The organism is Thalassospira sp. NFXS8, from assembly GCF_040148805.1.
Taxonomy (GTDB): Bacteria; Pseudomonadota; Alphaproteobacteria; order Rhodospirillales; family Thalassospiraceae; genus Thalassospira.
This window is the reverse complement of sequence record NZ_JAGEMF010000002.1, coordinates 1153432-1268774: the sequence shown is the minus strand read 5'-3', so window position 1 is coordinate 1268774 and position 115343 is coordinate 1153432. Positions and strand designations below refer to the sequence as shown.

Annotated in this window: 96 protein-coding genes and 1 other RNA gene (2 of these 97 only partly in view); 54 read left to right on the top strand and 43 right to left on the bottom strand. The window is 53.8% G+C overall.

Going from position 1 to position 115343, the window contains the following annotated elements:
• The 3 genes from J4E05_RS14865 to J4E05_RS14855 all read left to right on the top strand — a co-directional run.
• Window positions 1-510: the end of a lipid A deacylase LpxR family protein gene (locus J4E05_RS14865; protein ID WP_349596964.1), read on the top strand. The gene continues 588 nt to the left of window position 1, outside the view; only the last 510 of its 1098 coding nucleotides appear in the window; the start codon falls outside the window, past its left edge; it ends in the stop codon at window positions 508-510.
• A gap of 88 nt (window positions 511-598) precedes the next feature.
• Window positions 599-1054: a MerR family transcriptional regulator gene (locus tag J4E05_RS14860; RefSeq protein ID WP_349596961.1), complete on the top strand. Its 456-nt coding sequence runs from the start codon at window positions 599-601 to the stop codon at window positions 1052-1054.
• Window positions 963-1382 carry a carboxymuconolactone decarboxylase family protein gene (locus J4E05_RS14855; protein WP_349596958.1) on the top strand — a complete coding sequence of 140 codons (420 nt, stop codon included), beginning with the start codon at window positions 963-965 and terminating at the stop codon, window positions 1380-1382. Before J4E05_RS14860 ends, J4E05_RS14855 begins: the two co-directional genes overlap by 92 nt.
• A gap of 307 nt (window positions 1383-1689) precedes the next feature.
• Here J4E05_RS14855 and J4E05_RS14850 read toward each other — a convergent pair whose 3' ends face one another.
• The 3 genes from J4E05_RS14850 to betC all read right to left on the bottom strand — a co-directional run bounded on the left by J4E05_RS14850 (window position 1690) and on the right by betC (window position 5777).
• Window positions 1690-2445 (bottom strand): hypothetical protein, encoded by a 756-nt coding sequence (locus tag J4E05_RS14850; RefSeq protein ID WP_349596955.1) that lies wholly within the window; start codon window positions 2443-2445, stop codon window positions 1690-1692.
• 191 nt (window positions 2446-2636) lie between these two features.
• Window positions 2637-4040, bottom strand: coding sequence for an FAD-binding oxidoreductase (locus J4E05_RS14845; RefSeq protein WP_349596952.1), 1404 nt, complete (start codon window positions 4038-4040; stop codon window positions 2637-2639).
• A 186-nt stretch (window positions 4041-4226) separates the two neighbouring features.
• Window positions 4227-5777, bottom strand: coding sequence for a choline-sulfatase (gene betC, locus J4E05_RS14840; RefSeq protein ID WP_349596949.1), 1551 nt, complete (start codon window positions 5775-5777; stop codon window positions 4227-4229).
• A 167-nt stretch (window positions 5778-5944) separates the two neighbouring features.
• Between betC and J4E05_RS14835 the strand changes: the two genes are divergently transcribed.
• Complete coding sequence (locus J4E05_RS14835) at window positions 5945-6898, top strand: LysR substrate-binding domain-containing protein (RefSeq protein WP_349596947.1); 954 nt, start codon at window positions 5945-5947, stop codon at window positions 6896-6898.
• 172 nt (window positions 6899-7070) lie between these two features.
• Here J4E05_RS14835 and J4E05_RS14830 read toward each other — a convergent pair whose 3' ends face one another.
• Window positions 7071-7613, bottom strand: a complete 543-nt coding sequence (locus J4E05_RS14830; RefSeq protein ID WP_349596944.1) for a VOC family protein — start codon at window positions 7611-7613, stop codon at window positions 7071-7073.
• Between J4E05_RS14830 and J4E05_RS14825 the strand changes: the two genes are divergently transcribed.
• Entirely contained in the window at window positions 7604-8248 is a 645-nt protein-coding gene (locus J4E05_RS14825; RefSeq protein ID WP_349596942.1) for a helix-turn-helix transcriptional regulator, read from the top strand. The genes J4E05_RS14830 and J4E05_RS14825 overlap by 10 nt on opposite strands.
• 177 nt (window positions 8249-8425) lie before the next feature.
• Here the strand turns inward: J4E05_RS14825 and J4E05_RS14820 are convergent, their stop codons facing one another.
• Window positions 8426-9133 carry a TIGR00266 family protein gene (locus J4E05_RS14820; RefSeq protein WP_349596939.1) on the bottom strand — a complete coding sequence of 236 codons (708 nt, stop codon included), beginning with the start codon at window positions 9131-9133 and terminating at the stop codon, window positions 8426-8428.
• 291 nt (window positions 9134-9424) lie between these two features.
• Here J4E05_RS14820 and J4E05_RS14815 point away from each other — a divergent pair, with 291 nt between their 5' ends.
• Window positions 9425-10834: a branched-chain amino acid ABC transporter permease gene (locus tag J4E05_RS14815; RefSeq protein WP_349596936.1), complete on the top strand. Its 1410-nt coding sequence runs from the start codon at window positions 9425-9427 to the stop codon at window positions 10832-10834.
• A gap of 89 nt (window positions 10835-10923) precedes the next feature.
• On the opposite strand, the gene J4E05_RS14810 is transcribed toward J4E05_RS14815, so the two are convergent.
• The gene (locus J4E05_RS14810; RefSeq protein ID WP_349596934.1) at window positions 10924-12585 is read right to left on the bottom strand and encodes an FMN-binding glutamate synthase family protein; all 1662 of its coding nucleotides are present in this window, start codon (window positions 12583-12585) and stop codon (window positions 10924-10926) included.
• A gap of 264 nt (window positions 12586-12849) precedes the next feature.
• On the opposite strand from J4E05_RS14810, the gene J4E05_RS14805 reads away from it, so the two are divergent.
• The gene (locus tag J4E05_RS14805) at window positions 12850-14313 is read left to right on the top strand and encodes a ParB/RepB/Spo0J family partition protein (RefSeq protein WP_349596931.1); all 1464 of its coding nucleotides are present in this window, start codon (window positions 12850-12852) and stop codon (window positions 14311-14313) included.
• 138 nt (window positions 14314-14451) lie between these two features.
• Here the strand turns inward: J4E05_RS14805 and J4E05_RS14800 are convergent, their stop codons facing one another.
• From J4E05_RS14800 to J4E05_RS14775, 6 genes are all read right to left on the bottom strand, one after another.
• A complete protein-coding gene (locus tag J4E05_RS14800; RefSeq protein ID WP_349596928.1) occupies window positions 14452-18090 on the bottom strand; it encodes a hydantoinase B/oxoprolinase family protein in 3639 nt (1212 codons plus the stop codon).
• A gap of 74 nt (window positions 18091-18164) precedes the next feature.
• Complete coding sequence (locus J4E05_RS14795; protein WP_085587826.1) at window positions 18165-19463, bottom strand: TRAP transporter large permease; 1299 nt, start codon at window positions 19461-19463, stop codon at window positions 18165-18167.
• A 15-nt stretch (window positions 19464-19478) separates the two neighbouring features.
• Entirely contained in the window at window positions 19479-19991 is a 513-nt protein-coding gene (locus tag J4E05_RS14790) for a TRAP transporter small permease (protein ID WP_349596925.1), read from the bottom strand.
• A gap of 120 nt (window positions 19992-20111) precedes the next feature.
• Window positions 20112-21086, bottom strand: coding sequence for a TRAP transporter substrate-binding protein (locus tag J4E05_RS14785; protein ID WP_085587828.1), 975 nt, complete (start codon window positions 21084-21086; stop codon window positions 20112-20114).
• 292 nt (window positions 21087-21378) lie between these two features.
• Window positions 21379-21888 carry a winged helix DNA-binding protein gene (locus tag J4E05_RS14780; RefSeq protein ID WP_085587831.1) on the bottom strand — a complete coding sequence of 170 codons (510 nt, stop codon included), beginning with the start codon at window positions 21886-21888 and terminating at the stop codon, window positions 21379-21381.
• A 156-nt stretch (window positions 21889-22044) separates the two neighbouring features.
• Entirely contained in the window at window positions 22045-24009 is a 1965-nt protein-coding gene (locus J4E05_RS14775; protein WP_349596921.1) for a methyl-accepting chemotaxis protein, read from the bottom strand.
• 223 nt (window positions 24010-24232) lie between these two features.
• Here J4E05_RS14775 and J4E05_RS14770 point away from each other — a divergent pair, with 223 nt between their 5' ends.
• The 5 genes from J4E05_RS14770 (at window position 24233) to J4E05_RS14750 (ending at window position 29184) form a co-directional block, all read left to right on the top strand.
• Complete coding sequence (locus J4E05_RS14770) at window positions 24233-25027, top strand: TerB family tellurite resistance protein (protein ID WP_085587835.1); 795 nt, start codon at window positions 24233-24235, stop codon at window positions 25025-25027.
• 192 nt (window positions 25028-25219) lie between these two features.
• The gene (locus J4E05_RS14765) at window positions 25220-26872 is read left to right on the top strand and encodes an ABC-F family ATP-binding cassette domain-containing protein (protein WP_349596919.1); all 1653 of its coding nucleotides are present in this window, start codon (window positions 25220-25222) and stop codon (window positions 26870-26872) included.
• Window positions 26769-27056 (top strand): hypothetical protein, encoded by a 288-nt coding sequence (locus J4E05_RS14760; protein WP_349596916.1) that lies wholly within the window; start codon window positions 26769-26771, stop codon window positions 27054-27056. Before J4E05_RS14765 ends, J4E05_RS14760 begins: the two co-directional genes overlap by 104 nt.
• 334 nt (window positions 27057-27390) lie before the next feature.
• Window positions 27391-28263: a DMT family transporter gene (locus J4E05_RS14755; protein ID WP_349596913.1), complete on the top strand. Its 873-nt coding sequence runs from the start codon at window positions 27391-27393 to the stop codon at window positions 28261-28263.
• 3 nt (window positions 28264-28266) lie between these two features.
• The gene (locus tag J4E05_RS14750; RefSeq protein WP_349596910.1) at window positions 28267-29184 is read left to right on the top strand and encodes an N-acetylmuramoyl-L-alanine amidase; all 918 of its coding nucleotides are present in this window, start codon (window positions 28267-28269) and stop codon (window positions 29182-29184) included.
• 32 nt (window positions 29185-29216) lie between these two features.
• Here J4E05_RS14750 and J4E05_RS14745 read toward each other — a convergent pair whose 3' ends face one another.
• Window positions 29217-30026: a substrate-binding periplasmic protein gene (locus J4E05_RS14745; RefSeq protein WP_349596908.1), complete on the bottom strand. Its 810-nt coding sequence runs from the start codon at window positions 30024-30026 to the stop codon at window positions 29217-29219.
• A 198-nt stretch (window positions 30027-30224) separates the two neighbouring features.
• On the opposite strand from J4E05_RS14745, the gene rnpB reads away from it, so the two are divergent.
• Window positions 30225-30626, top strand: an RNA gene (rnpB, locus tag J4E05_RS14740) — RNase P RNA component class A.
• A 158-nt stretch (window positions 30627-30784) separates the two neighbouring features.
• On the opposite strand, the gene J4E05_RS14735 is transcribed toward rnpB, so the two are convergent.
• Complete coding sequence (locus J4E05_RS14735) at window positions 30785-31408, bottom strand: pyridoxamine 5'-phosphate oxidase family protein (RefSeq protein ID WP_349596905.1); 624 nt, start codon at window positions 31406-31408, stop codon at window positions 30785-30787.
• A gap of 70 nt (window positions 31409-31478) precedes the next feature.
• Window positions 31479-32042 (bottom strand): cysteine hydrolase family protein, encoded by a 564-nt coding sequence (locus J4E05_RS14730; RefSeq protein ID WP_349596902.1) that lies wholly within the window; start codon window positions 32040-32042, stop codon window positions 31479-31481.
• A 147-nt stretch (window positions 32043-32189) separates the two neighbouring features.
• Here J4E05_RS14730 and J4E05_RS14725 point away from each other — a divergent pair, with 147 nt between their 5' ends.
• Complete coding sequence (locus J4E05_RS14725) at window positions 32190-33203, top strand: GlxA family transcriptional regulator (RefSeq protein ID WP_349596899.1); 1014 nt, start codon at window positions 32190-32192, stop codon at window positions 33201-33203.
• Here J4E05_RS14725 and corA read toward each other — a convergent pair.
• Window positions 33181-34410: a magnesium/cobalt transporter CorA gene (gene corA, locus J4E05_RS14720; RefSeq protein ID WP_349596896.1), complete on the bottom strand. Its 1230-nt coding sequence runs from the start codon at window positions 34408-34410 to the stop codon at window positions 33181-33183. The two genes, J4E05_RS14725 and corA, sit on opposite strands and share 23 nt — an antisense overlap.
• Before the next feature lie 146 nt (window positions 34411-34556).
• The gene (locus J4E05_RS14715) at window positions 34557-35357 is read right to left on the bottom strand and encodes an EF-hand domain-containing protein (RefSeq protein ID WP_349596893.1); all 801 of its coding nucleotides are present in this window, start codon (window positions 35355-35357) and stop codon (window positions 34557-34559) included.
• A 459-nt stretch (window positions 35358-35816) separates the two neighbouring features.
• On the opposite strand from J4E05_RS14715, the gene J4E05_RS14710 reads away from it, so the two are divergent.
• From J4E05_RS14710 to J4E05_RS14640, 15 genes are all read left to right on the top strand, one after another.
• Entirely contained in the window at window positions 35817-36335 is a 519-nt protein-coding gene (locus J4E05_RS14710) for a division/cell wall cluster transcriptional repressor MraZ (protein WP_349596890.1), read from the top strand.
• Window positions 36332-37330, top strand: coding sequence for a 16S rRNA (cytosine(1402)-N(4))-methyltransferase RsmH (gene rsmH, locus J4E05_RS14705; RefSeq protein ID WP_349596887.1), 999 nt, complete (start codon window positions 36332-36334; stop codon window positions 37328-37330). The genes J4E05_RS14710 and rsmH overlap by 4 nt, the downstream gene beginning before the upstream one ends.
• Entirely contained in the window at window positions 37327-37767 is a 441-nt protein-coding gene (gene ftsL, locus J4E05_RS14700) for a cell division protein FtsL (protein WP_085587858.1), read from the top strand. The genes rsmH and ftsL overlap by 4 nt, the downstream gene beginning before the upstream one ends.
• Window positions 37764-39482 (top strand): peptidoglycan D,D-transpeptidase FtsI family protein, encoded by a 1719-nt coding sequence (locus J4E05_RS14695; RefSeq protein WP_085587860.1) that lies wholly within the window; start codon window positions 37764-37766, stop codon window positions 39480-39482. The genes ftsL and J4E05_RS14695 overlap by 4 nt, the downstream gene beginning before the upstream one ends.
• The gene (locus tag J4E05_RS14690) at window positions 39469-40929 is read left to right on the top strand and encodes a UDP-N-acetylmuramoyl-L-alanyl-D-glutamate--2,6-diaminopimelate ligase (RefSeq protein ID WP_349596883.1); all 1461 of its coding nucleotides are present in this window, start codon (window positions 39469-39471) and stop codon (window positions 40927-40929) included. The genes J4E05_RS14695 and J4E05_RS14690 overlap by 14 nt, the downstream gene beginning before the upstream one ends.
• Before the next feature lie 110 nt (window positions 40930-41039).
• On the top strand, window positions 41040-42476 hold the full coding sequence (locus tag J4E05_RS14685; RefSeq protein WP_085587864.1) for a UDP-N-acetylmuramoylalanyl-D-glutamyl-2,6-diaminopimelate--D-alanyl-D-alanine ligase: 1437 nt from the start codon (window positions 41040-41042) through the stop codon (window positions 42474-42476).
• Window positions 42477-42498: 22 nt separating this feature from the next.
• Window positions 42499-43587, top strand: coding sequence for a phospho-N-acetylmuramoyl-pentapeptide-transferase (gene mraY / locus J4E05_RS14680; RefSeq protein ID WP_085587865.1), 1089 nt, complete (start codon window positions 42499-42501; stop codon window positions 43585-43587).
• A gap of 30 nt (window positions 43588-43617) precedes the next feature.
• Complete coding sequence (gene murD, locus J4E05_RS14675) at window positions 43618-45045, top strand: UDP-N-acetylmuramoyl-L-alanine--D-glutamate ligase (RefSeq protein WP_349596879.1); 1428 nt, start codon at window positions 43618-43620, stop codon at window positions 45043-45045.
• On the top strand, window positions 45042-46184 hold the full coding sequence (ftsW, locus tag J4E05_RS14670) for a putative lipid II flippase FtsW (protein WP_085587869.1): 1143 nt from the start codon (window positions 45042-45044) through the stop codon (window positions 46182-46184). The genes murD and ftsW overlap by 4 nt, the downstream gene beginning before the upstream one ends.
• A gap of 104 nt (window positions 46185-46288) precedes the next feature.
• The gene (gene murG / locus J4E05_RS14665; protein ID WP_349596876.1) at window positions 46289-47485 is read left to right on the top strand and encodes an undecaprenyldiphospho-muramoylpentapeptide beta-N-acetylglucosaminyltransferase; all 1197 of its coding nucleotides are present in this window, start codon (window positions 46289-46291) and stop codon (window positions 47483-47485) included.
• On the top strand, window positions 47482-48894 hold the full coding sequence (gene murC / locus J4E05_RS14660) for a UDP-N-acetylmuramate--L-alanine ligase (RefSeq protein WP_085587873.1): 1413 nt from the start codon (window positions 47482-47484) through the stop codon (window positions 48892-48894). Before murG ends, murC begins: the two co-directional genes overlap by 4 nt.
• Window positions 48891-49832, top strand: a complete 942-nt coding sequence (gene murB / locus J4E05_RS14655) for a UDP-N-acetylmuramate dehydrogenase (RefSeq protein ID WP_349596873.1) — start codon at window positions 48891-48893, stop codon at window positions 49830-49832. Before murC ends, murB begins: the two co-directional genes overlap by 4 nt.
• On the top strand, window positions 49829-50743 hold the full coding sequence (locus J4E05_RS14650) for a D-alanine--D-alanine ligase (protein ID WP_349596870.1): 915 nt from the start codon (window positions 49829-49831) through the stop codon (window positions 50741-50743). The genes murB and J4E05_RS14650 overlap by 4 nt, the downstream gene beginning before the upstream one ends.
• The gene (locus J4E05_RS14645; protein ID WP_085587879.1) at window positions 50731-51600 is read left to right on the top strand and encodes a cell division protein FtsQ/DivIB; all 870 of its coding nucleotides are present in this window, start codon (window positions 50731-50733) and stop codon (window positions 51598-51600) included. Before J4E05_RS14650 ends, J4E05_RS14645 begins: the two co-directional genes overlap by 13 nt.
• A 70-nt stretch (window positions 51601-51670) precedes the next feature.
• Window positions 51671-52870 (top strand): SGNH/GDSL hydrolase family protein, encoded by a 1200-nt coding sequence (locus J4E05_RS14640; RefSeq protein WP_349596866.1) that lies wholly within the window; start codon window positions 51671-51673, stop codon window positions 52868-52870.
• Window positions 52871-52894: 24 nt separating this feature from the next.
• Here the strand turns inward: J4E05_RS14640 and J4E05_RS14635 are convergent, their stop codons facing one another.
• The 5 genes from J4E05_RS14635 to J4E05_RS14615 form a co-directional block, all read right to left on the bottom strand.
• Window positions 52895-53998, bottom strand: a complete 1104-nt coding sequence (locus tag J4E05_RS14635; protein WP_349596864.1) for a LacI family transcriptional regulator — start codon at window positions 53996-53998, stop codon at window positions 52895-52897.
• A 46-nt stretch (window positions 53999-54044) separates the two neighbouring features.
• Window positions 54045-55157, bottom strand: coding sequence for an ABC transporter ATP-binding protein (locus J4E05_RS14630; RefSeq protein WP_349596861.1), 1113 nt, complete (start codon window positions 55155-55157; stop codon window positions 54045-54047).
• Between the two features lie 55 nt (window positions 55158-55212).
• The gene (locus J4E05_RS14625; RefSeq protein ID WP_085587888.1) at window positions 55213-56097 is read right to left on the bottom strand and encodes a carbohydrate ABC transporter permease; all 885 of its coding nucleotides are present in this window, start codon (window positions 56095-56097) and stop codon (window positions 55213-55215) included.
• Window positions 56097-56990 (bottom strand): carbohydrate ABC transporter permease, encoded by an 894-nt coding sequence (locus tag J4E05_RS14620; protein ID WP_085587890.1) that lies wholly within the window; start codon window positions 56988-56990, stop codon window positions 56097-56099. The genes J4E05_RS14625 and J4E05_RS14620 overlap by 1 nt, the downstream gene beginning before the upstream one ends.
• A 67-nt stretch (window positions 56991-57057) precedes the next feature.
• Entirely contained in the window at window positions 57058-58317 is a 1260-nt protein-coding gene (locus J4E05_RS14615) for an ABC transporter substrate-binding protein (RefSeq protein WP_085587892.1), read from the bottom strand.
• A gap of 304 nt (window positions 58318-58621) precedes the next feature.
• On the opposite strand from J4E05_RS14615, the gene ftsA reads away from it, so the two are divergent.
• The 8 genes from ftsA (at window position 58622) to J4E05_RS14575 (ending at window position 69410) form a co-directional block, all read left to right on the top strand.
• Entirely contained in the window at window positions 58622-59872 is a 1251-nt protein-coding gene (ftsA, locus tag J4E05_RS14610) for a cell division protein FtsA (RefSeq protein ID WP_085587894.1), read from the top strand.
• Window positions 59873-60084: 212 nt separating this feature from the next.
• Window positions 60085-61794, top strand: a complete 1710-nt coding sequence (gene ftsZ / locus J4E05_RS14605; RefSeq protein ID WP_085587896.1) for a cell division protein FtsZ — start codon at window positions 60085-60087, stop codon at window positions 61792-61794.
• A gap of 295 nt (window positions 61795-62089) precedes the next feature.
• Window positions 62090-63055 carry a UDP-3-O-acyl-N-acetylglucosamine deacetylase gene (gene lpxC, locus J4E05_RS14600; RefSeq protein WP_349596857.1) on the top strand — a complete coding sequence of 322 codons (966 nt, stop codon included), beginning with the start codon at window positions 62090-62092 and terminating at the stop codon, window positions 63053-63055.
• Between the two features lie 241 nt (window positions 63056-63296).
• Entirely contained in the window at window positions 63297-64121 is an 825-nt protein-coding gene (locus J4E05_RS14595; RefSeq protein WP_085587900.1) for an outer membrane protein assembly factor BamD, read from the top strand.
• Between the two features lie 163 nt (window positions 64122-64284).
• On the top strand, window positions 64285-65955 hold the full coding sequence (gene recN / locus J4E05_RS14590) for a DNA repair protein RecN (RefSeq protein ID WP_349596853.1): 1671 nt from the start codon (window positions 64285-64287) through the stop codon (window positions 65953-65955).
• Window positions 65956-66184: 229 nt separating this feature from the next.
• Window positions 66185-68254, top strand: coding sequence for an NAD-dependent DNA ligase LigA (gene ligA, locus J4E05_RS14585; RefSeq protein ID WP_503012348.1), 2070 nt, complete (start codon window positions 66185-66187; stop codon window positions 68252-68254).
• 42 nt (window positions 68255-68296) lie between these two features.
• On the top strand, window positions 68297-68689 hold the full coding sequence (locus J4E05_RS14580) for a hypothetical protein (protein ID WP_349596848.1): 393 nt from the start codon (window positions 68297-68299) through the stop codon (window positions 68687-68689).
• A gap of 112 nt (window positions 68690-68801) precedes the next feature.
• Window positions 68802-69410, top strand: coding sequence for a thermonuclease family protein (locus tag J4E05_RS14575; protein ID WP_349596846.1), 609 nt, complete (start codon window positions 68802-68804; stop codon window positions 69408-69410).
• 158 nt (window positions 69411-69568) lie between these two features.
• On the opposite strand, the gene J4E05_RS14570 is transcribed toward J4E05_RS14575, so the two are convergent.
• Entirely contained in the window at window positions 69569-70642 is a 1074-nt protein-coding gene (locus J4E05_RS14570) for a DMT family transporter (RefSeq protein ID WP_349596843.1), read from the bottom strand.
• 134 nt (window positions 70643-70776) lie between these two features.
• Here J4E05_RS14570 and J4E05_RS14565 point away from each other — a divergent pair, with 134 nt between their 5' ends.
• Window positions 70777-71679, top strand: a complete 903-nt coding sequence (locus J4E05_RS14565; protein ID WP_085587907.1) for a LysR family transcriptional regulator — start codon at window positions 70777-70779, stop codon at window positions 71677-71679.
• A 66-nt stretch (window positions 71680-71745) separates the two neighbouring features.
• Here the strand turns inward: J4E05_RS14565 and mgrA are convergent, their stop codons facing one another.
• On the bottom strand, window positions 71746-72792 hold the full coding sequence (gene mgrA / locus J4E05_RS14560) for an L-glyceraldehyde 3-phosphate reductase (RefSeq protein ID WP_349596839.1): 1047 nt from the start codon (window positions 72790-72792) through the stop codon (window positions 71746-71748).
• A gap of 291 nt (window positions 72793-73083) precedes the next feature.
• On the opposite strand from mgrA, the gene J4E05_RS14555 reads away from it, so the two are divergent.
• On the top strand, window positions 73084-73983 hold the full coding sequence (locus J4E05_RS14555; RefSeq protein ID WP_168184812.1) for a LysR family transcriptional regulator: 900 nt from the start codon (window positions 73084-73086) through the stop codon (window positions 73981-73983).
• A gap of 77 nt (window positions 73984-74060) precedes the next feature.
• On the opposite strand, the gene J4E05_RS14550 is transcribed toward J4E05_RS14555, so the two are convergent.
• The 6 genes from J4E05_RS14550 to J4E05_RS14525 form a co-directional block, all read right to left on the bottom strand.
• Window positions 74061-75080, bottom strand: coding sequence for a TRAP transporter substrate-binding protein (locus J4E05_RS14550; protein ID WP_085587913.1), 1020 nt, complete (start codon window positions 75078-75080; stop codon window positions 74061-74063).
• A 63-nt stretch (window positions 75081-75143) separates the two neighbouring features.
• Window positions 75144-76463 (bottom strand): TRAP transporter large permease, encoded by a 1320-nt coding sequence (locus tag J4E05_RS14545; protein WP_349596836.1) that lies wholly within the window; start codon window positions 76461-76463, stop codon window positions 75144-75146.
• Window positions 76460-76996 (bottom strand): TRAP transporter small permease, encoded by a 537-nt coding sequence (locus tag J4E05_RS14540; RefSeq protein ID WP_085587917.1) that lies wholly within the window; start codon window positions 76994-76996, stop codon window positions 76460-76462. Before J4E05_RS14540 ends, J4E05_RS14545 begins: the two co-directional genes overlap by 4 nt.
• Before the next feature lie 40 nt (window positions 76997-77036).
• Entirely contained in the window at window positions 77037-78416 is a 1380-nt protein-coding gene (locus J4E05_RS14535; RefSeq protein ID WP_349596833.1) for an MmgE/PrpD family protein, read from the bottom strand.
• A 23-nt stretch (window positions 78417-78439) separates the two neighbouring features.
• A complete protein-coding gene (locus J4E05_RS14530; RefSeq protein ID WP_349596830.1) occupies window positions 78440-79324 on the bottom strand; it encodes an amidohydrolase family protein in 885 nt (294 codons plus the stop codon).
• Between the two features lie 535 nt (window positions 79325-79859).
• Window positions 79860-81875: an aminopeptidase P family protein gene (locus tag J4E05_RS14525; RefSeq protein ID WP_349596827.1), complete on the bottom strand. Its 2016-nt coding sequence runs from the start codon at window positions 81873-81875 to the stop codon at window positions 79860-79862.
• Between the two features lie 244 nt (window positions 81876-82119).
• On the opposite strand from J4E05_RS14525, the gene J4E05_RS14520 reads away from it, so the two are divergent.
• Window positions 82120-82317: a hypothetical protein gene (locus tag J4E05_RS14520; RefSeq protein ID WP_349596824.1), complete on the top strand. Its 198-nt coding sequence runs from the start codon at window positions 82120-82122 to the stop codon at window positions 82315-82317.
• 305 nt (window positions 82318-82622) lie between these two features.
• A complete protein-coding gene (locus J4E05_RS14515; protein WP_349596822.1) occupies window positions 82623-83369 on the top strand; it encodes an SDR family oxidoreductase in 747 nt (248 codons plus the stop codon).
• A 247-nt stretch (window positions 83370-83616) separates the two neighbouring features.
• On the opposite strand, the gene J4E05_RS14510 is transcribed toward J4E05_RS14515, so the two are convergent.
• Both J4E05_RS14510 and J4E05_RS14505 read right to left on the bottom strand, forming a co-directional pair.
• Window positions 83617-84498 carry a 50S ribosomal protein L11 methyltransferase gene (locus J4E05_RS14510; protein WP_085587929.1) on the bottom strand — a complete coding sequence of 294 codons (882 nt, stop codon included), beginning with the start codon at window positions 84496-84498 and terminating at the stop codon, window positions 83617-83619.
• Window positions 84499-84587: 89 nt separating this feature from the next.
• Complete coding sequence (locus tag J4E05_RS14505) at window positions 84588-86957, bottom strand: ATP-dependent helicase (protein ID WP_349596819.1); 2370 nt, start codon at window positions 86955-86957, stop codon at window positions 84588-84590.
• 383 nt (window positions 86958-87340) lie between these two features.
• On the opposite strand from J4E05_RS14505, the gene J4E05_RS14500 reads away from it, so the two are divergent.
• The gene (locus J4E05_RS14500; protein WP_349596816.1) at window positions 87341-88123 is read left to right on the top strand and encodes an EF-hand domain-containing protein; all 783 of its coding nucleotides are present in this window, start codon (window positions 87341-87343) and stop codon (window positions 88121-88123) included.
• 199 nt (window positions 88124-88322) lie between these two features.
• Here the strand turns inward: J4E05_RS14500 and J4E05_RS14495 are convergent, their stop codons facing one another.
• Entirely contained in the window at window positions 88323-90116 is a 1794-nt protein-coding gene (locus J4E05_RS14495; protein ID WP_349596813.1) for a chloride channel protein, read from the bottom strand.
• Between the two features lie 288 nt (window positions 90117-90404).
• On the opposite strand from J4E05_RS14495, the gene J4E05_RS14490 reads away from it, so the two are divergent.
• The gene (locus tag J4E05_RS14490) at window positions 90405-91655 is read left to right on the top strand and encodes a multidrug effflux MFS transporter (RefSeq protein ID WP_349596810.1); all 1251 of its coding nucleotides are present in this window, start codon (window positions 90405-90407) and stop codon (window positions 91653-91655) included.
• Window positions 91656-91772: 117 nt separating this feature from the next.
• Here the strand turns inward: J4E05_RS14490 and metH are convergent, their stop codons facing one another.
• From metH to J4E05_RS14470, 4 genes are all read right to left on the bottom strand, one after another.
• Window positions 91773-94424, bottom strand: coding sequence for a methionine synthase (gene metH, locus J4E05_RS14485; RefSeq protein WP_349596807.1), 2652 nt, complete (start codon window positions 94422-94424; stop codon window positions 91773-91775).
• 26 nt (window positions 94425-94450) lie between these two features.
• On the bottom strand, window positions 94451-95515 hold the full coding sequence (locus J4E05_RS14480) for a homocysteine S-methyltransferase family protein (protein WP_085587941.1): 1065 nt from the start codon (window positions 95513-95515) through the stop codon (window positions 94451-94453).
• A gap of 64 nt (window positions 95516-95579) precedes the next feature.
• The gene (gene metF / locus J4E05_RS14475; RefSeq protein ID WP_371455036.1) at window positions 95580-96491 is read right to left on the bottom strand and encodes a methylenetetrahydrofolate reductase; all 912 of its coding nucleotides are present in this window, start codon (window positions 96489-96491) and stop codon (window positions 95580-95582) included.
• Window positions 96492-96642: 151 nt separating this feature from the next.
• Window positions 96643-97632 (bottom strand): ArsR/SmtB family transcription factor, encoded by a 990-nt coding sequence (locus tag J4E05_RS14470; RefSeq protein WP_349596804.1) that lies wholly within the window; start codon window positions 97630-97632, stop codon window positions 96643-96645.
• A gap of 307 nt (window positions 97633-97939) precedes the next feature.
• Here J4E05_RS14470 and J4E05_RS14465 point away from each other — a divergent pair, with 307 nt between their 5' ends.
• Together J4E05_RS14465 and J4E05_RS14460 are read left to right on the top strand one after the other, a co-directional pair.
• Window positions 97940-98731: an MlaA family lipoprotein gene (locus J4E05_RS14465; protein WP_085587947.1), complete on the top strand. Its 792-nt coding sequence runs from the start codon at window positions 97940-97942 to the stop codon at window positions 98729-98731.
• Window positions 98728-99390, top strand: coding sequence for an MlaC/ttg2D family ABC transporter substrate-binding protein (locus tag J4E05_RS14460; RefSeq protein ID WP_349596801.1), 663 nt, complete (start codon window positions 98728-98730; stop codon window positions 99388-99390). The genes J4E05_RS14465 and J4E05_RS14460 overlap by 4 nt, the downstream gene beginning before the upstream one ends.
• 193 nt (window positions 99391-99583) lie before the next feature.
• On the opposite strand, the gene J4E05_RS14455 is transcribed toward J4E05_RS14460, so the two are convergent.
• Entirely contained in the window at window positions 99584-100030 is a 447-nt protein-coding gene (locus tag J4E05_RS14455; protein ID WP_349596798.1) for an HD domain-containing protein, read from the bottom strand.
• Window positions 100031-100342: 312 nt separating this feature from the next.
• Window positions 100343-102025 carry an energy-dependent translational throttle protein EttA gene (ettA, locus tag J4E05_RS14450; RefSeq protein WP_085587951.1) on the bottom strand — a complete coding sequence of 561 codons (1683 nt, stop codon included), beginning with the start codon at window positions 102023-102025 and terminating at the stop codon, window positions 100343-100345.
• Window positions 102026-102575: 550 nt separating this feature from the next.
• Between ettA and J4E05_RS14445 the strand changes: the two genes are divergently transcribed.
• The 5 genes from J4E05_RS14445 (at window position 102576) to J4E05_RS14425 (ending at window position 107929) form a co-directional block, all read left to right on the top strand.
• Window positions 102576-102836: a DUF4212 domain-containing protein gene (locus J4E05_RS14445; RefSeq protein WP_085582639.1), complete on the top strand. Its 261-nt coding sequence runs from the start codon at window positions 102576-102578 to the stop codon at window positions 102834-102836.
• A 35-nt stretch (window positions 102837-102871) separates the two neighbouring features.
• Entirely contained in the window at window positions 102872-104638 is a 1767-nt protein-coding gene (locus tag J4E05_RS14440) for a sodium:solute symporter family protein (protein ID WP_085587955.1), read from the top strand.
• A gap of 135 nt (window positions 104639-104773) precedes the next feature.
• Window positions 104774-106648: a DUF294 nucleotidyltransferase-like domain-containing protein gene (locus J4E05_RS14435; RefSeq protein WP_349596793.1), complete on the top strand. Its 1875-nt coding sequence runs from the start codon at window positions 104774-104776 to the stop codon at window positions 106646-106648.
• 29 nt (window positions 106649-106677) lie between these two features.
• Entirely contained in the window at window positions 106678-107367 is a 690-nt protein-coding gene (locus J4E05_RS14430) for an exonuclease domain-containing protein (protein WP_085587959.1), read from the top strand.
• A 43-nt stretch (window positions 107368-107410) separates the two neighbouring features.
• A complete protein-coding gene (locus tag J4E05_RS14425; RefSeq protein ID WP_349596790.1) occupies window positions 107411-107929 on the top strand; it encodes a hypothetical protein in 519 nt (172 codons plus the stop codon).
• 30 nt (window positions 107930-107959) lie between these two features.
• On the opposite strand, the gene J4E05_RS14420 is transcribed toward J4E05_RS14425, so the two are convergent.
• Complete coding sequence (locus tag J4E05_RS14420) at window positions 107960-108982, bottom strand: zinc-dependent alcohol dehydrogenase family protein (RefSeq protein ID WP_349596788.1); 1023 nt, start codon at window positions 108980-108982, stop codon at window positions 107960-107962.
• Window positions 108983-109119: 137 nt separating this feature from the next.
• Here J4E05_RS14420 and J4E05_RS14415 point away from each other — a divergent pair, with 137 nt between their 5' ends.
• The 4 genes from J4E05_RS14415 (at window position 109120) to modC (ending at window position 112827) form a co-directional block, all read left to right on the top strand.
• The gene (locus J4E05_RS14415; RefSeq protein WP_349596786.1) at window positions 109120-110031 is read left to right on the top strand and encodes a LysR family transcriptional regulator; all 912 of its coding nucleotides are present in this window, start codon (window positions 109120-109122) and stop codon (window positions 110029-110031) included.
• A gap of 116 nt (window positions 110032-110147) precedes the next feature.
• Entirely contained in the window at window positions 110148-110936 is a 789-nt protein-coding gene (gene modA / locus J4E05_RS14410; protein ID WP_349596784.1) for a molybdate ABC transporter substrate-binding protein, read from the top strand.
• 11 nt (window positions 110937-110947) lie between these two features.
• Window positions 110948-111658, top strand: a complete 711-nt coding sequence (modB, locus tag J4E05_RS14405; protein WP_349596781.1) for a molybdate ABC transporter permease subunit — start codon at window positions 110948-110950, stop codon at window positions 111656-111658.
• Window positions 111655-112827, top strand: coding sequence for a molybdenum ABC transporter ATP-binding protein (modC, locus tag J4E05_RS14400; RefSeq protein ID WP_349596778.1), 1173 nt, complete (start codon window positions 111655-111657; stop codon window positions 112825-112827). The genes modB and modC overlap by 4 nt, the downstream gene beginning before the upstream one ends.
• A 93-nt stretch (window positions 112828-112920) precedes the next feature.
• On the opposite strand, the gene J4E05_RS14395 is transcribed toward modC, so the two are convergent.
• From J4E05_RS14395 to J4E05_RS14385, 3 genes are all read right to left on the bottom strand, one after another.
• On the bottom strand, window positions 112921-113325 hold the full coding sequence (locus tag J4E05_RS14395; RefSeq protein ID WP_349596775.1) for a winged helix-turn-helix domain-containing protein: 405 nt from the start codon (window positions 113323-113325) through the stop codon (window positions 112921-112923).
• Window positions 113326-113395: 70 nt separating this feature from the next.
• Window positions 113396-114343 carry a 2-hydroxyacid dehydrogenase gene (locus tag J4E05_RS14390; RefSeq protein WP_349596773.1) on the bottom strand — a complete coding sequence of 316 codons (948 nt, stop codon included), beginning with the start codon at window positions 114341-114343 and terminating at the stop codon, window positions 113396-113398.
• Between the two features lie 302 nt (window positions 114344-114645).
• Window positions 114646-115343, bottom strand: partial view of an oxidoreductase gene (locus J4E05_RS14385; RefSeq protein WP_349596770.1) — the final stretch only. 1339 nt of this gene lie beyond the right edge of the window; the window shows 698 of its 2037 coding nt (coding positions 1340-2037); its start codon lies off the right edge, out of view; it ends in the stop codon at window positions 114646-114648.

The following is a 115343-nucleotide window of genomic DNA, read 5'->3' as shown; positions in this document are numbered from 1 at the left end:
GACAACCAGATCAAGAACGAACCGATCATTGGCCTGTCTTACGAACGCAAATATCGCGGCTGGGCCAAACAGGAACTTCTGGGTGTTGAAGCCGATTTAACCCCAAGCACCGGCTTCACCCTCGGCAATGGCTTTACCAATGCCGAAATTGGGGCAATGGCCCGGGTCGGCTTTGACTTACCCGCCGATTACGGCCCCCCGCGCATTCGCCCCAGCCTGCCCGGATCGGACTTTTTCAAACCCGATACCGACGGCTTCCCGCTAAGCGGTTATTTATTTGCCGGGGTTGTTGGCCGGGCTGTGGCACGTGACATCACACTGGATGGCAACACATTCGCCGATAGTAATTCGGTCGATAAAAAACCGCTGGTTGGTGATTTGCAGGTTGGTTTTGCCGTTATTGTTGGCCAGGCCCGCATTACCTATACCCATGTGTACCGAACCAAGGAATTTTACGGCCAGAACGGCACCGACCAGTTTGGCGCCCTTTCAGTCTCCATGCGATTCTAGCCTTGTACAGAACCGTATAAAAAACGGCTTGACTTAAAGCACGCTCTAACCCCTAGCGTCCTTTGCGTAAACGCGGGAAGGAAACGCCATGAAGATTGGTCAACTGGCAAAAAGCAGTGGTTTATCGGCCCATACGCTTCGTTATTACGAACGTATCGGGCTGCTGCCATTCGCGGATCGCGATGCATCGGGCCAACGTGATTATGATGAAACAATCCTGATCTGGATTGAGTTTTTAGGGCGGTTGAAAAACACTGGCATGCCCATTCGTACCATGCTGGCCTATGCCAATATGCGTAACAATGGTCCTGCCACCGAAAAAGCCCGGCATGATCTTCTCGTCGCCCACCGGACGCACGTGCAGGCCACGATCGAAAATCTTCAGGCAAACCTTCTCGTCCTTGACACCAAAATCGCGGGCTATGCCGCGACCCTGCAAAGGACGCAAGATAATGACACATCAGCCCAACCCGGCACAGACAAGCCCGACTACCGAAACCCGGTTCCAACGCGGCCAACTCGCCCTGGCACAAATCGACGGTGAAGGCGGACAAAAAGTTGTCGATGCCCTGGCCGACATCGCCCCCGATTTCGCCCGTTATCTGATTGAATTTCCCTTTGGCGATATTTATACCCGGCCCGGCCTGTCCGTGCGGGATCGTGAAATCGCCACCATTGCCGCCTTAACCGCCATGGGCACCGCGACTGCGCAATTAAAGGTCCATATCGCAGCGGGCCTCAATGTAGGGCTTACCCGCGACGAAATCGTCGAAATCCTAATGCAGATGGCGGTTTATGCCGGCTTCCCTGCCGCCTTGAATGGGCTTTTTGCCGCACAGGATGTGTTTGCAGAGCAAACCCAGGCAGCTTAACCCACCCCAATACACCCCACATACAAACGCCGCCGGACATAAGGTTCCGGCGGCGTTACACCGCTCGACCGATGCGCTGCATCGCTCAGCGCGCTGTGCCTTGCCGAACGGCAAGCCAAATTCGAACAAAATGGGTCATATTAAAGGAAACATGCTTTATTAGCCCGCATCATGGCGATGGTATCGGGGCCGTGTTCGGCCTCCGTTTGCCATAGCCCGATGGTACATGTAAGGGTCGACGCATCGCAATCTTTGCAAGTATCGCTACTAACTCTTCATCAACGCAGAATGATCATATAAATATCAATCAATCATTTCCAGGCAATAAATCGATCAAAAAATCACGTGCAATTGCAGCGTCCGCCCGCCTTGAACTCGGATGGTAAGTTCTATAGGATTTTATTAACTGATCCTCAAATCTCAAGTCAAAACTCCACAACTGCTCATTTGACAAACCAGCATCACAGTAATTTTTTCTATTGATGCACACATTATTTTCGCCATCAATAGGGAAAAACTTTCGGCGAGTTGCGACTGACGCACCGCTAAGCCCATTGGCAAACACAATAACGTCAGGACGAAGTATTTTAATTTGCATCTTCAACAACTTCTCAGACAAACACACAATGCCGTCAAAAACGGGAGATTTTTGAGGTATGGATTTTTTAAATGAAAGACAGAATAAATTGGAATATATCAACCCTTCTTCTCCTGACTTCTTTGCCACACTTCGAGTAAAGTTGTGAAAAGACCTCCCCTTAGAGTTCTTCCTTTTAAATTGAGAACGAAAAAAAGCATCGTGTTTATCTAAAGCTGAATCTACATAGCTTTGTCTTCCAAAAAAACTACCATCTTTACCAATAACATTCCAAGATTTAGGCTCTCGACCTACAATCATGATTTTGTTCTTTGCCTGTTGATATTCAGGACGAACAGAAGTTAAAAAAATACCAGATAGCCCTTGTTTTACCAAACTGTTCAAGTGATGAGGGTTAATCCAAGAATCGTCTATCTCGTTGAGAATCTCAACATAACCTTCTTTTAATTCTTTGTTTTTAGTCATTTCAACATCCTTACGGCGACACAAAAACATTCCAAAAAAATTAACCTCTCAATATATAAATCAAATCAACACAAAAAAGATAAATTTGCAAATACACATCAAGCCGTACCAAAATAAAAACCAATTCAATCCCGCAAAAAAAACGCCGCCAGGCAGGAACCGGCGGCGTTTTGCATCAAAAGAATTTTAAATTAGTTTCCCGGAATAAGTTTACCCGGGTTCATCAACCCTTTGGGGTCGATGGCGTTTTTAATCGCCCGCATTACGGCAATGGTATCGGGGCCATGTTCGACCTCCATAAAGTCCAGCTTGCCATAGCCAATGCCATGTTCGCCCGTACAGGTGCCACCAAGACGGAGCGAGCGCATCACCATGCGTTCATGCAAACGGTGGGCTTCGGCGACTTCCTCGGGTTTGTCCGGGTCCAGCAAAATCAGGGTATGGAAATTGCCATCGCCCACATGGCCGACCATGGTGCAGGTCAGGATCGAGGCATCGCAATCCTCGCGGGTTTCCATGATGGCTTCGGCCAAACGTGAAATCGGCACGCAAACGTCTGTCGACATGCCGCGTTTGCCCGGCTCAAGCTGCAAGGCGGCATAATAGGCTTTGTGCCGGGCGGCCCACAATTTGGTGCGATCTTCAGCACGGGTTGCCCACTGGAAGCCCTCGCCGCCAAATTCCTCGGCCACCGATTGCACAAATTCCGCCTGTTCCTTAACCCCGGCTTCGGTGCCGTGAAATTCAAAAAACAGGGTTGGTTTTTCTTCATAGGTCATTTTGGAATAGGCATTAACCGCACGAATTTGCAACGCGTCCAGCAGTTCAATCCGTGCCACCGGAATACCGGCCTGAATGGTCATGATCGTGGTGTTTACCGCCGCTTCGACCGAGGGAAAGGCACAAACTGCGGCTGAAATGGCTTCGGGGATACCATACAGTTTCAGACCAATTTCCGTGATAACACCAAGTGTCCCTTCGGAGCCAACAAACAACCGGGTCAGATCATAGCCCGCCGAGGATTTGCGTGCCCGATGCGCGGTTTTAATAATTTTGCCATCGGGCGTTACCACCGTTAGTGACAAAACATTGTCGCGCATGGTGCCATAACGCACCGCATTGGTGCCCGAGGCACGGGTGGCCGTCATGCCCCCGATCGAGGCATTTGCCCCCGGATCAATCGGGAAAAACAGGCCGGTATCGCGCAAATGTTCGTTAAGCTGTTCGCGCGTTACACCCGCCTGCACCCGGCAATCAAGGTCTTCGTTATGGATTTCCAAAATCTGGTCCATTTTGGAAACATCAATGCAAATACCGCCTTTTAACGCGGCAACATGCCCTTCTAATGAAGACCCGGTGCCAAAGGGAATGATCGGCACATCATGTGCCGCACATAGCCTGACCGTTTCGGCAACTTCTTCGGTCGAGGTGGCAAAAACCACTGCATCGGGCGGCGATGCATCGTGCCAGCCCTCATCCTTGCCATGATGATCAAGAACGGCCTGTGCCGTGGAAACGCGATCACCAAATTTCTCGCGCAGGGTTTCAATCAGGCTGGCCGGTACTGCGACCCGTTCATAATGATGATCCGACATGACGTTCCTCGTAAATCTGTATTAAGGCAGGAATCCCACCTGGTATTTTGCGTACCCTACGCCGGGACGATCAAAATTGGTATTACCTTTTAGCTGTTTAACGTAAAAAACCGCCCACGCAAACGTGGACGGTTTATCTGGCACCATCGCAGTCAAACAGCCCGCAAGCCGAAAGACCAAAGACCGTTACTTACCCGTCTTCACATCATAAAACCCCGGAACATTCAAACGGGCGTCGATCTCGACATCATCAAGGTCTTTGTGATTGCGCATATACATATTTGATGTATCGCGGGTCGGCTGGTGATCCCAGGACGTAATGCGCCCCCGCGTCAGGGCTTCATACACCAGCTTGCGGCGTTTCTGGCTGTTGATCACTTTTTTACGGAACGTATCCATGTCCCAGTTTTCGGCCAGTTCGGCGCGAAAGGCGTCGCGGATTTCGCTGTGTTTGGGGTCATCAATAAGGTCGCAAACTTCGTCGGGGTCATTGATCAGATCAAACAGCATATCCGGGTCGGTTTGCGATGCGATATATTTATACGCCCCCCGCCGGATCATGATAATGGGCGACAATGCCCCTTCGCCGCAATATTCACCAATCACTTCATCATGGCCGCCATCGCCCTTGATGTGCGGCATCAGGCTGCGGCCATCAATAGGTTCTGCCGGGGCGGGAACTTTATCATCCCCCACCAGATCACGCAGGGTTGGCAAAATATCGATCAATGATACGGATTCCGAAACCCGTTTTTGCCCTCTGGCCCCCGGAAAGGCAAAAAACAATGGCACCCGGGCCGAGGGTTCATACCACGACATTTTATACCACATGCCGCGTTCGCCCAGCATATCGCCGTGATCGCCGCTAAATATTACCAGCGTATTGTCGGCCATGCCGGTTTCGCGCAAGGTACGCATCAACGACCCGACCAGGCAATCAACATAGCTGATCGACGCATAATAGGCCCGGCGCGCCTTTAACACGTCCTCGTCGGTTACCGGTTCCTGGTCCAGATTATAAACATGGCGCAGGCGTTGTGAATGCGGGTCAAGGTCTTCGGGCTTCATGTTGACATGAGGCGGGTCAATTTTGACCCCGTCATACATGTTCCAGAATTCAGGCCGGGCGTTATAGGGATCATGCGGATGGGTGAAAGAAACTGTCAAAAAGAACGGCCGGTCATCACGGCGTTGATCGCGCGCCACATCATACAAATAACGACGGGCCTCAAACACGGTTTCATCGTCAAAATCCAGCTGGTTGGATCGATAAACCGGGCCAGCCTGCGTCACCGACCCCATATTGTGATACCAGGTCGGGCGGTCTTCAAAATTGTCCCAGTCGCAATACCAGCCATAGTCGGCAGGGTAAATATCGGCTGTTAAACGGTCTTCATAACCATGCAGCTGATCCGCCCCGCAAAAATGCATTTTGCCCGCCAATGCGGTGCGATACCCGGCATGGCGAACATAATGGGCCAGGGTCGGAATATCAGACGCCAGATCCGATGCATTGTCATAGGCTTCGATCCGGCCTGGTAACTGGCCGGTCATCAGGCAAAAACGTGATGGCGCACAAAGCGGGCTGTTGGTATAGGCCGAATCAAATACCACCGCATTTTCAGCCAGGGCATCAAGGTTCGGCGTTTTCACCACTTTATGCCCGTAAAGCGGCATGCAGCGCGCGGCCAGCTGATCGGCCATGACAAACAGAATATTCATCGGCTTCGATGTCATCTTTTTATGAACCCCCTGATTATATGTTTAAAAAACCGCATCACGACATGCCCTGCATTCGTCCGGCCTTGCTGATGTGCGGATCAATTATGCTGGTTTGTTTCACATTTGAATTATTCTTGTGAAGACGGCTTGTATTCATCCCTGCCATCAATAATATTGATGGCATGCGATATGGAAACATCCCGTCCCCTCATGCCCTGATTGCCTTTGAAGCTGCGGCGCGCTGCGGCAGTTTTACCCGTGCGGCACAGGAACTGGGCATTGGCCAACCTGCCGTCAGCCATCAGGTAACCGTGCTGGAAGAACAGCTAAACCAGCCGCTTTTTCGCCGCTTGCATCGGGGGGTGGCCCTGACCGGTGCCGGACAGGAACTTTATGACAGTGTAAGTGCCGCGCTGGGCCATATTGACCAGACAGTCGAAAATATCCGCACCCGGCGCGGATCACGCATCAGTGTTGGCACCGACTTTGCCTTTGCATCCTTTATTCTGATGCCGCATCTGGCCGATTTCACCACCCGTTTCCCTGATATCGAAGTTAATGTTGTCACCAATCAGACCGGGCGGTTTGGCATGGATGAAAATATCGATATCGAGCTGTCCTTCGGGCATTGCGGGCCTGGCGGTATTTTATTGCTGGCCGAACAGGTGGCTCCGGTCTGCAGCCCCGCTTTTCTGGCCCGGTATGGCTTTGCCCAAACGCCCGATGCTTTATGCAAAATGCCGTTGCTGCATCTCGACAGTGAAATTAAAAATCGCTGGTTTAACTGGGAAAGCTGGCTTCACGCTGCCGGGCACACGCCAGCAACACCTCTAAGCGGCCACCGGTTTAACACCTATTTGCTGGTTTTATCTGCAGCCCTTTCCGGTCAGGGCGTTGCCCTGGGCTGGACAGCATTGTTACAGCAACATTTGCAAAGCGGACAACTGGTACCGGCCTGCCCCATTACCCTGTCATCGGAACGCGGTTATGTTTTAACATCGCGTTCAGCCCCCCGGCGGCAAAGCCAGGTCACTGCCTTTGCCAACTGGGCACGGGAAATTATCGCCTATGACAATATGAAGCCCTTTGGTACCGCGCCAGAAGATAGCGCACCCGATAATCCTGATGTCGCATAAACAGAAACCACCAGCCATCACCGGTTACTTGCAACTGCCATTTTTATTGAGAAAAACAGGCGCCAATTAACAAATCCAAAAGACGTCTTTTTAACACTAAAACCGCCCAATGCCTGCATTATGCGTCTCGCATTGAGCGGTTAAAGTAATGTCAAATTAAAACCGGACTTCCTTAATCAGAAGCCTTAATATCCAATACCCAGGTTATGCCAAACCGGTCGCGGATCATTCCATATAATGGCGACCAGCCGGAAGGGGACAGAGGATGAACGATCTCTGCCCCTTCGGAAAGACCCGCCCAGTAATCCTTTAGTTCCGCCGCATCACTGCCGCTCACCGAGACGAAAACAGGAATAATTCCTTCGTTATAGGCAAGACTGGAAGGAACGTCATATGCCATGATGTGAAAGCCATCCCTGCTTATGACCTGCCCCCACATCACCTGATCGGCTTCCTGTTCAATTTGAACAGCATGCGCATCTTTATAAGTAACAATGGTAATTTCGCCGCCGAAAACGGACTGATAAAAAGTCAGTGCTTCCTTCGCCTGTCCGCGAAAATTTAAATGAGGTGTTGTTGTTATACTCATTGGCTTATCCTTTTCATGATAAAGTCCAAAGAGTATAACAGGCGGCAACTGACAAATTCCGGCAGTAGTAAATGGCCAAATCAAATCGACTTTTGCAGCTAATGCAGGTGTTGCGCGTGCTTCCATCCCCCGTTACGGCAAATCGCCTGGCCACAGAAATGTCGGTATCCTTGCGCACGATCTATAGAGACATTGACAGCCTGCGCGCGGCCGGTGCACGGATTGAAGGTGAACGCGGCTATGGCTATCAGTTGACAGAAGATTACGCGCTGCCGCCTCAAACCCTTAATCGCATCGAAATCGAAGCATTGGCACTGGGATTGGGTGAAATTAAGTGTATTGGCGACAAGACGCTGGCTGATGCGGCTGCATCTGTCCTGGCCAAAATAGCCGCAACGCTACCGGGAGAACGCGAACAGCAACTGTTTCACGCCATTTCAAAAATCTACCGCCCTCAGGCACGCATCACCTTGGAACTCGATATAAAGGCCATAAGACACGCCTGCTGGATCGAACAGGCGTTGAGGTTGGAATATGCTGACGGTAACGGCGATTTAAGTTCGCGTATCGTCTATCCCCTGTCGCTGATGTATACGGAACATACCCTTACTATTTTAGCCTGGTGCTGCAAACGCGAAAATTTCCGCATGTTCAGGGCTGACCGAATAAAATCTGTCGAAAGCACCGACATCAGCTTTCGCCCCCGCAGGGTCACAATGCTTAACACATATCTGAAAATACTCGCGGAAAGCCCCCAATAACCTGCCGCGCCAGCCGCCAGCCGCCAGCCGCCAGCCGCCAGCCGCCAGCATAAACGGGCACCGGGCTGTTGCCCCTTCACAATAGCTGCGCATTTTCGTAAACCACCGCATGTATAAAACCGCTGCCCGGCATTTCGGCGTGTCGCCACACCGGCTCCAACCGAAGCGGGCGTTTTCTCAGCCCTTGTTGCGATCCTTGGGCAAGGCTGCGGAAATACGGTCGGCCAGGCGCGAAAATGGCAGGCTTTGCAACCACACTGTTCCCGGTCCTTCCAGGGTCGTTACAAACAGCCCTTCGCCCCCAAACAGGGCATTGCGAAAACCGCCAACAAAATCGATGGAATAATCAACATTGTCGGTCAGGGCAACCAGCGACCCGGTATCCACCCGCATTTTCTGTCCGGGGTGTAAATCCTTGCGCACAATCGTGCCACCGGCATGAACAAACACCATGCCATCGCCCGTTAAACGTTGCAGAATAAAACCTTCACCACCAAACAACCCGGCCCCCAGGCGTTTGGAAAAGGCAACATCAATGTCAATCCCGGCTGCGGCACATAAAAAGCCGTCCTTCTGGCATAAAACCTGCCCGCCAAAATCACGCAGATTAATGTCAATCACCTTGCCGGGATAAGGGGCGGCAAAGGCCACATGCCCCTTGCCTGCTCCTTCATATACAAAGCTGGTAATGAAAAAACTTTCCCCGGTCAGCATCCGTTTAAACCCTGAAAACAGGCCGCCACCGGTATTGGTCTGCATGGAAATACCAGCGCCCATATACATCATGGCTCCGGCTTCGGCGCGCACACCTTCGCCGGGGTCAAGTTCGATCTCGACCAGTTGCATCTCGCTGCCAATGATTTTGTAATCGATAATATCTGCCACGGGTTTTCCTTTGTGTTTCCTTGGCCAGGCCAGTTTGCCCGCACACCATACCAACGCCTGATGATCAAAACCAATCAACAGGCCCCTTAAGCAGCGGGCAAGCCACGGAAAACCACTATAATCAAAATTCGCCCTCAAAGCAGGGCAATATTGTGACGTTTCCCCGTCCGTCTCCTCACACCCCTTTGACAATTCACGCAAAACTTGCATTATACCCTACCCAAACATACAGGGCGAAAAATGGGGCGGGGATGGTCGATCAGGGGCTGGCAAATTTTGCTGGGGCTATTGTTGCCTCTGCTGTTGGGCGCGTGCGAAAAACAGGACCTTTATAAGTTCAATATTTGCCGGCTTGCCCTGCCAGGCGTCGAAAATACTGGCCTTCGCTTCCATCTTCTGACCCGCCCCGACATTGATAAAGGTAGCGACACCGTTACGCTGATTTATCAAATTCTGCCCGATAGTATCCCCTATCACGGCGATAATGACGGCGCCCTTTCCGATGACATCCCCCTGCTGGGTCAAGGGTCACCTGCCTTTGCGCATAGTATTACCTGCCAGTTTGCTAGGGCCGCTTCACCCGGTTTACGTGTTCCACTCATCGGGGTCACGACATCGCGCTTTGGCCCCCTGCCCGACAGCCAGCTTGCCCTGCTTGACCGGTTCTGGATCAACCGTATTGGCCGCAGTGCCCTGCAGTTTTTCGATGATGAAAGCCGCACCGCCACCCTGCCCGATGTGCCCGACATTGGCGATAAAGCCGCCTTTGCCGCCCAGCTTACCCTGTCGGGCCTGTCACGCGGCGCGGTTTACGCGTTGCTGGCCCTGCCCTTTACCCTGATTTACGGCCTGATAGGCCGCATCAACCTTGCCTTTGGCGAAATGCTGATGGTCGGCGGGGTGGCCGCAATGGTTGCCAGCCAGGCAGTGGTCGGCAGCATTGGCTGGCACATTACCCTGATTGTGACATGCGCGATTGTTGCGGCAATAACCTATGGTGCCGGGCTCGGGCATGTGTCGTGGCGCTGGGTTTTTGGGCCACTGGGGCGTTTTCGCGCAGGGGGGCAGGCAATGATTGTGGCATCACTTGGCTGTGTGCTGCTTATTCAGGAATTTGTGCGCATCGCGTGGTCGGCACGCAATTTTAACCTGCCGCCAATCTGGCGGTTTACCCTGCCTGTGGCGCGCGGCGGGCATTTGATCGTTAATATTGACGGGTTCGACATACTTGCCGTTCTGTTGGCCGGGGCCATGTGCGTTATTTTGCAAGGTTTAATGCGCAACACACCCTATGGTCGCGCCTGGCACGCCATCAGCCAGGACCGTTTTGCCGCCGCCCTGTGTGGTGTACGCCTGCATCGTATCGAAGCCCAAACCTTTGCCCTGGCCGGTTTGTTATGCGGGCTTGCCGGGGCAATATTGGCGCTGCGTTATGGCGTAATCAATTTTCATTCCGGCACCATGTTTGGCTTCAAGGCATTAACCGCAGCCATCCTTGGCGGTATTGGTATCATCCGCGGGGCGTGGCTGGGGGGGCTATTGCTCGGGCTGCTAGAATCCCTCTGGACCGGCTATTTCGGCGACCCATACCGCGATGCCGCCGTGTTTGGCCTGCTGGCCCTGGTGCTAATATTAAAGCCCGAAGGACTTTTGAGGGTTAACAACCGGCATGACAGTCTGTTGGCAACTCGAAGCCCATAACCCCCGGCGTTACGCCATCTTTCGTTTAATAATACCCGTTACGGGACGGAGTATGAACAGCCCCGCCTCGCAACAGGTATTTAATCTGATCAGGTGCTGTGTGCCATTTCACGACGCTTGAACGGCCCGAACGGAATTTCGGACGGTGCAAATGTTTCGGCCGATGCCCGGTCCCAGCGGCTGTGCCAATCAGAAAGCGCCGGAATTTCGGGGCCAGAGACCAGAAAACCTTCTGGCAGATAAGGGTAAACCTCGTTCCCATCCAGAAACTCGTTATCCTTTTGCCGAAACATAAAGTGATAGGGCATAAAACCGCGCGGGTCGCGCAACCCGGCTGCCCCGGTGATTTCGCCCAACGCATGGAGTGTGTTGTGGTGAAAACGGGCAACACGGTCGCTTTTATCGCCCACATCAATGGCGCGCTGGCGCATTGGATCCTGGGTGGCGATGCCAACCGGGCATTTATTGGTATGGCACGATTGCGCCTGAATACATCCCAGCGCAAACATGAAACCGCGCGCGGCATTACACCAGTCAGCGCCCATCGCCAGGGTCTGGGCAATATCAAACGCCGACACAATTTTACCCGCCGCGCCAATTTTAATATGCTCACGTACTCCGGCCCCGCGCAGGGCATTATGCACAAAGGTCAGGCCTTCATGCATCGGCATGCCAACGCGGTTGGCAAATTCAACCGGTGCGGCCCCGGTGCCGCCCTCCTTGCCATCAACCACAATAAAGTCAGGCAAGATTCCGGTTTTCAGCATCGCCTTGATAATGCACATAAATTCACGACGATGACCAATACACAGCTTAAAGCCAACCGGCTTGCCGCCCGAAAGATCGCGCAGCTTGCCGATAAATTCCATCAAGCCAACCGGCGTGGAAAAAGTGCTGTGCCCGGCGGGAGACACACAATCAATCCCCATCGGAATGCCTCGCGCCTCGGAAATTTCCTCGGTAATTTTGGCAGCAGGCAACATACCGCCATGGCCGGGTTTGGCCCCCTGGCTTAACTTCACTTCGATCATTTTGACCTGCGGGTCAGCAGCCGTTTCAGCGAATTTTTCTGCCGAAAAAGTCCCGTCCTCATTACGACAGCCAAAATAACCCGACGCCACCTGATAAATCAGATCACCGCCGCCCTGACGGTGATACCGGCTAATACTGCCTTCGCCGGTATCGTGGGCAAAGCCGCCCTTTCGCGCCCCGGTATTCAACGCCAGAATGGCATTTCCCGAAAGCGAGCCAAAGCTCATGGCGGAAATATTGTAAAGACTGGCGTCATAGGGCTGCTTGCAGGCCGGGCCACCGACACGCACCCGAAAATCCTTGTCCGGGATCACGGTGGGTGCCACCGAATGGGTCAGCCAGGCATAGCCCGACGCATAGACATTTTCGATGGTACCAAAGGGGCGTTTATCCTCAACACCCTTGGCGCGCTGATAGACCAACCCGCGGGACTGACGGCTGAATGGCACCTCGTCATGATCGCTTTCGATCATATATTGGCGAATTTCCGGGCGGAAACTTTCCAGAATAAACCGGATATGCCCGCTTATGGGATAGTTGCGCAGGATGGAATGGCGGGTCTGACGCAAATCGTGAATACCGACCAGCACCAGCGCCACAAATATCGCGGCAGGAACCCAGAACCAAGAACTGAATGGCAGGCAAAACACCGACACAATGGCTAAAACCGTTACAGCAGCAATAACCGCGTAACGCTGATACTCGATTAAAGATTTCAAAAGAGCTAGTCCTGTTGAATGAAGCGGGAAAGGTGTGGCGCAACAGGTTGCAGCAGCCCTGAAAAACATAACCTTTTCAGCGCCCGCGGCAAGCCCTGCCAATCTTCGTTCATTTCGCACGATGCCTCAACGAGTAAATTGACAGGTTTCAAAGGTAGCTAACTCACAAAGCCCTCACTCTCAGAAATTGAAAATTCAGTTGACATTATCCATCGTCAAATAACCTAATAAAAACTTCTAAAAAACATCTTAGGAGAAGGGGAAATGTCATACGCGGAGATGCAGTGGGAAAAAGGCGAAATCGAAATAGACCGTATAATCCTTGACAAAGACAACCCACGCCTAGGCCCATACAACCAAAACTCCGATGTTTCTGCAATGGCATACCTAATCCAACACGAGAATGTATTAGGCCTCGCTGCCAATATTGCAGACTATAAAAATCTTTTCCCCAATGAGAGAATTATTTGCATTCCAGTTGAAGACAACCAATATATGGTTCTGGAAGGAAACAGACGGGTTGCAGCCTGCAAATTACTTTTAGCCCCTCATAACATTGGAGCCGCAGGCTCAGAATCGGATGTGCCCGTAATTGATCCCGCCACAAGAAAAGCAATTACATTTCTGGACGCATGTATCGTTGACACGCGCACAACAGCCGACGAAATTATTGCCAAACTTCACATTGAAGAATTTGGAAAATTATCATGGAATACTCGAAAAAAGATACGATATGTAGAAAGCAGATTGCGCTTCGGAAATGATATTGAATTTCTTGCCGACAGCCTTGGAATTAGCACATCAAAGCTTTATGAGCTTAAATCTTACGGAAGAGTGTTTACTTATCTAACATCGATGATCAACTGGACACAAGCAGAGAAAGATATTTTGTGGGATGACAAATTAGACCTTGATGTTTTATTTACCGTCATCACCAGCAAAGTAATATCAAACCACTTCGGACAATCCCTTTTTAGTGACGCCGGGGAAATTAACTATGATTTCCCCAAAAGAGATGAAATTTGCAAAAAAATCACTCAGCACACCTTAATTTCTCAACGAATGAAAGTTGACTACAAGTATTCAAAGGGAACTCCAATACGCGATTATCTACACGAAAGATTTCCAAGAAAAACTTTATCACAGACAAAAGAACCATATTTAGATCTAACCACCCCCAAAGGAGTGATTGATACAGGCGGGGTGATGCAACCGCCAAATTCTGTAACACCATCACCCACAGAAGCCCCTGATAAAAATCAGGACGACACTCCCGAAATCAACAATCCAAGATATGATCGCGCAAGGCTACTTAGAAGTCTCGATTACTCAACAACAAAAGATCGACGTCTCAAGCAACTGGCCGCTGAAGCGCGACAAATCAGCAAAATAAAACCGGACGCCACGATTTCAATATCATTCATCATCCGAGCAATACTGGAACGCGGGCTAACCCTTGAGATTAAAAAATCAAATTTATCTCAAAAACTATCACATAAAAAGAATCCAACAGTTGACGAGCTAATAAATTTCATATCATCCAACAAGAACCAGATGGAAATACCACCGGCATTAATTCGATCACTTAATTCCGCTAAAGAAAAAAAATTCACATTTGAAATTAACCAAAACATCCACGATGGATTTGGCAACACCAGCCCCGAGCATATGAACCAGTTATGCGGTCATTTCCTTCCGATTTTTAATTATTTCTTAGAAAAAAACTGAACATTACACCAATTCAAAACAAAAAGCCGCCCGGTTTCCCGGGCGGCAAGTTTTTAAGGGAGCATCACTTGATGCCGGGCTGCTGAAGGGAGCAGCCCTTTATGGGGTGCTGGCGAACAAATGTCCGAGATGGGGGTCTCAGGCTTTGCCGTAACCGCCACCACCCGGGGTCTCGATGATGAAAACATCACCGGGATTCATTTCGGCACCATCAGTGCCCTTAAGTTCAACAATGGTGCCATTGGTGCGTTCCACCGCGTTGCGGCCAAGCTTGCCCGGTTTGCCCCCGGCAACAGCCTGGACCGACACACGGCGATGGTTGGACAGGATCGACGCCGTCATTTTTTCAAGGAAACGGATGCGGCGCACAGTGCCATCCCCGCCCTTGAATTCGCCATCGCCACCCGAACCGGTACGAATACCAAAGCTTTCCAGCAAGACCGGGAAACGCCATTCCAGCACTTCGGGGTCGGTCAGGCGGGAATTGGTCATGTGCGTATGCACACCCGACGTGCCGTTATAGCCCGGACCAGCGCCAGTGCCGCCGCAGATGGTTTCATAATACTGGTGTTCGTCATTGCCATAGGTGAAGTTGTTCATGGTGCCCTGCGCGCCCGACATGGTGCCAAGGGCGGCATAAAGAGCATCGGTAACATGCTGGCTGGTTTCAACGTTTCCGGCCACAACCGCAGCAGGATGAACCGGGTTCAGCATCGAACCTTCGGGTACAATCAAATCCACCGGTTTCAGACAGCCGGCATTAAGCGGAATGTCATCATCCACCAGCGTTCTGAACACATACAGCACAGCCGCCCGTGTTACCGCAGATGGCGCGTTGAAGTTATTATCAAGCTGCGAGGATGTACCTGTGAAATCAACCGTTGCCGAACGGTCGGCCTTGTTGATGGTAACCTTGACACGCACAACCGCGCCATTATCCATCTCATAGGAAAATTCACCGTCATTCAGGCCTTCCAGCACGCGACGAACGCTTTCTTCGGCATTGTCCTGCACATGTTTCATATAGGCATGAACCACATCAAGGCCGAAATGATCGACCATTTTACGCAGTTCCTGAACACCCTTTTCATTGGCGGCAATCTGGGCCTGCAAATCAGCAATGTTCTGATAAGGATTACGCGCCGGATAGGTCGCCCCTTCGAGCAGGGCAGTTAAACCGGCTTCATCGAACTTGCCCTGATCCACCAGTTTGAAATTGTCGATCAGAACGCCTTCTTCCTCAAGCACACGGGAATTGGGCGGCATGGAACCCGGCGTGATCCCGCCAACATCGGCATGGTGCCCGCGCGATGCCACATAAAACAGAATGTCCCTGCCTGCGTCGTCAAACACCGGGGTAATGGCGGTAATGTCGGGCAAATGGGTGCCGCCATTATAAGGATCGTTCAGGATATAAACGTCGCCCGCTTTCATTTTACCGGCGTTTTTGGTCATCACCGCCTGAACCGATTCCCCCATCGATCCCAGATGCACCGGCATATGCGGGGCATTGGCAATCAACAGGCCTTGCTGGTCAAACAGCGCACAGGAGAAATCCAGCCGTTCCTTGATATTGACCGAATAGGAAGTATTGGCGAGCGTTACGCCCATCTGTTCAGCAATATTCATGAACAGATTGTTGAACACTTCCAGCATCACCGGGTCGGCTTCGGTGCCAATGGCTTCTGTGCGCTTTAAGGGCACAACACGGGTCACCACCAAATGGTCACGACCATTGACCCTGGCTTCCCAGCCCGGATCAATCACGGTGGTGCCAACCGGTTCGACAATTACGCACGGGCCGCTCACCACCGCGCCCGGCTTCATATCTTCGCGCTTGTAAAACGGAGTCTGATGGGCTTCACCGCCAAATACCACCCGGCGGGTTGCAAGGGCTGTCACCTTGCTATCCCCGACTTCAACGGCTTGCGCATCGGGCAGGCTTTCGGTTTCGCCAATGGCTTCAACGGCCACGGCTTCCACCACCAGCGGCTTTTCTTCCATCACAAAGCCATAACGCTGTTTGTGCTGGTCTTCAAACTGAGCCTTGATTTCATCCGCCGTGCCAAAATTAACAATTAGCGGATTATCCGTACCATCATAACGCAGATGCAGCTTTTTCAGCAGGCGGATTTTATCATCACCAATGCCCTGTTCGTGCAGTTCGGCACGGGCTTCAACACCCAGCTTATCAAGTTGCCGGTCCAGGTTTGCCAGTTCTTCGGTTTTGAGGCGGGCTTCGACGGCCTGTTCGCGCATCGCCCGAATATCGGCCAGCCCCATGCCATAGGCCGACAAAACCCCGGCAAACGGATGGACAAACACCCGCGTCATGCCCAGCGTATCAGCCACCTGGCAGGCATGCTGCCCGCCGGCCCCGCCGAAACATTGCAAAATATAATCCGACACATCATAGCCACGCTGCACCGAAATTTGCTTGATCGCGTTGGCCATATTTTCAACGGCAATGCGCAAAAAGCCTTCGGCGACTTCTTCGCTGGTCATGTCATTGCCCGTATCGGATTTAATTTTAGCCGCCATTTCGGCAAAGCGGGTTTTAACCGCTTCATCATCAAGCGGTTCGTTGCCTTCGGGGCCAAAAACCGGCGGGAAGAAATCGGGCTGAACCTTGCCCAGCATCACGTTAATATCGGTAACGGCCAGTTGCCCGCCCCGGCGATAGGCCGCCGGCCCGGGATTGGCCCCGGCACTGTCCGGGCCAACCCGAAAACGCGAACCATCAAAATGCAGGATCGACCCGCCACCTGCGGCAACGGTGTGAATTTTCATCATCGGCGCGCGCATCCGCACCCCGGCGACCTGGGTTTCGAAATCGCGTTCATATTCGCCGTCATAATGCGAAACGTCGGTCGAGGTGCCGCCCATGTCAAAGCCGATGACCTGTTTATAGCCATCCATTTCGGCTGTGCGAACCATGCCGACAACACCCCCCGCCGGACCGGACAAAATCGCATCCTTGCCCTGGAACTTTGACGCATCGGTCAAACCGCCATTGGACTGCATGAACATCAGTTTCACACCGCCAAGCTGGCCTGCAACCTGATCGACATAACGCCGCAAAATCGGCGACAGATAGGCATCAACAACGGTGGTATCGCCGCGCGAGACCAGTTTCATCAGCGGGCTGACTTCGTGGCTGACCGAAACCTGGGTAAAGCCGATATCCCGGGCAATTTCAGCCGCCGCAACCTCGTGCGCGCTATAGCGATAGCCGTGCATAAACACAATGGCACAGGCACGAATGCCGTCGTCAAAGGCGGTTTGCAAATCGTAACGCAAACAGTCGCGGTCCAGCGCTGTCAGTTCCTCGCCCTGGGCGTTAAACCGTTCGGATGCCTCGATCACCTGCTCATACAGGCTTTCGGGCAGTTTAATGTTGCGATCAAACAGCCGGGGCCGGTTTTGATAGGCAATGCGCAGGGCATCCCGGAAGCCCGCTGTGGTAACCAGAACAGTCCGGTCACCTTTGCGTTCCAAAAGGGCATTGGTGGCAACCGTTGTGCCCATTTTAACAGCGTCGATCATATGCGCCGGAATGGCATCGCCAGGGGCGACATTTAACAATTCACGAATGCCCTGAATGGCGGCATCCTTATAACGTTCCGGATTTTCCGAAAGCAGCTTGTGGGTTAAAAGCGTTCCATCGGGCTTGCGGGCAACAATATCGGTAAAGGTGCCGCCACGGTCCACCCAGAACTGCCATTTTGCGGTATCAGCGGTGTTGGTTTGGGTCGTGTTTTGGTCAAGCGAAGCCATGATGCTTACTCCTTCAGCATCCGAAATTCAGAAATAGCAAGAAAGCAGGACCGGCAATGCCGGTCGCACATTGCCTAGTTCATTTGCGTCGGCAGCCAGGTGGCAATGCCGGGGAAAATCGTGATCAGGGCCACAGCCGCCATCAACAGAAAGAAAAACGGCAGGGCCGCAAGGGCGATGGAAAACAGGTTTTTCCCGGTAAGCCCTTGCAAAACAAAAAGGTTAAAGCCAACAGGCGGGGTGATTTGCGACATTTCAACCACCAGAACCACATAAATGCCAAACCATAAAAGGTCGATATTTGCGGCCTGTACCATAGGCAGGATGACCGATGTGGTCAGCACCACCACCGAAATACCATCGAGAAAACAGCCCATAACGATAAAGAACAGGGTCAACATCGCAAGCAGGGCATAGGGCGACAGGTTCATATCCGAAATCAACCCGGCCAGTTCCCGCGGGATACCGGTAAAGCCCATGGCGACGGTTAATATCGACGCCCCGGCCAGAATAAAGCAGATCATACAGGATGTACGGGTCGCCCCCATCAGGCCATCAACAAAGCTGGCCCAGTTCAAGGTGCGGCTGAAGCCCGATAAAACAAGCGCACCAACCACACCAAAGGCCGCGGCTTCGGTCGGGGTGGCAATACCGCCGTAAATAGAGCCAATAACAGCGGTAATCAGCAAGATCACCGGAATAAGCCGGCCCGACGCCCGGATTTTATCCATGAAAGGCATGCTCGGCGCTGCGGGGGGCATTTTGTCCTTGTGAATGGTTGCCCAGATCATGACAAAGCCCATAAACATGACAATCAGCATAATCCCCGGCAACACACCGGCAATAAACAGCCGCGCAATGGAAAGTTCGGCCGACACGCCATAGACAATCAGAATAATTGACGGCGGAATAAGCAAACCCAGCGTGCCAGACCCGGCAAGGGTGCCCAAAATCAGCTTGTCGGCATAGCCCTGCTTGCGCAATTCGGGGATCGACATGCGGCCAATGGTGGCCGCTGTTGCAGCGGAGGACCCCGACACAGCAGCGAAAATGCCGCAGCCCAGAATATTCACATGCAACAGGCGACCGGGCAATTTGTTAAGCCACGGGGCCAGGCCGGTAAACATGTCTTCGGACAGACGGGACCGAAACAGGATTTCGCCCATCCAGATAAAAAGCGGCAATGGCGCAAGCGACCAGGTGGCAATGCTGCTCCAGGCGGTGGTTGCCATAACCGGGCCGGTTTGCGCGCCCGAAAAAAACTCAAGACCAATGATGCCAATGGCAAACAGCGACAATGCAACCCACAGACCTGCGCCGAGAAACAAAAACAACAGCGCCATCAGGAACAGGCCGATTTCAAGTACTTCCATAGTAACCTTACTCCCCTATTCGGTCATGTCGCTGGTTTCGCGATCGGCAAAAACAGTTGCGCGACCACAAATCGTATCGATAAGCCCTTCGATCAGGGCCAGTGTCAGCATTGCCAGACCAAAGGTCATGGCCGTTTGCGGTATCCATAACGGGAAGGCCAGCACACCGGCCGAGGCATCGCCATATGAATAACTTTCCTGCGACAGCACGCCCATCCACCAGGTAAAGTACCCGGCCAGAAACACGGCAAATACCAGCGTTAGCAATTCCATAACCCGGCGCGCGGTGCCCTGAAGATGGCTGATAACCAGCAACACCCGAATATGCGACCCCTGCCGCAAGGACGGCCCAAGGGCAAGAAACGTACCCGCAGCCAGGCAAAAACCTGCCAGTTCATTGGCATCGGGGATGACATGGCCCAACAGGCGCCCAATGGACTGTGAAAGAATAAGCAGTGCGATCGTCACCAGAAACACAGCTGCCAAAATCGATGTTATTCCAAAAAGAATATCCAGTGATTTACGCACAACAATCCCCTTTCCGCCCGGCATACCCGGTGGTTGACATTGATAGACAGAATATCATTTTGACGGTTGGTTGTCCGGGGTCTGGATTGGCATCAGACCCCGGCACCCACAGGGAGGATGTTATTTCTTGTAGGCGTCGATAATAGCCTGGCCTTCGGCACCGGTTTCTTTCAACCAGTCCGCCACCATTTTATCACCAACTTTTGCCAGGCCGTCTTTAAGTTCGGCACTGGGGGCGGCAACATTCATGCCGTTTTCTTTAAGTTCGGCTTTTTTGGCATCGGCTTCTGCCATGCTCATTTTCCAGCCGCGGTCTTCGGCTTTGGCTGCCGCATCCATCACGGCTTTCTGCACGTCTGCCGACAGGTGATCAAACGATTTGGCATTTACGATCACCATGTTTTTGGGCAACCATGCCTGCACGTCATAAAAATTATCAACAAAGTCCCATGCCTTGGAATTGGCCCCGGTCGAAGGTGAAGTCATCATGGCTTCAACAATGCCGGTGGCAAAGGCCGTCGGAATTTCGGGCACTTCAACCTGGGTTGCAACCATGCCGGTCAGCTGGGCCAACTGCGAGGTGGTGGTGTTATATGCCCGGAATTTAAGCCCCTTAAGATCGGCAACCGAATTGACTTCCTTGGCGGTGTAAAGGCCCTGTGACGGCCACGGAACCGCATAAAGAACTTTCAGGCCGTCTTTTTCCAGCTTGGCTTCGATGGCCTGGCGCGATGCATCCCACAGTTTTTTGGCATCATCATAGCTGGTTGCCAGGAACGGGATCGCATCGACAGTGTAAATCGGGTCTTCATTGGCCAGCAGCGAAATCAGCACTTCGCCAATCGGCACCAGGCCACGTTGCACTGACCGTTTGATTTCCGCGTGTTTAAACAGCGAGCCACCCGAATGAACCGTCAGGGCCAGTTCGCCATTGGTTGCAGTTTCGATATCCTTGGCAAATTCCACAATGTTCTGGGTATGAAATGTTGCATCAGGATAGGGCGTTGCCATGTCCCATTTTTCAGCCGCCATTGCCGCCCCTGCCGAAAAAGTCATCGCCGCCAGAGCAACTGCCGAAAGAGCTTTCTTCATCATTTTTCAGTCTCCCATTTTTGGTTTTTGGATCAGCCTTCCAACAAAACGGTCACATTTTATCGTTATTTTGTCAACGTCATTTCAAGGCAGCCATGCAAAAAGCTGGATGCACATTTTTTAATCATCCCAAACCAGGGCCAATCCGTTGAAACAAAAAGCGCATTCGTTAAATCTGATACGTATTGTGCAATTATGAAAAAACAAAACGGCGGCTTCCAATTCAGGAAACCGCCGCTTTTTTGAGTGATTTTTAAAAAAACCAGACTCGAAACGTTAAAAAAACGCCCCGGTTTTACATGGCACTGGCCGAGCGCGATGCCTGGTCATAAACCCCCGAAATCGCGCGCAGGGTTTTGGCCACATCGCCAACTTCGGCACGGTTAACACCAAGGCGTTCAAATGTTTCGATCAGACAGGCTTCGCGCACTTCACGATAACGCTGGCACAATTCGCGGCCTTCTTTCGAGGTGGCATAATGCACTTCCTTGCCCCGTTTAATGCCATCAACAAACCCCAGTTTGCGCAGTTTCTTCAGCGCATAATTCACCAGATGGCTGTCTTCGACATTTAGAACAAAACAGACTTCGGACAGGCTTTTTTCGCGTTCACGAGAATTGACATTATGCAGAACAAGAATGTCCAGAATGGAAAGATCCGGCACCCCGGCGGCCCGCATACAGCGCACAACCCACCGGTTAAAGGCGTTGCCCGACAGGGTTAGCGCAAATTCAAGTTCGGATAATTCAGCTGCACGCTCGGAAACCAAATGCGATGACGAGACGATATATTGTTTATCTGCCATGTTCGACGTTCCAGTTCTTTTTATAATATATACAACCGAACCGCGTATCGAATGGCACAATCATCCGATCGGTAGAAAACGGTTTATCGTTGTTTTATCGTAAAAAAAGGTGCATCGACAAGCGTAGATGCACCTTCCTTTATCAACAACTTGTCATCAAAGCGCGCGCATTCTGGTAAGGAAGCCGGTAATCTCCTGCTGAAGATGGTTATTTTGCGTTCCCAGATCATTGGCAGACTGGTTTACATCGTTGGCCGCAACATTGGTTTTGGACACAGCACCGCTCACCCCGACCATCGCTGACGATATTTCTTCGGTGCCACTTGCTGCCTGTTCAACATTTTGCGAAATCTCGCTGGTGGCAGCGGTTTGTTCCTCGATCGCGGCAGCAACAGCCGCGGCACGTTCGCTGATTTCCGAAATCATGCCGACAATTTCCTCGATCGCGGTTACCGCATCGCGCGAGGCTCCCTGAATACCGGTAACCTGTGCCGTGATTTCCTGGGTGGCACGCCCGGTTTGGGTCGCCAGGTTTTTAACCTCGCTTGCAACCACGGCAAACCCCTTGCCCGCATCCCCCGCACGGGCCGCTTCAATCGTGGCATTCAAGGCCAGCAAATTGGTTTGTCCGGCAATATCGCTGATCAGGCCAATCACTTCGCCAATACGGATCGCGGCATTATCAAGCCCCTGAATATTATCGCTGGTAATACGAGCCCGTTCCGAGGCGGCCAGGGCCATGTTTGACGTATCACTAACCTGCGACGAAATTTCATTGATCGATGCCGAAAGCTCGGTTGCTGCCGTCGCCACCAGTTGCACATTGGCCGATGCTTCCTCGGTGCCGGCCGAAACCGCAACCGATTGCTTGCTGGCGATATCAGCACTTTCGCGCAACACCCCCGAAGATTGATGCAACCTCTCAACAGCCTGGTCCACCGATGCCATAACCTTGACAACGACTTCGTCAAATTCACGAATGTTGCGTTCCTGGGCTTCCATGCGCAAACGGCGGCGTTCTTCCTGCTTGCGTTGTTCTTCCTCAAGTTTGCGACGCTCGATACCGTTTTCACGAAACACCAGCACCGCCCGCCCCATCTCGCCAATTTCGTCCTTGCGCGATGCCTCTGACAAATCGACAGAAAAATCGTTATCAGCCAGCCGCGTCATTTTTCCGGTCAGGGCCGTAATTGCCGCCACAATCGCCCGCGACAGCAACCCGCAAAGCACAATCAGAACCAGCGCCCCAATGACGAAGGCGGCAATGCTGAACCGCAAACCATTTTCGGCAATCATTTCCGCTTCTGCACGTTTGTCTTCGGCATAGGCTTCAATTTCACTCAACAAGGCATCAAGCAACGGTTCGGCCTGGGAGAAATAGTCACTTAAAATCGTCAGCGATTTTTCACGCGCCAAAATGGCATCAGCAACGCCTTTGAAATCAGAGACATACGATGTTATCAGCTTTTCCAGCGTGGCTTTTTTATCTGCCGGAATATCGGTATTGCTGGCAAGGGCTGCCTTGAATTCGGCAAGGCGCTGGTCAATTTCGCCGATATATTTGGGGTCCATTCGCGCCAGAAAATCCTTTTCATGGCGCCGCATCATCAACATCAAAATTGTCAGCTTGTCGGCATTATATGTTTTAAGTTCGCCTTCAACATCATGAACCGAATTTCGCAATTTGCCCATCAGGCCACTTTTTTCGTCCAGACCGATCTGGCGTTGCAGGGCAACGATATCGGCAAATGCCGTGGCGTATTTGGTAAACAAACCTTCGATCTGAACAATCTGTTCGTTATGCCTCGCCATTTCGGGCCGCGTTTTAAGTGTGGCTAATCCCGAAATAACATTGTTAACAGTCTGCCCATGCAATTCGACATAAGTGTCTTCCTTGCGCAGTAAAAAATCTTTTTCCCGGCGACGGGCGTTTAAAAACTCCATTCCGACATCATTAATCAGATTCCGGTCGCTCGTTGCTGCCATTGACGCAGTTTCTGCATCACGCCTTGACTGATCCGACACAAACTGACTGATCGCAACAAAAACAAACACAATTAAAGCCGCTATTCCGATAAGGGAAATCTGGTAGATCAGCTTAAAACGTGAAAGAAACTTCATAAAGTGGTCCGCCGCTCGGTTTAAAACACATATCACGGCTTGTTACGTGGCCACGCCCCTGCCAAATTCAATATCGTTGATGAAACAAAAATGCATATATCCGGGGTTTTGCCATGCAGGCTTGCCCTGCCGGCATTGGTATCTTATTTGTCAGGCAACATAACTTTCCGCTGGCGCCGTGTTTCGTTGCACCGCCCTATTTCACGATCGGAGCATTGAGACCATGAGCATTTGGGGAAAAATTATTGGCGGCGCAGCAGGTTTTGCCCTGGGCGGGCCGCTGGGCGCCATTTTGGGCGCAACAGCAGGCCATATGGTCGACAAAGCCAATGATGGCGGCTTTAACCAGGAACGCATTTCATCACAAGGCGGACCATGGGGTCAAAGCTGGGGTCAGGGTGCCGGCCAGTTCGGCGGTGCCGACCCGCGCCAGATCGCCTTTGCCACCGGCGTTATCGTGCTGGCCGCCAAAATGGCCAAAGCCGACGGCAACGTCACCCGCGAGGAAATCAACGCCTTTAAACGGTTATTTCATGTCACGGGGCCAGATGCCGCCCAGGTTGGACAAATTTTTGATGCCGCCCGCCGATCGCCTGACGGGTACGAACCTTATGCCCGCCAGATTGCGCAAATGTTTGCCGGCGAACGCGCTGTTTTGGAAAGCATCCTTGAGGCCCTGCACCAGATTGCCCTGTCTGATGGCAATTTGCACCCCGCAGAAAAGGAATATTTGCGCAAGGTTGCCAATATTTTTGGCTTTGCCGATGTTGATTTTGACCGCGTTCACCAGGGCAACACCGCCCCGTCGGGCCAGCTTGACCCTTATAAACAGCTTGGCCTGACCCGTTCTGCCAGTAACGAGGAATTGAAGGCAGCCCATCGCAAACTTTCGCGCGAAAACCACCCCGACCTGTTAATGGCCAAGGGGATGCCCGAAGAATTTGTCGAACAGGCCAACGAAAAAATGGCGCGCATCAATGCCGCCTGGGACCAGATTTGCAAGGAACGCAATATCTGACCCCTGCATCATAAACACGCATCGTCGCAGGCATCAAAGCCCGATGGTGCTGGCATGATTGCAAAAACACCCTGCCCGCGTGCTTTTGCACGGCTGCTGTGCCCGGTGAAATCATGATTTCACTTGCACAACAGCGCTTTTTGCGGTTTGCAGGGGGCAACATTTACACCGGTTTTAAGGTTTTGGTTTTTCATGGCGCCACCGCTGATCAATATTAACGACATCCGCCTGACCTTTGGCGGCAATGATCTGTTTTCCGATGTGTCGCTGGCGATTGGCGACCGCGACCGCCTGTGCCTGGTTGGGCGCAACGGCGGCGGCAAATCAACCCTGCTTAAAATCATCGCCGGCGAGATCGAGGCCGATGGCGGCGAACGATTTGTCCAGCCGGGCTGCAAGGTGGCCTATCTGGCGCAGGAACCCCGTTTTGATAAATACAGCACGGTCGAGGAATATGTTCTCGACGCACTGGACGATCACGAACAGGATTACGCCTATCGCGCCTATATGCTGCTCGATGCCGTTAAAATCGACCCGCAAGCCGACCCCAACACCCTTTCAGGCGGTGAAGGCCGCCGGGCCGCGATTGCCCGCGCCCTGATTGCCGACCCGCAGGTTTTGCTGCTGGACGAACCAACCAACCATTTGGACTTGCCAACGATTGAATGGCTGGAAAGCGAGATCAAGGCGTTTCGGGGTGCCGTCGTGGTAATTTCGCACGACCGGGCATTTCTGAACGCGGTATCAAACGGAGTCCTGTGGCTGGATCGCGGCGTCATGCGCCGCAATGATCAAAACTTTGCCCTGTTTGATGACTGGTCCGAAGAAGTTTATCGCAAGGAAGCCGAAGAACGCGCCAAACTGGATAAACTGATTGCGCAAGAATCTGTTTGGGCGGTTCAGGGCATTTCAGCGCGCCGTAAACGTAACCAGGGCCGTTTGCGCCGGTTATATGACATGCGCCATGAACGGTCCCAGCAGGAAGGCCGTATTGGCAATGTATCGCTGGCATCCGATACCGGGTCCACATCGGGCAAGGTGGTGATTGAAGCCACCGAAATTGGCAAATCATGGGAAGACAAACACATTATTTCCGGCTTTTCGACCCGCATTTTGCGCGGCGACAAGGTTGGCATCATTGGCCCGAACGGGGCGGGTAAAACCACCCTTTTGAAAATGCTGACCGGCCAGATCGAACCTGACGAAGGCACCATCAAAATCGGCACCAACCTGACGCCGACCTATTTTGACCAGAAACGTGCCGCGCTGGACGATACCAAAACCCTGTGGGATACCCTGTGCGATGTGGGCGGCGACCAGATCATGGTGCGTGGCAACCCGCGCCATGTGGTCAGCTATCTGCGCGATTTCCTGTTTGATGAAAAACAGGCCCGCAGCCCCGTTGGGGCCCTTTCGGGGGGCGAGCGTAACCGGCTGTTGCTGGCAAAACAGCTGGCAAAGCCCACCAACCTTCTGATCATGGACGAACCGACCAACGACCTTGATATGGATACGCTGGACCTGTTGCAGGAAATGCTGTCGGAATATGAAGGCACGCTGATCCTTGTCAGCCATGACCGTGACTTTTTGGACCGGGTTGTCACATCGTCCATCGTCATGGAAGGCAATGGCATTGCCACCGAATATCCCGGTGGTTATTCCGATTATGTGCATTTGCGCGCCCTTTCGGCCAAGGCCGAACCGGAAAATGCCACATCGAACACCAAACCGATCAAACGCGGTGGTGGCAAGGGGGGGCAATGCCGCCCCGGCCAAACCCAAAAGCAAGGCCAAGTTAAGTTACAAGGACCAGCGCGATTACGACACGCTGCCCGGTCAGATTGAAAAACTCGAAGCCGAGATAACCCAAATCGAAGCAGACCTTGCCGACGGGACGCTTTTTACCTCCAACCCCGATGCGTTTCAAAAGAAACTGGACCGGATTGAGGCCGCCCGCGCCGAAGCTGCCAAAGCCGAGGAACGCTGGCTGGAAGTTGAAATGATGCGCGACGAACTGGGCATTGAATAACACCTGCTCCGCGTAATATCTGCTAGCAGATCCAAGGCCAGCGACACAGCAAGTGCCGACAAAATATGCAGGGGTGGCACAAAAGCACACCCGCCAGCGGCAAATAAACAGACAGAGAGACCCCGCCGGTTCTCTCTGTTTTTGTTTTCAAACCCGATTGGCAGGTATGGCAGCACGCAACAATACGCGCAGGCTGCACATTTTTGCATCCGGGGGTTACATGCTTGGGGCTTGAGTCGTTCCAGACAAACACGTAACCATAAATGCAAAGTCATTTACGTGCGAGGGTGTTTGCATATCCTGCATCATCGCCCCTGCCCATTCAGGTTGTGTCATGCCCTTAAAAGCCGCCCTTTTATCACTGTCTGTTGCCATTATCTGGGGCATTAACGTGCTTACGGTTAAAGGGGCAGTTAGCGAAATTCCCCCGGTAATGCTTACCGCCATGCGCTTTGCCGCCGTTTCCCTGTTGCTGGTGCCCTTTACCAAAATCCCGCGTGCAAAACTGGGCAAGCTGGCCGTCTTGTCGGTTGTTTTTGGCTTTGGTCATTTCGGGGTGCTGTTTTACGCCTTGTCGATGCTCGATGCCGGGCCGGTTGCGATCATTGTTTTACTGGGTGTTCCCTTTTCATCAATGCTGGCAACCTATTTCTTTAACGACCGGCTAGGCTGGAAACGCCTGTTAGGCATGACGCTGGCCTTCGTTGGCGTGACGCTAATGTTCTGGGACCCGTCAATGACGGATTTGCAGGTTCCGTTGTTGCTGGTGGTGTTTGCGGCCCTGATGTGGGCTGTGGCCAATGTCCTGATCAAACAATTAGGCGACATCAACACGTTTGAGCTAAATGGCTGGATGGCCCTGATGGCAGCCCCGCAATTGCTGGTTTTATCGTTTATTCTGGAACCCGGTGCGATTAACGCCGTTATGAATGCAAGCTGGATGGCGTGGGCAAATTTAAGTTTCACCGTCGTGATGTCGTCGATTGTCGCTTACGGGTCGTGGTATTATCTATTGAAAACCTACGATGTGAACCAGGTTGTGCCATGGTCGTTACTCGCCCCGATTGTCAGCGTCACCGGGTCGATCCTGATCTTTGGTGAAGCCGTCAGCAGCTTTAAAATCATTGGCGGGTTAACGGTTCTGGTTGGTGTTGCCGTTATCATGTTTCGCAAACCGCCGCAAAATCAGGAACAGGGAATGGATTAACCCATGGCGGAACAGCACGAACAGCCTGCAAAGCCCGTGCCGACCATTATTTGGCACCCCTCGCCCAATTTTGGCGACCGCCCGGCGGGGGCCGCCATTGATACGCTTGTGTTGCATTACACCGGTATGCCCAATGGCGAAATGGCCCTGACCCGCATGTGCGACCCGGCATCCCAGGTTTCGGCCCATTACATGGTCGAGGAAGATGGCTGTATTTACCAGTTGGTAGCTGAATCCAAACGCGCCTGGCACGCCGGGCGCGGATTTTGGCGTGGGTGCACAGATATCAATTCATCTTCCATCGGCATTGAAATTGTTAATCCCGGCCATGAATTTGGCTATCGGCCGTTTGCCATTGCCCAAATTGATGCGGTTATTGCCCTGTGCCAGGCACTGTTGGGCCGACACGATATTCCGGCCCACAATATCATCGCCCATTCCGACATGGCGCCGGACCGCAAGGAAGACCCCGGCGAATTGTTTCCATGGCAAAAGCTGGCTGAGAATGGCATCGGGTTGTGGCCCCAAACCGACATGCGCGATCAATCCCCCCCCGACGAAAGCAAACAGAATTTCGCGTCGCCCGCCAACAGGGGCAATGAAACATCCATCATGGATGGCGTTATTGCCGCAACAATTATAACTGATAACCAGTCCCGGCCCGTCAAGGCCATCACCCCGCAAGACACAGCCCCCCCGCACCAGCCGGAGGCCGACGCAGCAGGCAGCGTTTCCCCGGGTGATTGCGAGGTGTTGTTTGACAGGTTGTTAGCGCAATTTGGTTACGGGCCGGGGCAAGCAATAGATAACCGGATCGCATTTCAACGCCACTGGCGCCCCCACTGCCTTAACGGGCGGGCGGACGAACAAAGCCTTGCCATCCTGACAGACCTGATAGGCCAGTGCCCACCCCTGCCATAACACAGAGTAATCACAGCTGATTATAATGCCGGTTACGGCATCAGCCGGTCTTGCGGCAAAGTTGGCTGGCTGCTGCCGGAAAAATAGCGGTTAAAGGCGATCTGGCTAAAGCCCAGATGTTTATAATACAGCCGGTCAATGCTGCCATTGGCAATCATTTCCGTTATTGCCCCGTCATAATCGGCAAGAACCGGCGCCAGTTCGGTTTTTAGGCGCAAATAAAACGGTTCAATGTCCACGGCAGGCAACAGGGTTTTTAACCCCGCAGGTTCGCGCACAGCGTCCGAGCCAAAATGCAGGCTGGCAAGGTCACGGAAAACAACATCGACATAATTTTTTCGCAGCATCAAAAGGCCATGCGCGTTTTCGCCAACATCGACCGGATACATTTGAGAATCAGAGATGATTTTTTCCGGATAATCATCGCCCTGCACATGTAACCAGTTGGCCCCCTCGAAGGTTGATGGTCCTTCATAGGCCGTGTGAGGATAACTTTCGCGCACAACGGCAACCATAACCCGGTTGATCAGGCCAAATTTCGAGGCCTGCAACGGTTCGACCGTAACTTCCTTCAGGCTTTCAAACAAAACCCCGTCATACACCCCATAGCGAATGCCAAAATGACATCGCGAATGAGGCATTTGCGTAAAGCTGACACTATACCCCGTGGTTTCAAATGCCTGCCGGGCAATATCAATTGCCAGCCCCGTTGCCCCTGCACCATCATCATAAGCATAGGGTTCCCACCGGCTATAGCACAGGCGTATTTCGTCGGCCGCTGCCTGTGGCGACCGGCCCAAAAACCCAACGAATATGGCAAGTGTGATGACCAGAAAACGCAATAGAGACTCCAGAACACGATGACAGGGGATTAAAAATCAACTGTGAGGTTATACTACCCTTAAGTAGTGGTCATCAAACTGCAATTATTCAAGGCTCCCTTGCATCTTTATCATGCAAAAGGATAAGCACACCCCAACCCACGGTATATGTTCCGCTTTTTCTTGACCTTGGCGCATTGCTGGCGTAAACCGCGCCCACCAGATGGCTGGATGGTCGCCCTGATGTGCAGCGATGCACAAAGGGGAGGAAAGTCCGGGCTCCACGGAAACACGGTGCCAGATAACGTCTGGCGGGGGCGACCCTAGGGAAAGTGCCACAGAAAGGAAACCGCCTGATCGCGCAAGCCATCGGGCAAGGGTGAAAGGGTGCGGTAAGAGCGCACCGGTCCTTCGGTAACGCGGGACGCATGGTAAACCCCACCGGGAGCAAAACCTAATAGGAATGGTCGGCCGGACGGTTCGCCGTTGTCGGCAGGCAGGTTTTCGAGCCACCATTCGGGTTGGTTGCAGGAGGCGTTCGGCGACGAACGTCCCAGATGAATGGCCATACAGTGCGGTTCGCCGCATGGACAGAACCCGGCTTACAGGCCATCTGGTATTTTCTTTTTACGGTTCGCGCAGGCCCCGTGCCCAAAGGCCCGGCATTGCAACAGGCCGTGCATCCCCCTGACCATCACATATTGCGACCGCGTGCAATTTGGCCATAAAAATGCCCGGCAAAACGAACCTTGCCGGGCGAAATTACATTCCGAAATCTGTTATCCGCGTTCAGCGATCGACTTGGCAAAATGGGCATCGCTTTCTTCTTGCGATACCTCTTCCCCGCCTTCAATCGACAACTGGTCTTTAATGATGGTGCCCAGTGTTGGAAAACTTTTGCGGTTGATCTGGGCATCAACCTGCCACAGGCGCGACCGCATCAGTGATTTGGCACAATGCAAAAAGGCCTCCTCAACCGTGATTTTAATCACGCTGATTGGCAATTTTCCGGTATGGGCAAACAGGTTCAAAAGTTCCGGGTCATCATCAAGTTCGGCCGTGCCGTTAATGCGCAGGGTCTCATTCATGCCTGGCACAAAAAACAGCAGCCCCACCTGCGGGTTAACCAGAATATTGGTCAATGTATCCAGGCGGCGATTACCGGGGCGATCCGGCATCAAAAGGGTGTTATCATCTAGCACATGGACAAAACCCGGCCCGTCGCCCCGGGGGCTGACATCGGCCGACCCCTTGCCATCTGCCGACGAAATAACGGCAAACGGGGAAAGCTCAATAAAACGACGGCAATGTTTATCCAGCGCAGAAAGCTGTTTTTGCAGGGCAATTTCCAGCGGATCACCGTAAATCGTCCGTAGTTGATCAAGGGTTTCAATCTTTGCCATGCGGGCCTCCTGTATGCGGGATGGCACAAACTGCGTCAAACAAAGTTGCAAGTCAATCGCAATAACTGCTTTATGACAGGATCTGTTCCGTCGTCAATATCGTGGCAAATTCGCCCGACAGGCTGGCAAGATGCACATCATGAACGGTTTGTGCATCCACTTTACCGCCATCTGGCAAATAACGGTCAAAACAAAAACACGCATCCCCGGCCAACATCACGTCAAATCCCAAATTGCCCGCCATCCGTGTAGTGGTATTTACACAATGATCCGTACTAATGCCGCAAATCACCAGCTTTCCTGCGCCAGATGCCCGTAAATCCGCCTCAAGGGCCGTGCCGATGAAAGCCGAATTAACATTTTTGCCATAGGTTTTTTCGCCGTCTTTCGGTTGGGCGAAATCTTCAAATTCATGGCCGGACTGCCCCGGATACAACCGCGATTGCGGCGATGTTGAAAAATGCTGCACATGAATGATCGGACCTTGCCGGGCACGCCAACGGGCAAGCAACCGGGCCGCATTATGTTCGGCAGCGGGGTTATTGCGCTGCCCCCAATAATTCAGGTCGCGAAAACCTTTTTGCCAGTCGATCATGATCAAGGTGGGCTGTGTATGTGATGCTATATCCGTCATGTCAGATTTCCCTTGTCAGACCCGGCCCTGCCAAATGGCAACGCCCTTTATACGGGCTAGACTATCGCATCCACCCTTGGCATAAATGACAAATATCCCTTTATTTATGCCAAAACATCTGCCGTTCCCCATCAAAGGACATGTCACATGAAAGCACATCGTCGCGTGGTTTTTATAATAACACCGCAATCGGTGCTGCTCGATGTAACGGGGCCATTACAGGCCTTTCACGATGCCAACCTGCTGGTGCAATCAAACCGGGGCTCACCCCATGCCAGCACACCGCCTGCCCCGCCATATGAAATTATTCTGGCATCGCAAACAGGTGGTGCCATCGTTACCGATACCGGCATTGCCCTGCCAACGGTGCCACTGGCAGATCTGACAGATCAGCCCATCGACAGCCTTATTGTCGCAGGAACCGACGAACCCCTGACCGCCCTTGATGACCAGGCATTGCTGGGCTGGTTGCAGACCCAAAAAACACAGGCACGCCGGATTGCATCCATATGTATTGGCGCGTTTTTACTGGGGGCTGCCGGTATTCTCGACGGGCGAAATGCCGTTACTCACTGGCGTTGGTGCGACAGGTTGCAAAGCCGGTTTCCCAAGGCCCACGTCAAACCCGACCCGATTTATATACGCGATGGCCCGGTCTGGACGTCGGCCGGGGTGACCACCGGCATAGATATGGCAATTGCCATGATCGAGGAGGATTTGGGCCGCGAAGCAGCGCTGGCCGTGGCGCGCGGCCTGATCATGTTTATCAAGCGCCCCGGCGGCCAGTCGCAATTTAGTCAGCCCCTAAACCAACAGGCCTATGACCGTAATGGCCGGTTTGATGCCTTGCATGTATGGATACGGAAAAACCTGCATTTACGGCTGGGCGTCGAAGACCTGGCGGCACAGGCCCATATGAGCCCGCGTAATTTTTCGCGTATTTATGCCCGTGAAACCGGCACGGGCCCGGCCCTTGCGCTGGAAAAAATGCGGATGGATGCAGCACGCGATTATCTTGAAACCACCCATAACACCATTGCCCATATTGCCGTTTTATGCGGTTTTGGCGACGACGAACGTATGCGGCGCTGCTTTATAAAACATTTGGGTGTTGCGCCAGGCGCCTATCGCGCCCGGTTTACAACCAGCCTTTCCGTTTGAAATACCAAAGCGGACCAACGGCCGACAAAATCATCAATCCAATCGCCAGCGGATAGCCAAATTGCCAATGCAGTTCGGGCATGAACTGAAAGTTCATACCGTAAATGCTGGCGATCAGGGTGGGGGGCAAAAACGCCGCCGCCGCGACCGAAAAAATCTTGATGATATTATTCTGTTCCAGGTTGATCATGCCCAGTGTCGCATCCAGCAGAAACGTCACCTTGTTGGCAACGAAATTGGCATGTTCGGTAATCGACAAAATATCGCGTGAAAGCGTTTTCAGCCGTGCTTTCGGGTCTTTTTTAAAGCGGGCCTGGGTGTTTAAAAACAGCGCCATGCGATTCAGGTTCAACAGGCTATCCTTGGCCTTGCTGGCAAGGTTGCCTGCCCGGCCAATACGGCGCAGGTTTTCGTGGTGATCCTGGTCTGATCCGTTGCCTTCCTTGGAAAACACCGCATTGGAAATTTTCTCAAGATCAGCAACAGAAATTTCCATAATATCTGCCAGCCGGTCGACAATCTGTTCCAGCAAACCCAGCAAAACGGCGTCAGCCGAACTTGCCAGCCCCGGCGTGCGTTTCACCCGCCGCGTATAGGTTTTAAACGGGATCGGGTCGGCATAACGCAACGTAATCAGCGTTTTTTTGACCATAATAAAGGTAACGGCAATGGATTCAGGGTCGTCGGTTGCGGCTTTGTTTAACACCGTTACCGTCATGAACAATGCACCGTTTTCATCATACAAACGCGATGAAAGTTCAATTTCCTGCATTTCTTCACGGGTTGGCACCTCAATGCCAAAACGGGCCTCTATCGCGCGCAATTCGCTGGCTGTTGGCTCGAACAAATCAATCCATACCGGGGCGGCCTTGGCCGCCTTGCCCGGTGCAACGATTTTGGTTCCCGCCAGCACCGCAAGCTCACCGGCCGGTTCGCCGGTTGCCTCGTGCCCCGCATCGTTGCCTGTTTCGTCAACATGTTCCCGGGCAAGCTCGCGATCAAGTTGTTCGGTGGGGTTGTCGCTATCGCGGTAAATGTCGTCCTCGGCGTCATAGTCATCATGGTCGCCAGCGTGTTTCGCGCTCAGTTCAACCGCGCCATGTTCTTCAACATCCGCCCCGGACACGGTAACGTCGCCTTCGGTATGTTCCGGCGCATCGCCATCTGTCGATGTGCGTAGCGGGGCGTAAATTTCGTTGCTTTCCATGTACGTTCTCCGTCATCTCGGACCGGGACATTTTGGCCATGTATGACCTGCAAGGCCGGTTTTGTCACCCTTTCAGTCGTGACAGTTCTTTAACATGCCCGCCATCAACAGCATTACCGACAGGTCGGCACGCTGCCCCTTAACAGCTAAAACGGTAAAACCGTCTGAAATACAAACGGGCTGACATCACTTGCATTTCCGCGTTTTTCATCAAATGTTGCCGCAACCTTTGCCATGAATTCGCTTTTTTCAATCATCTGGTTTTGGTTGCTGTCGAATTCAGGAAACAGCAATTCCAGCCTGCGGGCCTCGGTACGCAACCGGTTACGGTTGGCATCGGCCGATCCGGGCAAGGCCTCGACGGCGGAAAATTCGCGCATCACCAGCACATTATCACCGTTTATGTCATGACGGCGAAACATCCAGGCCGCATAACTTGCTGCCTCGTCGGCATCGATCCGGCCATCCTGATTAATGTCGGACGGGTGATATTGCGCCCGATAAATCGTAACCTGTTCGGGCACCGCCATCGGCGGCACCACCAGCCCCCCCTTGCGGGCGGCATCCAGTTGCGCCTGCGTTGCGGCATTGGCACCGGCGGCCCCATTGCCATTTTGCGCACCGGCAACATTGGGCACATTAACACCGGGAATGGCCGGCATGGGAATACCCGCACCGCCCGTTCCAAACCCGTCATCATCACTGCCCTGCCCAACTGCGGCACCCGTCATGCCACCAAAACCGCCGAGCCCACCCAGCCCGCCAAGACCAAATTGCTGCAACAGGGCGGGGTTATTTTGCAATTGCTGCATCAGGGCGGGCAGCATCTGGCGCATTTGCGGGGAAATCGCGCTATAGGTGCTGTCCGACTGGTTTTTACCATGGTTTGCCGTGCCCGAACGGCTTTGACTGCTGGTACTGTTTTGCGCCAGTGCAGGCAAAGCCATCAACAGGCAAGGCACAAAAACCTGGCAGGCAATTAACCTGATTATAGTCTTTATTTGCAAAACTGACTCCGGTTCGCAACAGGGCAGACAGGCAGATCATAACAGGCAAAGGCACCGTTTATCCCATCAAACTCCATCCTGGCCCAAAAACCAATCCCCGATGGGCTGCTATGGTCATATTTGGGTTTTCATGGTCCAAAACGCAAAAACATACTGAAATCGCACCTTTTATGCCCTGTTCAGCCCAATATGCCGCTACCCAAAAAAGGCCAGAAAAGGGCAGAATTGCCCACAAATTTCATAGTTGAACCCATCAATTCCCATTGACCCCCATGATATCCCATGGTACCCCATTCCATAGGCATTTTAGCGGTGCCGAGTGGGGCACAGACGTCTGGTTGGCGATGTCTTTTTCCAAACTTCGTTTTCCAGTGGTCGATTTTCAGGGGATTAAGGCGGGTGCTGTTCACCGGGACGCACATTCACAAACTGGATCGGAAAGGGCGCGTATCCGTGCCCAAACGGTTCCGTGCCGCCCTTGAAGAAGACGGATTTGCCGGCATTTATGTTTATGAATCCCCCAAGGAACCCACTATCGAAGGCTGTTCTGAAAGCCACATGGAACGCATTGCGGCATCGCTTGACGATCTGGAAATGTTTTCCGACGAGGCCGAAGACCTTGCCGACACCATCCTTGGCGCGTCGCATGCCCTGCCGTTTGATGGCGAAGGCCGCATCATTTTGCCACCCGAATTAATCGAATATGCCGGCATCACCGATCAGGTTGCCTTTGTGGGCCGGGGCCGCACCTTCCGCATCTGGAACCCCGACACCTTTGCTGATCGTAAAACCGCCAGCCGCACCCGGGTTGTCAATCGCGGTTCAACCCTTAAGCTGAAACCGGCTGCCGCGTCCCCTGCGCGTAGCGCCGGCACGCCCCCCGGTTCTGCTGTAGAAACACCGGAGGACGAGGCATGACAACATCCCCCTTGCTGTTTGACCCGTCTGCACCGGCCCCGCACAAACCGGTTTTGCTGCGCGAAGTGCTGGAATATCTAAAACCCGCCGAAGGCGAAATCATTGTAGACGGCACATTTGGCGCAGGCGGTTACAGCCGCGCCATTCTTGATCATGCGCCCTGCACCCTTTATGGCATCGACCGCGACCCAAGTGCGGTTGAAACCGGCACCAAACTGGCAGCTGACTATGATGGACGCTTTCACATGGTTGAAGGCTGCTTTGGCGATATGGCAACCCTGCTGCCGACACACGGTGTTGCACAGGTAGATGGCATCGTTCTTGATATCGGTGTGTCGTCCATGCAGATCGACCAGGCTGATCGCGGATTTTCGTTTCGCACCGATGGCCCGCTTGATATGCGCATGTCGATGTCTGGCCCCAGCGCGGCTGATTTCATCAATACCGCCGACGAAGAAGACATCGCCAATGTCATTTACCGGTTTGGCGAAGAACGCGCCTCGCGCAAGGTCGCCCATAAAATTGTGGAAATGCGTGCCGAAACCCCGTTTACCAGCACCGGCCAGCTTGCCAGTGCCGTGCGATCGGTTGTGCGTAAATCCAAAGACGGCATCGACCCGGCGACCCGTACTTTTCAGGGCCTGCGCATCCACGTAAATGATGAACTGGGCGAGCTGGACCGCGCCTTAAATGCCGCCGAAGCCATTTTGAAGCCGGGCGGACGTCTGGTGGTTGTCACCTTCCATTCACTGGAAGACCGGCTGGTGAAAACCTTTTTCAAGGAACGTTGCGGCGACCCGCGCAAACAGTCGCGCCGCCTGCCCGGCGAACCCGAAGCCGCCAAACCGACCTTCAGCACACTTAGCCGCAAGGCCGTCACTGCCGAGAAAGACGAGTTGCGCGCCAACCCGCGTGCCCGGTCGGCCAAATTGCGCGCTGCTGCGCGCAACGACCTGCCCGCCACCGCCACCCTTAAAGCAGGAGGCACCGCATGACCAAAATCGTAACCGGTTTCTGGTTTTTAATGACGGTTTTGATCGGCGTTGGCACCTATTGGGTTTCGCACGAAGTGGAACGTCTGGAACGGCGTTATGCCGCCATTCAGTCCGACATTCTTGACGAACAGGAAAGCATCCACGTTTTTCAGGCGGAATGGAGCTATCTGAATGCACCGGGCCGGATTGAAAAGCTGGCCCGGGAATATCTGAAACTTGACCAGATTCAGCCCCTGCAAATGGCCAGCATCGACACAATTCCGACCGACACCGATGCCAAACGCTACCGTCTGGACAAATTTGGTGAAGCCGTGGCCTATATGCCCGCCCCGCGCGACCGGCCAGGCGAAAGCGCCTATGACGAAGCATCGGAAAACATGATCATTGATGGCCCCAGCGTTGGCATTCCTGCCCCGGAAACCGGGGGCCAGCAATGAACCTGTTACGCTTTTCATACTGGCTGCGCGGTGATCGCCCGGAACTGGGCCCCGAACAACGTGAAAAACACGCGCTGGAAACAGCGCGTAACCGCATTTTTATTACCGGCATCATGTTCGGCATCGGCTTTTTGTGGATCGCCGGGGGCCTGTTTAATGCCACCGTGCTAAAACAGGGCAACGAACCTGATTTAACCGCAGGTACGGATAGCAAGGAACTTAAGACTGAACGCGCCGATATTGTGGATCGCAACGGCATTTTGCTGGCGACCGACCTTCCGACCAGTTCGCTTTATGCTGATGCCCGTGTGATCAAGGACCCGGTTGGCGCGGCCGACCATTTGCTGACCGTGTTGCCCGGCCTGGATCGCGATACGCTGATCCGCCATTTGGGCTCGCAAAAGGCATTTGTCTGGTTGCGCCGCAACCTGACCCCGGACCAGCAATACAAGGTCAATGCGCTTGGTATTCCCGGCCTGAATTTTCAGCGCGAAGAACGCCGCGTTTACCCGCAAGGCCGCCTTTTTGCCCATGTGCTGGGCTTTACCGATATTGACAATAACGGCATTGCCGGCGCCGAACGCGAATTTGATAATGATTTGCGCAGCAATTCCGGCCCGTTGCGCCTGTCGCTTGATATCCGGGTGCAGCATGCCCTGCGCGCCGAGGTTTCCAGCGCAATGGAAACATACAGTGCCGCCGGGGCCACCGGCCTGGTAATGGACATTTATACCGGTGAAGTCATGGGCATGGTTTCCCTGCCCGACTTTGACCCACACCGTCCCGGTCAGGGCCCGGCAGACGCGCGTTTTAACCGCGCAACGCTGGGTGTTTACGAACAGGGATCGGTGTTTAAACTGTTTAATGCTGCCATTGCGCTTGATACCGGCACATCGACACTTTACAGCACCTACGATGCCACCAAACCCATGCGCGTCGCCCGGTTTACCATCCATGACTTTCATGGCGAAAACCGCTGGCTGACAGTGCCCGAAATCCTGGCTTACAGCTCGAATATCGGCTCGGCCCGCATGGCGATGGATTTTGGTATTGAAACCCAGAAAAAATATTTGAAAGACTTTGGCTTTCTCGACCCGTCCGATGTCGAACTGCCCGAAGTTGCCTCCCCGCTTTTGCCCAACCCGTGGCGTGAAATCAACCTGATGACGATTTCCTACGGGCATGGCATTGCGGTTACCCCCCTGCAACTGGTGAATGGCATTTCAACCATTTCCAATGGCGGCATTCGCCGCCCCAGCACGATCCTGAAACAGGACGGTGCCCCGGCAGGTGTGCGGGTTATTTCAAAAAAGACTTCTGACGACATGCGCCGTTTGATGCGTCTTGTTGTTACCGAAGGTTCCGGCAAAAAAGCCGACGTACCGGGTTACTTCCTTGGCGGGAAAACCGGTACAGCCGACAAGCTGGTTAACGGGCGCTACGTAAAGAATGCCCGAATGTCTACCTTTGTGGCCGCCTTTCCGATGCAGGACCCGCGCTATGTGGTTCTGGTGACGTTAGATGGTCCGCAAGGAACAAAAGAAACTTATGGATACGCCACGGCCGGCTGGGTAGCAGCACCGGCAGTGGGTAAGGTTGTGACACGTATTGCTCCCCTACTGGGGATCGAACCGGCGTACGCGAAGGCGCCGGAAATAGAGCAAGCGTTGCGTTTGGATCTTCGCAAAGAGGAACGCAAACTTGCGTCTTTCTGAGCTTATGGCAGGAGATCAGGCGGCATTAAAACATGCCGAAGGACAGGACCCTGATATCAAGGGCCTGACCGCAGATTCACGCGCAGTCCGTGATGGATATATGTTCGCCGCCCTTCCGGGGGCGCGAGAAGACGGTGCCAAATATATTGACGACGCCATCAAACTGGGGGCGTCGGCGATTTTGGCAAAAACCAATACCCCGAAAACACCGGCCATTACCGTGCCGTTGATTCCGGTTGAAAACCCACGCCAGCGTTATGCGCAGCTTGCGGCCCGTTTTTACGGCAAGCAGCCCGATACCATTGCCGCCATTACTGGCACCAATGGCAAAACATCCACCGCTGTTTTCACCGAACAGCTTTGGACATTGCTGGGTAAAACATCGGGGTCCATCGGCACATTGGGCATTCGCGCTGCCGGGGCCAAAATCCCCGGGTCGCTTACCACGCCCGACCCGGTTGCCCTGCACCAGTCGCTGGCCGAAATGTCCGATATTGGTGTAACCCATGTTGCCATGGAAGCCAGTTCGCACGGGTTGGACCAGCACCGGCTCGATGGCGTCAAGGTCCGCGTTGCGGCCTTTACCAACCTGTCGCGCGACCACCTGGATTATCACGGCGACTTTGCCAAATATTTTGCGGCCAAGGCCCGGTTGTTTCAAAACCTGTTGATGGCGGATGGTACTGCCGTCATCAATGCCGATATCGCCCAATATGACCTGCTGCAACGCATCTGCCAGGATCGCGGCATTGACATATTGTCCTATGGCACCAAAGGCGATGGCATTAAATTGCTGTCCACCAAACCCGATGCCACAGGCACGAAAATCAAACTTGCCATCGACAATGGCGAATACAGTGTGCATTTACCGCTGATGGGCACCTTCCAGGTCATGAATGCCCTGGCAGCCCTGGGCATTGTCATTGCATCGGGTGCGGAAATTGACGATGCGGTTGCTGCCCTTGAAAAACTGCAAGGTGTGCGGGGCCGGTTGGAACTGGTGGGTAAAACCAAGTTTGGCGCGCCGGTTTTTGTCGATTACGCCCACACCCCCGATGCCCTTGAAACCGTGATCAAGGCCGTGCGCCCCCATTGCAAGGGCCGGGTGATTTGCATTTTTGGCGCCGGTGGCGACCGCGATACCGGCAAACGCCCGGAAATGGGCCGCGTTGTTAAAGACAATGCCGATATCGCCATTATCACCGACGACAACCCGCGCAGCGAAGACCCGGCAACCATTCGTGCCGCCATCAAGGTCGCGTGCGAAGGGGCGGTTGAAATTGGCGACCGCGCCGAAGCCATCAAACGCGGCATTGGCATCTTGCAACGTAATGACATTTTGATTATTGCCGGCAAAGGCCATGAACGCGGCCAGATCGTTGGCGCAAACGTATTGCCATTTGACGATGCGGCTGTGGCCCGCAATCTGTTGCTGGGTGGCAACTAGCCACGTATATACCCGCCGTTACCCTGCCCGTTTCGGGGCGGGGTAGCGCATGGGGTAACGTGTGATCTGCCAGACAGACAGAGACCTGACCAACGGAAAGAAGAAACGTGATGAGCAAAGCTGTTTTATGGACGGCAGAAGATGCCGTATCCGCCACCGGCGGCATCGTCGCTGGCGACTGGCAGATAACCGGCATTTCAATCGACAGCCGCAAAACCCGGCCTGGCGATTTGTTCATTGCCTTAAAAGGCCCGAATTTTGACGGTCACCAGTTTGTCGCCAAGGCGTTTGAGGCAGGCTGTGCCGCCGCCCTTGTTTCCGACGGGTCGGTTTTACCGCCCGATGCCCCGGCCCTGATTGTTGACGATACCCTTGATGCCATGGTGCGCCTTGGCCTGGCAGGGCGCGCACGCAGCAAAGCCAAAATCATCGCCATTACCGGCAGTGTTGGAAAAACCGGCACCAAGGAAGCCCTTAAATATGTTCTGGGCGAACAGGGCAAAACCCACGCCAGCCCGGCCAGCTTTAACAACCATTGGGGCGTGCCGCTCAGTTTGGCGACCCTGCCGGTCGATGCCGAATATGGCGTTTTTGAAATTGGTATGAACCACCCGGGCGAAATTACCCCGCTGGTTCAAATGGTGAAACCCTCGGTGGCATTGATCACCAATGTGGTGGGCGCGCATACCGAATATTTCAAGGATGAAGGCGAAATCGCCAAGGCCAAGGCCGAAATCTTTGAGGGGCTGGACAAGGATGGCGCCGCTGTCCTTAATCGCGACAATTTGCATTATTTTGCCCTGGCCCGCCGGGCCAAAGAACTGGGCATTTCCACCATCAAGGCTTTTGGCACCGATGCCACCGCCGATTACCGCCTGTTTGAAGCCAATATTGTTACCGGCGGCAGTGCCGTTCGGGCCCGTGTCGGGGGCCGTGATCTGGAATATTTTATTGGGTGCCCCGGTGAACACTGGGTCATCAATTCGCTGGCGATTTTGGCCTGCGTTGACCAGCTGGGTGCCGATGTGGTGCGGGCTGCGCAGGATTTGGCCGATGTCACCCCCCCTGCCGGGCGCGGCGCACGCCATATCCTTGCCATCAACAACAAAGCCGGGGCCAAAACCGGCCAGTATGTTTTGATCGACGATGCCTATAACGCCAACCCGACATCGATGATGGCCGGGTTAAAACTGCTGGCAAACGAAAAACCCGAAGGCAAAGGCCGCCGCATTGCTGTTTTGGGCGACATGCGCGAACTGGGTGCCGAAGCCGAACAAATGCACCGCGACCTTGCCCATCCGCTTGAACATCTGGGAATCGACGGTGTTTTTACGGTTGGCCCCATGATGGCCCTGCTGGCACAAGAACTGCCCGACGACCGCCATTTAGGCCATTTTGATGCCGCCGAGGACGCGATTTCCCCCATTCACGCCGAAATACGCGATGGCGATGTGGTTTTAATCAAAGGTTCGCTTGGCATTTACGTTTCTAAAATTGTTTCCGCTTTAAAATCCGGCCATACGGGCACTGCCCCGACATCCAACTGACGCATAAGGGACCCAAGGGGCGATGCTCTATAACCTGCTATACCCGCTGGCTGACCAGTTTCCGCTGTTTAATCTGTTTCGGTACATCACCTTTCGTACCGGCGGAGCTGTTTTCACATCGCTGGTGCTGGCATTTGTGCTGGGTCCCTGGCTGATCGACCAGTTGCGCGCCCGCCAAAACGAAGGGCAGCCCATTCGCGAAGACGGGCCGGAAAGCCACCTTCTGACCAAAAAAGGCACGCCCACCATGGGCGGCCTTTTGCTTCTGATTTCTACCTGTGTGGCGACCCTGTTGTGGGCCGACCTGACCAACCCCTATGTGTGGGCGGTTTTACTGGTTACCATTGGCTATGGTTTTCTGGGTTTCATGGATGACTTTTTAAAGGTGTCCAAACGCAATTCCAAAGGCCTGCCGGGCAAGGTCAAACTGCTGGGACAGTTTTCCATTGCCGTTCTGGCATCATGGTGGATTGCCCACAATACCGACCCGGCCCTGGCAACCCAGTTGGCCTTTCCGTTTTTCAAAAACCTGTTACTGGATCTGGGCTGGTTTTTCGTTCCCTTTGCCATGTTTGTCATGGTTGGGGCGTCAAATGCTGTCAACCTGACCGACGGGCTGGATGGCCTTGCCATTGTCCCGGTTATGATTGCCGCCGCCAGCTTTGCCCTGATCACGTATCTGATTGGTAACGTTCAGTTTGCCGATTATTTACAGGTTCATTATATCGCCGGGTCCGGTGAATTAACCGTGTTACTGGGCGCACTTGTCGGTGCCGGATTAGGCTTTTTATGGTTCAACGCCCCCCCCGCCATGGTGTTTATGGGCGATACCGGGTCTTTGGCCCTTGGCGGGGCGCTGGGTGCGGTTGCCGTTGTTACCAAACACGAACTGGTCCTGGCGATTATTGGCGGTTTGTTCGTCCTTGAAACGGTGTCGGTGATTATTCAGGTCGGATCGTTCAAGCTGACCGGCAAACGCGTGTTTCGCATGGCTCCGCTTCATCACCATTTTGAAAAAAAAGGCTGGCACGAACCCACTATCGTGATCCGGTTCTGGATCATCTCGGTCATTCTGGCCCTGATCGGCCTTGCCACCCTTAAACTGCGTTAAGACTTACCCTGTTTTGAATGGAACGCGACATTGATCGATCTTTCACATTTGCGCGGAAAAACCGTTGCGGTTCTGGGCCTGGGCAAATCGGGGCTGGCCAGTGTGAAGGCCCTGATCAAGTCAGGTGCCACGGTTTGGGCCTGGGATGATAATGCCGATAGCCGCCATCAGCTTGATGACTTGAGTGTCACGCCGGTTAATCTGGTGGAATGCGACTGGAACCAGCCCGACATGCTGGTGATCAGCCCCGGCATTCCCTCCACATTTCCAACCCCGCACCCGGCGGCCGAAAAAGCACGCCGGGCAGGCAAACCGATTATCTGTGATGTGGAACTGCTTTGCACCACAGCGGCCCATGTCCCCATGCTGGCGATTACCGGCACCAACGGCAAATCAACCACCACCGCGTTAACCGCCCATATCATCGCCCAATCGGGTATCAAAACCCAGGTTGGCGGCAATCTGGGGTATCCGGTTTTGGGGTTTGATGCCCTTGATACCGACGATTGTTACGTACTGGAACTGTCAAGTTATCAGTTAGACCTGATTGCTGACGCTGCCTTTGATGCCAGCGCGCTTTTAAACATAACGCCTGATCATTTGGACCGTCACGGCGGCATGCCGGGCTATATCGGCGCAAAACGCAATATTTTTGCCCGCCAAAAAGGGCCGAAATGGGCGATCATTTCAATTGATGATGAACCCTGTGCGCAAATGGCAACCGAACTGGCCCGCGAAGGCGGCCATCGCATGGTTGAAATTTCGGTAAACGGCCCGGCCCCGCATGGGGTTTATGTCGATGGTCACTGGCTGGTCGATGACCTTGACGGCCATAAAAACCCGGTGCTGGACCTTGCCACCGTGTCCCACATGCCCGGCCGACATAACTGGCAAAACATTGCCTTTGCCTATGCCCTGTGCCGGGCGCGCGCCGTTGCCCCCGCCAATATCCTGGCCGGGGTTATGTCCTTTCCCGGTCTTGCCCATCGCCAGGAACAAATCGGCACAATTGATGACATTGTTTTTGTTAATGACAGCAAAGCCACCAATGCCGAAGCCACCGCAAAGGCGCTGTCTGCCTATGACAACATTTACTGGATTTTGGGCGGCAAACCCAAGGAAGGCGGCATTGACGGACTGGAACCATGGTATGGACGGATCAAAAAGGCCTTTTTGATTGGCAGTGCAACAGACGATTTTGCCGCTAAACTGGATGGCGATTTGCCCTATGAAAAATGCGGCACACTGGAAATTGCCACCGCACGCGCACTTGATTGCGCCAGGGCCGACAAAGCCGGCCACACCAACGATGAAAATGCGCCGTTAACCCCGATTATTTTGTTGTCGCCTGCCTGTGCATCCTTTGACCAGTTCAAAAGTTTTGAAGCCCGCGGCGATGCCTTTCGCACCCTGTTTGGCACCCTGTCGTCACAGTCCCCCGGTCTGGAGTCCTTATGAAATCCCTGTTTGGCGATAAAAATGGCAATACTGCCTTTTCACGCGCCGATACGTCGGTTTTAAGTGTGTGGTGGTGGACCGTGGACCGCTGGTTGCTGGCAGCAACCATATTGTTAATGGGTATCGGCGCACTTCTGGTGATGTCAGCCAGCCCGCCTGTCGCTGACCGTATTGGTGTCGATAGCTTTCACTTTGTCCGCAGGCAGTTTTTCTTTTTGGCACTGGCGGTTATTTGTGCCGGTGGCATTTCCATGCTGTCGATCAAATGGGTGCGCAGGCTCGCCTCGATCATGTTTTTAGGCGTGGTCGCCATGCTGATTGTAACGCCCTTTGTTGGCGCGGAAATCAAGGGCGCTGTCCGCTGGATCAATTTTGGCGGCGTCACCATCCAGCCATCGGAATTTTTAAAACCGGCCTTTGCCGTTGTTGCTGCCTGGATGTTTTCCGAAGGGCGCTTAAACCCCAATTTCCCGGGCTATATCGTTAGCTGCATGTTGCTGGCAACCTGCATCATTTTGCTGATGATCCAGCCCGATTTCGGGCAAACAGTGGTGATTACAGCGATCTGGTCAGCACAAATTTTTCTGGCCGGCCTGCCTATCGTGCTGGTTTTCGGCCTGGGGATGAGCGTGGTTGGCCTGGCGGCTTCGGCCTATCTGATTTTGCCGCACGTGCAATCACGCGTGGACCGTTTTCTTGACCCGGCAACGGGCGACAATTATCAGATCCAGCGGTCGATGGAAGCCTTCATGAATGGCGGCATCATGGGCCAGGGGCCGGGCGAAGGCACAGTTAAAAACTATCTGCCCGATGCCCATTCCGACTTTATTTTTGCCGTCGCAGGCGAGGAATTCGGCCTGTTATTTTGCCTGCTGGTGGTGGGTATTTTCACCTTCATCATCATGCGGGGCCTGTCGCGCATGATGGGCGAACGCAACATGTTTGTCGTTCTCGCGGTAACCGGGCTTCTGGTTCAGTTTGGTTTACAGGCCATGATCAACATGGCATCGACCCTGCAACTTGTCCCGCCCAAAGGCATGACCTTGCCGTTTGTGTCCTATGGCGGGTCGTCAACAGTTGCCATTGCCATCAGCATGGGCTTTATTTTGGCCCTGACGCGAAAAAGAAGCACCAACTAGGCCGTTTTTCGCCTGCGTTTGAAAGGATATTAACCTTTCTCGGTTTCTCTTGAAGCATCCGGCCTTTAGGTCCATCCGAGTTTCGCGCAGGTTACATGTCCACCATGACGACAGACGATTTCACCATTGCCGACACCCCGCTTGACGGGCAGTGCATTGCCCTGACATCAGGCGGAACCGGCGGGCATATGTTTCCTGCGGTTTCGCTGGCGCGCGCCTTGGTCAGGCGTGGGGCGAAGGTGGTATTTTTCACCGATGCCCGGGCCGCCCGCTATACTGAAAATGTCGAAGGTGTAACCACCATTTTGCTCCCTGCCGGGGGTATTGCCGGCAAGGGACTCCGGGGACGGTTAACCGGCATGTTCCGCCTTGCCCTTGGCACATGGCAGGCCCGGCGCCACCTTAAAAAAATTCGCCCTGCTGCTGTTATCGGATTTGGCGGTTATGCCTCTATCCCGGCGACTGTGGCGGCAAAGGCCTTGCATATTCCCCTTGCCATTCACGAACAAAATGCCGTTTTGGGCCGGGCCAACCGGGTTGTGGCCGGGGCGGCAGCACGCATCGCCACATCATTTCCCGAGGTCCGCCTGATTGACGATGCCGACAAACCCCGCGTCGTCTGGACGGGCAACCCCGTCCGTCAGGAAATTGCTGCCCTTGCCACCGCCCCTTATCAGGCCCCGGCTGATGACGGTGCGGTAAATGTTTTAATAACCGGTGGCAGCCAGGGCGCACGCATCCTGTCTGACATTCTGCCCGAAGCCATCATTCGCCTGCCAGATGCGCTTAAATCGCGCCTGCACATTACCCAGCAAGCCCGCGCCGAAGACCTGGAAAAAGCCGCCAAAACCTATGAAGGTTCGGGCATTGATGTCACGCTAAAGCCGTTTTTTGACGATATTCCGCAACGATTGCGCGATGCACATCTGGTGATTGCGCGTTCTGGCGCATCGACGGTAGCGGAATTAACGGTTGCCGGGCGGCCATCCCTGCTGGTGCCCCTGCCCCACGCAATTGACGACCATCAGCGCTATAATGCCGAACAGGTCGAACAGGCGGGCGGCGCATGGATGTTATCGCAGGAACGCTTTACCGTCGAAATCGTTAGTGAAAGACTGGCGAAACTTTTAACCGGCCCCGCCGCCCTTGCCCTTGCTGCCGAAGGCGCACGCAGTGCCGCACGGACCAATGCCGCCGAACGGCTGGCCGACATGGTGCTGGACCTGCTGGGGCTGAACCCGGCGGGAACACCGGTCGATCTGAAACAAAAAACACCACACGTCCAAGGAGACCTCGCATGAAAACCCTGCCGCTTGGCATCGGAAACATCCATTTTGTCGGGATCGGCGGGATCGGCATGTCTGGCATCGCCGAGATTTTGCACAATCTGGGCTATCAGGTGCAGGGTTCCGACATGGCGGACAACGCCAATGTCCAACGTCTGCGCAATCTGGGCATTACCGTGTTTATCGGCCACGATGCCGAAAATGTTGCCGATGCCAAGGTTGTGGTCATTTCAACGGCGGTAAAGCCCGATAACCCCGAAGTGGTTGCCGCGCGCGCCAACATGATCCCTGTTGTGCGCCGGTCAGAAATGCTGGCCGAACTGATGCGCCTTAAGGCTGCCATCGCCGTCGGCGGTACGCATGGTAAAACCACCACAACATCGCTGGTCGCCACCATGCTGGATGCCGCCGGGCTGGACCCGACAGTTATCAATGGTGGTATCATCAATTCCTATGGCACCAATGCCCGCCTGGGGGATGGCGACTGGATGGTGGTGGAGGCCGACGAGTCTGATGGTACCTTTGTCAAGGTCCCCTCGACCATTGCCGTTGTCACAAATATTGACCCCGAACATCTGGATCACTGGAAAAGTTTCGATCAGCTGCGCGAGGCGTTCAAAAACTTTGTTCAGAACATTCCGTTTTACGGCTTTGCCGTTTTATGCATCGACCATCCCGAAGTCCAGGCCCTGATTGGCCGGGTAACCGACCGCCGCATTTTTACCTTTGGTTTTTCACCGCAAGCCGATGTGCGCGCCACCAATGTACGCACCGAAATTGGCCAAAGCACCTTTGACGTTGTCATTCGTGAACGCGTTGATAGTGCGGAACGCATCATTCACAATGTGCGTTTGCCAATGGTGGGCGATCATAACATTTCCAATTCGCTGGCCGCCATCACCGTGGCGCTGGAACTGGGCATTGACGACGACAAAATCGTATCGGCCTTTGACGGCTTTACCGGGGTCAAGCGCCGCTTTACCAAAACCGGCGAAGTCGATGGTGTTACGATTATCGATGATTACGGCCATCACCCGGTGGAAATTCGCGCTGTTTTGAAAGCGGCACGTTCGGCTACCCAAAACAATGTGATTGCAGTCGTACAACCGCACCGTTATTCGCGCCTCCATGACCTGTTCGAGGAATTTTGTACCTGCTTTAACGATGCCGACACCGTAATTGTCGCCGATGTGTATACAGCAGGCGAAAGCCCGATTGAGGGGGCCAACCGCGATGCCCTGGTCGAAGGATTGCGCAACCGGGGCCATCGCAAGGTACTGGCCCTAAGCAGCCCAGATGAACTGGCAAATGTCGTAACGGGTATCGCCCAAAAAGGCGACCTTGTGGTGTGCCTTGGCGCTGGTTCCATCAGTACCTGGGCCAATGCCCTGCCCGCCGGGATGGAGGCCCTTAAATCGTCATGACTTCTGTACACCACACCCCGATCATTGATCATTTGCCCAAAGTACGTGGCAAGCTGCGCGAAGGCGCATCGCTGGCGAAAGTCACCTGGTTTCAGGTTGGCGGCCCGGCCGATGTGATGTTTCGCCCTGCCGATGCCGATGATCTGGCCCTTTTTTTGCGCGACAAGCCAAATGAAATTCCCGTTACCGTTATTGGTGTCGGGTCAAATTTGCTGGTGCGTGACGGGGGTTTGCGCGGGGTTGTGGTGCGACTGGGGCGTCCCTTTACCGATGTTACGGTTCACGGCGACGAAATCCATGCCGGTGCCGGTGCGCTTGATGGCAATGTTGCGACAGTTGCACAGGAAGCAGGGCTGGGCGGGCTTGAATTTCTATCGGGCATTCCCGGCACCATTGGCGGTGCCCTGCGGATGAATGCCGGGGCCTATGGCAGCGACATGCATGATGTGTTGATCCGGGCCGAGGCGATTGACAGCCATGGCGAAATCCATGATCTGGCCGTCAACGAAATGGGCCTGACATACCGGCATTGTAACATTCCCGATGACTGGATTTTTACCAAGGCCGTTTTGCGTGCCAGCGCCGGGGACAAAGCCGAAATTGCCCGGCGCATGACTGAAATCAGCGAAGCCCGCAATGCAAGCCAGCCGGTACGCGCCAAAACCGGCGGCTCCACCTTTGCCAACCCCACACCCAAGCGGGCATGGGAAGTTATTGATGCGGCAGGATGCCGGGGATTAACCATTGGCGGCGCACAAATTTCACCGCAGCATTGCAATTTCATGATCAATCTGGGCGACGCCAGTGCGCAGGATCTGGAAAACCTGGGTGACGAAGTGCGACGGCGTGTGCGGGCACATTCGGGCATTGATTTGCAGTGGGAAATTCGCCGGATTGGCGAACGTTTGGGACAATCGATTGTGGGAAAAGACGCATGAGCAAGCATGTCGCGATGATTTATGGCGGGTGGTCAGCCGAACGCGATGTTTCGCTGTCCACCGGGCGCGAGGTTTCCAAGGCATTGCGCGAAAAGGGCTATGCCGTTTCAGAAATTGACGCCACCCGCGATCTCGCCCGACAAATCACCAGCCTGTCGCCCAAACCCGACGTTATTTTTAATGCCCTGCATGGGCGCTGGGGCGAAGACGGCGCGGTTCAGGGATTGCTGGAAATTTTAAACATTCCCTATACGCATTCCGGCGTGCGTGCATCGGCCATTGCGATGGATAAAATGAGCGCGAAGGCCCTGTTTCGTGAAAACGGCCTGCCCTGTGCCAAACATATTTATGTTAGCCGCGACGACATTAAAAACGGCATCGCCCTGCCGCCCCCCTATGTTCTAAAGCCCAATAACGAAGGGTCGTCGGTCGGGGTGGAAATCATCCTGAATGCCGAAGAAGAAGAAAACATGCTGGCGCGTGACTGGGTGCATGGCGACGGTGTGATGCAGGAAGAATATGTTGCCGGGCGCGAAATGACCGTGGCCGTCAAAGACGGCGAAGCCATGGAAGTGATTGAAATTTTAACCGGCAACCACGCCTTTTATGATTACCAGTCCAAATATGCCAATGGCGGATCACAGCATATTATTCCCGCCGATGTCCCCTCAGCCTTGCGCACGCGGGTTCGCGATTGCGCCGAACAGGCCTATCGTGCCCTGGGCTGCCGTGGTGTCGCCCGCGCCGATTTTCGCTATGACCCGGAACATGACCGGCTGGCAATTCTGGAAATTAACACCCAGCCGGGCCTGACCCCGACGTCGCTGGTGCCCGATGCGGCCCGACACGAAGGCATGAGCTTTGCCGATATTGTTGCGTGGATGGTTGAGGACGCCACATGCGAACGATAACAATCGCCGATCAGGCGCGCGAACGCCGCGAAAAGGTTCAACGCGAATATGGCTGGAGCGCCATTTTCCGCAAGGTTGGCCGTGTTTGCCGCTGGATCAGTGCCACCGCCCTGATCGTGGGCGGCCCGATTGCCCTGTGGCAAAGTGGCAAAACCGAGCAATGGCTGGCAACCGCCCAGAGCGAAGCCATTGATGCATCTGCCCGCTTTGGCATGGTCGTCAATACCATCGACGTTGCCGGGCGCCACCGCACCGACCCCAACGCGCTTTTGGCCGCCATCGGACAAAAACCGGGATCGCCGATTATTACTTTTGATGCCGACGCAGCGCGCGAACGGATTGAACAACTATCGTGGGTCCGTACGGCAACGGTTGAACGGCGCCTGCCCGATACCATCATCATCCATGTTGAAGAACGCCAGCCCCTTGCCCTGTGGCAGCATGGCGATAACCACATCCTGATTGATGCCGATGGTGTGCAGTTGCAGGATTACGAACTGGGGAATTTTCTGAACCTGCCGGTTCTGGTGGGCGAAGACGCGCCCGAACATGCCGCTGAAATGATCAAAACCCTTAAAACCATCCCGCGCCTGTTTGAACAGGTGACAGGGGCGCAGCGCATTGGCCATCGCCGCTGGAATGTGCAACTGGCAAACGGCATGTTCATCCGCTTGCCCGAACATGACATGGGCAAAGCCTGGGCGCGGTTAGACCAGCTTGACCAGGCACACAAACTTCTGACAAGTGACGTTCTGGTGGTGGATTTACGCCTTGCCGATCGCACCTTTGTCCGTCTGACACCGGGTGCCGCCGAACTGCGCCGCAACCCACCCAAGGAAAAGAAAGGGTCGGTCTGACCCTTTCAACCTGCCCCCGATCAACTTGCTGCTTCATCGCTGAATTTTACGCCCTGCCCCGGTTTCAAACATGATCAAAAATCCTGTCACAACACCCGTTACGCTTGCTATTCTGCGCGGTGCCATCGACCTTGAACAAACGGAACAAGGCACGGTTATTCCACACAGGTTACCAGCGTGGGCCCGCGCGCAATGCAACGACCCACAATTGGCAATGGCAGAATCGCAACCTGCCGGGGTACGGCTGGTTTTTCAAACAACAGCAACCACCATTAAACTTGAAGCCATTCCAACAACACGGGTCTATGCCGGGCTGCCGCCACGCCCCGAAGGCATTTACGACCTGCTTGTCGATGGCGAACGGGTGGCACAGGCAACCATTGATGCCGGCCATGTCATTCACATCGACATGGCAAAAGGCACGGTAACGACCGAAAAAGGTGTTGCCGGGGCCGCCTGTTTTAATGGCCTGCCAGACCGGATGAAAAACATTGAAATCTGGCTACCACATAACGAAACCACCGAACTTGTTGCCCTGCACAGCAATGCCCCGATCAAATCGCCAGCACCACTGGACACAGTAAACCCGGATGATAAAAACCCGCCTGTCTGGCTGCATTACGGAAGTTCAATCAGCCAGGGATCAAATGCCACACATCCGACCGGAACCTGGCCTGCCGTTGCCGCCCTCAGCAGCGGTGTCGAACTGATAAATATGGGGTTTGGCGGCGGGGCGTTGCTTGACCCGTTCGTTGCCCGAACAATCCGCGATACCAAAGCCGATATGATCAGCCTTAAAATCGGCATTAATCTTGTGAACAGCGATGTCATGCGCCTTCGGGCTTTCACATCGGCAATTCATGGTTTTATCGATACCATTCGCGATGGTCATCCCTCTACGCCGCTTCTTGTCATCTCGCCAATTTATTGCCCGATCCATGAAGAAACACCCGGCCCCGGCAATTTTGATTTTGCGGCTCTGGCAACCGGAACCTTGAAATTTCTTGCAACTGGCACCCCGGCAGAAACAGCAGGCGGCAAACTTACATTGCAGGTTATCCGTAACGAACTGGCCCAAATTGTTGCCCGGCGATCCGCAGCAGACACACATCTGCATTATCTCGATGGTCAGGAACTATATGGTTCAACCGACCACGCAAAAATGCCGCTACCCGATGAACTTCACCCGGATGCTGCAACACAACAACAAATTGGCGAACGATTTGCCACCCACGTATTTGGCAAGCACGGCATGTTCAGGGGCTTTTAATCCCCGGGGGAAAATCTATTCAAATCAATCCACGCGCACACTTGCATCGCGATGTGTCTCAGGCGTGCGCCACACCGGCTCTGGCTGGCCCAGACTGTGAATTTCGTCAATCGGGCGGCCTTCGATGACGTCAATCAGATGACGGGCCAGTTCCTGCCCGGCCAGAATAAGGTCTTCGCGCAGGCTGTCGATCCGCGGGCGGGTGAAATTCAGTAAATCCGATGTTTCCTTGGCAATCACGTCAATGTCCTTACCCACCGTCAGGCCCGACTGGGTAATCCCGTCAATCAATGCCAGCGCGCAAATTTCACTGCCGCAAATAATGCCGTCGGGCACGTAATCCTGATGGCGCAATGCCATCCCGGCCTGACGCAAAACTTCACTGCCGGAATCAAGATCCACGCCGGGTAAAACCTCAAACGGGACATTTGCCTGTTCGGCCACGGCGGCAAGCCCGGCCAGGCTTTCGCGGTAATAGGTAAATTCCGATGGCGGCGATAACATCGCCAGCCGCTTGCGCCCGCGTGATAACAACCGTTGTGCGGCCAGGGTACAAAAGGCACGATTGTCAAAGTCGTGATAGGCATGTTGCCGAGCATCGGCACAACGGCCATGGGTGACAAAGGGCAAGCCACTGTTGATCAACGCCGTTACACGGGCATCATCGGGTTTGATATGCGTAATAATCACCCCGTCCGCCGCCCTGGTATCAAGGATATAGCGGATCGGCGTCATCGGGTCATCATTGCGGGCCTGCGGGGTTACCACCAGATGATACGGCGTTTCACGAATCACATCGGAAATGCCCACAATTAACCGGCGGGCAAATTCGGGGATTTTATCTGTCTGATCCAGAACAAGGCTGATGACATTGGTTTTTCCGGTGCGCAAACGCACCCCGGCACGGTCCGGGCGATAGCCAATGGCATCGGCAACCTGACGCACACGCTGTTTGGTTTTTGCACTGATATCGTGGGCATCTTTTAGCGCCCGCGACACCGTTGTCACGCCCAAACCCGTCATTTCTGCGATGGTTTTTAATGTCGGTCGCGTGCGCGAACCAAAGCTGGCATCGACGCGACCGGCCCTGTCATGATCGGACAGCGTCCGTTCCTCCTTGAATAACAATGCAACACCATTGTCTCCGGCAAAGCTATTGCCATGCGAAGCGCGCCTAACGCAAGCGTTCCCCGCTTTGAGCATCAAAAAACACAACTTTATCAAGGTTAAACACCAGGTCGTGATTTTGCCCGGCCTGCCCGGTCCAGTCCTGATGCAGGCGTGTTACCACTTCCTTGCCCCCAAGGGCTGTAATCGCATAAATATCGGCCCCGGCGGGTTCAATCACATCGATCCGGCATTTGGCCGTTACTGTACGCTGCGATGTGGCACGGGTCGCCGCCCCACCCTGGGCATCGGTAATGGCTTCGGGCCGAATGCCCATAATCACCTGCGCGCCCTTCATTTGCGCAACACTTGCCGGAAGCTGATCAAAATCCAGCACCAGCGGATCATCGCCGTCACGTGTGACGCGCACCCGCGCCCCGTCAATTTCCACCGGCACAAGGTTCATCGCCGGTGATCCCATAAAATCGGCTACGAACAGATTGGACGGATCATTATAAATTTCGGCAGGCGTCCCGTATTGCTGAACAATCCCGCCCTTAAGCACGGCAATTTTGGTGCCCAGTGTCATAGCCTCGATCTGGTCGTGGGTGACATAGACAATGGTGGTGCCAAAGGTTTGATGCATCCGTTTGATTTCGGTTCGCATATCAACCCGCAATTTGGCATCCAGGTTTGAAAGCGGTTCATCAAACAAAAACAGTTTGGGGTTGCGCACCAATGCCCGCCCCATCGCCACACGCTGGCGCTGCCCGCCCGAAAGCTGACCGGGCCTGCGGTTCAGCAACGCCTCGATTTGCAGGGTTTTGGCAACTTCTTGCACTTTGGCGTCGCGTTCAGCCTTGGGCATACCGCGCATTTCAAGGCCAAAGGCAATGTTCTGCCCGACATTCATATTGGGATAAAGCGCATAGCTTTGAAACACCATCGCAATATTGCGCTCGGCGGGCGGCAGATCGTCGATCACGTCGCCATCAATGCGAATTTGCCCGGTGGTCAGGCTTTCCAGCCCGGCAATGGTATTTAACAATGTCGATTTGCCACAGCCCGACGGGCCGACCAGCACCAGAAAACCGCCTTCTTCCACATCCAGGGCAATGTTTTTTAAAACATCGACCGGGCCGAAACTTTTGCAAACGTTATCAATTTCCAGAAATGCCATTCTGTGTAGACCTTTATTAATGTCAGGCAATGCTGCCAATGATGTCGTTTCGGGATTAACCCTTAACCGCGCCCGCCATTAGCCCGCGGACAAAATATCGCCCGGAAACGATATAAACGATCAGGGTTGGCAAGGCGGCAAGGATGGCCCCGGCAAAATGCACATTATATTCCTTCACCCCGGTTGATGATGAGACCAGATTGTTCAGCGCCACCGTCATCGGCATTGAATCAAAATCGGCAAAGGACGCCCCAAACAGAAAATCATTCCAGATATTGGTAAACTGCCAAATCACCGTCACCACAATGATTGGCCCGGAACTGGGCAACAAAATTCGGGTAAAGGTACGGACAAACCCCGCACCGTCCATTTTGGCGGCCTTGATCAGCTCATCCGGGAAAGCGGCATAATAATTGCGGAAAAACAGGGTGGTAAAGCCAAGCCCATACACCACATGCACCAGCACCAGCCCGCTTGTTGTCCCAGCCAGACCGATCATGCCCAGAATGCGCGCCATCGGAATCAGTACAATCTGAAACGGAATAAAGCAGGCAAACAGCATCAACCCGAAAATAATTTTATCGCCGGGAAACCGCCATTTGGTCAGCACATAACCATTTAGCGCGCCCAATGTGGTGGAAATGGCAACCGCAGGCACCACCATAAACAGGGAATTCAGAAAGAAGGGCCGCAACCCGGTGGGTTCAACGCCGATCTGTGATGTCGACCATGCCTTTAACCACGGCTCAATTGTAAAATGTTCGGGCAGCGACATCATGTTGCCGCCGCGAATTTCATCCAGCGTCTTAAGCGAATTGACCAGCATCACAAACAGGGGCAGCAAATAATAAACCGCAAACAGGATCAACACGGCATAAAGGGCCGCACGCATCAGCTTGCCTGCGCCAATCGCCGATTTTTGGCTTGCATAAGATGACATCAGCGACGCTCCCGCAATTCGGAATAAAGATAAGGCACAATAATTGCGGCAATCATTGCCAGCATGATCACCGCTGACGATGCCCCAACCGCCATCTGGTTACGGGTAAAGGTGTAGGAATACATAAATGTTGCCGGAAGCTCGGTCGCACGGCCCGGCCCGCCATTGGTCAGGGCCACCACCAGGTCATAAGCCTTGATTGCCAGATGGGCCAATACCACAAAGGCCGATAAAAACACCGGGCGCAATTGCGGGATGATAATGCGGGTATAAAGGCTCCATTTACTGGCACCATCCATTTGTGCTGCCTTCAATATCTCGCCATCAATGCCGCGCAACCCCGCCAGAAACATTGCCATCACAAACCCCGATGACTGCCAGACAGCCGCAATCACCACGGTATAGATCGCCATGTTGCGATCCTTGATCCAGTTAAAGGTGAAACTTTGCCAGCCCCACAAATGCATGGTGTTTTCAAGGCCCAGCCCCGGGTCAAGAAACCATTTCCATGCCGTACCGGTTACAATGAACGACAGCGCCATCGGATAAAGATAGATCGGACGCAAAATGCCCTCGCCGCGAATTTTCTGGTCCAGAAATATCGCCAGGATCAGGCCCAGAATGCAGCAAATTGCAATATAAAGAATGCCGAAAATCGCCAGGTTTTGCAGCGCTGTCATCCAGTTGCGCTGCCCCCATAAATTGGCGTAGTTGGCCAACCCGACCAGATCAAATGACGGTAACATCCGGCTATCCGTAAAGGACAGATAACCGGTAAACAGGATAAATCCGTAAACAAAAATCAGGATCAAAAACAGACTGGGACTTAAGACCAGCCGAGGCAAAATTTCGCGCAGGATGGACTGCGCCCTGCCAGGCACGGTTTGGGACATGACGATGCTCCGCACTTCATTATCCTGATGGCCGGGCACCCCCGGCCATCAGAATTGTTATTGGTTTTTACTGCGCAGATTCAACAGCATTGACCAGTTCTTCGGCCGCTGTTTTCGAGTCATATTCACCGTTAAAATGCGCTGTAATCACGTCATACATCGCATTTTTAACCGCACTTGGCACCGCATGGCCATGCGCCATCGATCCAAACAGCGTGCCTTTTTCGTTGGCTTCAGCCAGTTCTTTCATGCCTTTTTTACCGCAGGCATCAAAGGCTTCGGGTGAAACATCCGTCCGTGCCGGAACCGACCCCTTAACCACGTTAAAGGCCGACTGGAAGGTAGGGGACATAACTGCTGCAGCCAGTTTTTCCTGCGCATCGCGGCGGTCTTCGCCAACCTTGAACATCACAAACTGGTCAGAGTTAAAGGTAACCGTGCCCTGGGTACCGGGGAAACGGAAACACATGAAATCCTGATCAGGAACTTTGCCTGCATTCAGAAACTCGCCCTTGGCCCAGTCGCCCATAAACTGCACACCGGCTTCCTTGTTGATCACCATCGCGGTTGCCAGGTTCCAGTCCCGGCCCGAGAAATTGTCATCAACATAACCGCGAAGCTGGGTCATGCGGTCAAACACCTTGACCATGGTATCGGAATTAAGGGCATCGGGGTCCGTGTCGATCATGGCCTTTTTATAAAATTCCGGCCCACCGGTCGACATCAGGACAGCTTCAAACATGGTGGCATCCTGCCATGCCTGCCCGCCATGCGCGATGGCGGTGTAGCCAGCCCCTTTGATTTTATCAAGATCGGCAATCAGTTCGTCCCAGCTTGTGGGCTGTTTTAAATCCAGTTCGTCAAAAATCGCCTTGTTGGCCCAAACCCAGTTGGTGGAATGCACATTCACCGGCACAGCGATCCAGTGACCGTCATATTTGGAAAATTCTTTCAGCGCATCGGGAACGACTTTATCCCAGCCTTCCTTGCCAGCCAGATCGTCAAGGTTGGCCAAAACCCCTTCCTTGGCCCAGTCCTTGATGTCGAAGCCAAGCATCTGGACTGCAGTAGGCGGGTTTCCCGATGTCACACGGGCACGCAAAACGGTCATGGCCTGTTCGCCACCCCCGCCGGCAACCGGCATGTCATTCCAGGTAACACCCTGACCTTCCAGGTCCTTTTTCAAAACCTGAAGCGCCTTGGCCTCCCCGCCTGCGGTCCACCAGTGCAGAACCTCGACGCTTTCTTCGGCGCTGGCAATCGCAGTGGACATCGCCAGAGCCGCAATAACGCCTAATCCGGCACGGGCAAACTTGCCTACAAACATTTGGTTTCCTCCCTGTTGATTTTAATTAGCGACCAATTACTGCAACGTTACAGTTGAGAGTCAAGCGCCACCTGTAACGTTGCAGTACAGCAATTGGAAATTTGGCCAAATCTGTAGTTGCACAAGGCAGCTTGCTGCATCGCAAAAAAGACATTAAACCAACAGTTGGGACATTAAATGTGAAAGACTCCACCCTGCCTTAACCAATTTGCAACTGCTTTTGACCGAAAACCGGGATAAGGGGTGTTTGACTTTGCGGGCGACGACCACCCCAAACATCAAAAAGTAAACTCAGAGCAAACAATTGGCACGCAGCAAAACGAGGTCAGGGCTGATAGCGGCCCTGGATATCGGCACATCTAAGGTCTGCTGTTTTATTGCGCGACCCGACAGGTCCGGCCAGCCGAAAATCATCGGCATCGGCCATAACATGTCGAAGGGACTGCAAAGCGGATCGATCGCAAATCTGGACGCGGCACAGGAAGTGGTGCTCGCGGCGGTGAATGCTGCCGAAAAAATGGCGGGACAAACCATTGAAACCGTCATCGTCAATCTTTCCGGCGGACGTCCCGAATCCGAAACCCACACCATTGAACTGCCTTTGGGCTCCCGCCCGATCGGTAATCTGGAAATTCGCAAGTTAAACGACCAGAAAGACGCCCTGTTGCGACAGGCTGGCGACGAGTTGATCCATACCGTGCCGTTGGGCTTTCGGGTTGATCAGTCCGTCGGGCTTGGTGATCCGCGCGGCATGTATGGTTCTGTCGTCGGGCTGGATTTGCATTTTGTGCGCACCCAAATTGCCGCCTTGCGAAACCTCGAAACATTGCTGGCACGCTGCCACCTTGAAATCGAGGAAACAGTAGTAACACCGCTGGCATCGGGTCTGTCGGCCCTAACGCCAGACCAGCGCGAACTGGGTGCCACCGTCATTGACATGGGGGCGGGCACCACCAGCGTTGCGGTTTTCCACGGTGGCCAGGTCATTTATACTGCCAGCTTCCCGGTGGGTGGCGCGCATGTCACCCGCGACATTGCCTATGGCCTTAATACATCGCTATCCCATGCTGAACGGTTAAAAACCTTGCATGGCAGCGCATTGACATCCCCGTCCGACGATCAGGAAATTCTGGCTGTCCCCGTGATTGGTGATGAAGACGATGCAAATGTAAACCATGTGCCGCGCTCCATGCTGATCAATATTATCAAGCCACGCCTGGAAGAAACATTCGAGCTGATCCGTGACCAGCTTGAGGAAAATGGTCTTTCGCAAATTGGCGGACGGTCGATTATGTTAACGGGCGGTGCCAGCCAGCTTAACGCCATTGCCGACCTTGCCGGACAAATGTTTGAACGCCCCGCCACCATCGCCACCCCGCACGGGGTAACGGGCATGGCACAAGCAACATCCGGCCCGGCATTTTCGGCCTGTGCCGGCCTGTTACTGCGCGCAGTCGAACAACAAAACGACCCGCTCAGCGAAGCCATGAACCATATCCGCCAAAGCGGCGGCCGGTTTGGCCGGTTAGGTGCGTGGCTTAAGGAAAATTTCTAGGCTGCATTTTCTACTGAAACAGGCCGGGCATCCCGTGTTAAATATTTTCCTGCCCGGCTTTGAAAAAAAAACGAAAATTTTTCGCCGGTTAACGATGTCATTAACACCGCACTAACTCTTTCGCCTGTAAAAGATCAGCACGGGTCTAATTTCGGCAAAGGGAAGGCCGTTTTTGGATTCAGACTCCTAAGCGCGGAGAAGGAAGAGCAAACATGCCAACAATTAATTTTTCCGTACCTGAAGCGGAAGAAAACCTGAAACCAAAAATTACCGTTATCGGCGTCGGTGGCGCCGGTGGCAACGCGGTCAATAATATGATCGCATCCGAACTTGAAGGCTGCGACTTTGTTGTTGCCAACACCGATTCACAGGCATTAAGCCAAAGCAAATCGGTTCGTAAATTGCAGCTCGGCCGACAAATCACCCAGGGCCTTGGCGCTGGTGCACGACCTGATGCCGGCAGTGCTGCTGCGGAAGAATCGATCGATGAAATCATGGCGCAGCTTGAGGGCAGCCACATGGTCTTTATCACCGCCGGGATGGGTGGTGGTACCGGTACCGGTGCAGCCCCTGTTATTGCGCGAGCAGCCAAGGAATCAGGTATCCTGACCGTTGGTGTCGTTACCAAACCGTTCCATTTTGAAGGAACGCGCCGGATGCGCACCGCCGAACAGGGCATTGAACAGCTTCAGCAATATGTTGATACGCTGATCATTATCCCGAACCAGAACCTGTTCCGGGTCGCCAACGAAAAAACCACCTTCGCAGATGCCTTCCAGATGGCCGATGATGTGCTGCGCAACGGTGTGCGTTCCATTACCGACCTTATGATGGTTCCGGGCCTTGTGAACCTTGACTTTGCCGACATTCGCACCGTCATGAGCGAAATGGGCAAGGCCATGATGGGCACCGGCGAAGCATCGGGCGAAAAACGCGCACTGGAGGCTGCTGAGGCCGCCATTGCCAACCCGCTGCTTGAAGATGCATCGATGAAGGGTGCCCGTGCGGTGCTGATCAACATCACCGGCGGTATGGATATGGCGCTGTATGAAGTTGACGAAGCCGCCAACCGCATCCGTGAAGAAGTCGATCCCGAAGCCAACATCATTTTCGGTTCGACCTTTGATCCGTCCATCGAGGGTGGCTTGCGTGTTTCTGTGGTGGCAACCGGCATTGATGCCGAAGAAGTCCGCCGCCCGAAGCCAACCACCATTCCGCTCACCCCGGCCCGTGGTGACAAACCTGCTGCTGCCAAACCGAATGCCGGTTTTGGCCATCAGGCACCGCAACAGGCCCCGGCTGAACATGCCCCGGCCGCCGCTGCATTTAGTGGTCAGGACGAATATGCTGGCGGGTCTTCGGTTGAAGACATGCCTGCTGAACGTTTTGCCGCAACCGGCAATGCGCAACAGCCTGGCCTGTCCAACCCGGCCACCGATAACGGCCAGCAGACCGGTTCCATCGAACTGGGCCAGACCGTTTTGAAACCGAACCCGGCCCTGCGCCAGGCCCCGCGTGCCCAACAGCCGCAGCCCAGCGTACCGCGCCAGCACGTTGCAGATGACAATGGCGATATGCCGTTCATTCCGCCGCGCGCCGCCCGCCCGACCGACAATGCCCCGGCCCGTGGCGAGCCCGATGTTTACGACGCCGCTGACAACAACCACGGCACCCGTCCGCGGTTTGGCGGTATTCGCAACCTGTTTGGCAAAGGACAGCACCAGGCCGATGGCGATACCGCCCCGCGCCAGCAAAACGCTGCCCCGCACCAGCAGGCACCAGCACCCCGCCAGACAGAATTGTCGTTGGGTGATGATGCACGACCACAATTGAAAGCCGATCCAGCTTCCCGGGTTAAAACGTCTTCGACGTCTGATGACCTTCTGGAAATTCCGGCTTTCTTGCGCCGTCAGGCCAACTGACGGTTTATTCTCCGCGCGAAAAGGGGGAAGGTTTTGGCCTTCCCCCTTTTTTAGTGGCATCCGCAAAAATACGTAATTTTTTACATTTTTTCGGAACAAAACACATTGTTACCGCAATGTTAATTTTTCAGATAAGTCATTGATTTTAAAATATAAATCGAACGTTACAAAGCGTAACAAAGCGTGATTTGCCGCATTGCGGCACACCGGTTAGTTTGTGACCCTAGCAAACGGGCCGACACGCAGTCCGATAAATCATCATCGTGATACAACCTGATTTTTCTGGGGGTTCCCCGTGAATAACATCGCCGATATCAGCACCGCATTGAATGACCAGCGCGCCACGGCTTCGTCCGTTGTTTCGCAGCGCAGTCTTAAATCCTCTATTGGCTGTGCAGGCGTTGGTTTGCATTCGGGCCAGAAAATTCAGATTACGTTGCACCCTGCCCCGGTTGATCATGGTGTGGTGTTTCGGCGGGTTGATCTGCCGGGCAAACCGCAATTTGCCGCCCTGTATGATGAAGTTATCGATACCCGCCTGTGCACCTGCCTTGGTGACCTGGAAGCCGGGATCAAGATTGGCACGATTGAACATCTGATGGCCGCCCTTGCCGGTCAACGGATTGACAATATTCTGATTGATATTGATGCCGACGAAGTCCCGGTCATGGATGGCAGTTCAGCGCCGTTTACCTTCCTTATCGATTGCGTTGGTATTGAAGAACAAAATGCGCCGCGCATGGTGGTGGAAGTTTTGAAAACGGTTGAAGTCGAACATAATGGCTGCCGTGCCAAAGTTGAACCTGCGGATGGTTTCGAGATTGATTTTGAAATCGATTTCGCCAGCAAGGCAATTGCCAACCAGCGCCTGTCTGTCGCCTTTGATGATGGTGTGTTTGTCAATTCCATCGCCCGCGCCCGTACCTTTGGCTTCCTCCATGAAGTCGAAGCCATGCGCAGCGCCGGTCTGGCCCTTGGTGGTTCACTGGAAAATGCTGTGGTGCTGTCAGGTGATTCGGTGATGAACGAAGAAGGCCTTCGTTACGAAAACGAATTTGTCCGCCACAAAATCCTTGATGCCCTTGGCGATCTTTATGCCGCCGGGCACCAGTTACAGGGCAAGGTTACCGCTTACAAGTCGGGCCATATGGTTAATAACATGTTGTTAAAGGCCCTGTTCGCCGATTCGGCCGCCTGGCGTCTGGTGCCGATGCGCACAGCGTCGCTTAGTGCCAGCGAACCGGTACGTGTTTCTGCCTGAAAACCATGATGCAGGCATTTTGCAGGCAGTCGCCTTTGGTGACTTGCCTGCTTTTTTTTGCCCGTTTAACCACCCGTGAATGGCCCGTTGCCCCCGGCATTTTTCAGAAAAGCATGGAAAATGCCATTTTCATTGATGGAAGCTCTTGCCCATAGGCGGTATTGACGTGATATAGTCCGGCCACACCAGCGAAATCCAACGGATTTCAGCACGACCGCAGACAGAATTAAGGATTGCAACCTTGCCTCGTTCGGCTTACGCGAAACATCTGATTGCCGTTTGCGGCCTGGCTTTTATGCTGGCTGCCTGTTCCAGTACCAAAGAACCGGAATATATCGAAAGACCGGTGGCGGAACTTTACAATACCGCCCAGAATTTGCTGGACCAGAAGGAATACCAGAAAGCAGCCAAAGCCTTTGACGAGGTGGAACGCCAGCATCCCTATTCCGTATGGGCCACCAAGGCGACCCTGATGTCGGCCTATTCCTATTATCAGGACAACAAATATGACGACGCGATCAGCGCGCTGGATCGTTTTATTTCGTTGCACCCTGCCAATGCCGACGCCGCCTATGCCTATTATCTGAAAGCCCTGTCCTATTACGAACAGATTTCGGACGTACGCCGCGATCAAAAAATGACCGAAAATGCCATGCAAAGTCTGGATGACGTTATTCGTCGTTTTCCTGACAGCAAATATGCCCGCGACGCCAAGCTGAAAAAAGACCTGACCGTTGACCATATGGCAGGCAAGGAAATGAGCGTAGGCCGCTATTATCAGGATCGCGGTGACTATTTACCGGCCATCAACCGGTTTAAAAAAGTCGTTACCGACTACCAGACAACAACCCATGTGCCCGAAGCGCTGTCCCGTTTGACCGAATGTTATCTGGCACTTGGCCTGACCGGCGAAGCCAAAAAAACCGCATCGGTTCTTGGCTATAACTTCCCGGGCAGCGAATGGTACAAGGATTCGTACGATCTGGTGCTGGACAAGAAAACCGGTGACGATGCCGATGAAAGCTGGTGGGATGCCACCACGGGCGCAATTTCCGGCCTGTTCTAAACAGTTTCACGGTTTTTAACGACGAAAACAGTTAATTTTCACAGCCCTGCACACATATTTTGTGCGCAGGGCTTGCAAGCGCGTCAATGTTTCGGCACTGTGCATTTGACGCTATGTTCTCGTCCTGTTCTGCGTCTCGTTGAAACAACGCCAGTATGCCAACATGCTTCGACGCCTTAGCATTCGCAATGTTGTCCTGATCGATAAACTGGACCTGGATTTCCATGAAGGGCTAAGTGTTCTGACCGGGGAAACAGGTGCGGGCAAGTCGATCCTGCTTGATTCTTTGGGGCTGGCCCTGGGCGCACGTGCCGATAGCGGCCTTGTTCGCCATGGCAATGACAAGGCAAGTGTGACCGCAACCTTCACCCTGCCAGCCGGGCACCCGGTATTTGGCCTGTTGCATCAGCAAGATATCGACATCGAAGATGACGACCTGGTGGTTCGGCGTGTTGTGACCGCCGATGGCCGCTCGCGCGCCTATATCAATGACCAGTCGGTTTCGATTGGGGTGTTGCGCGATGTTGGCAATTTTTGCGTTGAAATTCAGGGCCAGTTTGACCAGCACGGTTTGCTGGACCCGACCACACACCGCGCCACCCTTGATGCCCATGGCAACCTATCACAAGCTGCCCTTAAGGTGCGCGATCACTGGCGCAACTGGCGCGCGACCCAAAAAGAACTGGCAAGCGCACAGGCCCGCATCACCAAGGCCCGCGAAGAAGAAGAATGGCTGCGCCACGCGGTAGACGAGCTTGAAAAACTGGCCCCGCAGGAAGGCGAAGAAGAACAACTGGCCGAAGAACGCCAGTTTCTGATGCATGGTGAAAAGCTGGTTGCGGCCCTGGGCGATGCCGAAAACGATTTATCGCGCGGCAAAGGGGCGGAAAGTGCCATTCGCTCGGCCCAGCGCCATTTGGAACGCGAACTGGAAAAGGCCGAAGGCCGGTTTGAGCCAATTATCGAGGCACTGGACCGTGCCGCCATCGAACTCGAAGAAGCGATGCGCGCCATATCCGCAGCCCAGGCCGATTTGAACCTTGATTCCGGCCATCAGGAAAGTGTCGAGGAACGTTTGTTTGCCCTGCGTGCTGCCGCGCGCAAATACAATGTCCCCGCCGATGGCCTGCATTCCCTGATGAAAGATTTCCGCCGCCAGATCGAACAACTGGAATTTGGTGAACAGGAACTCGACCGGTTAAAACAGGCAGGTGAAAAATACCGCCAGTCCTATATCGAGGCCGCGCAAAAACTGCATGAGGCCCGCAAAAAGGCCGCTGCCAAAATGGACGGTGCGATCAATGCGGAACTGCCACCTTTGCGCATGGACAAAGCCCGCTTCATTACCGACATCGTCGCCCTTGAAGAAAACGAATGGGGTGCAGACGGCCTTGACCGGGTGCAATTCACGGTTTCCACCAACCCTGGAAGCCCGGCAGGGCCACTTAACAAAATTGCATCGGGTGGCGAATTATCGCGCTTTTTGCTGGCGTTAAAGGTGGTTCTGGCGCGTGTTTCGGCCGTGCCCAGCCTGGTATTTGACGAAGTGGACAGCGGTGTCGGTGGGGCCACGGCGGCGGCCATTGGTGAACGGTTGCATTTGCTGGCACAGGAACGGCAAATTCTGGTGATCACCCACAGCCCGCAGGTGGCCGCCCGCGGGCGCACCCACCTTAACATCGCCAAACGCGAAGATAGCGGCAGCATGGTGACGCGGGTAAATGAACTGGTACAGGATGCACGGCGCGAAGAAATCGCCCGCATGCTGGCCGGCCATTCCATTACCGCCGAAGCCCGCGCCGCCGCCGACAGCTTGCTGGGCCTGCCTGCCTGATAACGGCAAGCCTGACCGGGGCCGGTGCTTGCCCCGATCAGGCCTGTACCCACATTTGTCAGCAGGGCTTAAAAACCGGGAACTACCCCTCGCCAGAAACGCCCCGGTATTTTAAAAGAGCTGATCCAACGGCCCGCAATCTGGAACGGAAAAACACGACATGAGCGCCGATAAAACAGCGTCCGAAACCGCACAAGGCACCGCAGCCCAAACCGGCAGCAGCACCGGCATTTTGCCCGACATGCCGGAAACCAGCGGCGAAGCCCGCCGCCAGCATGCCGAAATTGCCGAAAACATCCGGTCCTTTAACGAGGCCTATTATATTAATGACGAACCGCTGGTGCCCGATGCCGAATATGACGCGCTGTTTAGCCGCCTGATCGCGCTTGAAAGCCGGTACCCGACCCTGAAAAAAAACAGCCCGACGCAGGAAGTGGGCGCAACCCCGGCCGAGGGATTTGCCAAGGTCAAACATGCCCGCCCCATGCTGTCGCTGGCCAATGCTTTTTCACGCGACGATATTGTTGATTTTCTGGCCCGTATTCGCCGGTTTCTAAGCCTGACGGCACATAGCCCGGTTGAACTGGTGGGCGAACCGAAAATTGATGGCTTGTCGCTGTCGCTGCGCTATGAAAACCGCCAACTGATCAGTGCCGCCACCCGCGGGGATGGGACCGAAGGCGAAGATGTTACCGCCAATGTCGCCCATATTGGCGATATCCCGCGCATTTTGCCCGAGGATGCGCCCGAAGCCGTGGTCGAAATTCGCGGCGAAGTTTATATGTCGCGCTCTGATTTTCAAAAACTGAACGCAACCCAAAGCGAAGCCGGCAACAAAACCTTTGCCAACCCGCGCAATGCCGCCGCCGGGTCGTTGCGCCAGCTGGACCCCACAATTAGTGCCAAGCGCCCGTTACGCTTTTTTGCCTATAGCTTTGGCGAACTATCCGAAAGCCTGGCCGACACACACTGGAACTTTATTGAAAAGATCAAGGGCTGGGGCTTTGTCACCAATCCCTTTACCCGGATGCTGCATGATGCCGATGAAATTATGGCATTCTACGAAGAACTGGGGAACCAGCGGCCCGACCTTGATTACGACATTGACGGCATTGTTTACAAAATCAACGATTTTGAACTGCAACTGCGCCTGGGTTTTGTCAGCCGGTCGCCACGTTGGGCGATTGCGCATAAATTTCCGGCGGAAAAGGCCAAAACCCGCCTGAATGCCATTGAAATTCAGGTTGGCCGCACAGGCGCACTTACCCCGGTTGCCCATCTTGAACCGGTAACCGTGGGCGGGGTTGTGGTATCGCGCGCCACCTTGCATAACCGTGACGAAATTGAACGGCTGGGCGTGCGCGTTGGCGATTTGGTGACCGTGCAGCGCGCGGGCGATGTCATACCGCAAATTCTGGGTTATGTGCCCGAAGAACGGCCCAATGATAGCGTCGAATTTCAGTTCCCCGATACCTGCCCCAAATGTGGCAGCCATGCCATGCGTGAAGAGGGCGAAGTTGTTACCCGGTGCAGCGGCGGGCTGGTCTGCCCGGCGCAGGCAGTTGAACGCCTGAAACATTTTGTGTCACGCAATGCCTTTGACATCGAAGGCATGGGCGGCAAACATATCGAGGCCTTTCATGACCTGGGCTGGGTAAAACAACCGGGCGACATTTTTCGCCTGCAAGACGATCACGGCGAAGAACTGGCCAAACGTGAAGGCTGGGGGCCAAAATCGGCGGAAAAGCTGTTTGCCAGTATTGAAGAACGCCGCACCATCGGGCTTGATCGTTTTATTTACGCGCTGGGTATTCGCCAGATTGGTCAGGCAACGGCAAAATTGCTGGCCCGGCATTATGGCTCCATCACGGCCTGGCGCCAGGCCATGCTTGATGCCCAAACCGCCGATAGCGATGCGCTGCGCGAACTGATCAATATTGACCAGATCGGCCCCGGTGTTGCCCATGACTTGCTGGAATTTGCTGCCGAAAGCCATAACCGCGATGTGTTGGATGATTTGCAGTCGGAGCTAACCATTACCGATGTCGAAGCCCCGGCAAATGTAGACAGCCCGGTGAGCGGCAAAACCGTGGTCTTTACCGGCAAGCTGGAGCTATTTTCACGGAATGAAGCCAAGGTTAAGGCCGAAAGCCTGGGGGCGAAAGTTGCCGGGTCAGTTTCAGCAAAAACCGATTACCTGGTTGCAGGACCGGGTGCGGGTTCCAAACTAAAGAAGGCAGAGGAAGCCGGTGTTACGGTTTTGGACGAACAGGGCTGGCTTGATCTGATTGCCACGTGAAATAATGATCGGGCATCTCATAGCGATTAAAGGAAAACGACCATGGAAGATTTAACCCGTTTTTTTCACCGCTATGGCGATGCCCATCTAAAGCTGACCGCTGACACGCTGGAACCGTTTTTTCATATCCCCTGCCTGATCAACGATCTGGGCGGGGTTCATGCCATCGCCAATACCAATGATCTCGCTGCATATCACGCCCCGTTTCTGGCTGAACTAAAACAGGCCCGTCTGGCAATGTGCAAGGCAATGCTGATTGAACAGCATTCAGCCCTGCCCGGTGGCGCGCGGGCCGTCGTTTCCTTTCGCTTTGGCAACCAGGATAACGACCTGATTTTTGATTGCGATTATGCCTTTGCCCTGCTGCGCGTAGATCAGAACTGGAAAATTGTTTTCGCCCAACTCGGCGAAATTCGTTACAGCGACCTATATTAAGATAACAGCTTATCGCCAGTTCCGGGGCCCTCACCATCCGCTTCTGGCCCCGGCAACCATTTGGCAGCGCTATCGATACCACCATTATTTGCCGCGAACCAGGAACGCCGCCATGCCCACAGGCACCCAAAACCCCACCCGTAGCAATACCAGGCCGCCCTTAAAACACGCCTGGTCGTTTGGGCCACGTGCGCGCCATGCCGCAATGATGGTCGGCGGAATTGTGATGGCAACGTCATTAATGCTGCCATCGCTTCGCGCCCAGGCAGACGAGCATTTTGGTCCGCTGTCGGGCAAACCCCGGGCGGTTGATGGCGATACGCTGGAATTTGGTTTCAAGCGGGTGGATTTATATGGCGCGGATAGTCTGGAGCGTTTTCAGAAATGCGTGATTGCCGGACAAAGCACGGCCTGTGGTGCAGATGCCTGGCAGGCAATTACCAACCTGATCGACAAAACACCCGTGCGCTGCGAAATGAAGGCAATGAACCGCTATAAACGCAACATGGCGGTATGTCGCAATGCCAATGGCGCCGATATCGGCCAGCAACTGATCACGATGGGCTGGGCCGTGGCACGCACAGACGAAGTTCCCGCCTATGCCGCCGCCGAACAGGCGGCCAAAGCCGCCCGGCGTGGGGCCTGGGCCGGTAAATTTATTGATCCGTTAAAATGGCGGCGCGGGGAACGCCTGCCCGAACATGCCATCAGCATTTATTAAACCTGGGCAGCCCGGTAATTCGCATGGTAATTGCAGGGACTTCCCCGCAATTACCACATCCCCGTAATGCCCCCTCATTTCGGGGTTTCAGCCAATATTCGGTGCGCACACCTGTTTCGTTGGCCGTGCGGCAATATTTAAACCGCACGCGTTGGTTATTACGCCGCGGGCCCCTGAAACGGGCGCGCCAGCAAACGGCCCAGCCCGGCCATGGTCACTTTGTTTTTAAGCGATGCCACGCCAACCATCACCACGGCAAAACCGGCCAATTGTGTGGGGCTAAGGGTTTCGCCCAAAAACAGCCAGGCCGCAAAAAATGTAAGGGCGGGGCCGGAAAGCGAAATTAAGGATGCCTGCGTTGCGCCAATGCGACGAATGCCTTCAAACAGCAGGAAAAACGGGATGACGGTGCAAAAAATGGAAATGCCCGTGGTCCACAAAATGCCGCTCAGGCTCAGATGCAGTGGCTTTTCGACGGACAGTTCGTAAAGCACCATTGATATGCCCGCGACCGTGTTGATCAATGCCGAAAAATGCATTGATCCGATAACATTGATTTTACGCTGGCTAAAATACAGATAACAGGCATAGGTCAAAGCTGATGCAAACGACCAGAAGACCCCCTGCCACATATGATCCGACACCAGCGTAACCCCGTTGGGTGCCACCACCAAAATCAGCCCGCAATAGGTAATCAGAAAACATAATATCTGGCGCAACGGTGGAAACCGCCAGCGATGCAGGGCTTCCAATATCATTACAATGGCGGGAAAGCTGAATAGAACAATCCGCGATACCGTGACATCAATGATGGAAACAGCGGTAAAATCACACAGGGACGCGGCAAAAAACAACCCGCCATAGGCAGCCCCCCAAATCATATCCGCCGGGCGGATGGCGCGTTCACCGGGGCGGTTTTTGCCAAACATCCACACACCAAACCAGAAGAACGGCATGGCGATTAAAAACCGTAGCAATAACAGGCCGTCCACCGTCATGCCGGTGGCATAAACAAACTTTGCCAAAAGGCCTTTCATTGCCAGCGCACAGGTTGCCAGCAACACCAGCACAAGCGCCGAACGCGCCACCTTTGCTTTTGCTGCCTCGGCCTCATGGTGTGCGCGGGCCGCGTTTTGTTCATCTGTGGCGGTGGTATCGACTTGCGTGGCCGACGATACAGAAACATCACTGGCAGGCGTTTTACCTGTCAATGTGGATGATGTAGGGGTCATGGGGGCTCCGATCTCTCTCTATTCTTATCGTACGCTGCCACAGACATTATTCAATTCGAATAAAATGTTAGCAGATATCAGTTTTGTTGATAACATAACCCCGGTCCCATTTCTGTCATGACAAGTCGCATATCATGGACATCAAACAGCTTCGCAGTTTTATTCACATTGCTGAACTGGGCAGCCTGTCACGCGCGGCTGACCGGTTAAACCTGTCGCAACCGGCCCTTAGCCGCCAATTGAACCTGCTGGAAGAAAACCTGAATACCCAATTGCTGGAACGCACCGGGCGCGGTGTAAAACTGACCGAAGCCGGGCGGATCCTTGCGGAACGGGCACGGGTTATTCTGGGGGACCTTGCCCGGCTGGAAGCCGATTTAAGCGAGCGGCGCGACCATGTGACGGGGCATGTTAATATCGGCCTGCCGCCCAGTGCCGGCATTGTCATTACCGGCGCGCTGGTAGAGGCCGTCCGCGAACGTTACCCCGAACTAAGCCTGTCGATTGCCGAAGATTTAACCGGTGACATTCAGGAAGGTCTGCTATCCGGGCGGCTTGATGTGGGGGCATTACACGACGGCATGATTTCGCGCAGCCTGCATTCCGAACCATTATGGCGCGAGGACCTGTTTTTAATTTCGCACCCGTCACAGGTGCCTGAAAATGCCAGCGAAATAGCCTTTGAGGACGTGGTACGCCTGCCGTTAATCATGCCTACCCCCAAACACGGCCTGCGCGCCAAAATGCAGGAAGCCGCCTTTCGCGCCGGTCGGCCCCTGATGCCGGTGGTCGAGGCCGATGCCCTGCGTGTCCTGGTTGATCTGGTTCATCGCGGGCTGGGGCATACGGTACTGCCCAGATCCTCGCTGGTGGCCGAACTTTCGACTGGTCGTTTGAAAGCCCGGCGTATTGTGCAGCCCGGCATGGCGCGAACTGTCATGTTATCGTGGCTACAAGACCGCCCGCTAAGTGCCGGGGCCAAAGCCGTGATTGATACCCTGCGCGAACTGGCCGGAACCGTGCCGATGGGCGATTGATCTGGATAAAACAAAACCGGCATCCCTCGCAGGAATGCCGGTTTTATCATTAGTTCCAAGCGATGATCAGGCGTCAGCCGAGGAATCGGACGAACGTTTCCACAGGTTCAACCCGCCATCGGTGGCGTATTTGTCAATTTCCACCAGTTCTTCGGTGCTGAAATCAAGGTTGTTTAGTGCATCAAGGCTGTTATCAAGCTGTTGCACATGGCGTGCGCCAATCAATGCCGATGTAATTTCGGGGCGACGCAAAACCCAGGCAATCGCCATTTGTGCCAGGGTTTGACCGCGACGCTGGGCAATATCGTTAAGCGCCTTCACACGTACGATATTATCGTCCGTCAGCATGGATGACTGAAACGATCCCCCTTCGGCCGCACGGGAATTTTCCGGCACACCGTTAAGGTATTTATTGGTCAAAAGCCCCTGTGCCATTGGCGAAAAGGCAATACAGCCAATGCCCAGTTCGGACAGGGTATCAAGCAGCCCTTCTTCCTCGACCCAGCGATTAAGCATTGAATAGCTGGGCTGATGAATGACGCAGGGCGTGCCAAGGTCTTGCAAAATTGCCTGTGCCTTGCGGGTCATTTCCGCCGAATAGGACGAAATACCAACATAAAGCGCCTTGCCCTGCCGTACGACCTGATCAAGCGCGCTCATGGTTTCATAAAGCGGGGTATCGGGGTCTACCCGGTGGGAATAGAAAATATCGACATAATCCAGCCCCATCCGCTTCAGGCTTTGATCCAGGCTGGAAATCAGATATTTGCGTGATCCCCATTCACCATAGGGGCCAGGCCACATGCGATAGCCCGCCTTGGTCGAAATGATCAGTTCGTCACGGTGGGCGCGCAAATCCTGATCCATGATCCGGCCAAAGTTTTCCTCGGCCGAACCGGGGGGCGGACCATAGTTGTTGGCAAGGTCAAAATGCGTTACCCCGCGATCAAAGGCCCGGCGCACCATGGCACGCTGGGTTTCGTAAACATCAACCCCGCCAAAATTGTGCCAAAGCCCAAGGGTGATTTGCGGCAATTGCAGGCCGCTATGACCTGACCGACGATAGGCCATCTGGTCGTAGCGCGATGCGTCCGGCATCCAGTCCGATGACATGTTTTTCCTCCTGATGATTTTCTATCGGGATACACCCAAAATTTGAATCGATCCAATGCCGCGAAGGATACGTTATTTTCACCTGCCCTGTCAGGTCAGAAATCCGGAAACTGTACCCGCCATGATGGTTTTCAAATAAATTCCCTTTGTCTTATCAAGCACCTTGCCCACAAAATACCGAATGATGGACATTTACGGCCAGCCGCCATGTTCGATAAATTGCTTTCAATAGGCGGCTTTGGCCAATATCGGTGTATATGCGCCTGAACGGGTATGAACGGGGACCGACAGATGAAGGCAAGCATTCGCGGACTGGAGCTGTTTCGCTCGATCATGCTGACAGGATCAATCAGCAAATCATCGGTTGAACTTGCCATTTCACAACCCACCGCCAGCGGCCTTTTGAAACGGTTAGAAGATTCCATCGGGCTGATCCTGTTTGAGCGCAGCGCCTTTGGCCTGTCCCCCACCCCCGAGGCCATCAAACTGTTGCCCGAGGTCGACAGGATGTTTCAGCATCTGGATCATGTGCAAACAAAAATCGTCAATATCGCCGAAGGAGATTCCGCCTTTCTGTCGGTTCAGTCCCTGCCGTCGATGTCGCAACATTTTGTCGCCCCGACCATTAAACTGTTATGCGAGCATTTCCCCAAGGCCACGGTTTCAATCCATTCCGGGCAATCATCGCAGGTCGTAAACAGCATTCGTATGGGGGCATTTGATGTCGGGTTTGTGTATGGTGCGCGTGAAAATTCAACGCTGGAATATATCCCGCTTAAAAAAATAAAATTTGAATGCGTGGTTCGTGCCGATCATCGGCTGGCACAGGAATCCCGCGTTGAGCCCGAAGACCTGCGCGATGAAAACCTGATCCTTAACCGGTCGGGTACCTATTTGCGCAATGCCCTTAACCGCGCACTTCGTCAGCACGATATTCCGGTATCACCAAAGGTCGAAACCGGCACATTACAGGCCTATGACCTGATCAATTCGGGCATTGGCATTGGTATTCTTGATACCTCGCTTTTATCAGATAACCATTACCCCGACCTGATCGCTGTACCGACCTTTATGAATATCGAGGTGGAAGCCTGCGCCATTTTCAACAAGGCCACACCCTTGTCACGGATCGCACACCAGTACCTGACAATCGTTCAGGACTTTTTTAACGCCGCCCCCAAAACCGGATAAACCTGATCTGCGCCCAAACGCAAAACGACCCGGCAAAACCGGGTCGCTGCATAAATTATCGTGATTTGCTGAAAAAACTAGTCGGCGACGCCGGCAATTTCTTTCAGGCGGGTCATCACTTCCTTGCCCACCAACGGTTCGCCCAGTTCTTTCCAGACCGGCTTCATCTTGCTCACCCACTGAGCATGCTGCGCATCATCAAGGGTATGAATTTCAACACCTTTCTGGCGCATGAACTCGACATCGTCGCTGTTCATTTTCAGGCCGTTTTCAATGTTCCACTCGGTGGCCGCTTTCAGGGCATCGGAAATGCCGGTCCGTACATCGTCGGGCAAGCCATCCCACCAGCTTTTGCTGGTGCCAACCATGTAGTACGAATACATGTGGTTGGTCAGGGTCAAATGATCGATCATTTCGTACATGCCAGACCCCTTCCACGCATTCGGGGTGACTTCGGCACCATCGATCACGCCGGTCTGAAGGGCCGTCGGGGCTTCACCCCAGTTCACGCTAACCGGGTTGGCATCCACGGCAGCAAAGGTTTTGACATAAACCGGCGCCGACTGAACACGAATTTTCATACCGGCAATATCAGCCGGGGTCAGCACTGCCTTGGTTCCGGTGTAGCCCAGAACACGCGGACCATTGATCCAGAAGGCAACCGGTTCCACGTTTTTGGCTTCAAGGGCGGGCACAAACATATGACGGATGGTTTCGTCCTTCATCGCGGCCGAAAATTTTTCCGGCGTGTCGAGCAAGAACGGCAGATTAAAGGCATTCATGCCTTTGGCCAGGCTGGCATAAGTGCCGGTGGTCGGCGCGATAAAGTTGACTGCATTTAACTGTACGCCCTGCACCTGGTCGCTTTGGTCAAACAGGGTGCTGGAATGGTGCAGTTCAACAACCACCTTGTCGCCAAGGCGATTTTTAATTTCTTCGGCAAATTTTTCAAAAGTCTGCCCCTTCAGACTGACCTTTGCCGAATCATCGGACATAACAATTTTAATCGGTGCAGCCTGCGCCACTGTTGCCCCAAAGGCCACCCCGGCCATCAGAACACCAGCAAGCGTCAAACGCAGTTTTCCGGTATATTTCATCGGTTTTCTCCACTGTTTATCATTTTGGTCATCACGCCATTCCGTCCCCGGAAATCGTGCGCATCACTTCATCAAAGCCGGCAGGTAAAGCGAAATTTGTGGTACGAAAGTTACAAGCATCAGCGCTGTAATCGTCGCGAAGATCCATGGCAGGGCAGCCCGGAAAACATTCAGGACGGACATGCCCGATATGCTGCTTGCAACAAAAAGGTTCATGCCAACAGGCGGGGTAATAAGACCCAGTTCGATATTCACGACCATGATGATGGCAAAGTGAACCGGATCGATGCCAAGCGAGCGTGCGGCAGGTTCCAGCAAGGGGGCAAAGATCAGGATGGTGGGCACGCCTTCAAGGAAGAACCCGACAACCACCAGCAAGACATTCACACACAGCAGGAATTCAACCGGCGACAACCCGGCATCAAGAACAAACTGCGCCAGTTGGGAAGGCACCCCGATTTTGGTAATGAAATAGCCAAACATCAGGGCATTGGCGGTCACCCAAAAGATCATGCCAACGCGCGGAACCGTATTGGCAACGACGCCAAATACATCGCGTATTTTAAGTTCGCGATAAATCAGCATGCCAATCACAACGGCCAGGGCAATGGCCACCAGGGCGGCTTCGGTCGGGGTGAAAATGGCACCACCGCTAAACTGCATGCCAAACAGATCAAACCCGGGGAAGCCATAAATACCCACGATAATAACTATGGGTAACAACAGTGCCGGAAAGCTGACACGAATGGCCCGCCCCATATCGCCAACAGCGGCACGTTCGCGTACCTGCACCCCTTCGCGCACGGCAAGGAAACGCGCGGTCAACAGCAGCAATGCGCCGTAAATTACCCCCGGTACGATACCCGCCAAAAACAGTTTGGGGATCGACGTTTCAGTAACAAAGCCATACAGGATCAACGGAATACTGGGCGGCAACAGAATACCAATTGAGCCTGACGTGCAAATTGCCCCAATCGAAAACCGCTTGGAATAACCTTCTTTAAGCAAGGCGGGATACAGAATATTGCCCACCGCCGCTACGGTTGCCGGGCTGGAGCCGGAGATAGCGGCAAAGAAAATGCAGGTCAAAACAGTTGCCATGCCCAACCCGGCCTTGAAATGCCCCAGCAGAGCACGGGCCAGATCCACCAGGCGTTTCACCAACCCGCCATTTTCCATCAATGCGGCTGCCAAAAAGAAAAACGGCACCGCCATCAGGGTGAAATGTTCAAGATTGGTCAGAAGTTTCTGACCAACAATGCCGGTCGGGATCGGTGAAAAAATCAGCGACGACACCACAGCCGCCCCACCCAGTGCCACAGCAATCGGCGCACCGATAATGATAAGGGCAAAGAAAACAATAGCTAAAAATGCAACAGTCATTTGCCCTGCCCTTTTTCTGCGGCCAGTTTGGCAAGATATGTTTCTTCGGGTTTTAATGCGCCAATGTCTTTACCCAGTTTGATCAGCAGCATCAGATAACGCAGGCTGAAAAACACCATGGTGATCGGCACAACCAGGAAAAAATACAGTTCCGGAAGATCGGTTTCCTGATTAACCGCACCAATCATGGATAAAAAACGGGCATAAAAAATGCTGTCATAGGCATAATACAGGCACAGCGCCAATGTCGCGCCATAAGCCAGAATGTTCAGCACTGCCCGGACTTTCGGCCCGACAGTCATCGCCAGCAGATCAACGCGGGGATGAAACCCTTCACGTACCGCCCGACTGGCGCCAAACAACATGGCCCATACCAGCGAAATCACCAGCGCAGTTTCCAGCCAGTGAATGCCGGAATTAAAAACATAGCGCAGAATAATTTGCAGAAGGCCCATGCAGACCCCAAGCAGGGTCAGGCCGACCATCATCACCTTTTCAAACCCGCACAACAAAAGGTCAAGTCGCCGGATCATTATGTTTCACTCCCAAACATTTTTGTTTTCCCCTTTTCGCCTACGCGGCCATCTCGTTTGACGGTGTCCACAGCATGCTTAAACCGGAAAGACTGGTTAGGGTTTCCATTGCCATAATGGCATCATGCAAACGGGCCGATGCCTCAGTTGATAGTACCCGGGCCGCACAATCGTCGTATTTGGCACGGATCAATTCGCGCGGTGCCGGTTCATCGGCATGGCGTCCAAACGGGCGATCCAGTCGTTTGTTAAGCTGGCGACCATCGCGCAATGTCACATCAACTTCGCTCAGGTAATTACCCGGTCGGGTTAATGACAGATCATTATGCGGGGCCGCATGTACACGGCCCATCAATTCCCGGGCAACCGGGTCATTATACGCCTTGGCATCAAAACTGGCGAAACTCAGCCCACCTTCCAGCAAAGCCCGGGCCGCGCAATATTGCACACTGAATTTGGCATCAAGGCTGTTGCGCAATTCGGGGCGATTAACATGGGTTAAACGCAGCGGATGAATGCGGGTATCAATTTTCGCGATGTCACTTGCACCAAACCCATACTGTTTTTGCAGTAAGAACAGGGCGTCGACCGTGGCATGGGTGCTGTCGCAACAGGGATAAAGCTTAATGCCAATTCCCGGCTCGACAATATCAAGCGGGTTGGCCCAGTCTTTGGTTATCAGATCAGCCTGATAATTACCTTTGCCATTATAGACGTTCAAAAACCCCTGTTTGGCTTCAAGCACATCAAGGCTGGCGGTAAACCCGTTTTGGGCAAGCTTTGCCGCCATCAGGCCGTGACGCGCAGCATGACCAACATGATAGGGTTTGGCCATGGTGCCAAAATTGGCCTTGACGCCACTGGCCAAACTGGCGCAAAGCGCCAGGGCAAGGGCGGTCTGATCGCGATCAAGCCCCAGCAATTTGGCCGATGCCGCAGCAGCACCAAACACCCCCATGGTCGCGGTTGGGTGCCAGCCCAGATCATAGTGATGAAAATTAACGGCACGTGCCATACGGGTTTCAGTTTCAAAACCGGCAATAAAGGCCACCATAAAATCAATACCGGAAACCGGCTGACTTTCGGCAATCGCAAACAGGGCGGGTAAAACCGGGGCCGAAGGATGCCCGCCCATGGCGATATTTACATCATCAAAATCAAGCGCATGAGAGGCCGCACCATTGATCAGCGCGGCGCACAGAATATCGAGTTTTTCCGTCCGCCCAACCAGCGAAACCTGCCCTGGCGTTGCCAGCCCTTCGGTTTGCAACATGGTTTCAACCACGGGCTCGTGGGTACCGGCAAGGGTACATCCCACCGTATCGAGGATAACGGTTTTGGCATTTGCAATCGCAACAGGCGTTAAATCGTCTTTTCCCAGCGCAAAAATGCGCCCGGCAAGGTCCGTAATCAATGTCATTCTTTTCTTCCGAAATCCGGGTGCTAGCGCCAGTAAAGCCGTGCAGGATTATCAACCAGCATGGCATTAACGATTGCGGGATCACCCGCCCATTGTGCGACAAGGTTCAAGGCCCGGCCGTTATCTTCGGGCCGGAAATATTCAATTTTATCGGGTGAACGTACCGTTCCTGGCGCGGGCATGGTGTGCGGCCAGTCGCTTCCCCACAACATACGGTCGGGACGTGCGGCAAACAGGGCTTCCACAAAGGGCTGCGCATCGCCATAGCCATCTGCCGTTGAAACCCGATACAGGGCTGAAAGCTTTAAATAAACATGGTCGCAAGCCAGCAAGTCACACAGCTGGGCAAAACCGGGCTGGGCCGTATCACCCGCCGCATCCAGACAGCACATATGATCAAGCACCAGTGTCACCGGCAGGGCGGCAAGCTGGTCAGCCAGCAAGGCGATATTGGCCAGTGTCGTAAAGACCTGAATATGCCAACCCAGATGGGCGACGCGTTTGACCGCATGATCCAGTTGGGCCGCAATGCTTTTGGCATCAACATCACCGTGAGTGCGCAAATTAAGGCGAATGCCGCGCACACCGGCATCGTGCATTCGGACCAGATCATCCTCTGAAAAACTGTCATCAATAACGGCTACGGCACGGGCACGGTCTTGCCCCAGCCGGGCAACGCCATCAAGGATGCACCTGTTATCGGTGCCATAGGGGCTGGCCTGAACCAGCACCGCACGGCGAAACGATAATTGTACCAAATGATGTTTCAACGCGGCAACCGGGGCGTGGTCCGGGGTATAAACCCGGTTTGCCGACAACGGAAACCTGTCCGCATCAAATATGTGAACATGGCAATCACATGCGTTTTCCGGCATGGCAAAAGCTGGCGCCTGATAAGTCTGGGTCATATTACACTCGGGCGTTCCTGTTCCTCCGGCCATTGCCGAAGGGCTGATAAACTTCCCTGCCATTCCGCTAAAAGTCTGACCGGTGCCCATCGGGGTAAACCGCAAGCATTCAGTACCGTTCAACCCCCTGCGGCAGGCAGGTGTTTCAGGTTAAGTTGTTGGAACAAGTATCCGTCAAATTTTGCAGCTTTTTCAAATCGGTTTTCCTGTGACCCATACAAAATTTTTCGATACCCCGGCAGCATCAATAAAAAATATTATTTATCAATATCTTATAGAAATTAAATACGATTGGATAGTTTGGCGATACCTTTAAAACGGCATATGGTTTAGCATCACACGATGCACCGATATGGCAATGGTAAAACCGCTAACAGGATGCTTTCGGCCATGCCTTAGCTTAACAACATCGTCCCCACGGGGCCTTGGCACCACCATATTTGACATGCTGAAACGATTTCGGGACCGCAAGGGTATAGTCCCTGCAGTCCCGATAAAAATTTGGCCTGGCAGCCGTAATAAAGGGGAACCGTCGTTAGCGCGTCAGCGGTGCAGTTGCCTTTTGCAACCACGTGCGATGGGTTTCATCAAGCTCATCGGCATAAAGGGCATAAACCTGGGCGTGATAATCATTCAGCCATTGCAGTTCACCGTCATCTAGCAGGCCGGCATCAATCAAACGGCGTTCAATCGGTGAAAATGTCAGGGTTTCAAAGCCCAGCATTGGCAATTCCGCCCCCGCCGGGGCGTCAATTTCGCGCACCGCAATCAGGTTTTCAATGCGAATGCCATATTCGCCTTCCTTGTAATATCCCGGCTCGTTCGAGACGACCATGCCCGGTTTTAAGGCAATTTTGTTCGGTCCCTTGGAAATGCGCTGCGGACCTTCATGCACCCCAAGGTAACTGCCGACCCCGTGTCCGGTGCCGTGGTCAAAATCCAGCCCGACATCCCACAGGGGTTTACGCGCCAGGGTATCCAGTTGCTGGCCGGTCGTACCCGCGGGGAATTTGGCCGTTGCCAGCGCAATATGCCCCTTTAAAACGCGGGTAAACCGGTCACGCATTTCATCGCTGGGCGTGCCGATAATGGTGGTACGGGTAATGTCGGTGGTGCCATCAATATATTGCCCGCCCGAATCAATCAGGAAAATTTCACCAGGTTGCAATTTGCGATTGGTTTCCGGGATGCAGCGATAATGGCAGATTGCCCCGTTGGGGCCACTTCCGGGAATGGTGGTAAAGCTGCTATCACGAAACAGCGGATCTTCCTCGCGCAGCGACAACAACTTGTCAGCCGCCCGCATTTCATCAAGGGTGCCATCGGCCGCAGCCTTTTCCAGCCAGGCGAAATAGCGAATGATTTTTTCACCATCACGCTTGTGCGCCTTGCGCGAACCTTCCAGTTCAACGTCGTTTTTAATCGCCTTGGGAATGGCAATCGGGTCGCGGCCCACGCGCACGGTTGCCCCGGCTTCGCCAAGTTGCACCCGCAGCCAGTCCGACGCGGTTGCTTCATCCAACCGGACCGACCCGTTGCCAAGCCCGCGCAAGGCATCGGCCAGTTCGCCGGGATGGCGCAGGGTGGCGTCACCTGCAATCCAGTCGCGGGTGTCGGCGGCAAATTTGCGTTCGTCAGCAAACAGGTCAACATTGCCGTTTTGATCAATAATGGCATAGCCGAGCATCAGCGGCGTTTGCGGTACATCACCGCCGCGAATGTTTAACAACCAGGCAATGCTATCGGGGGCAGAAATAACCGCGGCCTCGCATTCCAGCGTTTCCAGGGCCCTGGCAATGGCAGCACGTTTATCGGCACTGCTTTGCCCGGCATGTTCCAGCAGATGCGGGCGTGCCGGGGCCAACGGCTGGGCGGGTTGTTTTTGCCACAGGGCGTCAATCGGGTTCGGGTCAATTGCCACCAGTTCCGCCCCGGCACTTTCGCAGGCTTCGCGCAATTGCTCGGCATGGGCAACGGTATGAAGCCACGGATCATAAGCCAGTTTCTGCCCGGCTTCGATATGATCGTAAATCCAGCCGACAGCGGGTTCATTGACCAGATGGCGATATTCGTAAATATCGTTGCTTACCTGCTGGCGCACCTGAATGGTATAGCGCCCGTCGACAAAAATCGCGGCCTTGTCGCGCATGACAACAGCCGCCCCCGCCGACCCGGTAAAGCCGGTCAGCCATGCCAGACGTTCGGCACGGGCGGGCACATATTCGCCCTGATGTTCATCAGCACGCGGCACGATAAAACCGTCAACACCTTTGGCCGCCAGATATTTGCGCAAATCGTCAATCCGGGTTTTGGCGTCAAACCCGTCGGCGGCATTGCAAAATGCGCCCTTGCGTTCGTCGCGCAAGTCAAGCAGCGCCTCCTTTGTGTCTGGCGACAGGTTTTTCCCTACCAGATCAAACCAGTCCGCACGGGTGGCACCATTGGCCGCAGCCAACACCCCGTCTACCAGATCAATAACCGAAGTAAGATCCTTTTCGACGCCATCATTTTTTAACAAGGCAGCCAGATGCGCATCGCCCGAATAGGTCATGAAATTTCCTCTTACAAGATCCGGAATGGGGACAGGGTGGTGAAACAGCGCGAGATTACGGGTTTTTGCCTATTATATACAAGTCTGAATTCAGGGGCTTTTCCAGGCAAAATGATCTCTCATGCGGATCAGGTATGAAAGCCCTGCGCACTTCGCAATACAAAAGTTAACAGTTTTTAACTATGACATGTTCATGACAAAAAGATGACCCGTCGGGCCGTCAATTTGCAGGAGACAATCAACGGTGGTCCGTTTTCCATTTACTGCGCAAAGTGTTGCCCAGTCTCGTCGTCGCCAGACAGCCTATGATGGCCTTGAGCGCCTTTCCTTACAGGAACGCATCGCGCTCGGTTTTGATACAGGCAGTGCCCCGTCTGGTGATGTTATGATACAGGCATATGATGGCGATCTCGCCAACAGCATGACCGCAGATCGGGACTGACAGGACCTTCCCGCCCGTTACCAGATTGTCTTGTTGCAAACGACATATGGCACGCAGGATTGCGGTTCACTTTCCTTGTGGTTTATTTTTGTTTTCCCTCTGAAACGGCTCCGCCCCTTCCCCGGCGGGGCCGTTTCGTTTTTCCTCCGCCTCGGCCTTCCCCACACTTGCCCGACCCGCCCGGCGCATCAATCACGGTGTTGGTGTATCGCCCCGGCCTGACTTGTCGTACGCGGTTGAAACTGCAATAGTTCGGTCTTTGGATACCATCCTGTAACCCTATTTTTGTCACCAAAGGCCGCACCATGACCAAAACAATATTAATTACCGGCGGATCGCGGGGCATCGGCCGGGCGACCGCCCTGCTTTGTGCCCAACGCGGCTGGAACACCGTTATCAGCTATGTCGGCAACAAAAAGGCCGCCGAGCAAACACGCGCGGACTGTGAAAATGCCGGTGGCAAATGCGTTATCAAACGCTGTGATGTCGCCCGTGAGGAAGATGTAATCACGCTGTTTGCTGTCGCACGCGATAGTTTTGGCAGTTTGGACGGTGTGGTAAACAATGCCGGTATTGTCGCCCCGGCCCAGCCATTGGCTGACATGGATGTGGCGCGGATGCGGGGTATTTTTGATACCAACATACTGGGTGCCTATATGGTTGCACGCGAAGCAGCGCGCTATATGGCACGATCACGAGATGGCAATGGCGGTACGATTGTCAACATATCGTCGATGGCGGCAAAGCTGGGCGGCCCGAATGAATATGTTGATTATGCAGGGTCAAAAGGGGCGATGGATTCCATGACCATTGGCCTGTCAAAGGAACTGGGACCCGAAGGCATCCGCGTCAATGCTGTCCGCCCGGGCATTATCGAAACCGACATCCACGCCAGCGGCGGCCGCCCCAACCGTGCGGCAGAACTGGGGCCAAACTGCCCGCTGGGCCGCACAGGCAAGGCCGAAGAAGTGGCCGAAAGCATTTTATGGCTGCTTGATGATGCATCATCCTTTGTAACCGGTGCCATTATCGATGTTTCAGGCGGGCGCTAACCGCGCCGCCCGTCCCCTAAATGACGCCGCAATCAATCCAGATGACGAAACCAACGGGCATAACCGTGCCAATAATTGCAGCAAAAGGCCCGTGTGCCTTTGCCTGATATACCGGCATTACGCACAAATATGTTCAGTTTTGCCCGACCCTTTCCATGCCGCCGCAAGCGTTACCTTATGGATCGCTGAAACAAAAACGGGGCACCTGTATAGGCACCCCGTTTTTCAATTTTCTGCGTGAGAAACCTTAACCCACCACAAGCGTCGTCCAGTTTTCAACTTTGAAACGGTTCAGCAAGGTCAGGCCGACTTCGCGATAGGCTGAAAGCACAAACTGTTCCTGATGGGCCAGCAGGCCAGACAAAATAACCACACCGTCTTCCGACAGGGTGTTGACCAGTTCATAGGCCATTTTGCGCAGCGGGCGGGCCAGGATGTTGGCGCAAACAATGTCGTAATATCCGGCATCGCGAATACGCGCGTCGGAAAAACCGTTGGAATGCAGGGCCGTAACCAAGGCCCCGATTTTGTTGATTTTGGCGTTTTCACGCGCCACCCGCACCGACGGGGCATCAATATCGGCCATCATGACCGGGCAATGCCAGGTTTTGGCACAGGCCATGCCCAAAATGCCCGATCCACAGCCCATATCCAGCGCATTGCGGCGCGGACCATATTTTGCCAGCCAGTCAATCGCGGCCAGGCACCCCTTGGTGGTTTGATGTTCACCCGAGCCAAACGCCAGCCCGGCATCAACCTGAAGGGCGGTTTTTGCCAGCGGCAAATCGCCTTCCCAATGTGATCCATGCACATAAAACCGGCCCACCGAAATCGGTTTGAAACTGCGCAGATTGTCGCTGACCCAATCCTTGGGTTCGTAAATGCCAAATTCAACGTCCGGCGTTTCCGCACCCAATGCACTTGCCATTAAGGAAACAGCGGTTTCCACAGCAACTTTGTCAATCGCTTCACCGGCAAACCCTTCAACCCGCCAATCGGTATCGGGGTCGTTGGTTAGTTCGGAATGCGACAAGGCATCGCAATAATCCGACAGGGCCTCGGCAAAGGCATCGACATGCGCACCTTTGGCAATGAAAGAAAAATTATAGCAGCGCACAGTTTCGGTCATTTTGCTTCTCGCTTGTCACAGTTGTGCGGCGGCACAACCGGTTTAAAAGTCGCGCCTCTGCGCGCCAGATTGAAATCTTGCCCCCGGCTTTAACCCGGCAAAATAAAGCTGTCGACCACCTTTTTGGTGCCGACCTCGTCGAAATGAATTTCCAGCTTGTTGCCATCAACAGACCGCACGGTGCCGGGGCCAAATTTACGATGGCGCACCTGATCGCCGACCTTGTATTTCGACGACCCACCGCGCGATGTAAAAACGGCTTCGCCGTCAGGTTTCACATCAATCACGTTTTTACGCACCCGGTCCTGCCAGCCCGAACTGGCAAATTTACGGTCGGAAAAATCGCGTTTTTGCGACTTGTAACCACCATTATTATCGCCATCATTGGCCCAGCTGGGCGGCTTCATCCAGTCATCTGCCCCCCAGGCGCCGGGCGAAACATTGCCCTTGCCCTGCGACAGGCCGGTGTCACTGCTACGGTCAATATGGTCGGCTGGCAATTCGTCAACAAAACGCGATGGCAAGGCACTTTGCCACTGGTTATAAATGCGCCGGTTGGCGGCATAACACACCGTGGCGCGCTTACGCGCCCGGGTAATGCCGACATAGGCCAAACGACGCTCTTCTTCCAGCCCCTTAACCCCGCTTTCATCCATGGCGCGCTGATGGGGGAAAACGCCTTCTTCCCAGCCGGGCAAAAAGACATAATCAAATTCCAGCCCTTTGGCCGCGTGCAAGGTCATGATGGTGACCTTTTCGCGGTCATCGGACTGGTCATTTTCCATCACCAGCGACACATGTTCTAAAAATGTAGTCAGGTTTTCAAATTCGCCAATCGCGGAAACCAGTTCTTTCAGGTTTTCCAGGCGGCCCGGTGCATCAATTTCTTTCGATGCCCGCCACATATCTGTATAGCCGCTTTCATCAAGAACAATTTCCAAAACCTCGACATGGCTTTTTTCACCCAAAAGAGCCCGCCAGCGGTCAAAATCGGCCATAAAGCTGGCCAGATCCTTGCGCAGTTTCGGCTTTAATTCTTCGGTCCCGATCAATTCGCGGGTCGCCATGGGCAGCGATACAGATTGATCGCGCGAATATTGATGCAGGGTTTGCAAGGCCACCTTGCCGACCCCGCGTTTGGGCACATTAACAATGCGTTCAAAGGCCAAACTATCATCGGGCTGGGCAATCAGGCGGATATAGGCCAGGGCATCGCGAATTTCCTGGCGTTCATAGAATCGCGCCCCTCCCACAACCCGATAGGGCACGCCAAGCGTTATCAACCGTTCTTCGAATTCACGGGTTTGAAAACCGGCACGCACCAGAATGGCTATTTGCGAGGCCCCGATGCCGCGTGTTTGCAGGGTTTCGATGTCTTCGCCAATCAAGCGCGCTTCGGATTCACCATCCCATACGCCCTTGACCTGCACTTTTTCGCCGGTATCAATTTCGGTCCAAAGTTCCTTGCCCAAACGGCCGGAATTATGGGCAATCAATTGTGAAGCGGCCGCGAGAATATGCGGAGTAGAACGGTAATTTTGTTCCAGCCGCACCACATGGGCACCGGGAAAATCGGTTTCAAAACGCAGAATGTTGCCAACCTCGGCCCCGCGCCAGCTATAGATCGCCTGGTCATCATCGCCAACACAGCAAATATTACGATGCACCATCGCCATGGCGCGCAGCCACAAATATTGGGCTACGTTGGTATCCTGATATTCATCAACCAGAATATAGCGAAATGTTTGCTGATACTGGCGTAACACCTCGGGGTGTTTTTGAAAAATCGTCAGGCAATGCAGCAATAAATCGCCAAAATCGGCGGCGTTCAGGACCGTCAATCGTTGCTGATAAATCCGGTAGAGCTGCTGGGCGCGGCCATTGGCAAAATCCATGCCTTCGGTGGCGCGATCCGGCGTCAGCCCTTTGTCCTTCCAGCGCTGAATAATCCCCATCAACTGCTTGGCGGGCCATTTTTTAACGTCGATCTGCTCGGCATCCATGATCTGCTTTAGCAAGCGCACCTGATCGTCGGTATCAAGGATGGTGAAGTTTGATTTCAGCCCGACCAGTTCGGCATGGCGACGCAACAACCGGGCGGCCAACGAGTGGAACGTGCCCAGCCACCAGCCTTCGACCGGGCGGCCCAGGGTGGCGGCAACCCGTTCCTGCATTTCCCGCGCGGCACGGTTGGTAAAGGTCACGGTCAGAATTTGCTGGGGGTGCAAATATTCCGGCGCGCCGCTTTTGGTTTCCAGCAAATGGGCCAGGCGGGTGGTCAGCACCCGGGTTTTGCCCGTTCCGGCCCCGGCCAGCACCAATAACGGCCCATCCAGCGTCGCAACCGCGTCACGCTGTTCGGTATTCAGGGTGGTCAGGTATCCCGGCTCGGGGCCATCTTCCAGGCGCATATCCGGGGCAGAGCTGTATTCGTCGATTTCAAAGGGATCATCAGTCATGGCGACCTATATAACATGCCTGCGCGTATGAACCAGTGGGCGATTGTATTTTTGACAAACAAATCATGAACACAGAACAGGTTTAAGCGCCTGGACGACACAGGTAAAGCCCTGCCTTGGCACAACACGCCCGGGCGGCAAAATTGGCCTGCCACAGCAAAAACAAAGTGCCGGATTCCGCACAGTATTTGGCGGATTGGTTTTGCAGGCACTGCACCATGCCGCCTGTCGGCCCCTGTCGACCATTGGCCCCAAAATTGCTTGAATAATCAATGCCTAACCCAATTGTTACCGGCACCCGGCAAAACATGCCGCCTTTTGGCATGCGGATGTGGAAAACGGTTGGATATGGCAGTGTTTCCCTTGTCAAACGGGAGATTTAAATGACGAGTGGCATAAGTGGTCTTGGACTCGGCGGGCAGATATTCTCCAGCCGCAGTGCAGACAAAACGGCTGCCCTTGGTGCTATCGAAGATATCGCAGGTTTTAGCGCAGGAAGCGCGTCAACCGAGGACACAAAAACAGGCAACAGTACGTCTTTGGACAATCTGTTGAAATATACCCCGCAACTTTCCGACAGCCTTCAGGGCTTTATGGTTGGTTTGCAGGAAACGACCCAAAGTTCGCAATCAAATGGTGCGGTGAAAGCCAGCCAGATGTTTGCCGACCTCGACAGCAATGGTGACGGTGCGCTGAGCAAGGAAGAATTTCTGGCTGGCAAACCCGATGATGTGAGTGACGATCAGGCCGAAAATCTGTGGAATCAGATTTCCGGGGGCAGCAGCGACGCTGTAAGCCAGGATGATTTTGTCACGGCCATGCAGTCGGCTGCCGCAGCGCAGCCCGCCGGTAGTGGCGGTGGATCGAGCGATGATAGCGAACAAAACTATGACGCCCGTGACACCAACAAGGATGGTGTTGTCAGCCTTCAGGAACTGATGGCGGCAAGTTCGGGGGCTGATTCCGTTTCGGATGACGACCTTGCCAACCTGATCAACGCTGACAGTGATGGTTCTGCTGTCAGTAATACCTCAAACACGACCGGCAACCTGTTTGCCAGTACGTTTGGGACCACAGGATCGAATGTGAATTTTGACAATCGCGTTCTGGCACAAATGATGACCGGCAACTCTGCCAGCTATCAGGCCGGTGCGGGTGTTGCCTAGGCAAACGTCATAATACCTGTTGATTTTCATCACAAAGGGCGCGTTTTTCGCGCCCTTTGTGCTTTATAAACCATATTCATACACCACGCCCCTCAATCGGCGGGAGGCTTCGCAAATGCCCTTGCCTTTTGCGGCACGGGCCGCGCCGCGCCGTTGCACCTGTCACTTATCGGTCCGTTTCTCGCAGCGACGATCGGTCTTAAAACAGCTTGGGGGGCGCATCCCCACGGTCTTCGCTATGCAATTCCAAAAGACCGCGATTATAGGCCATCATGGCATCCTTTTCATGAACAAAGCCAATCATCAGCCGGTCATCATCACTGGCGACCACCGGCAAATGTTCATCGCCGGTTTGCTCCATTAACCGGATGGCATGTTCGATGCTGTCTTCGCGGCACACCACAGGCGGCTCGACCCGGGCCAGTTGAATTGCTGTTACGTCATCGCCAATATCGGGGTCAAAGGCCGCATGGCGCAAATCGGCCAAAGTAATGGTGCCGACCAGTTTCCCCTCGACATCCAGCACAAACAATTCACCATAGGGCGCATTGATCAGTTTTTCGCGCAATCGGCTAAGGGGTTCATCAGGCAGGACGGTGGCAAACTGCTTTGACATCACATCAACCACCTTAAGACTGCGCAGCAAATTAACCTCGCGGCCCCAACGATGGCTTAACCCGCGCTGGCGCAATTGCCAGCCAAAAAACGACCCGCCCTGGGCATGATCTGCAATCATGGAGGCAATCACCGATGCCACCATGACGGCAATGGTCAGTTCATAATCGCCGGTCAGTTCGAAAATGATCAGGGTTGTTGAAATCGGCGCACCCAGCATGGCCGCGGCCACCGCCCCCATCCCCACCAGGGTATAGGCCCCGTGCCCCGATGAAAGATGCGGTAACAGGGCCGTGGCGGTAAGGCCGAACGCCCCGCCCAGCATGGCCCCTAAAAACAAAGCCGGGCTAAACACCCCGCCACCAAAGCCCAGACCAAGGCACAGCACAACCAGCACCGCCTTGACCACCAAAAGCTGGCTTAACAGCGACCAGGAATAGACTTCATAAAGGGCGTCGTTAATCGCACCATAACCAACACCGACAATTTGCGGATACCCCACCGCCATTATCCCCACAGCCAGCCCCGCCAGTGCCGGTCGCGCCCACAATGGAAGCCTGGTTGAACCGATAAACTTTTGCGTAAGCCCGACAGAGCGCACAACCAAAATGCTGAGAATACCGGCACACACACCAAGCAACGCAAAGGCAGGAAATTCCAGAAAGGATGCTATTTCGTGGGCCGGGATCAGAAATGAAACATCATGACCAAAATACAGCCGGGTTAAAATGGTGCCACTCACCGATGCCAGCACAATTGGCGCAAAAGCCGTCAGCGCATAATGGCCCAATGCCACTTCGTGCGCAAAAAGGGCACCGGCCAGCGGCGCATTAAACGATGCGGCCACCGCCGATGCCACCCCGCAGCCCAGCAAGGTACGTGCGGCACTGCGGCGTAAATGCAAAACCCGGGTTAGCCACGATCCTATCGTTGCCCCCATATGCACAACCGGCCCTTCCCGGCCCAATGATGCGCCACAGCCCAGCGACACAACATTAACCAGTGCCGCCTTAAGGCCACCGGTGACCGACATGCGGCCATCATGAAAGGCTGCGGCATCGATCACGTCGGCCACGCCCAGCACCCGGCGTTCGGGCATAAACCGATAAACAAACAGCCCGATCACCAGTCCGCCCAGTGTTGGCACCACAATCAAATGCCAGGCAGGAAGGTTTTGCAAAAAATAATGCACCGCCTCGTCGGACGAACCAAAACCCAGTTTCTGGATAAAAAGCAGGGCTTCGCGAAATACAATTGCCACGGCCCCCACCAGGGTACCCACCACCAGCGCAAGCAGCGATAAAATCAGCTGTTCACCTTTTAACGCCCGGCGCAAACCCGTAAAAATGCGCCGATTGCGCAACCTGATATTTGCCAATATCCTGTGTCCCTGCCCCGCTTTCGATGTGGCTTTTCATTTTCGCCCATCACAACCCCGGCGATTATATCGCACCCCGCCATTATTATGGTCAAACCTTCAATCATCTTTTCAACCACCGCTCAATGCAGGTGGCGGGCTTTTTCGGCCTTTCTGCCCTCTGCTGACATGTCATGGCGCAAATTAAAAAAACGATCATTGATCTTTGGCGCTGCGATGCCCCATTCTTACAACCAAATCAGATGCATATAATATGCACCCTATAATTCGTTTCAGGACATTTAATTAATGACCAGCAGTCAACCGGCGGACACGTCTTTGTCCCGGCCCATACCGCCTTTTGCCGAATTTGTCGCCCTTATGGCCCTGACCATGGGCATGGTGGCCCTTTCGATTGATAACCTGTTACCGGCCTTTGGCCCGATTGCCCGTGATTATAGCCTGACCGATCCCAATGAAATCCAGTTGCTGGTTTTCATTTTCATGGTCGGCTTTGCCCTGATGCAAATTGTTTATGGACCGCTGGCCGATGTCTATGGCCGCAAACGCACCCTGATGATGGGCCTGGTCATTTATACCATCGGCACCGTCATGGCATTTTTTGCCGACAGCTTTGAACATTTGCTGATTGCCCGTTTTGTTCAGGGGCTGGGGGCGGCGGCCCCGCGCGTTCTGACCCTGACCATCATTCGCGACTGTTTTAATGGCCGCGATATGGCACGTGTGATGTCGCTGGTGATGATGGTGTTTATTATTGTGCCGGTCTTTGCCCCGGCCAGTGGCGGGTTGATCCTGTCGTTTGGCAGCTGGCATCTTATTTTCGGCTTCATGCTGCTTCTCGCCGTCGTGGTCGCCCTTTGGTACAAGCTGCGCATGCCCGAAACCCTGCACCCGGAATACCGGCATAAACTATCGATCCGGCGCATTTTTCGCGATTTTGGCGTTACCGCCACCACCCGTCAGACGGTGGGCTATGCCAGTGCGATGGGCCTGTGTTTTGGCTGTCTGATGTCCTATATCGGGTCGGCAGAACAAATATTCGATTCATCGATCTACGGGCTGGGCACCATGTTTCCGGTGGTTTTTGGCCTGATTGCGGCCGCCATGAGTGTCGCATCCCTGGTCAATGCCCGGCTGGTACGCAAAATCGGCATGCATAAATTATCGCATTTTGGTCTGTGCGTTTTCATTGCCATCAGCGCGGTTAACCTGGTTGTCGCGTTGTCCTATGATGGTGTGCCACCGCTTTGGCTGTTTGGTGTCGGCCTGACGATTGCGCATTTTGCCTTTATGCTGACCATGCCGAATTTTAACTCGCTGGCGATGGAACCGGTTGGTGCCATTGCGGGTACGGCATCGTCACTGATCGGGTTTTATACCACCCTGATCGGGGTTATTTGCGGCACGATAGTCGGGCAAAACTTTAACGGTACCGTTATTCCGCTGGTGGGCGGTTATCTGACACTGGGCGTTGTTTGCCTGATCATTGTGCTGACAACCGAACGGGGCAAACTGTTTCATGCGACCCACGGGTCGTAAATACCCCAACAGTTGGCAATATCCACCCCGAACATATGAAATCCCCCGCCAGAAATATCTGACGGGGGATTAATTTTGCGCACCAAACCAGAAACCGGTATTGCCAAAAAAGCAGGATCACCCCCGCAGCGGGCGCGGATCATAGTTCAGGTTCGGGGCCAGCCAGCGTTCGGCAACGGCCAGGTCCATGCCTTTACGATTGGCATAATCTTCGACCTGATCGCGTTCAATTTTACCAAGGCCAAAATATTTGGCCTCGGGGTTGGCGAAATAAAAACCGCTGACCGAAGCTGTTGGCGTCATGGCAAAGCTTTCGGTTAGTGAAACACCGGTGTTTTCTTCGGCATTCAGCAACTTCCAAAGCGTACCTTTTTCGGTGTGGTCCGGGCAGGCCGGATAACCCGGTGCCGGGCGTATGCCCTGATATTTTTCACCAATCAAATCGTCATTGGTAAGGTCTTCATCACGGGCATAAGCCCAAATCTCGCGACGGACCTTTTCATGCATGGTTTCGGCAAAGGCTTCGGCAAACCGGTCCCCCAATGCCTTGACCAGAATGGCGTTATAATCGTCATTCTCGGCTTCCAGACGCTTGGCAATGGTTTCCACTTCCGGCCCGGCGGTAACGGCAAAGGCACCGATATAGTCGGTTTTACCGCTTTCTTTGGGCGCGATATAATCGGCAAGGGCGCGGTTGGGGCGCTTGTTGTTTTCGCGAAACATTTGCTGACGCAAGGTATGAATAACCACCGGTTCGTTGCCATCAGGTGCCGGGGTAATTTCAATATCGTCCCCAACACTGTTGGCTGGCCAAATGCCAACCACGGCGCGCGGCGTAAACCATTTTTCTTCGACAATGCGTTTTAACATCGCCTGGGCATCGGCAAACAGGTTACGTGCCGTTTCCCCGACAACTTCGTCATCAAGAATGGCCGGGAAACGACCATGCAATTCCCAGGTTTCAAAAAACGGTTTCCAGTCAAACCGGGCCAGCAAATCTGCCAGATCAAAGTCGTCAAACACCGTCAAGCCCGGTTTCGCCGGGGCAACTGGTGTATAATTTTCCCAGTCAAGCTGCGCCTTGTTCGCACGGGCATCGGTCAGGGCAAAGCGTTTTTTCTGTAATTGCTGGGCGGCATGGCGTTCGGCCATTGCCACATATTCATCGTGCAATTCCTTGACAAACACATCGCGGCGGGTTTCAGACACCAGATTACTGGCAACCCCGACAGCACGGGACGCATCAATAACGTAAACCACCGCCTTGTTATAATTTGGCGCGATTTTAACCGCTGTATGCACCTTTGATGTGGTCGCCCCGCCAATCAGCAACGGAATATTCAACCCTTCGCGCTGCATCTCGGCCGCAACATAGGTCATTTCTTCCAGCGACGGCGTAATCAGGCCGGAAAGGCCGATCATATCGACTTTTTCCGCCTTTGCCGTTTCAATGATTTTTTGCGTTGGCACCATCACGCCAAGGTCCAGCACCTCGAAATTGTTACATTGCAGAACAACGCCGACAATGTTTTTACCAATATCGTGGACATCCCCCTTAACGGTAGCAAGCAGGATTTTGCCGTTGGTTTCGCGCTTGCCCTGCTTTTCTTCCTCGATAAACGGGATCAGATAGGCAACGGCCTTTTTCATCACGCGGGCCGATTTCACTACCTGGGGCAAAAACATTTTACCGGCGCCAAACAGGTCGCCCACAATGTTCATACCATCCATCAATGGCCCTTCAATTACATGAAGGGGTTTGTCGGCCTGCAGCCGGGCTTCTTCGGTATCTTCTTCAACAAATTCGGTAATGCCGTTAATCAGGGCATGGGCCAGGCGTTCGTTAACCGGCTTTTTGCGCCATTCCTGGTCAACTTTCTTTTCCGGGCCACCGGTCCCTTTGTATTTATCGGCAATTTCCAGCAACCGGTCGGTCGCATCGGACCGGCGGTTCAAAATCACATCTTCGACACGTTCGCGCAGTTCCGCCGGGATTTCTTCGTAAACCACCAGCTGGCCGGCATTCACAATCCCCATATCCATGCCGGCTTTGACGGCGTGGTATAAAAACACCGAATGCATGGCTTCGCGGACCGGGTTATTCCCCCGGAACGAAAAGGACACGTTGGAAACACCGCCGGAAATTTTGGCGTAAGGCAGGCGCTCCTTGATCAGCTTGCAGGCTTCGATAAAATCGACCGCGTAATTGTCGTGTTCCTCGATCCCGGTGGCGACGGCAAAAATATTGGGATCGAAAATAATGTCTTCCGGCGGGAAACCCACCTGGTCAACCAGCACGCGATAGCTGCGTTCGCAAATTTCGATTTTGCGCTTTACCGTATCGGCCTGGCCTTGTTCATCAAACGCCATCACTACCACAGCGGCCCCGTAACGGCGCAACAGGTTGGCCTGGCGAATAAACGGTTCGTCGCCTTCCTTAAGGCTGATCGAATTGACGATACCCTTGCCTTGCAGGCATTTCAAACCGGCTTCAATCACGTTCCATTTGGAACTGTCCACCATGATCGGCACACGGGCAATGTCGGGTTCGGCTGCGACCAGATTGATGAAATTAACCATCGCCGTTTCGGCATCCAGCATCGCATCATCCATGTTGATGTCGATGATCTGGGCACCGTTTTCGACCTGCTCGCGGGCAACATCAAGGGCTGCTTCGTAGTTTTCCTCAACGATCAGCTTTTTGAATTTTATCGAACCTGCGACGTTGGTACGCTCGCCGATATTGATGAATCTGGATATTTGGGTCATCGTTTTTTCGATCTCTCTCGGCTTACTTAGGCGGCATCAAACGGTTCAAGCCCGGACAAACGCATTTTCGGCGTCAATTTAGGGGCCTTACGCGGCGCACAGCCCTTAACGGCATCCGTAATCGCCCGGATATGAGGCGGCGTTGTCCCACAGCAGCCCCCCAACAGGTTGATCAGGCCGCTTTCGGCCCATTCGCGCACCAGGGCCGCCATTTCGCTGTCGGTCTGGTCATATTCGCCAAATTCGTTGGGCAGACCCGCATTGGGATAAACCGAAACACGGCATTCGGCAACACGTGAAAGTTCAACCACATACGGGCGAAGCTGGGCTGCACCCAATGCGCAATTAAGACCAATGGAAAACGGTTTGGCATGGCGGACCGAATTATAAAAGGCTTCGGTGGTTTGGCCCGAAAGGGTTCGGCCCGACGCATCGGTGATGGTGCCCGAAATCATGATCGGCACATCTTCACCACGTTCTTCCAGAACTTCGGATATGGCAAACAGGGCCGCCTTGGCATTTAACGTATCAAAAATGGTTTCCACCAGCAGCGTATCCGCCCCGCCGTCCAGCAAGCCATTGGCAGCTTCCTTATAGGCCGTGCAAAGCTGGTCAAAGGTCACACCGCGATAACCGGGGTTGTTAACGTCGGGCGAAATCGATGCGGTACGGTTGGTCGGCCCGATAGCACCATTGACAAAACGCACATCACCGGGGTGGGCGGCTTCCCATTCATCACAGGCCTGACGCGCCAGTTTGGCACTTTCGTAATTGATTTCATATGCCAGGCTTTCCATGCCGTAATCGGCCTGGGCAATGGTGGTGGCACTAAAGGTATTGGTGCCATTCAAATCGGCCCCGGCCGCTATATATTGCAGATGGATATCCTTGATGATGTCCGGGCGGGTCAGCGACAAAAGGTCGTTATTGCCTTTAATGTCCTGTTTCCAGTTGGCAAACCGTTCGCCGCGATAGTCTTCTTCTTCGAGTTTGTGTTTCTGGATCATGGTGCCCATTGCGCCATCCAGAATCAGGATCTGTTTTTCGGCGCGCTGTTTAAGCAGGGCAATACGTTGCTTGCGATCAGTCATGATATTTATCCTGTTCCTAAAGGCCTGGTTTCTCGCGGCGCGACAAGCACCTTATATCGGATCGTTAGGCAATGGCGGCAACCGGTGTTGCGCGGATACCCAACGCATGGCAAATGGCATAGGTCAGTTCGGCACGGTTCAGGGTATAAAAATGGAAATCCGTTACCCCTTCGGCCATCAGGCCCTGAACCTGGGAAATGGATTCGTGAAACGCCACCATACGGCGGGTGTCGGGGTCTTCATCCAGCCCGTCAAAGCTGTGATGCAGGCGCTGTGGCACATTTGCCCCGCACATCCCGGCAAATTTTAGCAACGCGCCAAAATTGGTAACCGGCAAAATACCCGGCACGATGGGCGCGGTAATACCGGCCTTGTCGCATTTGTCGCGAAAGCGCAAAAACACGTCGTTGTCAAAAAAGAACTGGGTAATGGCCCGGTCGGCCCCGGCATCAAACTTGCGTTTCAGATAATCAATTTCAAAATCGGCATTCGGTGCATCGGGGTGGGTTTCGGGATAGGCCGATACCGAAATATCAAAATCCTCGATCTTTTTCAGCCCCGCAACCAGATCAACGGCATAGTCATACCCGCCCGGGGTTGGCACATAGGTATCACCGGCATCGGGCAAATCGCCGCGCAGGGCCACAATGGAACGAATACCTTCATTCCAATAGGTGTGCGCAATGCGTTCAATTTCATCGCGGGTATGACCAACGCAGGTTAAATGGGCGGCGGCCGGAATGCCGGTTTCGCGTTGAATACGGGTGACACTGGCATGGGTGCGATCCCGGGTGGAGCCACCAGCCCCATACGTTACCGACACAAAAGATGGTGCCAGAGGTGCCAGACGGTGGATCGAACGCCACATGGTTTCTTCCATTTTTTCCGTTTTAGGCGGAAAAAATTCAAAGGAAACCCGCAAATCACGCCCGACAGGGGCGGTTTTTTGTGTGTTCTGGTGTTGAACCGTCATCATCGTCTACCTTGTGTTCTGTCGCCCCTGGCGGGCACTACGCGTTCTTGTTACCGGGCTGGCACCGGTAAATTGGCGCCCATCCCGGAAAATTCCATTCAAGCCATCAGATCGAATAATTTGCCTGATGGCAGGTTTCGATTAAATTCGGACTTCATTCTGCGGCCTCACCCGCTGCATTTTCGCGGGCCTTACCCGTCACAACAGCGGGCTTTTCCGCCCCGGCATGACCACACCACAACCGCACGGTCAGGGGTTTGCCAGGTAAATTCACCACGTTATCCATGTTAAGATGCGATTTTACAAACCAGTCCTTCATCGCCGCATCATCAAAGCCCAAACGGCGATGGGCGTGCTGTTCGCGCAATTCTTCCTGATCATGGGTGGCAAAATCAACCACCAGCAATATCCCCCCCGGTGCCAGCAAACGTGCGGCTTCGGCGATGGCAGTTTCGGGTTTTTCGGCATAGTGCAAAACCTGATGCAATGTAATCACATCAAACGTCCCGTCCGGGTAAGGCAACTGATACATATCAGCCTGGCGCACCAGGCAATTTGCCAGCTCGGCCCGTTGCAGGCGCGCGCGCGCCACGGCCAGCATCTCGCGCGACATATCAACACCAACGCCTTCGGCAGCCGTCTTGCCCAGCAATTCCAGCACCCGCCCGGTGCCAGTGCCAATATCAAGAATGCGTTTCCCGGCAAGGTCGCCCAGTGCCGACAAAAGGGCGGTTTCAACTTCGGCCTCATCAATATGCAAGGACCGAATCGTATCCCAGTCGGCAGCATTGGCACGGAAATATTCGGTCGCCACCTGTTCGCGCTGCTTTTTCACCTGATCAAGGCGGGTTCGATCCAATGACAGGGTTTCGTCATTTTCGGGCAACAGCCGCAGCACCGGCGTTACCAGTTCCGCCCCCGGACCACTGTGCGGGGTTCGATAAAACACCCATGTACCTTCGCGAAACCGCACCAAAAGCCCGGCTTCACATAACAACTTCAAATGGCGCGAAACCCGCGGCTGGCTTTGGCCTATGATCTGGGTAATTTCGCTAACGGTAAGTTCGCATTCGGCGCAAATGGCCAGCAGCCGCAATCGCGTGGCTTCTGCCGCTGCGCGCAATCCTGCCAATACCTGATCCATAACGCCCTCCTGTTTCCTCATGCATATATAAAGATATGTTTATGTCTTATCAAGAGATAAATCACCCCTAACCTAAAGAAGTGTGACTTAAATGCCATAGCCCGGAGGATAGTCTGCTACAGTTTTTTTGATGTATGGTGTTTAAAGGCTCCATATGCTAACCACATGATATACGGGGCATATGCGGTATCGCAGGATGCAGATTTACAGGGGCCGGGGTTGCAAGAGCAACAACCTCGCTTAAATCAGTATCCGGGGATACAGCCGGGGGCCTTCAAATTGGTATTGTAAACCGTTGGCGAAAAGAATGAATCTGAAAAGCATACGGGCACTTTGTGTTGGGGCATCGCTGTCCGTTTTGACGGCGTGCGCGTCCACCCAACCGGCGCAAGACCAGACGGTATTTGATCCGATCGAGCCGGTTAACCGCGTCGTTCATAACCTTAATGGTGCTGTCGATTTCCTGATCCTGTATCCGGCAGCAATGTGGTATGGCGATATTGCACCACAACCTGTTAAAAATTCCGTCCGAAGTTTCGCCAATAACCTTGGCGAACCGATTAATGCTGTTAACGCATTGTTCCAGGGCGACCCGGACCAGGCGGTAGCCTCGTTGCAGCGTTTCATCGTGAACTCGACGATCGGGCTTCTGGGCTTTAACGACGTTGCCACCGAATTTGGCATTCCCTATCGCGACGAAGATTTCGGCCAGACACTGGCCCATTACGGTGTCGGGGCTGGCCCCTATATTGTATTGCCGCTGTTTGGTCCGTCCAACCTGCGCGATACCACAGGCCTTGTCACCGATTACCTGATGAACCCGTTCACCTATGGTGCAGATAACAGCGACAAGATTGCTGTTGGCTATTATGGTGGTATGGTTGGCGGCGCCATTGATTCGCGTTACCGTAACAACGAAAATATCGAACAGCTGAAGCAATCTTCGCTGGATTATTATGCGGCCCTGCGCAGCCTGTACCGTCAACACCGGAACAGTGTTATCCGCAATGGTGGCCCCGTCATGAATGACGATCAAAATAATGCCATGAATGCCTCGTTTGATTTCGATGACTCAGACGCCCCGGCAGGAGACAAATGAAACACATACATGGACGAATTCTGGTCGCTGGCCTGATGATGGCTTCGGCAGCGGTTTACATTCCTTTTGGGCAAACCGCCCAGGCAGCCGCTTCGCAGCCCGCAGGCACCCAGAACATTCTGGAAGTTGCAGCAACCCAGGACCCCAGCGATTTTATTCGCGGACTGGGTGACGAAGCCATTTCAGAACTGGCAGGCGACAAGGTTGACGATAGCAGCCGTCAGGACCGCTTTATCAACCTGATGGACAAATATTTCAAAATGGACCAGGTGGCCCGTTTTGTCCTTGGCCGTTACTGGCGCAATCTTTCTGAACAGGAACTGGGCGAATTTGCCAGCCTGCTTCAGAAATATCTGGCCCTGAACTATGCCAGCAAGTTTAAGGATTTCGACGGCGAAAAATTTGTCGTTGGTGATTCCAGCCAGAACAAAAAAGACATTTTCGTCAATTCGCAGGTCGTGCGCCCCGACGGTCCGCCCGTCAAAATCGTTTGGCGCCTGCGCGAATTTGACGGCAATCTGCGCATCATTGATGTGTCGATTGAAGGCATTAGCATGGGCATCACCCAGCGCGACGAGTTCGCCTCGGTGATCCAGCAAAATGGCGGCAAGGTTCAGGCTCTGACCGACCTTTTAAAAGAAAAGACCGGCAGCAATTAATCCTGTTGCAGGCTGTTTTCAGCCCGCACGTGATAATTTTCTGTGGTTTCGATCAAAAGGCTCGCCCGCTTCGTGCTGGCGGGCCTTTTTCACAGGCGACGGCTAAAACGTCGTCCGCGCACATTTGGCAAGGCACAGGCCGGACGACAAACTGTGTGGGCAGAAGGCTTCAGTTACTACGGATATTGCGGTTTTAGCTGGCGGTTAATATTCCCATGGCACGGGCATATTTCGACGACAGACGTTGCGCTTCAACAGGGTTTACGGCGCGCAAGGCGTCAAGTTTTGCCATATTGTGGCGCATATCCGCGACTTTAACGATTCTGGCCAAATCATTTTTCTGCACGCGCGGCAAATAATCATCGAAATAATCTTCACCCTTGCGCCGCGTCATTCCTTCAACCCCGCCGCGGATAGTCGAACCAAACGTTTCTTCAATCTGCTCAAGCGTAACCGAAGTATCCTCAACAATATCATGAAGCCACGCAACGGTTTCAGCTTCTGTTCCATGACTGCTGGCGCGTTTTGCCACATCAGAAACATGGTCGATATAAGCACGCCCCAGTTTGTCGACCTGCCCTTCATGGTGGCGTATCGCCCATTCCCGCGCCACTGCGATCAGATTATCCGCCGAAAGCATGTTTAGCCTCCTTTCCACAAAAAGATATTTCCGTGCGGCCCTTTATACCAAAGCACGTTGATCAAAACCGATCAACGTGGCCTTCGGTCGGCACGCGGTACCGGTATGCCCGATATCTCAACAAGTTATTGGCGTAGAATACCCCGTAAATACAGGCACCCTTATCACCATTCATCTTGCATAACCTTCGGTTAGGGCAAATTGATGGTCAACATCCCCCTTCCCAAAAGCCATCCGGCACATTCCCCAAACAAAAAGGCCACCCGGTGATTTCCGGGTGGCCTTTAAAGCGTAATACCGTTTGAAACGGAATTAACCTCGCGTCAGCGGCTTGTATTTAATGCGGTGCGGGCGGGTGGCCTCTTCACCGTAACGGCGTTTGTAATCGGCTTCATATTCCTGATAGTTGCCTTCGAACCATTCGACATGCGAATTGCCTTCGTAAGCCAGGATGTGGGTTGCAATACGGTCAAGGAAGAACCGGTCATGCGAGATAACCACAGCGCAACCGGCAAATTCCAGCAAGGCTTCTTCAAGCGCACGCAAAGTATCAACGTCAAGATCGTTGGTCGGTTCGTCAAGCAGCAGGACATTCGCGCCAGTCTTGAGCATCTTGGCAAGGTGAACACGGTTACGTTCACCCCCTGAAAGCTGACCGACTTTTTTCTGCTGGTCGGCCCCTTTAAAGGCAAACTGCGAGACATACGCCCGCGAGTTCATCGGGCGTTTGCCCAGCAAAATTTCGTCAAGCCCGTCGGAAACTTCCTGCCAAACGGTTTTGTCGGGGTCCAGCGCATCACGCGACTGGTCAACATAACCAAGTTTAACGGTTTCACCAATTTTCAACGTTCCGGCATCCGGGGTTTCTGCGCCGGTGATCATTTTAAACAGGGTGGTTTTACCCGCCCCGTTCGGGCCAATCACCCCAACGATACCACCCGGCGGCAGACGGAAATCAAGGCCTTCAAACAACAGTTTGTCTTCAAACGCCTTGCTTACGCCCTCGGCTGTAATAACTTCATTGCCCAGACGTTCAGAAATCGGGATGGCGATTTTGGCCGAATCCGGTGCCGCATTGGCCGCCTGTGCAACCAGTTCGTCATAAGCACGGACACGGGCCTTGGATTTCGCCTGACGCCCTTTGGGGTTCTGACGGATCCAGTCCAGTTCCTCGGCCAGCTGTTTCTGGCGGTTCCCTTCCTGGCGGCTTTCCTGCGCCATGCGCTTCTGTTTTTGTTCCAGCCACGAAGAATAGTTGCCTTCGTAAGGAATGCCCTGCCCGCGATCAAGCTCAAGGATCCAGCCCGTGACGTTATCAAGGAAGTAACGATCGTGGGTGACCAGCACAACAGTGCCTTCGTAATCTTCAAGGTGACGTTCCAGCCACGCAACAGATTCGGCGTCCAGATGGTTGGTCGGTTCGTCAAGCAGCAGCATGTCAGGCTTGGAAAGCAACAAGCGACACAGCGCAACACGGCGACGTTCGCCCCCCGAAAGCAGGCTGACATCGGAATCCTTGGGCGGGCAGCGCAGCGCATCCATGGCAATTTCCAGGGTCCGTTCCAGATCCCAGCCATTGGCGGCATCGATACGTTCCTGAAGTTCACCCTGCTCGGCCAGCAGGTTGTTCATTTCGTCATCGTCCATCGGTTCGGCGAACCTGGCGCTGATTTCATTGAACCGCGCCAGATCGTCAACAATCTGGCCGCAACCTTCCATCACATTGCCCAGAACATCCTTGTCCGGGTTCAGATGGGGTTCCTGTTCCAGGTAGCCAACGCGCACGCCATCGGCGGCCCAGGCTTCGCCGCCATATTCTTTTTCAATGCCGCCCATGATCTTGAGCAGGGTGGATTTACCGGCACCGTTGTTACCCAAAACGCCAATTTTGACGCCTGGCAGGAAGGACAGCGTGATGCCCTTGAACAATTCACGCCCGGCAGGAAGGACTTTGGTCAGGTCCTTCATGACGAAGATATACTGATAGGATGCCATTAAATTCCCCATCCAAAATGAACCGCGCCCCACACGGGTGGGGCAAATATCGTGCGCCGTTTGTAACCGAGCTGCCATCGACAAACAACGGCAAAGAAGCAAAACCGCCCTTTTGCGCCCCCATAGCAGGCATGTGCGGCGACAAAAGACCGATTCCCGAACACATCAGGCCACAAAACTATGCCTGATCTGGTATTTAAGGGCCAATGCGCAACCATACCGGCCATAAATTGCCCGAACCGCCCCTGCGCTGCCCCCTTCCCCCACCAGACTTTGGTCGCATATCCATCCCTGCCTGGCACATCTTGTATCAGCGCAAACCGCATAATTCCGCCGCTTTTACCCAGCCTGCGCGCCCGGCACCGGCAGTTAACCCGGGTTATTCGACTAAGGGTTATCTTATGAGGGCGACACAAAGCTGGTAGGAAAATTTCGTGGCACGTCGCGCAACCTGCGCGATTGCCCCGGCAAATTTCAAAAAGTCCGGGTGCGCAAAATTTGCGGCCAAACCCGGCGCGGGAAGGTTCACATCCGAGGAAGGAGACGCGCAATGGACGACAAATCCGGCGCAGAATACTGGAGACGCAACGTCAAACTGGTTCTGACCCTGCTGGTCATCTGGTTTGTGGTCTCTTACGGTTTTGGCATTCTGTTTGTTGATGCCCTCAATACCATCACGTTCGCAGGTTTTCAGCTTGGTTTCTGGTTTGCCCAGCAAGGATCGATCTATGTGTTTGCGATTCTGATCTTCGTCTATGTCCGGCAAATGAACAAACTGGACCGGGAATTCAACGTTCGAGAAGACGAATAGGCCCATATCGGCTGTTTGTATTGGGGAGCTTTCAAATGGATCTTACGACCCTGACATATATTGCCGTGGGGCTTAGCTTTGCGCTTTATATTGGTATTGCCATCTGGGCAAAGGCCAGCACCACGGGCGAATTTTACGTGGCCGGTTCCGGGGTAAACCCGGTTGTGAACGGCATGGCCACTGCGGCCGACTGGATGTCGGCGGCATCGTTTATTTCAATGGCGGGCCTGATTGCGTTTCTGGGCTATGGCGGATCGGTTTATCTGATGGGCTGGACAGGCGGCTATTGCCTGCTGGCAATGTTACTGGCGCCCTATTTGCGCAAATACGGCAAATTCACCGTTCCGGAATTTATTGGCGACCGGTTTTATTCCAGAACCGCCCGTATTGTTGCCGTGGTTTGCCTGATCTTTATTTCCTTCACCTACGTTGCCGGGCAAATGCGCGGCGTCGGTATTGTGTTTTCCCGCTTCCTTGAAGTCGACATCCTGACCGGCCTGATCATTGGTATGGGCATTGTCTTTATCTATGCCGTTCTGGGCGGCATGAAGGGCGTAACCTATACCCAGGTCGCGCAATATTGCGTGCTGATCGTGGCCTACACTGTTCCGGCAATTTTCATTGCCTTTCAGCTGACCGGCAACCCGATCCCGCAACTGGCATTTGGTTCTACCGTTAATGGCACCGGCGATTTCATGCTGGAACGTTTAAACCAGGTCGTTACCGAACTGGGCTTTCTGGAATATACAACCACCAGCAAATCCACGATCGACATTTTTGCCATTACCCTGGCGTTGATGGTGGGTACAGCCGGTTTGCCGCACGTTATTGTTCGCTTCTTTACCGTACCAAAAGTGCGCGATGCCCGGTCATCCGCCGGTTGGGCGCTGGTTTTTATTGCCATTTTGTACACCACCGCCCCGGCAGTTGGCGCAATGGCCCGCCTGAACCTGACGCAAACCGTGCAAACCGGCCCGGTTGGTGCGGAAGACGGCAACCTTGTTTTCGAACAACGCCCCGACTGGATGAAACGCTGGGAATCCACCGGTCTTTTGTCCTTTGAAGACAAAAACGGCGATGGCAAAATTCAGTATTACAACGATGCCAATGCCGAATTTGCCGCCAAAGCCGAACAATATGGCTGGAAAGGCAATGAGTTAAAGGTCGATAATGACATTATGGTGCTGGCCAACCCGGAAATTGCGCAGTTGCCCAACTGGGTGATTGCCCTGGTGGCAGCCGGTGGTATTGCCGCCGCCCTCTCAACCGCAGCCGGCTTGTTATTGGTGATTTCATCCAGCATTTCGCATGACTTGCTTAAAAGCACCTTTACCCCCGATATGACCGAAAAACAGGAACTGTTAACCGGCCGTATTGCCGCCGCCGTTGCCATCGGCATTGCCGGGTATCTTGGCTATAACCCGCCCGGCTTTGTGGCCCAGGTGGTCGCCTTTGCCTTTGGTCTGGCCGCTGCTTCGCTGTTCCCGGTTATCATCATGGGGATTTTCTCGAAGAAAATTAACCGTGAAGGTGCCATTGCCGGGATGCTGACAGGGCTTGTTTTCACCATGGGGTATATCATTACCTATAAGGGTGTTTTCATTGCCCCGATCCTGCCCAATACCGCTGAATACTGGCTGCTTGGCATTTCGCCCGAAGGTATCGGCGCGGTTGGCATGGTGCTTAACTTTGCCGTGGCCTTTGCGGTATCGAAAGTAACCGCCGAACCGCCGCAACGCATTCAGGATATGGTCGAACATATCCGCGTTCCCAAAGGGGCCGGTGCCGCAATCGACCATTAATCTGACTGGCTGAAATTTTTTAACCAGATCCATCAGGACCCCCGGCATGTCAAAGACGGCCGGGGGTCTTTTACATTAGGGTTTAACGGAACAATCTGGCATCCTTGCCAAACCGTTTTGCAACCGGGGAATGACATGAGCCTTGAACTTAAAGATATCCGCGATTTTCTGGCCGCCCATCACCCGTTCGATCTGCTGCCTGATGCCGACCTGGACCAGATTCCGGCCCGGTTGACTGCGCGGTATTTTCGCAAGGGATCTGTCATTTTACAGCCCGATATTACCTGCCTGCATTTACACATTGTGCGTACAGGCGCGGTTGAAACGCAGTCCCCCGACGGGCATTTGCTAGCCCGGTTGTCAGAAGGCGAATGTTTTGGCGTACGCGCCATGTTTCGCGGCGGCAAGGCGGCCAACCGCATTACCGCCATTGAAGACACGCTGGTTTACCAGTTGCCCGAAAGCGATTTTCACGAACTGGCGCGCAAACACCCGCAATTTGCCTATTTCTTTGAATTGATGGGCGGCGCACGCCTGCGTGGCGGCATGCAAATGGCCGAGGACCGCGACGAAGACCAGCTAAAACTGATGAGCCTTCAGGTCAGCGACCTGATTGCCCGCGATGTTGTCAGCCTGCCGCAAAGTGCAACCCTGCGCGAAGTTGGCCAGCATATGAGCAAGGAACGGGTTTCCTGCCTGCTTTTAACCGATGATAGCGGCAAAATTGCCGGGATCATCACCGATCGCGATTTACGCAACCGGGTGGTTGCGCTGGGCATGGATTATGCCACCCCTGCCGCCGATATCATGACCCGCGACCCGATTTCAATTACCCCCGATGCCTATGCCTTTGATGCATTACTGACCATGACACAGCATAACATTCGCCATTTACCGGTGGTTGCTGCCGGGGGCGACACCCCGGTGGGCGTTATTACCACCACCAACCTGTTAATGCGCCAATCCCTGTCTGCCGTTTATATGGCCGGGCAAATCAGCAAAATGGATACCGCCGATGACATGGCAGGTGTTATTGCGCAAATCCCCGAATTACTGCGCCAGTTAATTGATGCCGGGGCAACATCGCAAAATGCCGGGCATATCGTGACCACCCTGGCCGATACGGTAACGTCACGCCTTTTGGAACTGGCGGAAAAGAAATTTGGCCCCCCGCCCGTTCCCTATGTTTGGCTGGCGGGTGGATCACAAGGGCGACAGGAACAAACAGCAATATCGGATCAGGATAACTGCCTGATACTTGATGATTCGTACGATGCCGGGCGTCATGGCGATTATTTCCGCGATCTGGCCAATTTTGTCTGCGATGGGCTTAACACCGCAGGCTACGTTTACTGCCCCGGCGAGATGATGGCAAAAACCGACAAGTGGCGCCAGCCGGTGGCGACATGGCACCAGTATTTCACCAACTGGATCCAAACCCCCGAACCCAAAGCCCTGATGTTATGTTCGGTCTGGTTTGATTTGCGCCCGATCTATGGCAAGGCGTCGCTTTACGAACAGTTACACCGCCAGATTGTACCAATGGCATCGGGCAACCGCATTTTTCTGGCTTTCATGGTTGGTAACGCCCAAAGCCATCAGGTGCCGTTGGGGTTTTTCCGCAATTTTGTCATGATCCGGGGTGGCGAACATGACCGGACGTTGGACATGAAACACAGTGGTGTGGTGCCAATTGTTGATATTGCCCGCATTCATGCGTTGGGCAATGGCATTGCGGCAGTTAACACCAGCAGCCGGTTACAGGCTGCCATTCATACATCCTCGATCAGTGCGCAAGGGGCGCGCGATTTGATGGATGCCTATGAATTTATCAGCATCACGCGGTTAAAACATCAGGTTGCGCAAATTCGCTCTGGCGACCGGCCCGATAATTTTTTGCGCCCCGAAAGCCTGTCGGCGTTCGAGCGGAGCCACCTGAAGGATGCCTTTAACGTGATAAAAACGCTGCAAACTGCCCTTGAAAGCAGCTTTGGCAAAAGTGGCACCTGACAAGCAGCGCAAAGCACACAGGATACAATATGGGTCTGCACGAAAAGATACTCGACAGTCAGGTTTATCGCCGCTGGAACCGCAAGCGCGCAACCGGCCCGCTGGCGCAATTTTACGATATTGCCCCGGTCGCACCGGAACGACGAATTTCCGATATTGAATTTGTCGCGCTGGATCTGGAAACCACCGGGCTGAACCCGAAACGCGATGAAATTATCAGTGTTGGCTGGGTATTGATCCGCAATCGCGGGGTTGATTTTTCAAGCGCGCAGCATTTTCTGGTGCGCCCGACCAAAGATGTGACCGAAAGTTCTGCTGTTATTCATGGTATTCTTGACAGTCACCTTGCCGATGCCCCCGATATTGAAACCGTGCTGCGCCAGCTATTGCCGGTTTTGGCCGGGCGCGTATTGCTGGCCCACCACGCCCCCATTGAACTTGGTTTTTTGGGGCGGGCCTGCAAAAAACTGTATGGGGCATCGCTGCAATTACCAACGGTAGATACACTGGTATTGGCGCTACGCGATATTCACCGCCAGGGCATCCCGTTTAAAAGCGGGGCGTTAAAGCTGCAAAACCTGCGCAAATTGCACAATTTACCGCCCTATCGCGCCCACAATGCCCTGACCGATGCCATCGCCACCGCCGAGCTTTTTTTGGCCCAGATCAACAAGCGTGATGCTAAAGGCGAACTTGAGCTGGACCGTGTCCTGAGATAACCCATAAGGACAAATTCACCCTAGCACCAAAGGGCGCGGCATTATGTTTGTCTTTATCTTTACCACCATTGTGGTTGGCTTTGCCTGTGCCGGTTTTATCATGCTGGGGTTTCGTCTGGGCGGGCGCAAGGCGCCGAAATACCTGATCCCGCTGACTGCGGCCCTGGGTATGTTTGGCTATATGATTTGGGATGATTACAGCTGGTTTGACCGGGTGTCATCGCGCCTGCCGCAACAGGTGAAAATCACCCAAACCTATGTCACCACCGCACCTTACAAACCCTGGACCTTGCTGGTCGCGCCGGTAAACCGGTTTAGTGCCATTGACGGTGATAAAACCATTACCAACCCGGCCAATACCGCCCAAAAACAGATCACTACAATTTATCTGCAAAAAGGCCACCTTACCAGGGCCACCACCCGCCTGATCGATTGCGATACCCGACTGGCAAGCTTTATCACCCGCGACACAGCACTTGATAGCAATGGTTTTCCAACACAGATTGACGATGCAAAACCGTTGGAAAGCAACGACCCCGCCCTGATTTATGCCTGCCAGTAACGGACGCGAATGTTATATCCCAACCCGATTTTATGGCATCTCAATCACGATCTTGCCAAACGGCCCCTGGTTCAGCCGGTCCAGGGCGGCGGGTAAATCTTCAAGCTGGTAACGTTGATCTATGACCGGTTTGATTTTTGCCTGATCGACCGCGCGGACAAGTTTTTCCAGGGCAAATCGATGCCCCGTGCCGATCCCGTAGACCGTCAGGTCTTTTAGCAAAATCGGCATAAGGGGCGAAGAAATCTCGAACCCCTCCAGCGCGCCGATCTGATAAATATGCCCGCCAACCGCTGCCAGTTCAACAGCACGGCCAAGGTGCGATCCACCTACCATTTCCAGCACATGGTCTGCGCCATAATCGCCGGTAATCTTCAGAACAGCCTCAACCAGATCGTCGTTATGCCGGTCAATAACATGGTCGGCCCCCAATGCCTGTGCGCGGGCAAGTTTGCCCGCACTGCCCGAAACAATGACATTCGCCCCGTGTAATTTGGCGATTTGAAGACCAAACAATGCCACCCCGCCCGTTCCTTCAACCAGAACAATATCGCCTGGCTTTACACAGCCCCGACACGTTAGCGCAAACCACGCCGTAAGCCCGGCGCAGGGCAAGGTGCTGGCCTGTGCCGCATCAAGGCTGGCGGGTGCCGCCACGAACCAGTCCGCCGGAAGCGCAATATATTGTGCCAGCACACCGGGATAATACCCGCCCAGCGTTTTATAGGATGGTGTCCGGGCATTGCCACTGCGCGTGCCATCTTTCCAGTCCGGGGTAAAGGTGGAAATAACGGCATCGCCCACGTCAAACCGGTCAACATCCTGCCCCACCGCAACGACGCTTCCGGCCATATCGGACCCCGGCGTAAACGGAAAAGAAAGCGGCAACCCGCGGCCATTTTCCATCACCATTTTATCGCGATAGTTCAGTGAAACCGCTTTCACTTTTACCAGAACCTCGCCGCGCGCCGGTTGCGGAACCGGAACATCGCGCAGTTCCAAAAACTGCCGCCCGATCTCGTCCATTTCCCAGCGTTTCATTGTTTCTGCCATCAGGTGCTCCATGTTCATAATCACTGAAATGCTGTTGTGTTGCGGCGACAACAGCAGGGACCGAACAATTTTGCACAATTGATTATAGACGATAATCCGTTATAATTTTTACTATTTACTGAACAGGATTCATTAATATGAAAGGCACCGAATTTGCGGAACTGAGCGCCTTTATGGCCGTTACCCGCGAACGAAGTTTTCGCAAGGCAGCACAGTTGCTTGGTCTGACGCCCTCTGCGTTAAGCCATACCATTCGGTCGCTGGAGGAACGCCTTGGTGCAAGGCTGTTAAACCGGACAACCCGCAGCGTCGCCCCGACACAGGCCGGTCAAACCCTGTTTGAGCGACTGGGCCCCGCCTTTCAGGACATTGAAGGGGCGGTTAAAGACGTAGGGGCGTTTCAAACACAGCCCCGCGGCACAGTTCGTCTTAACCTGCCCCGGTTGGCGGTTCATCGTGTTATCACCCCTATATTGGGCGATTTTACAACTGCGTATCCTGATATTCAGCTTGATTTGGTGATTGATGACAACATCACAGATGTGGTGGCAAAGGGGTTTGATGCGGGCATTCGATCCGGCGAGCTTATATCTCAAGATATGATCGCGGTTAAACTGACACCGGATTTACGCATGGCCGTTGTCGGATCGGCGCACTATTTTCAAAAGCACACTATTCCGCAAAAACCGGCCGACCTTAACAATCATTCCTGTGTCAGCTATCGCTGGAACGAAACCGGCACCCTTTATCCGTGGCGATTTAACAACAAAGAACAATCTTTTGACGTTAAGGTTTCGCAATCGGTTACGGTGAATGACATCGACATTTTATGTGAAGCGGCCCTTCAGGGTGTCGGCCTTGCCCTGCTTCCTGAAAGTTTTGTTCAACCCCACATTAACATTGGCAACCTTGTCAGAGTCCTTGAGGACTGGTGCCAGCCCTTTGCCGGTTTTTACCTTTATTATCCCGACAAACCGCACATGCCGGCTGCCCTGCGGGCTTTTATTAATTTTGTAAAATTATCGCGCCGCCTGGATAAACCCGCCTGACACATCATCATGGAAAAATATGAACCGCGACAATGATGGCTTACCGGTTTTAGGTTCTTGACGCATCGTTATATTCAATGAAATATAGCGATGCGTTTTTATAGTGGAGTTATCCGATGTCGTCGTATCTGCCCCGTTTCATCGTACGCGTTACCGCCGCCATCGGCCTTTTGGCGCTGCCTGGCATGGCCCAGGCCGAAGATATTACCGTATTCGCCGCCGCCAGCCTTACAGATGCGATGGGCGAAGTTGCCAAAGCCTATGAAAAACAACACCAGAACGACCATGTGAGGTTGTCATTTGCCAGTTCTTCCACACTGGCCCGCCAGATTTCAGCAGGAGGACCGGCTGAGATTTTTATCTCGGCCAATGAAAAATGGATGGACTGGTTATCGGACCAGGACATGATCGAAGCAAACACCCGTCGCGACCTGTTGGGGAACTCGCTGGTGCTGATCGCCCCAACTGATGGCGACACAAGCGACGTGATCCTTGAAAACGGCAGCGACCTGACATCGTTGATCGGCCCGGATGACCGCATTGCCATTGGCGACCCGGACCATGTACCAGCCGGAATTTATGGCAAACAGGCCCTGGTGCATTTGGGGATGTGGGACAAAACCGAACCCCGCCTGGCGCGCGCCGACAATGTGCGTGCAGCCCTGGCCCTGGTGGAACGCGGCGAAGCGCCGTTGGGCATTGTTTACGGTACCGATGCCGCGATCAGCAAGGGCGTGAAAGTCATTGCGACTTTCCCGGCAAACAGCCATCCTGCTATTACATATCCGGTTGCAATAACAAAAGACATGGAAAGCCCGGCTTCTACCCGCCTGATGGCATTTTTAAAATCATCAACGGCAAGCACCATTTTTGCCAATTACGGCTTCACCTTGCCAAAGAAATAACACACAGGCCCATGACGACCATGATGCTGTCGCCTGCCGAAATTGATGCCTTGATGCTAAGCCTGAAAATTGCAGCGGTCGCAGTGACGGGGGCGTTACCTCTTGCCATTGCGGCGGCCTGTCTTTTGACATTCGGGCGCTTTCCCGGCCGTTTTTTAATTGATGCAATTGTGCATTTACCCCTTATTTTACCGCCCGTGGTAATGGGGTATTTGCTGCTTATCAGTTTTGGTACTCGCGCGCCAATCGGCGCATGGTTGTTGCATAACTTTGACATTCGCCTTGTTTTTAGCTGGACGGGCGCAGCATTGGCCGCCGGAATTGTCAGCTTTCCCTTTCAGGTCCGCGCCATTCGCATTGCCCTGGAAAACATCGATCCCGGCCTGCATCAGGCCGCTGAAACACTGGGGGCCGGGCCGGTTGACCGGTTTATCAATTTAACGCTGCCCCTTGCCCTGCCCGGCATTATCGCCGGCGCCATTACGGCTTTTAGTGCCAGTCTGGGCGAATTTGGCGCCATTATTACCTTTGTATCCAACATTCCAGGCGAAACCCGCACATTACCCCTGGCAATTTATACCGCCATTCAAACACCGGGGGGGGAATTGGCAGCTGCACGGCTGGCGGCCCTTTCCATCGGCCTGGCATTATGCGGGTTGATCATTTCGGAAATGATGATGCGGGGCATTCGCCAGAAACTGATGGGCCAGGCCCGGCCATGACACTGCAAATCGATATTCGCCACAAAATTGGCGCGCTGCACCTTGATGCCTGTTTTAATGTGGATCGCCCCGGCATTACCGCCCTGTTTGGACCATCGGGCAGCGGTAAAACAACGCTGATCAACGCTATTGCGGGGCTGATCCGCCCCGATCACGGCACCATAACCCTTAATGACAGCGCGGTTTTTGACCGTAAAAACAACATTCATCTACCGCCACGCAAACGCCGCGTCGGATATGTGTTTCAGGATGCACGGCTGTTTCCCCATTTATCGGTGCGCAAAAACCTTTATTTCGCCCATCGTCGATCGCCCAACCCGCTGCCCGATAGCGAAATAGACGCGATTATAACCATGCTGGGTATTGGCGGGTTATTGTCACGACGGCCGGCAAAACTGTCTGGCGGGGAAAAACAGCGCATATCACTCGGTCGGGCCTTATTGGGAAACCCCGATATTCTGTTGCTTGACGAACCATTATCGGCGCTGGATCAGGCCCGCAAAAACGAAATCCTGCCTTATCTTGAAGCGCTTCGCGATCAGCGCCGCCTGCCAATTTTATATGTCAGCCACGCAATTGATGAAGTCGCCCGGCTGGCCGACAATATGGTGGTAATGGAAAATGGGCAGGTGCGTGCAAGCGGATCTGTGTTTGATATTCTCGCACGTACCGACCTTACCGCGCTGACCGGGCAATTTGATACAGGTGCCGTTATTCCAGCAACTGTCACCGGGCATAACAAACAAGGCGGTATTTCCTATCTCGGATGTGCGGGACACCAGTTGATTGTGCCGTTATTGCCCCCGTCCCCGCTGGATCGGGATGCGGCACCGGACATGATTGCAAACCTGCCGCCCCGACAAACCCGGCTGCACATCCGCGCGCGCGACGTGATGATTGCCACAACCATCCCCGATGCGATAAGCGCCAATAATATTTTGCCAACCACCATTTTCGCCCTCACCCCGGTTACCCCTGACGGCATTGATGTGGCCTTGCGCCTTGGCCATAATCACAGCAATACAGAAAAACCCCTGACATCCCCTGTCATTCATGCCCGCATTACAGCATGGTCGGCACAAAGGCTGGATTTACAGTTAGGCCAGCAGGTTTATGCCATTATCAAATCGGTAACGGTTGATGGCAAAATGCGCGAAACCGACGCCTGAATATTTAAAGCACTTTTCCTTTCCAGGCGGCAGACTGCGCTGGCAAAATGGATCATATTAAAGGAAAAGTGTTTTAGTCCCGCCGGGGTTGGCTCAACCCGGTTTGATGGTGCCAGATGGCACATTTTCATGACTGCCGTCCGGCCCGCTGGCAAGGCAACCGGCCAGTTCTGAAAGGCTGTCGGCAAGGGCCTGTTCGGCCTTTTTTTCAGCGGCAAGATAAATCGCAATAACCGTTTCGCCCATTGCAGTCAGGGTCGCTCCGCCATGCGCCTTGCCACCAATGCGGGTTTCAATAACCGGGCTGGAAAAACTTTTGTTCAACTCGTCAATCAACAGCCATGCCCGGCGATAAGACATGCCCATCGCCCGTGCTGCTGCCGAAATCGACGCCTCCCTTGCGACAGCACGCAAAAGATCGACCTTGCCATAACCAAGGCGCACGCCCCCCGGAAGGTCAATTTTAAGGCGAATTTTCAAGTCATCAGCACTTTTCATACGCACAGATTACCCGATCAACAAACCATATGCCAGATGGCAAAAGGGCCGGTTTCCCGGCCCGCCAACGTTAGTTCACCGGGGTTATCAGGGGCTTGCCGGCAAAAAACGCGATCAGGTTATCGACAACAAGCTGCCCCATTGCATCGCGGGTTTCGACCGTACCGCTGGCATGGTGCGGATAAATCACAACGTTATCAAGCTCGGCAAAGGCCGGGTTCATGTGGGGTTCGTTATGGAAAACATCCAGCCCCGCGCCACCAACGATACCATCGCGTAATGCCGTGATCAGGGCGGGTTCGTCGATCACGCTGCCGCGCGAGATATTAACAACATAACCTGTCGCCCCCAAAGCGGTTAACACATTCATATCAATCAGGTTACGGGTTGCATCCCCGCCCGGGCATGCCACCACCAGCACATCGGCCCATTCTGCCAACGCCAGCAAATCATTAAAATACTGATAGCCAACATCACCTTGCTGACTGCGCCCGAAATAACCCAGTTCAACACCAAACGGTTCGGCCCGGCTGGCGATGGCTTTGCCGATACGCCCCAAGCCGACAATGCCAACCCTTTTGCTGTGCAAGGTTGTGGTTAACGGCATGGCACCGTTTTTTGACCAGTTGCCGCTGCGTGCCCAACGGTCACCAACCACAAGGCGGCGCAAGGTCGCCAGCATCAGCATGATGGCAGTATCGGCAACATCGTCGTTCAAAACATCCGGGGTGTTGGTTACCTTAATGCCACGTGCTGTGCAGGCCGGAATATCGATTGAATCATATCCGACGCCAAAACTGGTAATGACTTCAAGGTTTGGCAATTGATCAATCAAACCGGCAGGAATCCCCACCCCCGCCGTCGTCATCACCAGCCGGATTTTATCGGCAACAGATGCAACCAGTCCAGAACGGTCATCACTTTGGTCATAACGGTGCAAAGTATATTCCTGCGCCAGCTTTTCCATCTGGTGCGGGCGCGCGGGTGAAACGACAAGAACGTCACGGGGGGCAGACATATGATGACTCTCCTGGAAATGGCAACCAAACAGCCAGAGAGGCTGAATTGCACAATATTATTGGTATTACCAATAATGCACTTATCCGGGGCCAAGATGCAATGGCTGTAAGGGTTTTTCATAGTTCTTTGTGCTGGTGCGTATTCTGTCCGCCCTGAAATACGCCACCGCAAACATGGACATTCCTGCCCATGAATCCTCACAGCCTATCGTTACCGGCAAATTTATACAGATGCCGAATTATCGCCGCTCAAGGGTCAAAGAACCAACCATGGCGGAAGATTATGTGTAAGTGGAACCGATTAAACATCCTTCAAAAGCCGGAGCGCATCGTAAATCGCGGCATGGGTATTGCGCGCCGAAACCGCATCCCCGATGCGGAACAACTGAAACGCCCCGTCAGGGTTCCGCACAACAGATTGCCCCTGCCCCGCCAACAACTGATCATGAGACATTTCGCCATGATTTGACGATAAGGGTTTAAGATCAAAATAGTTGTCATCAAGCGGAATGGTGCCATGATTGACAACCACCTGATCAACCACACGCTGTTTGGCAACACCCCCATAATCAGTGCCAATATGCGCCAGTAACTCGTTTCCGTGCCGTTCCACGGCATCAAGGCGGAACGTCACGGTAAAGGTCACATCGTGCTTTTGCAGGGATCGCATATAAGGGACAAGGTTCATCCCCATAACCTCGGGGGCAAAGGCGCGATCCGGCGTCATAATTTCCACCCTGGCCCCGGAACGTGCAATCACCTCGGCCGACTGAAGGCCGGCGTGATCCCCCGCATCGTCATAAACAAGCACGTTAGAACCCGGCTTTACATCGCCCGATATAATATCCCAGGACGACACAACCAGGTCGTTCCCCTGTGACAGCACATCCGTATGGGGCATGCCCCCGGTTGCAATAATCACAACATCCGGGTTTTTCGCGGTGATCATGTCTGCCTCGGCCCAGCTATTGAAATGGAATTTAACGCCAAGTTTCGCAC

Bases quoted from the DNA above. Each gene is read 5' to 3' on its own strand.
- modA (WP_349596784.1), top strand. From the start codon at position 110,148: ATGTCGTCGTATCTGCCCCGTTTCATCGTACGCGTTACCGCCGCCATC.
- J4E05_RS14750 (WP_349596910.1), top strand. From the start codon at position 28,267: ATGGCGGAACAGCACGAACAGCCTGCAAAGCCCGTGCCGACCATTATT.
- J4E05_RS14775 (WP_349596921.1), bottom strand. From the start codon at position 24,009: ATGAAGTTTCTTTCACGTTTTAAGCTGATCTACCAGATTTCCCTTATC.
- J4E05_RS14800 (WP_349596928.1), bottom strand. From the start codon at position 18,090: ATGGCTTCGCTTGACCAAAACACGACCCAAACCAACACCGCTGATACC.
- J4E05_RS14640 (WP_349596866.1), top strand. From the start codon at position 51,671: ATGATCAAAAATCCTGTCACAACACCCGTTACGCTTGCTATTCTGCGC.
- ftsZ (WP_085587896.1), top strand. From the start codon at position 60,085: ATGCCAACAATTAATTTTTCCGTACCTGAAGCGGAAGAAAACCTGAAA.
- ettA (WP_085587951.1), bottom strand. From the start codon at position 102,025: ATGGCATCCTATCAGTATATCTTCGTCATGAAGGACCTGACCAAAGTC.
- J4E05_RS14620 (WP_085587890.1), bottom strand. From the start codon at position 56,990: ATGTCCCAAACCGTGCCTGGCAGGGCGCAGTCCATCCTGCGCGAAATT.
- J4E05_RS14510 (WP_085587929.1), bottom strand. From the start codon at position 84,498: ATGACCGAAACTGTGCGCTGCTATAATTTTTCTTTCATTGCCAAAGGT.
- J4E05_RS14730 (WP_349596902.1), bottom strand. From the start codon at position 32,042: ATGACGGATATAGCATCACATACACAGCCCACCTTGATCATGATCGAC.
- J4E05_RS14395 (WP_349596775.1), bottom strand. From the start codon at position 113,325: ATGAAAAGTGCTGATGACTTGAAAATTCGCCTTAAAATTGACCTTCCG.
- J4E05_RS14650 (WP_349596870.1), top strand. From the start codon at position 49,829: ATGAGCAAGCATGTCGCGATGATTTATGGCGGGTGGTCAGCCGAACGC.
- murG (WP_349596876.1), top strand. From the start codon at position 46,289: ATGACGACAGACGATTTCACCATTGCCGACACCCCGCTTGACGGGCAG.
- J4E05_RS14830 (WP_349596944.1), bottom strand. From the start codon at position 7,613: ATGGAAGCACGCGCAACACCTGCATTAGCTGCAAAAGTCGATTTGATT.
- ftsL (WP_085587858.1), top strand. From the start codon at position 37,327: ATGACCAAAATCGTAACCGGTTTCTGGTTTTTAATGACGGTTTTGATC.
- J4E05_RS14525 (WP_349596827.1), bottom strand. From the start codon at position 81,875: ATGACCTATTCGGGCGATGCGCATCTGGCTGCCTTGTTAAAAAATGAT.
- J4E05_RS14615 (WP_085587892.1), bottom strand. From the start codon at position 58,317: ATGTTTGTAGGCAAGTTTGCCCGTGCCGGATTAGGCGTTATTGCGGCT.
- J4E05_RS14850 (WP_349596955.1), bottom strand. From the start codon at position 2,445: ATGACTAAAAACAAAGAATTAAAAGAAGGTTATGTTGAGATTCTCAAC.
- J4E05_RS14440 (WP_085587955.1), top strand. From the start codon at position 102,872: ATGGATCTTACGACCCTGACATATATTGCCGTGGGGCTTAGCTTTGCG.
- J4E05_RS14630 (WP_349596861.1), bottom strand. From the start codon at position 55,157: ATGGCATTTCTGGAAATTGATAACGTTTGCAAAAGTTTCGGCCCGGTC.
- J4E05_RS14535 (WP_349596833.1), bottom strand. From the start codon at position 78,416: ATGACATTGATTACGGACCTTGCCGGGCGCATTTTTGCGCTGGGAAAA.
- betC (WP_349596949.1), bottom strand. From the start codon at position 5,777: ATGACATCGAAGCCGATGAATATTCTGTTTGTCATGGCCGATCAGCTG.
- J4E05_RS14570 (WP_349596843.1), bottom strand. From the start codon at position 70,642: ATGACCCCTACATCATCCACATTGACAGGTAAAACGCCTGCCAGTGAT.
- J4E05_RS14625 (WP_085587888.1), bottom strand. From the start codon at position 56,097: ATGTCATCTTATGCAAGCCAAAAATCGGCGATTGGCGCAGGCAAGCTG.
- J4E05_RS14435 (WP_349596793.1), top strand. From the start codon at position 104,774: ATGAGCCTTGAACTTAAAGATATCCGCGATTTTCTGGCCGCCCATCAC.
- J4E05_RS14835 (WP_349596947.1), top strand. From the start codon at position 5,945: ATGCGATATGGAAACATCCCGTCCCCTCATGCCCTGATTGCCTTTGAA.
- J4E05_RS14455 (WP_349596798.1), bottom strand. From the start codon at position 100,030: ATGCTTTCGGCGGATAATCTGATCGCAGTGGCGCGGGAATGGGCGATA.
- J4E05_RS14645 (WP_085587879.1), top strand. From the start codon at position 50,731: ATGCGAACGATAACAATCGCCGATCAGGCGCGCGAACGCCGCGAAAAG.
- J4E05_RS14540 (WP_085587917.1), bottom strand. From the start codon at position 76,996: ATGATCCGGCGACTTGACCTTTTGTTGTGCGGGTTTGAAAAGGTGATG.
- J4E05_RS14765 (WP_349596919.1), top strand. From the start codon at position 25,220: ATGGCGCCACCGCTGATCAATATTAACGACATCCGCCTGACCTTTGGC.
- J4E05_RS14755 (WP_349596913.1), top strand. From the start codon at position 27,391: ATGCCCTTAAAAGCCGCCCTTTTATCACTGTCTGTTGCCATTATCTGG.
- recN (WP_349596853.1), top strand. From the start codon at position 64,285: ATGCTTCGACGCCTTAGCATTCGCAATGTTGTCCTGATCGATAAACTG.
- J4E05_RS14725 (WP_349596899.1), top strand. From the start codon at position 32,190: ATGAAAGCACATCGTCGCGTGGTTTTTATAATAACACCGCAATCGGTG.
- J4E05_RS14785 (WP_085587828.1), bottom strand. From the start codon at position 21,086: ATGATGAAGAAAGCTCTTTCGGCAGTTGCTCTGGCGGCGATGACTTTT.
- J4E05_RS14465 (WP_085587947.1), top strand. From the start codon at position 97,940: ATGAATCTGAAAAGCATACGGGCACTTTGTGTTGGGGCATCGCTGTCC.
- J4E05_RS14805 (WP_349596931.1), top strand. From the start codon at position 12,850: ATGTCATACGCGGAGATGCAGTGGGAAAAAGGCGAAATCGAAATAGAC.
- metH (WP_349596807.1), bottom strand. From the start codon at position 94,424: ATGACCCAAATATCCAGATTCATCAATATCGGCGAGCGTACCAACGTC.
- J4E05_RS14425 (WP_349596790.1), top strand. From the start codon at position 107,411: ATGTTTGTCTTTATCTTTACCACCATTGTGGTTGGCTTTGCCTGTGCC.
- rsmH (WP_349596887.1), top strand. From the start codon at position 36,332: ATGACAACATCCCCCTTGCTGTTTGACCCGTCTGCACCGGCCCCGCAC.
- J4E05_RS14505 (WP_349596819.1), bottom strand. From the start codon at position 86,957: ATGACTGATGATCCCTTTGAAATCGACGAATACAGCTCTGCCCCGGAT.
- J4E05_RS14430 (WP_085587959.1), top strand. From the start codon at position 106,678: ATGGGTCTGCACGAAAAGATACTCGACAGTCAGGTTTATCGCCGCTGG.
- J4E05_RS14460 (WP_349596801.1), top strand. From the start codon at position 98,728: ATGAAACACATACATGGACGAATTCTGGTCGCTGGCCTGATGATGGCT.
- J4E05_RS14565 (WP_085587907.1), top strand. From the start codon at position 70,777: ATGGACATCAAACAGCTTCGCAGTTTTATTCACATTGCTGAACTGGGC.
- J4E05_RS14575 (WP_349596846.1), top strand. From the start codon at position 68,802: ATGCCCACAGGCACCCAAAACCCCACCCGTAGCAATACCAGGCCGCCC.
- J4E05_RS14715 (WP_349596893.1), bottom strand. From the start codon at position 35,357: ATGGCTTTGCCTGCACTGGCGCAAAACAGTACCAGCAGTCAAAGCCGT.
- mgrA (WP_349596839.1), bottom strand. From the start codon at position 72,792: ATGTCATCGGACTGGATGCCGGACGCATCGCGCTACGACCAGATGGCC.
- J4E05_RS14795 (WP_085587826.1), bottom strand. From the start codon at position 19,463: ATGGAAGTACTTGAAATCGGCCTGTTCCTGATGGCGCTGTTGTTTTTG.
- J4E05_RS14530 (WP_349596830.1), bottom strand. From the start codon at position 79,324: ATGACCCAGACTTATCAGGCGCCAGCTTTTGCCATGCCGGAAAACGCA.
- J4E05_RS14550 (WP_085587913.1), bottom strand. From the start codon at position 75,080: ATGAAATATACCGGAAAACTGCGTTTGACGCTTGCTGGTGTTCTGATG.
- murC (WP_085587873.1), top strand. From the start codon at position 47,482: ATGAAAACCCTGCCGCTTGGCATCGGAAACATCCATTTTGTCGGGATC.
- J4E05_RS14420 (WP_349596788.1), bottom strand. From the start codon at position 108,982: ATGGCAGAAACAATGAAACGCTGGGAAATGGACGAGATCGGGCGGCAG.
- J4E05_RS14515 (WP_349596822.1), top strand. From the start codon at position 82,623: ATGACCAAAACAATATTAATTACCGGCGGATCGCGGGGCATCGGCCGG.
- J4E05_RS14415 (WP_349596786.1), top strand. From the start codon at position 109,120: ATGAAAGGCACCGAATTTGCGGAACTGAGCGCCTTTATGGCCGTTACC.
- J4E05_RS14490 (WP_349596810.1), top strand. From the start codon at position 90,405: ATGACCAGCAGTCAACCGGCGGACACGTCTTTGTCCCGGCCCATACCG.
- modC (WP_349596778.1), top strand. From the start codon at position 111,655: ATGACACTGCAAATCGATATTCGCCACAAAATTGGCGCGCTGCACCTT.
- J4E05_RS14545 (WP_349596836.1), bottom strand. From the start codon at position 76,463: ATGACTGTTGCATTTTTAGCTATTGTTTTCTTTGCCCTTATCATTATC.
- J4E05_RS14685 (WP_085587864.1), top strand. From the start codon at position 41,040: ATGAGCAAAGCTGTTTTATGGACGGCAGAAGATGCCGTATCCGCCACC.
- J4E05_RS14500 (WP_349596816.1), top strand. From the start codon at position 87,341: ATGACGAGTGGCATAAGTGGTCTTGGACTCGGCGGGCAGATATTCTCC.
- J4E05_RS14735 (WP_349596905.1), bottom strand. From the start codon at position 31,408: ATGGCAAAGATTGAAACCCTTGATCAACTACGGACGATTTACGGTGAT.
- J4E05_RS14780 (WP_085587831.1), bottom strand. From the start codon at position 21,888: ATGGCAGATAAACAATATATCGTCTCGTCATCGCATTTGGTTTCCGAG.
- J4E05_RS14860 (WP_349596961.1), top strand. From the start codon at position 599: ATGAAGATTGGTCAACTGGCAAAAAGCAGTGGTTTATCGGCCCATACG.
- J4E05_RS14845 (WP_349596952.1), bottom strand. From the start codon at position 4,040: ATGTCGGATCATCATTATGAACGGGTCGCAGTACCGGCCAGCCTGATT.
- metF (WP_371455036.1), bottom strand. From the start codon at position 96,491: ATGATGACGGTTCAACACCAGAACACACAAAAAACCGCCCCTGTCGGG.
- J4E05_RS14445 (WP_085582639.1), top strand. From the start codon at position 102,576: ATGGACGACAAATCCGGCGCAGAATACTGGAGACGCAACGTCAAACTG.
- J4E05_RS14855 (WP_349596958.1), top strand. From the start codon at position 963: ATGACACATCAGCCCAACCCGGCACAGACAAGCCCGACTACCGAAACC.
- J4E05_RS14770 (WP_085587835.1), top strand. From the start codon at position 24,233: ATGAGCATTTGGGGAAAAATTATTGGCGGCGCAGCAGGTTTTGCCCTG.
- J4E05_RS14695 (WP_085587860.1), top strand. From the start codon at position 37,764: ATGAACCTGTTACGCTTTTCATACTGGCTGCGCGGTGATCGCCCGGAA.
- modB (WP_349596781.1), top strand. From the start codon at position 110,948: ATGACGACCATGATGCTGTCGCCTGCCGAAATTGATGCCTTGATGCTA.
- J4E05_RS14580 (WP_349596848.1), top strand. From the start codon at position 68,297: ATGGAAGATTTAACCCGTTTTTTTCACCGCTATGGCGATGCCCATCTA.
- J4E05_RS14470 (WP_349596804.1), bottom strand. From the start codon at position 97,632: ATGGATCAGGTATTGGCAGGATTGCGCGCAGCGGCAGAAGCCACGCGA.
- J4E05_RS14480 (WP_085587941.1), bottom strand. From the start codon at position 95,515: ATGACTGATCGCAAGCAACGTATTGCCCTGCTTAAACAGCGCGCCGAA.
- J4E05_RS14390 (WP_349596773.1), bottom strand. From the start codon at position 114,343: ATGTCTGCCCCCCGTGACGTTCTTGTCGTTTCACCCGCGCGCCCGCAC.
- J4E05_RS14555 (WP_168184812.1), top strand. From the start codon at position 73,084: ATGAAGGCAAGCATTCGCGGACTGGAGCTGTTTCGCTCGATCATGCTG.
- mraY (WP_085587865.1), top strand. From the start codon at position 42,499: ATGCTCTATAACCTGCTATACCCGCTGGCTGACCAGTTTCCGCTGTTT.
- corA (WP_349596896.1), bottom strand. From the start codon at position 34,410: ATGGAAAGCAACGAAATTTACGCCCCGCTACGCACATCGACAGATGGC.
- ftsW (WP_085587869.1), top strand. From the start codon at position 45,042: ATGAAATCCCTGTTTGGCGATAAAAATGGCAATACTGCCTTTTCACGC.
- murB (WP_349596873.1), top strand. From the start codon at position 48,891: ATGACTTCTGTACACCACACCCCGATCATTGATCATTTGCCCAAAGTA.